The 112,061-nt window shown below is 57.5% G+C and carries 111 protein-coding genes and 2 pseudogenes (2 of these 113 only partly in view); 57 read left to right on the forward strand and 56 right to left on the reverse strand.

Annotation, left to right across the window (positions count from 1 at the left end; all coding sequences use genetic code 11):
• The 8 genes from ERD84_RS04035 to ERD84_RS04070 all read right to left on the reverse strand — a co-directional run.
• Nucleotides 1-1,052 carry the 5' portion of an isovaleryl-CoA dehydrogenase gene (locus ERD84_RS04035; RefSeq protein ID WP_130038320.1) on the reverse strand. It extends 127 nt beyond the left edge of the window, so the window shows 1,052 of its 1,179 coding nt (coding positions 1-1,052); its start codon is at nt 1,050-1,052; its stop codon lies off the left edge, out of view.
• Between the two features lie 136 nt (nt 1,053-1,188).
• Nucleotides 1,189-1,605 carry a PaaI family thioesterase gene (locus ERD84_RS04040; protein WP_130038321.1) on the reverse strand — a complete coding sequence of 139 codons (417 nt, stop codon included), beginning with the start codon at nt 1,603-1,605 and terminating at the stop codon, nt 1,189-1,191.
• Nucleotides 1,602-2,408, reverse strand: a complete 807-nt coding sequence (locus tag ERD84_RS04045) for an IclR family transcriptional regulator (protein WP_130038322.1) — start codon at nt 2,406-2,408, stop codon at nt 1,602-1,604. Before ERD84_RS04045 ends, ERD84_RS04040 begins: the two co-directional genes overlap by 4 nt.
• Nucleotides 2,409-2,473: 65 nt before the next feature.
• Nucleotides 2,474-3,439: a Bug family tripartite tricarboxylate transporter substrate binding protein gene (locus ERD84_RS04050; protein ID WP_130038323.1), complete on the reverse strand. Its 966-nt coding sequence runs from the start codon at nt 3,437-3,439 to the stop codon at nt 2,474-2,476.
• A gap of 46 nt (nt 3,440-3,485) precedes the next feature.
• A complete protein-coding gene (locus tag ERD84_RS04055; protein ID WP_130038324.1) occupies nt 3,486-4,709 on the reverse strand; it encodes a CaiB/BaiF CoA transferase family protein in 1,224 nt (407 codons plus the stop codon).
• Between the two features lie 81 nt (nt 4,710-4,790).
• Nucleotides 4,791-5,927 (reverse strand): FAS1-like dehydratase domain-containing protein, encoded by a 1,137-nt coding sequence (locus tag ERD84_RS04060; protein WP_130038325.1) that lies wholly within the window; start codon nt 5,925-5,927, stop codon nt 4,791-4,793.
• A gap of 13 nt (nt 5,928-5,940) precedes the next feature.
• Nucleotides 5,941-7,530: an acetate--CoA ligase gene (locus ERD84_RS04065; RefSeq protein WP_130038326.1), complete on the reverse strand. Its 1,590-nt coding sequence runs from the start codon at nt 7,528-7,530 to the stop codon at nt 5,941-5,943.
• Nucleotides 7,531-7,828: 298 nt separating this feature from the next.
• Complete coding sequence (locus ERD84_RS04070) at nt 7,829-8,218, reverse strand: MerR family transcriptional regulator (RefSeq protein WP_130038327.1); 390 nt, start codon at nt 8,216-8,218, stop codon at nt 7,829-7,831.
• Between the two features lie 161 nt (nt 8,219-8,379).
• Between ERD84_RS04070 and ERD84_RS04075 the strand changes: the two genes are divergently transcribed.
• Entirely contained in the window at nt 8,380-9,450 is a 1,071-nt protein-coding gene (locus ERD84_RS04075; RefSeq protein ID WP_130038328.1) for an MBL fold metallo-hydrolase, read from the forward strand.
• 44 nt (nt 9,451-9,494) lie between these two features.
• Here the strand turns inward: ERD84_RS04075 and ERD84_RS04080 are convergent, their stop codons facing one another.
• Nucleotides 9,495-10,121, reverse strand: a complete 627-nt coding sequence (locus ERD84_RS04080; RefSeq protein WP_130038329.1) for a LysE family translocator — start codon at nt 10,119-10,121, stop codon at nt 9,495-9,497.
• 147 nt (nt 10,122-10,268) lie between these two features.
• Between ERD84_RS04080 and ERD84_RS04085 the strand changes: the two genes are divergently transcribed.
• Nucleotides 10,269-11,468 carry a trans-sulfuration enzyme family protein gene (locus ERD84_RS04085; RefSeq protein WP_130038330.1) on the forward strand — a complete coding sequence of 400 codons (1,200 nt, stop codon included), beginning with the start codon at nt 10,269-10,271 and terminating at the stop codon, nt 11,466-11,468.
• 150 nt (nt 11,469-11,618) lie between these two features.
• Here ERD84_RS04085 and ERD84_RS04090 read toward each other — a convergent pair whose 3' ends face one another.
• The 4 genes from ERD84_RS04090 to ERD84_RS04105 all read right to left on the reverse strand — a co-directional run bounded on the left by ERD84_RS04090 (nt 11,619) and on the right by ERD84_RS04105 (nt 18,702).
• Nucleotides 11,619-12,248: a thiol:disulfide interchange protein DsbA/DsbL gene (locus ERD84_RS04090; protein WP_130038331.1), complete on the reverse strand. Its 630-nt coding sequence runs from the start codon at nt 12,246-12,248 to the stop codon at nt 11,619-11,621.
• Nucleotides 12,249-12,316: 68 nt separating this feature from the next.
• The gene (locus ERD84_RS04095; protein WP_130038332.1) at nt 12,317-13,015 is read right to left on the reverse strand and encodes an SPOR domain-containing protein; all 699 of its coding nucleotides are present in this window, start codon (nt 13,013-13,015) and stop codon (nt 12,317-12,319) included.
• A gap of 9 nt (nt 13,016-13,024) precedes the next feature.
• Nucleotides 13,025-14,710, reverse strand: coding sequence for an arginine--tRNA ligase (gene argS / locus ERD84_RS04100; RefSeq protein ID WP_130038333.1), 1,686 nt, complete (start codon nt 14,708-14,710; stop codon nt 13,025-13,027).
• A gap of 152 nt (nt 14,711-14,862) precedes the next feature.
• Nucleotides 14,863-18,702, reverse strand: a complete 3,840-nt coding sequence (locus ERD84_RS04105) for a phospholipase effector Tle1 domain-containing protein (protein WP_130038334.1) — start codon at nt 18,700-18,702, stop codon at nt 14,863-14,865.
• Between the two features lie 95 nt (nt 18,703-18,797).
• On the opposite strand from ERD84_RS04105, the gene ERD84_RS04110 reads away from it, so the two are divergent.
• Together ERD84_RS04110 and ERD84_RS04115 are read left to right on the forward strand one after the other, a co-directional pair.
• Nucleotides 18,798-19,145: a DUF1840 domain-containing protein gene (locus ERD84_RS04110; RefSeq protein ID WP_130038335.1), complete on the forward strand. Its 348-nt coding sequence runs from the start codon at nt 18,798-18,800 to the stop codon at nt 19,143-19,145.
• Nucleotides 19,146-19,184: 39 nt separating this feature from the next.
• Nucleotides 19,185-19,502, forward strand: a complete 318-nt coding sequence (locus tag ERD84_RS04115; protein WP_130038336.1) for a hypothetical protein — start codon at nt 19,185-19,187, stop codon at nt 19,500-19,502.
• Between the two features lie 13 nt (nt 19,503-19,515).
• On the opposite strand, the gene ERD84_RS04120 is transcribed toward ERD84_RS04115, so the two are convergent.
• From ERD84_RS04120 to ERD84_RS04130, 4 genes and pseudogenes are all read right to left on the reverse strand, one after another.
• Nucleotides 19,516-20,226 (reverse strand): IclR family transcriptional regulator, encoded by a 711-nt coding sequence (locus ERD84_RS04120; RefSeq protein WP_130038337.1) that lies wholly within the window; start codon nt 20,224-20,226, stop codon nt 19,516-19,518.
• Nucleotides 20,227-20,342: 116 nt separating this feature from the next.
• Nucleotides 20,343-20,768 carry an NAD-binding protein gene (locus tag ERD84_RS16080; protein WP_257215230.1) on the reverse strand — a complete coding sequence of 142 codons (426 nt, stop codon included), beginning with the start codon at nt 20,766-20,768 and terminating at the stop codon, nt 20,343-20,345.
• A pseudogene (locus ERD84_RS16085) lies at nt 20,742-21,245 on the reverse strand (NAD(P)-dependent oxidoreductase); the annotation flags it as partial. The gene ERD84_RS16080 and the pseudogene ERD84_RS16085, both read right to left, overlap by 27 nt.
• Nucleotides 21,246-21,302: 57 nt before the next feature.
• The gene (locus tag ERD84_RS04130; protein ID WP_130038339.1) at nt 21,303-22,778 is read right to left on the reverse strand and encodes an aldehyde dehydrogenase; all 1,476 of its coding nucleotides are present in this window, start codon (nt 22,776-22,778) and stop codon (nt 21,303-21,305) included.
• 260 nt (nt 22,779-23,038) lie between these two features.
• On the opposite strand from ERD84_RS04130, the gene ERD84_RS04135 reads away from it, so the two are divergent.
• Nucleotides 23,039-24,007, forward strand: coding sequence for a Bug family tripartite tricarboxylate transporter substrate binding protein (locus ERD84_RS04135; protein WP_245150606.1), 969 nt, complete (start codon nt 23,039-23,041; stop codon nt 24,005-24,007).
• Nucleotides 24,008-24,010: 3 nt separating this feature from the next.
• Here ERD84_RS04135 and ERD84_RS04140 read toward each other — a convergent pair whose 3' ends face one another.
• Genes ERD84_RS04140 through ERD84_RS04175 form a run of 8 tightly spaced genes read right to left on the reverse strand, consistent with a single transcriptional unit; the run spans nt 24,011 to nt 30,613 of the window.
• Nucleotides 24,011-24,838: an N-acyl homoserine lactonase family protein gene (locus tag ERD84_RS04140; protein ID WP_130038340.1), complete on the reverse strand. Its 828-nt coding sequence runs from the start codon at nt 24,836-24,838 to the stop codon at nt 24,011-24,013.
• Between the two features lie 2 nt (nt 24,839-24,840).
• The gene (locus ERD84_RS04145) at nt 24,841-25,554 is read right to left on the reverse strand and encodes an ABC transporter ATP-binding protein (RefSeq protein WP_180001914.1); all 714 of its coding nucleotides are present in this window, start codon (nt 25,552-25,554) and stop codon (nt 24,841-24,843) included.
• Complete coding sequence (locus tag ERD84_RS04150; RefSeq protein ID WP_130038342.1) at nt 25,541-26,320, reverse strand: ABC transporter ATP-binding protein; 780 nt, start codon at nt 26,318-26,320, stop codon at nt 25,541-25,543. The genes ERD84_RS04145 and ERD84_RS04150 overlap by 14 nt, the downstream gene beginning before the upstream one ends.
• Nucleotides 26,317-27,294, reverse strand: a complete 978-nt coding sequence (locus tag ERD84_RS04155) for a branched-chain amino acid ABC transporter permease (protein WP_245150607.1) — start codon at nt 27,292-27,294, stop codon at nt 26,317-26,319. Before ERD84_RS04155 ends, ERD84_RS04150 begins: the two co-directional genes overlap by 4 nt.
• A gap of 1 nt (nt 27,295) precedes the next feature.
• Entirely contained in the window at nt 27,296-28,165 is an 870-nt protein-coding gene (locus ERD84_RS04160; RefSeq protein ID WP_130038343.1) for a branched-chain amino acid ABC transporter permease, read from the reverse strand.
• A gap of 15 nt (nt 28,166-28,180) precedes the next feature.
• Nucleotides 28,181-29,344, reverse strand: coding sequence for an ABC transporter substrate-binding protein (locus tag ERD84_RS04165; protein WP_130038344.1), 1,164 nt, complete (start codon nt 29,342-29,344; stop codon nt 28,181-28,183).
• Nucleotides 29,345-29,369: 25 nt separating this feature from the next.
• Nucleotides 29,370-30,236: an alpha/beta fold hydrolase gene (locus ERD84_RS04170; protein ID WP_130038345.1), complete on the reverse strand. Its 867-nt coding sequence runs from the start codon at nt 30,234-30,236 to the stop codon at nt 29,370-29,372.
• Nucleotides 30,233-30,613: a hypothetical protein gene (locus ERD84_RS04175; RefSeq protein ID WP_130038346.1), complete on the reverse strand. Its 381-nt coding sequence runs from the start codon at nt 30,611-30,613 to the stop codon at nt 30,233-30,235. Before ERD84_RS04175 ends, ERD84_RS04170 begins: the two co-directional genes overlap by 4 nt.
• 256 nt (nt 30,614-30,869) lie before the next feature.
• Between ERD84_RS04175 and ERD84_RS04180 the strand changes: the two genes are divergently transcribed.
• The 9 genes from ERD84_RS04180 (at nt 30,870) to ERD84_RS04220 (ending at nt 40,201) form a co-directional block, all read left to right on the forward strand.
• Entirely contained in the window at nt 30,870-31,856 is a 987-nt protein-coding gene (locus ERD84_RS04180) for a Bug family tripartite tricarboxylate transporter substrate binding protein (protein ID WP_130038347.1), read from the forward strand.
• Nucleotides 31,857-31,935: 79 nt separating this feature from the next.
• Complete coding sequence (locus ERD84_RS04185; protein ID WP_130038348.1) at nt 31,936-33,483, forward strand: acyl-CoA carboxylase subunit beta; 1,548 nt, start codon at nt 31,936-31,938, stop codon at nt 33,481-33,483.
• 2 nt (nt 33,484-33,485) lie between these two features.
• On the forward strand, nt 33,486-34,853 hold the full coding sequence (locus tag ERD84_RS04190; RefSeq protein WP_130038349.1) for an acetyl-CoA carboxylase biotin carboxylase subunit: 1,368 nt from the start codon (nt 33,486-33,488) through the stop codon (nt 34,851-34,853).
• Nucleotides 34,850-35,098: an acyl-CoA carboxylase biotin carboxyl carrier protein subunit gene (locus ERD84_RS04195; RefSeq protein ID WP_245150608.1), complete on the forward strand. Its 249-nt coding sequence runs from the start codon at nt 34,850-34,852 to the stop codon at nt 35,096-35,098. Before ERD84_RS04190 ends, ERD84_RS04195 begins: the two co-directional genes overlap by 4 nt.
• Before the next feature lie 2 nt (nt 35,099-35,100).
• Complete coding sequence (locus ERD84_RS04200; RefSeq protein WP_130038350.1) at nt 35,101-37,191, forward strand: 3-hydroxyacyl-CoA dehydrogenase NAD-binding domain-containing protein; 2,091 nt, start codon at nt 35,101-35,103, stop codon at nt 37,189-37,191.
• Between the two features lie 55 nt (nt 37,192-37,246).
• Entirely contained in the window at nt 37,247-37,645 is a 399-nt protein-coding gene (locus ERD84_RS04205; RefSeq protein WP_130038351.1) for a Zn-ribbon domain-containing OB-fold protein, read from the forward strand.
• The gene (locus tag ERD84_RS04210) at nt 37,642-38,817 is read left to right on the forward strand and encodes a thiolase (RefSeq protein WP_130038352.1); all 1,176 of its coding nucleotides are present in this window, start codon (nt 37,642-37,644) and stop codon (nt 38,815-38,817) included. The genes ERD84_RS04205 and ERD84_RS04210 overlap by 4 nt, the downstream gene beginning before the upstream one ends.
• 30 nt (nt 38,818-38,847) lie before the next feature.
• A complete protein-coding gene (locus ERD84_RS04215) occupies nt 38,848-39,540 on the forward strand; it encodes a 3-oxoacid CoA-transferase subunit A (protein ID WP_130038353.1) in 693 nt (230 codons plus the stop codon).
• Entirely contained in the window at nt 39,533-40,201 is a 669-nt protein-coding gene (locus tag ERD84_RS04220; RefSeq protein WP_130038354.1) for a 3-oxoacid CoA-transferase subunit B, read from the forward strand. The genes ERD84_RS04215 and ERD84_RS04220 overlap by 8 nt, the downstream gene beginning before the upstream one ends.
• 22 nt (nt 40,202-40,223) lie before the next feature.
• Here ERD84_RS04220 and ERD84_RS04225 read toward each other — a convergent pair whose 3' ends face one another.
• From ERD84_RS04225 to ERD84_RS04260, 8 genes are all read right to left on the reverse strand, one after another.
• A complete protein-coding gene (locus ERD84_RS04225; protein WP_130038355.1) occupies nt 40,224-41,024 on the reverse strand; it encodes a carbohydrate ABC transporter permease in 801 nt (266 codons plus the stop codon).
• Entirely contained in the window at nt 41,021-41,896 is an 876-nt protein-coding gene (locus tag ERD84_RS04230) for a carbohydrate ABC transporter permease (protein ID WP_130038356.1), read from the reverse strand. The genes ERD84_RS04225 and ERD84_RS04230 overlap by 4 nt, the downstream gene beginning before the upstream one ends.
• Nucleotides 41,897-41,906: 10 nt before the next feature.
• The gene (locus ERD84_RS04235) at nt 41,907-43,202 is read right to left on the reverse strand and encodes an ABC transporter substrate-binding protein (RefSeq protein ID WP_130038357.1); all 1,296 of its coding nucleotides are present in this window, start codon (nt 43,200-43,202) and stop codon (nt 41,907-41,909) included.
• 12 nt (nt 43,203-43,214) lie between these two features.
• A complete protein-coding gene (locus ERD84_RS04240) occupies nt 43,215-44,279 on the reverse strand; it encodes an ABC transporter ATP-binding protein (RefSeq protein WP_130038358.1) in 1,065 nt (354 codons plus the stop codon).
• 20 nt (nt 44,280-44,299) lie between these two features.
• The gene (locus ERD84_RS04245) at nt 44,300-45,094 is read right to left on the reverse strand and encodes a phosphodiesterase (protein ID WP_130038359.1); all 795 of its coding nucleotides are present in this window, start codon (nt 45,092-45,094) and stop codon (nt 44,300-44,302) included.
• 3 nt (nt 45,095-45,097) lie between these two features.
• Nucleotides 45,098-46,132, reverse strand: a complete 1,035-nt coding sequence (locus ERD84_RS04250) for a LacI family DNA-binding transcriptional regulator (protein WP_130038875.1) — start codon at nt 46,130-46,132, stop codon at nt 45,098-45,100.
• Between the two features lie 220 nt (nt 46,133-46,352).
• Complete coding sequence (gene leuA / locus ERD84_RS04255) at nt 46,353-48,056, reverse strand: 2-isopropylmalate synthase (protein ID WP_130038360.1); 1,704 nt, start codon at nt 48,054-48,056, stop codon at nt 46,353-46,355.
• Nucleotides 48,057-48,351: 295 nt separating this feature from the next.
• On the reverse strand, nt 48,352-48,924 hold the full coding sequence (locus tag ERD84_RS04260) for a hypothetical protein (protein ID WP_130038361.1): 573 nt from the start codon (nt 48,922-48,924) through the stop codon (nt 48,352-48,354).
• Between the two features lie 16 nt (nt 48,925-48,940).
• Between ERD84_RS04260 and rpoN the strand changes: the two genes are divergently transcribed.
• Together rpoN and ERD84_RS04270 are read left to right on the forward strand one after the other, a co-directional pair.
• Complete coding sequence (rpoN, locus tag ERD84_RS04265; protein WP_130038362.1) at nt 48,941-50,353, forward strand: RNA polymerase factor sigma-54; 1,413 nt, start codon at nt 48,941-48,943, stop codon at nt 50,351-50,353.
• Nucleotides 50,354-50,463: 110 nt separating this feature from the next.
• Nucleotides 50,464-50,727: a (2Fe-2S)-binding protein gene (locus tag ERD84_RS04270; protein ID WP_130038363.1), complete on the forward strand. Its 264-nt coding sequence runs from the start codon at nt 50,464-50,466 to the stop codon at nt 50,725-50,727.
• Between the two features lie 45 nt (nt 50,728-50,772).
• Here the strand turns inward: ERD84_RS04270 and ERD84_RS16090 are convergent, their stop codons facing one another.
• Nucleotides 50,773-50,907: a hypothetical protein gene (locus ERD84_RS16090; RefSeq protein WP_257215204.1), complete on the reverse strand. Its 135-nt coding sequence runs from the start codon at nt 50,905-50,907 to the stop codon at nt 50,773-50,775.
• 171 nt (nt 50,908-51,078) lie between these two features.
• Between ERD84_RS16090 and bfr the strand changes: the two genes are divergently transcribed.
• Entirely contained in the window at nt 51,079-51,555 is a 477-nt protein-coding gene (gene bfr, locus ERD84_RS04275) for a bacterioferritin (protein WP_013744131.1), read from the forward strand.
• A 31-nt stretch (nt 51,556-51,586) separates the two neighbouring features.
• Here bfr and ERD84_RS04280 read toward each other — a convergent pair whose 3' ends face one another.
• From ERD84_RS04280 to ERD84_RS04295, 4 genes are all read right to left on the reverse strand, one after another.
• Complete coding sequence (locus tag ERD84_RS04280) at nt 51,587-52,240, reverse strand: hypothetical protein (protein ID WP_130038364.1); 654 nt, start codon at nt 52,238-52,240, stop codon at nt 51,587-51,589.
• A 115-nt stretch (nt 52,241-52,355) separates the two neighbouring features.
• Nucleotides 52,356-53,963: a peptide chain release factor 3 gene (locus tag ERD84_RS04285; RefSeq protein WP_130038365.1), complete on the reverse strand. Its 1,608-nt coding sequence runs from the start codon at nt 53,961-53,963 to the stop codon at nt 52,356-52,358.
• Between the two features lie 3 nt (nt 53,964-53,966).
• On the reverse strand, nt 53,967-54,596 hold the full coding sequence (locus tag ERD84_RS04290; protein WP_130038366.1) for a LysE family transporter: 630 nt from the start codon (nt 54,594-54,596) through the stop codon (nt 53,967-53,969).
• A 51-nt stretch (nt 54,597-54,647) separates the two neighbouring features.
• Nucleotides 54,648-56,087 (reverse strand): DEAD/DEAH box helicase, encoded by a 1,440-nt coding sequence (locus tag ERD84_RS04295; protein WP_167667242.1) that lies wholly within the window; start codon nt 56,085-56,087, stop codon nt 54,648-54,650.
• 240 nt (nt 56,088-56,327) lie between these two features.
• On the opposite strand from ERD84_RS04295, the gene ERD84_RS04300 reads away from it, so the two are divergent.
• From ERD84_RS04300 to ERD84_RS04310, 3 genes are read left to right on the forward strand one after another with little or no spacing between them, the layout of a single operon-like run.
• Nucleotides 56,328-56,939 carry a LemA family protein gene (locus ERD84_RS04300; protein WP_130038367.1) on the forward strand — a complete coding sequence of 204 codons (612 nt, stop codon included), beginning with the start codon at nt 56,328-56,330 and terminating at the stop codon, nt 56,937-56,939.
• Entirely contained in the window at nt 56,939-57,823 is an 885-nt protein-coding gene (locus ERD84_RS04305) for a TPM domain-containing protein (RefSeq protein WP_130038368.1), read from the forward strand. The genes ERD84_RS04300 and ERD84_RS04305 overlap by 1 nt, the downstream gene beginning before the upstream one ends.
• 34 nt (nt 57,824-57,857) lie before the next feature.
• The gene (locus tag ERD84_RS04310) at nt 57,858-58,364 is read left to right on the forward strand and encodes a TPM domain-containing protein (RefSeq protein ID WP_130038369.1); all 507 of its coding nucleotides are present in this window, start codon (nt 57,858-57,860) and stop codon (nt 58,362-58,364) included.
• Between the two features lie 25 nt (nt 58,365-58,389).
• On the opposite strand, the gene ERD84_RS04315 is transcribed toward ERD84_RS04310, so the two are convergent.
• The 5 genes from ERD84_RS04315 to ERD84_RS04335 form a co-directional block, all read right to left on the reverse strand.
• Nucleotides 58,390-59,775: a GTPase/DUF3482 domain-containing protein gene (locus ERD84_RS04315; protein WP_130038370.1), complete on the reverse strand. Its 1,386-nt coding sequence runs from the start codon at nt 59,773-59,775 to the stop codon at nt 58,390-58,392.
• The gene (locus tag ERD84_RS04320) at nt 59,762-61,219 is read right to left on the reverse strand and encodes a DUF2868 domain-containing protein (RefSeq protein ID WP_130038371.1); all 1,458 of its coding nucleotides are present in this window, start codon (nt 61,217-61,219) and stop codon (nt 59,762-59,764) included. Before ERD84_RS04320 ends, ERD84_RS04315 begins: the two co-directional genes overlap by 14 nt.
• Complete coding sequence (locus ERD84_RS04325) at nt 61,212-61,580, reverse strand: YkvA family protein (RefSeq protein WP_130038372.1); 369 nt, start codon at nt 61,578-61,580, stop codon at nt 61,212-61,214. The genes ERD84_RS04320 and ERD84_RS04325 overlap by 8 nt, the downstream gene beginning before the upstream one ends.
• Before the next feature lie 72 nt (nt 61,581-61,652).
• Nucleotides 61,653-61,904 (reverse strand): GlsB/YeaQ/YmgE family stress response membrane protein, encoded by a 252-nt coding sequence (locus ERD84_RS04330; protein WP_130038373.1) that lies wholly within the window; start codon nt 61,902-61,904, stop codon nt 61,653-61,655.
• A 167-nt stretch (nt 61,905-62,071) separates the two neighbouring features.
• Nucleotides 62,072-63,658 carry an ABC transporter substrate-binding protein gene (locus tag ERD84_RS04335; protein ID WP_130038374.1) on the reverse strand — a complete coding sequence of 529 codons (1,587 nt, stop codon included), beginning with the start codon at nt 63,656-63,658 and terminating at the stop codon, nt 62,072-62,074.
• 204 nt (nt 63,659-63,862) lie between these two features.
• On the opposite strand from ERD84_RS04335, the gene thpR reads away from it, so the two are divergent.
• A complete protein-coding gene (gene thpR, locus ERD84_RS04340; protein ID WP_130038375.1) occupies nt 63,863-64,441 on the forward strand; it encodes an RNA 2',3'-cyclic phosphodiesterase in 579 nt (192 codons plus the stop codon).
• A gap of 74 nt (nt 64,442-64,515) precedes the next feature.
• On the forward strand, nt 64,516-64,848 hold the full coding sequence (locus ERD84_RS04345) for a hypothetical protein (protein ID WP_130038376.1): 333 nt from the start codon (nt 64,516-64,518) through the stop codon (nt 64,846-64,848).
• Nucleotides 64,849-64,871: 23 nt separating this feature from the next.
• On the opposite strand, the gene ERD84_RS04350 is transcribed toward ERD84_RS04345, so the two are convergent.
• Nucleotides 64,872-65,462 (reverse strand): NUDIX domain-containing protein, encoded by a 591-nt coding sequence (locus ERD84_RS04350; RefSeq protein WP_130038377.1) that lies wholly within the window; start codon nt 65,460-65,462, stop codon nt 64,872-64,874.
• 193 nt (nt 65,463-65,655) lie between these two features.
• On the opposite strand from ERD84_RS04350, the gene ERD84_RS04355 reads away from it, so the two are divergent.
• The 22 genes from ERD84_RS04355 to ERD84_RS04460 all read left to right on the forward strand — a co-directional run bounded on the left by ERD84_RS04355 (nt 65,656) and on the right by ERD84_RS04460 (nt 87,495).
• Nucleotides 65,656-66,207: a 2,4'-dihydroxyacetophenone dioxygenase family protein gene (locus ERD84_RS04355; protein ID WP_245150609.1), complete on the forward strand. Its 552-nt coding sequence runs from the start codon at nt 65,656-65,658 to the stop codon at nt 66,205-66,207.
• Nucleotides 66,208-66,284: 77 nt separating this feature from the next.
• Nucleotides 66,285-67,547: an ABC transporter substrate-binding protein gene (locus ERD84_RS04360; RefSeq protein WP_130038378.1), complete on the forward strand. Its 1,263-nt coding sequence runs from the start codon at nt 66,285-66,287 to the stop codon at nt 67,545-67,547.
• A 97-nt stretch (nt 67,548-67,644) separates the two neighbouring features.
• Nucleotides 67,645-68,529, forward strand: coding sequence for a branched-chain amino acid ABC transporter permease (locus tag ERD84_RS04365; protein WP_130038379.1), 885 nt, complete (start codon nt 67,645-67,647; stop codon nt 68,527-68,529).
• Nucleotides 68,530-68,539: 10 nt separating this feature from the next.
• Nucleotides 68,540-69,592 carry a branched-chain amino acid ABC transporter permease gene (locus ERD84_RS04370; protein ID WP_130038380.1) on the forward strand — a complete coding sequence of 351 codons (1,053 nt, stop codon included), beginning with the start codon at nt 68,540-68,542 and terminating at the stop codon, nt 69,590-69,592.
• The gene (locus ERD84_RS04375; protein WP_130038381.1) at nt 69,585-70,322 is read left to right on the forward strand and encodes an ABC transporter ATP-binding protein; all 738 of its coding nucleotides are present in this window, start codon (nt 69,585-69,587) and stop codon (nt 70,320-70,322) included. The genes ERD84_RS04370 and ERD84_RS04375 overlap by 8 nt, the downstream gene beginning before the upstream one ends.
• Nucleotides 70,303-71,019: an ABC transporter ATP-binding protein gene (locus tag ERD84_RS04380; protein WP_130038382.1), complete on the forward strand. Its 717-nt coding sequence runs from the start codon at nt 70,303-70,305 to the stop codon at nt 71,017-71,019. The genes ERD84_RS04375 and ERD84_RS04380 overlap by 20 nt, the downstream gene beginning before the upstream one ends.
• 15 nt (nt 71,020-71,034) lie before the next feature.
• Nucleotides 71,035-71,883, forward strand: a complete 849-nt coding sequence (locus tag ERD84_RS04385; RefSeq protein WP_245150610.1) for a thiamine pyrophosphate-dependent enzyme — start codon at nt 71,035-71,037, stop codon at nt 71,881-71,883.
• Complete coding sequence (locus ERD84_RS04390; RefSeq protein ID WP_130038383.1) at nt 71,876-72,865, forward strand: transketolase family protein; 990 nt, start codon at nt 71,876-71,878, stop codon at nt 72,863-72,865. The genes ERD84_RS04385 and ERD84_RS04390 overlap by 8 nt, the downstream gene beginning before the upstream one ends.
• Nucleotides 72,862-74,010 (forward strand): glycerol dehydrogenase, encoded by a 1,149-nt coding sequence (locus tag ERD84_RS04395; protein ID WP_130038384.1) that lies wholly within the window; start codon nt 72,862-72,864, stop codon nt 74,008-74,010. Before ERD84_RS04390 ends, ERD84_RS04395 begins: the two co-directional genes overlap by 4 nt.
• A complete protein-coding gene (locus ERD84_RS04400; protein WP_130038385.1) occupies nt 74,007-74,726 on the forward strand; it encodes an SDR family NAD(P)-dependent oxidoreductase in 720 nt (239 codons plus the stop codon). The genes ERD84_RS04395 and ERD84_RS04400 overlap by 4 nt, the downstream gene beginning before the upstream one ends.
• Nucleotides 74,727-74,762: 36 nt before the next feature.
• Nucleotides 74,763-76,346, forward strand: coding sequence for a class I adenylate-forming enzyme family protein (locus ERD84_RS04405; RefSeq protein ID WP_167667245.1), 1,584 nt, complete (start codon nt 74,763-74,765; stop codon nt 76,344-76,346).
• Nucleotides 76,343-77,332: a quinone oxidoreductase family protein gene (locus ERD84_RS04410; RefSeq protein ID WP_130038387.1), complete on the forward strand. Its 990-nt coding sequence runs from the start codon at nt 76,343-76,345 to the stop codon at nt 77,330-77,332. The genes ERD84_RS04405 and ERD84_RS04410 overlap by 4 nt, the downstream gene beginning before the upstream one ends.
• A 10-nt stretch (nt 77,333-77,342) precedes the next feature.
• A complete protein-coding gene (locus ERD84_RS04415; RefSeq protein WP_130038388.1) occupies nt 77,343-78,524 on the forward strand; it encodes an acyl-CoA dehydrogenase family protein in 1,182 nt (393 codons plus the stop codon).
• 12 nt (nt 78,525-78,536) lie between these two features.
• Nucleotides 78,537-79,613: an acyl-CoA dehydrogenase family protein gene (locus ERD84_RS04420; protein ID WP_130038389.1), complete on the forward strand. Its 1,077-nt coding sequence runs from the start codon at nt 78,537-78,539 to the stop codon at nt 79,611-79,613.
• A 51-nt stretch (nt 79,614-79,664) separates the two neighbouring features.
• Nucleotides 79,665-80,450, forward strand: coding sequence for an enoyl-CoA hydratase/isomerase family protein (locus ERD84_RS04425; RefSeq protein WP_130038390.1), 786 nt, complete (start codon nt 79,665-79,667; stop codon nt 80,448-80,450).
• Between the two features lie 39 nt (nt 80,451-80,489).
• Entirely contained in the window at nt 80,490-81,287 is a 798-nt protein-coding gene (locus ERD84_RS04430) for an IclR family transcriptional regulator (RefSeq protein ID WP_167667247.1), read from the forward strand.
• A 20-nt stretch (nt 81,288-81,307) separates the two neighbouring features.
• A complete protein-coding gene (locus ERD84_RS04435) occupies nt 81,308-82,063 on the forward strand; it encodes an IclR family transcriptional regulator (RefSeq protein WP_130038392.1) in 756 nt (251 codons plus the stop codon).
• A 194-nt stretch (nt 82,064-82,257) separates the two neighbouring features.
• The gene (locus tag ERD84_RS04440; protein ID WP_130038393.1) at nt 82,258-83,103 is read left to right on the forward strand and encodes an alpha/beta fold hydrolase; all 846 of its coding nucleotides are present in this window, start codon (nt 82,258-82,260) and stop codon (nt 83,101-83,103) included.
• A gap of 27 nt (nt 83,104-83,130) precedes the next feature.
• Nucleotides 83,131-84,654, forward strand: coding sequence for a flavin-containing monooxygenase (locus tag ERD84_RS04445; RefSeq protein WP_130038394.1), 1,524 nt, complete (start codon nt 83,131-83,133; stop codon nt 84,652-84,654).
• 71 nt (nt 84,655-84,725) lie between these two features.
• The gene (locus ERD84_RS04450) at nt 84,726-85,475 is read left to right on the forward strand and encodes a class II aldolase/adducin family protein (RefSeq protein ID WP_130038395.1); all 750 of its coding nucleotides are present in this window, start codon (nt 84,726-84,728) and stop codon (nt 85,473-85,475) included.
• Between the two features lie 38 nt (nt 85,476-85,513).
• Entirely contained in the window at nt 85,514-86,533 is a 1,020-nt protein-coding gene (locus ERD84_RS04455; protein ID WP_130038396.1) for a ketopantoate reductase family protein, read from the forward strand.
• Entirely contained in the window at nt 86,530-87,495 is a 966-nt protein-coding gene (locus ERD84_RS04460) for a Bug family tripartite tricarboxylate transporter substrate binding protein (protein ID WP_130038397.1), read from the forward strand. The genes ERD84_RS04455 and ERD84_RS04460 overlap by 4 nt, the downstream gene beginning before the upstream one ends.
• A 35-nt stretch (nt 87,496-87,530) precedes the next feature.
• On the opposite strand, the gene ERD84_RS04465 is transcribed toward ERD84_RS04460, so the two are convergent.
• Together ERD84_RS04465 and ERD84_RS04470 are read right to left on the reverse strand one after the other, a co-directional pair.
• Nucleotides 87,531-88,262 (reverse strand): HAD family hydrolase, encoded by a 732-nt coding sequence (locus ERD84_RS04465; protein ID WP_130038398.1) that lies wholly within the window; start codon nt 88,260-88,262, stop codon nt 87,531-87,533.
• A gap of 112 nt (nt 88,263-88,374) precedes the next feature.
• Nucleotides 88,375-89,304: a DMT family transporter gene (locus tag ERD84_RS04470; protein ID WP_130038399.1), complete on the reverse strand. Its 930-nt coding sequence runs from the start codon at nt 89,302-89,304 to the stop codon at nt 88,375-88,377.
• Between the two features lie 131 nt (nt 89,305-89,435).
• On the opposite strand from ERD84_RS04470, the gene ERD84_RS04475 reads away from it, so the two are divergent.
• Nucleotides 89,436-90,368: a 2-hydroxyacid dehydrogenase gene (locus ERD84_RS04475; RefSeq protein WP_167667319.1), complete on the forward strand. Its 933-nt coding sequence runs from the start codon at nt 89,436-89,438 to the stop codon at nt 90,366-90,368.
• A 39-nt stretch (nt 90,369-90,407) separates the two neighbouring features.
• Nucleotides 90,408-91,316: an alpha/beta fold hydrolase gene (locus tag ERD84_RS04480; protein WP_130038401.1), complete on the forward strand. Its 909-nt coding sequence runs from the start codon at nt 90,408-90,410 to the stop codon at nt 91,314-91,316.
• A 3-nt stretch (nt 91,317-91,319) separates the two neighbouring features.
• Here ERD84_RS04480 and ERD84_RS04485 read toward each other — a convergent pair whose 3' ends face one another.
• From ERD84_RS04485 to ERD84_RS04510, 6 genes are all read right to left on the reverse strand, one after another.
• Complete coding sequence (locus ERD84_RS04485) at nt 91,320-92,471, reverse strand: mandelate racemase/muconate lactonizing enzyme family protein (RefSeq protein ID WP_130038402.1); 1,152 nt, start codon at nt 92,469-92,471, stop codon at nt 91,320-91,322.
• A gap of 79 nt (nt 92,472-92,550) precedes the next feature.
• Nucleotides 92,551-94,182: a GMC family oxidoreductase gene (locus ERD84_RS04490; protein ID WP_130038403.1), complete on the reverse strand. Its 1,632-nt coding sequence runs from the start codon at nt 94,180-94,182 to the stop codon at nt 92,551-92,553.
• Nucleotides 94,179-95,174 (reverse strand): ABC transporter substrate-binding protein, encoded by a 996-nt coding sequence (locus tag ERD84_RS04495; RefSeq protein WP_130038404.1) that lies wholly within the window; start codon nt 95,172-95,174, stop codon nt 94,179-94,181. The genes ERD84_RS04490 and ERD84_RS04495 overlap by 4 nt, the downstream gene beginning before the upstream one ends.
• A 38-nt stretch (nt 95,175-95,212) precedes the next feature.
• Nucleotides 95,213-96,034, reverse strand: a complete 822-nt coding sequence (locus tag ERD84_RS04500) for an ABC transporter ATP-binding protein (RefSeq protein WP_130038405.1) — start codon at nt 96,032-96,034, stop codon at nt 95,213-95,215.
• Between the two features lie 2 nt (nt 96,035-96,036).
• Nucleotides 96,037-96,813, reverse strand: coding sequence for an ABC transporter permease (locus ERD84_RS04505; protein ID WP_130038406.1), 777 nt, complete (start codon nt 96,811-96,813; stop codon nt 96,037-96,039).
• A 23-nt stretch (nt 96,814-96,836) separates the two neighbouring features.
• A complete protein-coding gene (locus ERD84_RS04510) occupies nt 96,837-97,619 on the reverse strand; it encodes a GntR family transcriptional regulator (RefSeq protein ID WP_130038407.1) in 783 nt (260 codons plus the stop codon).
• A gap of 166 nt (nt 97,620-97,785) precedes the next feature.
• Here ERD84_RS04510 and ERD84_RS04515 point away from each other — a divergent pair, with 166 nt between their 5' ends.
• On the forward strand, nt 97,786-97,989 hold the full coding sequence (locus ERD84_RS04515; RefSeq protein ID WP_130038408.1) for a hypothetical protein: 204 nt from the start codon (nt 97,786-97,788) through the stop codon (nt 97,987-97,989).
• Nucleotides 97,990-97,996: 7 nt separating this feature from the next.
• Here the strand turns inward: ERD84_RS04515 and lhpI are convergent, their stop codons facing one another.
• Both lhpI and ERD84_RS04525 read right to left on the reverse strand, forming a co-directional pair.
• On the reverse strand, nt 97,997-98,932 hold the full coding sequence (gene lhpI / locus ERD84_RS04520; RefSeq protein WP_130038409.1) for a bifunctional Delta(1)-pyrroline-2-carboxylate/Delta(1)-piperideine-2-carboxylate reductase: 936 nt from the start codon (nt 98,930-98,932) through the stop codon (nt 97,997-97,999).
• A 135-nt stretch (nt 98,933-99,067) separates the two neighbouring features.
• Nucleotides 99,068-99,802 carry a FadR/GntR family transcriptional regulator gene (locus ERD84_RS04525; RefSeq protein ID WP_130038410.1) on the reverse strand — a complete coding sequence of 245 codons (735 nt, stop codon included), beginning with the start codon at nt 99,800-99,802 and terminating at the stop codon, nt 99,068-99,070.
• Nucleotides 99,803-99,928: 126 nt separating this feature from the next.
• Here ERD84_RS04525 and ERD84_RS04530 point away from each other — a divergent pair, with 126 nt between their 5' ends.
• From ERD84_RS04530 to ERD84_RS04555, 6 genes and pseudogenes are all read left to right on the forward strand, one after another.
• On the forward strand, nt 99,929-101,515 hold the full coding sequence (locus ERD84_RS04530) for an amidase (RefSeq protein ID WP_130038411.1): 1,587 nt from the start codon (nt 99,929-99,931) through the stop codon (nt 101,513-101,515).
• Between the two features lie 117 nt (nt 101,516-101,632).
• Entirely contained in the window at nt 101,633-102,850 is a 1,218-nt protein-coding gene (locus ERD84_RS04535; RefSeq protein ID WP_130038412.1) for an ABC transporter substrate-binding protein, read from the forward strand.
• 66 nt (nt 102,851-102,916) lie between these two features.
• Complete coding sequence (locus tag ERD84_RS04540) at nt 102,917-103,807, forward strand: branched-chain amino acid ABC transporter permease (RefSeq protein ID WP_130038413.1); 891 nt, start codon at nt 102,917-102,919, stop codon at nt 103,805-103,807.
• Nucleotides 103,808-103,810: 3 nt separating this feature from the next.
• The gene (locus ERD84_RS04545; RefSeq protein ID WP_130038414.1) at nt 103,811-104,779 is read left to right on the forward strand and encodes a branched-chain amino acid ABC transporter permease; all 969 of its coding nucleotides are present in this window, start codon (nt 103,811-103,813) and stop codon (nt 104,777-104,779) included.
• 41 nt (nt 104,780-104,820) lie between these two features.
• Nucleotides 104,821-105,513, forward strand: a pseudogene (locus ERD84_RS04550) (ABC transporter ATP-binding protein); the annotation flags it as partial.
• Nucleotides 105,506-106,240 (forward strand): ABC transporter ATP-binding protein, encoded by a 735-nt coding sequence (locus ERD84_RS04555; RefSeq protein ID WP_130038416.1) that lies wholly within the window; start codon nt 105,506-105,508, stop codon nt 106,238-106,240. The pseudogene ERD84_RS04550 and the gene ERD84_RS04555, both read left to right, overlap by 8 nt.
• Nucleotides 106,241-106,274: 34 nt before the next feature.
• On the opposite strand, the gene ERD84_RS04560 is transcribed toward ERD84_RS04555, so the two are convergent.
• Nucleotides 106,275-107,108, reverse strand: a complete 834-nt coding sequence (locus ERD84_RS04560) for an alpha/beta hydrolase (RefSeq protein WP_130038417.1) — start codon at nt 107,106-107,108, stop codon at nt 106,275-106,277.
• A gap of 47 nt (nt 107,109-107,155) precedes the next feature.
• Complete coding sequence (locus ERD84_RS04565) at nt 107,156-108,355, reverse strand: iron-containing alcohol dehydrogenase (RefSeq protein ID WP_130038418.1); 1,200 nt, start codon at nt 108,353-108,355, stop codon at nt 107,156-107,158.
• A gap of 193 nt (nt 108,356-108,548) precedes the next feature.
• On the opposite strand from ERD84_RS04565, the gene ERD84_RS04570 reads away from it, so the two are divergent.
• The 4 genes from ERD84_RS04570 to ERD84_RS04585 form a co-directional block, all read left to right on the forward strand.
• On the forward strand, nt 108,549-109,232 hold the full coding sequence (locus ERD84_RS04570) for a GntR family transcriptional regulator (RefSeq protein WP_130038419.1): 684 nt from the start codon (nt 108,549-108,551) through the stop codon (nt 109,230-109,232).
• Nucleotides 109,229-110,857, forward strand: coding sequence for a sugar ABC transporter ATP-binding protein (locus ERD84_RS04575; RefSeq protein WP_130038420.1), 1,629 nt, complete (start codon nt 109,229-109,231; stop codon nt 110,855-110,857). The genes ERD84_RS04570 and ERD84_RS04575 overlap by 4 nt, the downstream gene beginning before the upstream one ends.
• Nucleotides 110,823-111,812, forward strand: a complete 990-nt coding sequence (locus tag ERD84_RS04580) for an ABC transporter permease (protein WP_130038421.1) — start codon at nt 110,823-110,825, stop codon at nt 111,810-111,812. Before ERD84_RS04575 ends, ERD84_RS04580 begins: the two co-directional genes overlap by 35 nt.
• A gap of 67 nt (nt 111,813-111,879) precedes the next feature.
• Nucleotides 111,880-112,061, forward strand: the 5' end (the start) of a protein-coding gene (locus ERD84_RS04585) for a substrate-binding domain-containing protein (RefSeq protein WP_130038422.1). The gene runs 781 nt beyond the window's last position; 182 of the gene's 963 nt are visible here — the first part of the coding sequence; it begins with the start codon at nt 111,880-111,882; its stop codon lies beyond the right edge, outside the window.

Below are 112,061 nucleotides of genomic sequence, written 5' to 3' on the forward strand. Positions count from 1 at the left end.
TTACCACCCAGTATTTGTATGCCTTCGCCCGCCATCCAGGTGGCTTTTTCGGCGCAATACAGAATGACGGCGGCGCAATCTTTACGCACTTCGCGCGCATGTCCGCTGCCTGGTTGATCGAGATTTTTGCCAACGGCATAGCAGAACGCGCGGCTGGCCTGCAAAGTGGTGTACAGGTCGGCAACCTTGCCCTGTATGAGTTGGAACTCGCCTATGGATTGACCGAATTGCTTGCGATCGTGGATATAAGGCACGACCACGTCCATGACGCCTTGCATGATGCCCAGGGGCCCGCCGGCCAATACAGCGCGCTCGTAGTCCAGCCCACTCATGAGGACTTTGACGCCCCCATTGAGCTCGCCCAGAATGTTTTCTTCGGGAACCTCGCAGTCCTGGAAAACCAGTTCGCCCGTGTGGCTGCCGCGCATGCCCAGCTTGTCGAGCTTTTGAGCAATCGAAAATCCCTTGTACCCCTTTTCGATAATGAAGGCTGTGATGCCGCGCTGTTTGGCTTCAGGGTCGGTTTTGGCGTAGACAACCAGGGTATCGGCGTCGGGGCCGTTGGTGATCCACATTTTGTTGCCGTTCAGTACATAGCGATCGCCCTTCCTTTCGGCCCGCAGTTTCATGCTGACCACGTCCGAGCCAGCGCCTGGCTCGCTCATGGCCAGGGCACCCACGTGTTCGCCGCTGATGAGCTTGGGCAGGTATTTTTGCTTTTGCGCTTCAGTACCGTTGCGATGGATTTGATTTACGCACAGATTGGAGTGGGCACCGTAGGACAGAGCGACCGATGCGCTGGCGCGCGAAATTTCTTCCATCACGATCATATGGGCCAGATAGCCCATATTCGTGCCGCCGTAGGCTTCGTCGGCCGTCATGCCCAGCACGCCAAGCTCGCCGAATTTGCGCCATAACTCCATGGGGAACTGGTCGCTGCGATCGATTTCAGCCGCGCGTGGCGCGATTTCGGCCTGGGCAAAGTCGTGGACTGCGTCGCGCAGCATATCCAGGTCGGAACCCAGGTTGAAGTTCAAGCCGGGAAGATTCATGATGGTCTCCGTGTCGGTGCTATGGGCACAGAATGGTAAAGACCATTCCGGCTGTGGTTGCTGTGGGGTCGATACGGCAAACTTAGCAGAATTTGCCTATTATCGTGCTCATATTAGATTGACGTTTACGTAAACGTCAATTGGGGTTTACACGTTTCATCACCCCTTGAGCGGTAGCGATGACGTTCTCATTCACCATAATATGACCCTCTACAAACAGCAATGATCCGGTTGCCTTGACGACCCGGCCGCTGGCGACCAGCAGATCGCCCAACCGGGCTGAGCCCAGAAAGCTGACATTCAGCTGGACGGTCACGCAGGGTGACTTATGGGTATGTGCCCAGGCGACCACACTGACAGTCTGGTCCATCAGCGTGGTGATGGTGCCACCGTGCACGATATTGAATGGGTTAAGGTGTTCCTGGCGTATGCGTAAGCCGTACAGCCATTGATCACCGTCTTTTTTGCTCAGCAGTGGTCCCAGCGTGTCCATCAGCCCGGGGACGCTGCGCTCGCGCCAGTTGGTATCGTCTGGGTCAACGCTTCGCGTCATGGTGTGTCGTCTCCGGAATAGAGTTGCTCGGAAGTGCGGCGGGCATGTGACTTGAGCTCCTGAATCAGGGCGTCGGTTTCGTTCTGGCTCATTTGATGGCTGATGCTGGCGGCGACGATAGTGTGCGTGATGTGTTGTCGAGCATTAAGCACCGGCACGGCGATCAGGGTGATGCCGGCAATGTAGCCGTCGCTGTCCAGGCTGTAGCCATTTTCTTTTGCCGTCTCGACTTCTTTGTGCCAGGAGGCAAGGCTGATGGGTTTGTGCCAGCGCAGAGAGGCGAACTGCTGGTCGATCTCTTGTCGGGAATAATGGCCATAAGCAGCCACCAGCCGGCCAGTTGCGCTGATCAACCCGGGGAAGCGGCTGCCCACATCGACATGCAGGCGAAACGGCAGTTTCGACCGCGACAGGGCGGTGACGACCATATGGTGCAGGTCGACCTCGACACCGATGGCGGTGACGCCCCATTTTTCAGAGACCAGGTCCAGGGCGGGCTGCACGACCTGCGCAAAGGAATTGGTTTCCATGACACTGCGGGCCAGCACCAGCATGCCCGTGCCCAGGCGGTAGCGTTTTGACGCGCTGTCAAAGGCCAGCAGCTTCTCGGCGGTCAGGGCTCGGAGAATGTGCAGGCAGGTGCTGGGCACCAGGTCGAGCGCATCGGAAATGCTTTTGACATTCATGGGCTCTTTGGTCTTGCCCAGCAGACGCAATATGGCAATGGCGCGCGTGACAGCGGGTACCGGCCGGATGCGTTGGGTGGGCTTGGGGGGGGGCGAAATGCTGGGTGTGGCGATCATGGCGTTGTTTGAAAGAGGGATCCAGCCCCGATGATAACGGAGCTGGCATCTATCCCGCTGCAGGCCTACTGGATCTTGATTCCGGCCTTTTTGATGATGGGTGCCCATTTCTCACGTTCTGCTTGGGTGAACTGCGCCAGCTTATCGGGTGAGCCGCCGCCGGCGTCGTACCCAAGCTCAAGCAGACGCTTGCGGGTTTCCGGCATGGCAAGAAACTTTTGCAATTCCAGATTGATCTTTGTGATGATGTCTTTGGGAGTGCCCTTGGGCGCGAACAGCGCATTCCATGCAATGACCTCGAAGTCGTCTACACCCTGGCTGGCTACTGTGGGAACGCCTGGAAGCAGATCAGTTTCTTCGCTGCTGGTGACGGCGATGGCTTTAATCTTGCCTGCAGCCACCTGTGCGCGTATGGCGGTCACGGTGTCGATGGATAAGGGTATTTCGCCGCCTATCAGATTGCTGATAGCCATCGATGAGCCTTTGTATGGCACGCCGAACAGCGGTGCGCCAGTCTTGTCTTTCAGCAGCTCGTAGACCAGTCTGGCCGTAGTGCTCGGCATGCCGATGTCTGCCGACCGGCTGGATGCCTTGGATGAGGCAAGAATGTCGCTGATGGAGTTGAATGGGGTGTTGGGCGTTGTGGCAACCACCATGGGGAAGGAACCCACGAGAATAATGGGTTCGAAATCCTTGACCGGGTCGAAAGGCAAGGATGAATACAAGAAGCTGTTCAATACGTGAGTGGCGTTGGTACCCATGGTCAGGGTATAGCCGTCGGGCTCGGCGCGCGCCGCAGCCTGGGTGCCGATATTACCGCCGGCACCGCCGCGGTTTTCTACAAAGAATGTTTGCCCCATTGCCTTGGTCAGGTGGTCGGCAAAGTAGCGCGTGGCAATATCAGTGCCCTGGCCCGCCTGGTAGGCCACAATGATCTTGACTGGTTTTTCGGGGTAGCCCGCTGCCTGGACGGAACTTGCCGCCGCAAGCGATAGGGTGAATAGCGCTGCCAGCGCCTTGAGTTTCTGCATGTTTGTCTCCTTCAGTGGTAGGTGGTGTTGCAATGAGTACGACTCGTTATGCCTTGACCTTATTGTTGGGATGACGCGCTATTTGTTGTTTTATGTATGCGTCGTGCTCGCCGAACAACGGAGGTGCCGGCCCCGGCGTGGCGGGTGTGACGGCAAGGTTGATCGGGCTGCTCAGCCCTCGGTATTCAGCGTCTTCAATCACCATGTTGCGATGCTTCGTGTGGCTTTGTTGCAGTGCCTCGGGCACGGTGTTGACTGGACCCACCGGCACGCCCCGCTGCATCAGCGCCGTACATAGCTCGTCTCGTGTCCACGAGGCGAAGGTGCTTTCGATTTCCCGGTGCAACGCCTGCCTGTGCTGCAATCGGCTTGCGTTCGATGCAAACTGGGTACTGTCGATGAGATCCTGACGCTCGATGCAGAGGCAGAGTTTCTTGAACTGCGCATCATTCAGTATGCCCAGGAAGACGTTGCCGTCCTGAGTTTTGAAACTATCGTAGGGGGCGATGTTGGGGTGTGCGCTGCCAAGTGGCGTTGGCGTTACGCCAGAGTGCATCCAGTTGGTGGCTTGCGGCACCAGCAGGCTGAGCGCCGCATCAAAAAGTGTGGCTTCAACACGCTGGGCTCGCCCGGTTATTGCGCGGGAATACAAGGCCAGCATGATGCCGGAAAAAGCGGTATAGCCGGTAAGGTGATCGACGATGGGTACGCCGATCTTGGTGGGGCCTGTTTCAGGTGTTCCGTTGATGCTCATCAAGCCGCACATGGCTTGCAGCACGGCATCGTATCCGGGCAGTCCGCCCAAAGGTCCGGTCGCGCCGAATCCGCTGATGCTGCAGTAAACGAGCCGGGGGAATCTTTCTTGAAGATGCGCCTGGTAGCCCAGCCCCCACTTTTCCATCGTGCCCGGCAGGAAGTTCTCGACCAGTACATCGGCCTCTTCGAGCAGGGTCAGCAGGTCTTGGCGCTGATCTTCTTTGGACAGGTCCAGCACCATGCCGCGTTTTCCACGATTCAGGGCGGAATAGTAGGCGGCATCTCCGTGCGCATCAAAGGGTGGTCCCAGGAGCCTGGATTCGTCTCCGAAAGGAGGCTCGACCTTGATGACATCCGCGCCATGATCGGCCAGCATTTGCGTGCATAGCGGCCCCGCCAGCACGCGGGAAAGATCCAGGACGCGCACGCCGGCCAGGGCGCCCTTGAACGCTTCCCGGCCCTTCCAGATACCCGAAGAGGTGGTATTGCTATCGTTGTTGCGATCAGGGTTCATGCAAACAGATTCCATGTTTTGCAAGAGGCCGGATTGCGGCCTTCAATGGCGGTGGCGTACATGCGTATCTGGACCTAGACATCAGGCTTTGGAGGGAAGCTCCACAATGCCGGTGCCCACGACCGAGAGCTCGTCATCCTGGTTGCGGCCCTCCTGCTCGATTTCCACCAGGAACTTGCCGTCTTCCTGGAATTTGCGCAGCACCTTGCCCTTGATGAACAGCATGTCACCCTCGGGGTTGTGGCGACGTACTTTGCAGTGCGCCTTGCGCAGGAAGCCGTCGTCGCCCATCCAGTTGGTAAGCTGGTGAGTGAGCCACGAAGTGCGTTCGGGACCGTAGTCGTAGGCGCCGGGTGCGCCGACTTCAAGTGCGAACTCTTCTTCCCAGTGCACACGCTCGGGAACATCGGGGATGCCGAAGCGGTTCTTGATGCCCACGCCCGGATGGGCGTCGATCAGTTGCCAGGCCAGCTTGTTGGCACGGATATACAGGCCGCCCCAGCCCTGCGCATAGGCAATAAAGCCAGTTACCGTCATGGGCCCTTTGAACATGACGGGCAGTGCTTCGCCTTCTTTTACATCTTCCCAGTAGCGCGGTACCTTGCCGCGGATTTCTTCTTGTGCGTACAGCTTGTAGGCCTCTTGCAGCTCTTCTTCGGTGTAACGTCGAGGGCTGCGGCTTCTGACTTCTTTGTATTTTGTGCCTTGTTCGCGCGCATGGTCGCGCTCGGTGCGGAAGCACCAGCTGTCGGCCTCGGCCACCTTGTCGCCATCCTGATTGAAGAAGTCCACGTGGTAGGTTTGCTGAACGGCCCGGCCGGCAAAGCGTGTTTCATGCGGCACCAGTGCTTTCAGATAGGCCTCGGTGTGGATTTCGTCGTTGCGTTTTACCGGCTTGTGCCAGGTCCAGTCGGCGCCTGACCACATGGCATGGACGCCTGGCAGGCCGCCAACGTAGCCCGAGACAATGCGGCTGGTGGCGAACAAAAAACTGGGTAACGCGATGAGGCCGCCGTATTGGGTATTGGCGGCGTAAGCCGGGTCGCACCATAAGGGATTGTCGTCGCCGATGCCGTGCGCATAGTGGCGGATATTGTCGCGCGTGGCTTCATAGCACCAGGGTTCGGCCGTGTTGCCGATCTTGACGCCTATGCGCCGGCTCAGGTCTTCCAGATCGTGATCGGTGATTTTTGGGAAGGTACGTACTTTCATGTCCATGTTGGCTCCAGAGTTATTGTGTGGCGTGTTCGTTTTGGGGTTGTGTGTCGACAGGCTTGAAGGCGACTTCTTGCTCACGCAGTTTCTTGCGGTGAATCTTGCCTGCGGGTGTTTTGGGAAGTTCGGTGGGAAAGGCGACGTGCCTGGGGTATTCGTGCTGACTGAGCTGGGCGCGCACGAAGTCCTGGATTTCACTGGTGAAAGTATCGTCGCCCGGCCGTGTGCTGATCACGAAGGCTTTGACGACCTGTCCGCGCAGGGCATCGGGTACCCCAATGACAGCAGCTTCTCGGATATCGGGGTGCTTGAGCAAGGTATCTTCGATTTCGACCGCGCTCATGGTCCAGCCGGCCGAAATAATGACGTCGTCGGCGCGTCCGGCATGGTAGAAGTAGCCGTCTTCATCGATGCGGCCCAGATCTTTCGTGGCTACCCATTCATTGCGCCGCATCACTTTCATTTCGCCCACGACATTGGGAGGGCAAGGCCGGCCTTCGGCGTCTTGTACTTCGACGATGCCGCCTGGTATTGGCTTGCCCAGTGAGCCGTGCTTGACCGGAAAGTCGGATGCACCCGGATAGGACACCAGGATGACACCTATTTCGGTGGTGCCGTACATACTGCAGATGGATGTCTTGAACAAGCCTTCAATAAAGCTTTCGGTAGAACTGTCTATTGGCTCGCCGGTAAATGACAGCTTGTTGAAGTAATACTCGTGCTGATTGATCTCGGGGCTGTTGCGCATCATCCGGTAGTGGGTGGCGGCGGCCGACATATTCGTGAAGCGGTGTGTGCTCAGGGCTTGCAGCAAACGGCTGGCATTGAATTTGCCCGCGTAGGCACCGATGCTCAGGCCCAGGGCCAGCGGCGCCAGCGTGCCATGCCACAGTCCATGTCCCCAGGCGGGAGACGAGGGGCAGAAGAATTTGTCGCCGGGACGTAGGCCCGTACCGTACAGCGCCGCCACCATGAGTGTGACCAAAGCCTTGTGGGTGTGCCGGATGGCGTCGGGCAGCTCGCGCGTGGTGCCCGATGTGTACTGGAAGATGGCCAGGTCGCTGGCGCGGGTTTCGGCCTTGAAAGTGTCTGGGAACTGAGTCAGCCCTGTCAGGAAGGTGTCGTCGATGATCTGGATGCCGACCTCTTGCAGGTTCTTGGCCATCGCCGCTTTTTCGGGATTGGTGAGCAGCAGCTTGGGGCGGCAATCTTCGATGCGCAGGCGCATGGCGTCGGGCCCGAACAAAGTAAACATGGGCACGGCGATGGCACCCGTTTTGATGATGCCGAAGAGCGCTGTGTAAAAGGCTTTGGAAGGCTCCAGCATGACGGCCACACGATCGCCGGGCGCTACGCCTTGCGCCGCCAGATAGTGGGCGAAGCGCGATGAGTCTTGCGAGATTTCGCGGTAGGTAAGGATTTCGTCGGGGCCGTTGGCATGCACGACGGTGATGGCGACGCGGCTGGCGTCGGTGGCATGGCGGTCTATGCACTCGTGTGCGATGTTCAGCGAATTTTCGTCGCCATCGAAGAGTTCCCAGAGCTTTTTGGGGCTCCAGTGCTGCTGGGCTTCAGCGTAGTCCGTGTAGTCCGTGAGTTTTTGCATGGTGGCTCATCGCAAGGTTTTCGATGGCTTCACTTTATCGACGGCACATTAAATTGTCAAATACATTATTAAATTGTATATAGACAATTAATTGCGACCGGTGAGGATGAGAGGCTGCCGTCTCGAGCTGGTCTATGAACAGGTGGTGTCAGACAAAAAGAAACTTATGGCGCGTCAATAAGCCTCCGTTTCTGCGAAGCGGAAACAGAGTGATGAGAGTGGAAGGCTGAAGGAAAAAAGCGACGAAGAACGGCGCCAGAGGGAAGGTGGGCGGGGCACCCGCCTGGGCAAAGGCTGCCTATTTGTTCTGCGGATGCCCGGCCAGCAAGGCTTCGCAGTGCTTGCGCTGCTTGTCTATGGCCTTCAGGGTTTCGTCCAGGTCGTGGCGTTGTTGTTCGAGCACCTGCCTGTGTTGGTCGAGGACGGCCAGGTATTGCTGCAGCTGGGCCACCGACTTGCCGGGGCCGTCATACATATTGATCAGGCTAAGTATCTCGGAGAGCTGGAAGCCCAGGCGCTTGCCGCGCAGCGCCAGCTTAAGACGAGTCCGGTCACGGGCTTGGTAGACCCGATTGCGGCCATCCCGGCCAGGGCTGACGATACCCTGGTCCTCATAGAACCGGATGGTACGGGGAGTTATCGAAAACTCTTGTGCCAGTTCGGAGATGGTCCAGGTGGATTGGGTCATGATCTAGGGCCTGTTAACACTACTGAAGGAGTCGCGTAGGCATCAATCTGCCGTTTACGTTAACGTAACTTATGATGCCATAATAAGCTGCATCAAGCATAATCAAAGGCTTCCCGCGCTGGTAATAGGGCGGGTTGCTATCTTATCGGTACGGAGACCGCATGAATCCAAACGAGCAGAAACTTGAATATCCATTGGGCGAGCAGTTGCCCGAGCCCGGCACCAGCATAACGGTTGCCGATGGGGTGCGCTGGATACGCATGCCCCTGCCATTTGCCTTGAACCATATCAATCTGTGGTTGCTGCGAGACCAGATCGATGGCCGCGAGGGCTGGACGATTGTCGATTGTGGGGTGAGCCGCGACGAGGTCAAGGCCTTGTGGGAACAGGTGTTTGACCATGTCCTTGAAGGCCTTCCAGTGCTGCGCGTGATCGTTACCCATATGCACCCTGACCATATCGGGCTTGCCCATTGGCTCTGTGAGCGCTGGAATGCTCCTTTATGGATGACGATGACCGATTATGCGGTAGCCCGTTTGTGGAGCAGGCCGCCAGTCAATGGTGTGGTAGCGGGTGGGCCTAATGGGCAGTCGGCAGTCGAGCACTTTGCGCGTCATGGTCTGTCGGATCCGCAGGCCCAAGAACAAATACGCCAGCGCGCCAGCTACTATCCCAACCTGGTGCCCGATGTACCTGTCCGGTTCACCCGAATTATGGATGGTCAGTCGATCCAGATAGGAGGCCGGGACTGGCGCGTTATTGTGGGATACGGTCACGCTCCTGAGCATGCTTCGCTATATTGCGACACCCTGCGCGTGCTGATCTCCGGCGATATGGTCTTACCGCGTATTTCCACCAACGTCAGCGTGTTCGACTACGAGCCTGACGGCAACCCCTTGCCTTTGTATCTGAACTCATTGCGCGCATACGACAGTCTGCCGGAGGACACCTTGGTGTTGCCTTCGCATGGCAAGCCGTTCAAAGGTTTGCATGAACGCATTGCACAGCAGCATGCCCACCATGCCGAACGCTTGAACGAAGTCATGACTGCATGTGTCCAGCCACAAAGCACATCTGATATCGTGCCCATCATGTTCAGGCGCGAACTTGACTTGCACCAACTGACTTTCGCGATGGGTGAGGCGCTGGCGCATTTGCATGCACTGTATTTCGAAGGAAAGCTCAGCAGATCCACCGACGCCGATGGCATTGTTCGTTTTCAGCGGACATAAACGATCGCGTTGCGGGGTGTTACCGCAGTGGTCAGGCTGTGTTGTTAGCGGTTCGATAGCGCCAGCTTGACGGCCAGACCCAAAAATACAATCCCCGCAAAACGGTTGAGCAGTCGCTGCAAGGTGTGGGACTGCTGCAGGCGCTCACCCAGCGTGCCCGAGAACCAGGCCAGGGCGCCAAAAACCAGCAGCGTGGCCAGCATGAACAGCCCGCCCAGACTAAGCGTTTGCAGGGCCACCGAGCCGCGGGCGGGCGAGGTGAACTGCGGCAGAAACGCCAGAAAAAAGAGCGAAACCTTGGGGTTGGTCAGGTTCATGATGATGCCACGTCGGAACAAGGCAGGGGTCGTGAGTTTCGGTGCCCCTGCGGTGTTCCGGGCCCGCCCCTGGGCACGGAAGGCACCCCAGGCGAGGTACAGCAGGTACAAGGCACCCATCAGCTTGAGTGCGGTAAAGGCCGCCTCGGAGGCCGCAAAAACTGCCGCCAGCCCAACTGCGACGGCCAGCGTATGTCCGATCAGGCCCGTGCACAGCCCCAGCACAACTACCAGCCCGGACCGCCGTCCCCACATGGCGGATTGCATCAGCACGAACAAGTTGTCGGGCCCTGGTGCCAACGCCAGCAGCGCAGCAATACTGAAGAAAGACAGTGCCAGATCGTAGGTCAGCATAAAGCCCGCCGGGACTAAGGGTTGAGAGAGGTGGCACGTGGACAGCCAGATTGGCCGCACACTTGCCCGCTATCCATTATGATCAGAATGATTTTGCGCATTTTTTACATATCCGCCTGACGGGCACAATTTTAAACCGATAAGACCATGGCCAATTCTTCTTCTGTTCATCTGGATACTCAGCTGCAACATGCTGGTACCGCCCCGTTCGATCCTGTTTTGGGCGCCGCCCCGGTTGCCCTGCCCTCCATGCGTACCAGTACCGTCCGCTTTCAGAACCTGGATGCGCTTGAGCGGGCACAGACTGACAAAGCCAAGGGCGAGCGTAGCGTGACTTATGGGCGGGTCGGCATGGATACCCACGCGGCGCTGGAGCAGATTTTTTGCGATCTCGAGGGCGCCGATCGCGCCTTTTTGGCCTCGTCGGGCCTGGGGGCTATTACGCTGGCCTTGTTCAGTGTGCTAAACAGTGGCGATCACGTCATGGTGGCCGATTGTGCCTATGGTCCGGTGCGCTACCTGGACAAGACCGTGTTGGGTCGCATGAATATAGAGGTGAGCTACAGTCGTGCCACGGTGGCTGATCTGGCCGACCAGCTACGCCCGAATACACGCGTACTGTACGTCGAATCGCCCGGCTCGCTATTGTTTGAAATGCTGGATATTCCCGCCTTGGCTGCCTTTGCCCGCCAGCACAATCTGATACTGGCCACCGACAATACCTGGGGCTCGGGTTATGTGTATCGTCCGCTGGATCTGGGCGCTGATATTTCGGTGGTGGCGGGCACCAAATATGTGGGTGGCCATTCCGACCTCATGCTGGGCGCAGTCATGGCCAAAGACCCGGATATCATCCGGCGCCTCAATGACACGCACTATGCCATGGGCTATTCCATCAGTGCCGACGATGCCTGGCTGGCCATACGCGGTGCACGCACCCTGCCCATACGCATGCGGCAAACGGCTGAACACGCGCTCGAAATCTGCCGCTTTCTGGCCGGCCGTGCCGAGGTGGCCCGTATTTTTCATCCGGCCTGGGCCGATGATCCCGGCCATGCCTTATGGCAGCGTGATTGCACGGGCTCCAATGGCATGCTGTCGGTTGAACTCAAGCTCGATAATGCCGCCGCCCGGCGCTTTGTCGACAGTTTGACGCTATTCGGTATTGGGTTTTCGTGGGGAGGTTTTGAAAGCCTGGTGCAGTTGGTTGACCACGCTGCATTGCGGCCACACGGCTATTGGCAACCCACTGACAATGCCATTGTGCGCCTGCACATAGGCTTGGAATCGCCGCAGGACCTGATTGCTGATATGACCCGGGCGCTGGAGATGGCTGCTCAAGGGTAGGCGGAGGATCTGCCTTGTGAGCTTAGGATGCGCGCGCGAATGTCCTGACGGTGTGTCTGGATCAGCCTGTCTGGGCGGCTGCTGCACACACGCCCAGACAGGCTTTGCAGCGCACTACGGTGCCGCAAAGCCCCTAAACAGCAGCGTCTATTACTTATTGACCATTTCAACCAGCCGCTGAGCTTCGGTAATCGTGCCTTCGTAGCTGTTGGTGAGCGTGGGTGACGTCACATAGCGGCCCCCCACGGCTATGCTGGGTGTGCCATCAATGGAATACAGCTTGGCCAGCTCATTGGCTCGGGATACTTTGGACGACACCCCGAAGGAATTGAACACGTCTTCAAACGCCTTGCGGTCCACACCTTGTTCGGCTACCCAATCGGTAATGGCTTTGGCATCGTAGATACGCTTGTGTTCAGCGTGAATGGCCTTGAATACGTCGTCATGCAGATCAAGACGGCCCAGGCTTTCGAGCGAATAATACAGCTTCTGCAAATCAGCCATGCTGGCGTTGAAAGCAACGGGTACGGGCTTGAGCACTACATTTTCAGGCAAAGTCTTGGCCCATTTTTCGACCATTGGCTCGATGGCATTGCAATGTGGGCAGGTGTAGGCAAAGAACTCCAGCACTTCGATCTTGCCAGTGGTGTCTGATGGCTGGGCCGGTTCGACTGTCACATAGCGTTCTGCGGCTTGCGCGCCTGATAGTGGGAGAAACAGCGCCCCGGCGCTGATGGCGGCCACGGCAAAGGTACGAAACAGCATATTTTTCAGCGACATATTCATTTCCAGAAATGGATAAAAATCAATAAGACTATGGGCAGGGCAACAAGTTCACCCCTTGGTGCTCAGGGGCGTACGACCGTGGACACGATTTTTTCTTCGCCTAGCCTGGCCCGCGAGCGGTTCATTTCGTCTATGCCCTTGAAGGGGCCGACGCGTACGCGATGTATCGTACTGCCATTGCTTTGCCCCGCTTGCACTGTAGCCGGCAGGCCCAGCAGCAGTATGCGGGCCTTGACGGATTCTGCATCTTGTTCAGATCGAAAGGCGCCAGCCTGCAAATAATAAGTGGTTTGCGTATTGGCGGAAGCTGCGGGTTTGGGTGCCGTTGCAGCAGGTGCCTCGGTGCCAGGTACGGCTACGGCAGACGGCGTCTGGGGGGCGGCTGCCGGCTTCTCGATATTGGACAGACTGGCGATCAGGTCGCCCAGATTGTCTTTGGCTGCGGGTGGCGTACCGGTACTGCCCGAGGCAAGCCCGGGCAGGGGTGTGACACCTGTGATGGTAGGACCAGACAAGGGTGAGCCTGCAGCGGAGTCCTTGCCATACAAGCCCAGATTGGGATCGGGCGCATTGCGCACGTCGGGTAGCAGTATCTGGGCAGGATCGCGACTGGCCTTGTCTACAAAGGGCATGGGCACCTGTGTAACGAACAGGGCGACCGCTACAGCGGCAACCAGACCGAAGATCAAGCCGATCAGTATGCCAAACAGGGTGCTGCCGCCTGACTTGGAGTTTGATGATTTACGGCGAGTACGGGCCATAGATATGGATTACATCCTTTCGGGGGCGGAAACCCCAAGCAGTTCAAGACCATTGGCAATAACCTGGCCAGTGGCGTGGGCCAGCCGCAAACGTGCCAGTTTGAGCTGGCTGTCGTCGACCAAGACCCGTTCGGCGTTATACCACGCATGGAAATCGGCAGCGCAATCGCGCAACCAGAATGCCAGGTGATGCGGTGCCAGCTCTTGTGTAGCCAAAGCCAGCATGCCAGGATACTCGGACAGGCGCTGCAACAAGGCAAATTCAGTTGGTGCTGTCAGTGAACCGACGGCAGCCTGGGGCACCTGTGCGGCCAAGTCGGTAGATTGGGCCAGCATGGAGCAAATACGCGCGTGGGCATACTGAATATAGTACACCGGGTTTTCTTCACTTTTCGAGAGTGCCAGGTCGATATCGAAGACGAATTCGGAGTCGGCGCGGCGCTGGCTCAGGAAGTAGCGTACTGCGTCCTGGCCGACCCAGTCGATCAGGTCGCGCATGGTGACATAGCTGCCGGCGCGTTTTGAGATTTTGACTTCGGCTCCGTTGCGCACCACTTTGACCATTTTGTGCAGGATGTAGGCCGGAAAATCTTTGGGTATGCCCAGGTTCAGGCCCTGCAGGCCGGCGCGCACGCGGGCAATGGTGCCGTGGTGATCGGTTCCCTGGATATTGATTGCGTGATGGAAGCCGCGCTCCCATTTGGCCACGTGGTAGGCCACATCGGGTACGAAGTAGGTATAGCCGCCTTCTGACTTGCGCATGACGCGGTCTTTGTCGTCGCCCGTACCGAGTTCAGTGGTGCGTAGCCACAAAGCACCTTCGTTTTCGTAGGTGTGGCCGGCGTCTATGAGCGCCTTGACGGTTTGCTCGACGCGCCCTGCGGTGTAGAGTGAGCTTTCGAGGTAGTAGTTGTCGAACTTCAGGCCAAAGGCCTGCAGGTCGAGGTCTTGCTCGCGGCGCAGATAGGCCACGGCAAATACCCGGATGTCGTCCAGGCTGTCGATATTGCCGGTGGCTGTTACGGTTGTGCCGTCGGTCCCCGTGACAGTGGCTCCTGCCTGGAAGTCGCGGGCGATATCCACAATGTAGTCGCCTTTGTAGCCATCGGCGGGAAAATCAGCGGCATCGGGCTCGATACCGCGCGCGCGCGCCTGTACGCTGATGGCCAGGTTGTCGATCTGGTTGCCTGCGTCGTTATAGTAGAACTCGCGGGTGACGTCGTATCCTTGGGACGTGAAGAGGCGGCAAATGGAATCGCCCAGCGCGGCCTGGCGCGAATGGCCTACATGCAGTGGGCCGGTCGGGTTGGCGGACACAAACTCCACCATGAGCTTTTGCTGGTTGGCGGGAAGGTGGCCATAGCGCGCGCCATCCTGGGCAATGGCATCGAGCACGGCATGCCGGGCTGCGGTAGCCAGTCGGAAATTGATGAAGCCCGGGCCGGCAATTTCAGCGGATGAAATCAGCGACTGCGTGGCGGGCTCCGTCAGGAGCATATCGACGATATTCTGCGCCAATTCGCGCGGGTTGCGCCTGGCGGGCTTGGCCAGCTGCATGGCGATGTTGCAGGCAATATCGCCATGCGCGGCGACCTTGGGCCGCTCGAGCGCAATGGCAGCGGTGGTCTCGGGCACGATCTTGTCGACGGCGGCCTGGATTAGCGAAATAAGCTGTTGTTGTTGCCCTGCAAGCATATGGATTAGTAATCAAAAAAGATAAGTGGCGTGGCGCAGGAAAAACCGTAGCTGAAACGGGTGTTTGGCGCTGACGCGGGGGAAGGTATAAATGATAGCGTGATTTCGGCGGTCCTGCCCTGGCGGTCCCGGCTGGATGAACAGGGCAGGCTTCAGGTGGGCAGCGCCTGCCAGCCCAGTTCATCGCGCAGCCACTGAGCATAACCGCTCATGTCGACGATGCCGACCTCTGCACCGGCGTCGCTGCGCCAGTTCGGGCGACGTGTTATCAGTGCTTCGGTGTCGTCGCGCTGCTGGCGCCCTAACGTGGGGTGGCTGTCTTGATAATAGTGGGTCTGGGTCCCATCGGCGCCGTTGACACTGCGATCGCCGTCTTGTACAGACCGAGTGAGTATGGAGCGTTGGTCGTGCAGTGTGGGTTGGGTGATTTGTCGGTCGGCGGGGTCGGACAGGTCGAAGCGTAGGGTGGCGGCACGCGCCTGCCACAGCATCCAGTTCAGGGCCACATCGGCAAGGTCGCCAGCGGGTTCGGCCGTTTCATTGCCGGGTGTGCGTAGCACGCCTCCGCCTATGTCGGCATGGGCACCGACGAAAGGCGCTTCGATGGTATTTGACCCCTGGGTGTCGGCCGCGCTGGTCAGCGGAAATGCCCAGCGTCGTTCGTGCAGTGCCACCGCGTGGGCTACCCATCCCCACGCGGCCGGGATGCTCAGGTCGTAAAGCTTGTTCTGGCTGCCCGCCAGCCCAAATTGGGCGACCGTATCGAACAGGCCCATGAAGCGCAGGTCGACGCAGGCGGACACCCGCCCGCGCTGTTTGTCGTGATAGCTGAACAGATTATCTTGTGTGTACTGATTGATTAGGTTGCTGAAATGTCGGGCCAGCGCTGCGCCTCGTGAGTATCCGATGATGTCTATAGGCGTGTAATCGACCAGGCTGCCCGAATGGTTGAGTGCGTTCAGCAAGGATTGCCACTGGTTTTCGATGATTTGCGCCGCCTGGTTCGCAGTAATGGCGTCCCAGTCTATATACATGGAGTTGCCGGGGCCTGAGTGGTAGTACACGGGGCCGTCGAGGTAAGCCTGACTCATTTTCCAGACATTACTGCGTGTCGAGGCGCTGTTTCTGGTGCCATCAAAGGCGAACAGAATGAGCCCCAGGGGGTCGACATGGCGCCGTGGTTGCTGGGCTGCGTATCCCAGGGCCTGGCTGCCGGGCACAGGCCCCAATGGGTCAGGCTCCAGGTACTGGCCCAGCTCGGGTACATAAGTACGCAGCAGATTGTCGTGCCAGCCTGTTTCAGCATCGAAGACCTGGCCAGGCAGGCGCAAGTCGAGGGTCAGGTCGCCGGCGATGCGCGTGGCCTCCCCGCCGGGACTATAGGCGGCCAGCCAGCGTATGCGTTGTGTGCTGTCGGTGACCAAGCGGGGTGCGCCGACCAGGTCGGTATGTATCGCGTAAAGCTGTGCAGGCTCACGCTGGCTGCCGGGCAGGGAATCGGGATAGACAATGAGGCCGACCAGGGTTGGGCCGGCGTAGATATAACGGCGGCTAATCGCTAGTGGTTGTTCGGTGGCGCTGCGGTCTGCTGGCTGGGCTTCTGTAGTGTGCGGCGACGCAGTTGCCCTGCTGTGGTCACGGTTCAGCATGCCTGCCTCGGGTGCGTAGTGGCTTTCAGCAACTAATTGCTCGTTCAGATAAAAATAGTCGCGACGTGTATTCGCGCTGATCTTGGCAATGCGGTGGCCGAAGGCATCGTGCAGGTAGCGGGCGACCATGCTGCCGGTTTTGTGCAACACCTGCGACAGACGGCGTTGCGGCCCATACACCAGAAGATGGTCGTCTATGGCAGTGGGTAGACCCGAGGCATCGCGCTGCACAGAAGGTATGTGTGTGACGCCGTTATGGCGCCGTGCCGCCAGCGCCCCATTTGCTTGCCAAGCATACCATAGCGTGTCTTGCTGCGATTTTTTTGGCGAGTTTTTGATGTTTGCTTGTGTGCGCTTGCCCTGCGCACCAATCAGCTGCGCCTGCTTGTTGTAGGCATGACGCCAGGTCTCGGTGTAGGCCAGTTCAGGCACCGTGTAGGCTTCATGTTGCAGCAGGCCGCGGTCGTCGTAATGCTGGTCCAGCATCCAGATGGGTGCGGTGTTGGCTGCGCCCAGAGTCAGTTGGCTGGCCTGCCCTTGCCGGTTGAGATACGTGTGAAGATTCAGGCCATTGCCGTAGCGATAACCGGCGGTGTCGACGCTGCTGTCGATGACGGTGTGCATTGTGCCGTGGGTATCGAGCCAGTATATGGCCGCCAGACGACCTGCCTTGTTCCAGCGATACCGCAGTGCTCCGCCCTCGGGAAGATGGTGCTGGTGCAAACGATGTTGAGCGTCGTACTCGAAAGACTCGGTATAGCGCAGGCGTTGTCCGTCTATGGCTGATACGCGTTCGACCTGGCGCTGGCTCAGGCGTTTGAGCGCGTCGTAGCGACGATTTTCAGTAACGTGGGGATGCTGTATACGGGTGAGCAATGTGCCACGCCAGCTTAGCCGGGTTTGTTGCGAGGCGCCTGCCCGGCTGTCGGTAATGCTGATGGGGCGGCCTTGTGCGTCGTAGTCATAGAGGCTCGTATCGTTATTTTGAAAGCGGCGCTGCAGCGGTAGGTGACGGGTGTTGTACAGCATGTGCTCGGTGCCTGTCAGGGACGAATACCAGGAGCGGCGCTGGCCAGTATTGTTGTACTGCATGGTCAGCCCGGGCCAGCCTGGGGCCACAGGCTGGATGGCCGTGGGTTGACCATGCGCCGTGCGCTGTATGTGTGTACCGTTGATATTCAGCAGGCGTCCCTGGCCGTCATAGACGGCGGTAAGGCCAGGCACCGCGCAGCCCGGGCATCGGGCGCCGCTGACGGTGTCAAGCACATGGCGCTCGCCTTTGATGGATGTGTGAAAGCGGGTTTCCTGGCCGCCGGCCTGTGTGACGAGAGTCAGGCCCTGCTGGCCATCGAAACGGGGTGTGCGCAGATAGGCGACATGGATTTTATTGGCCAGGCTGTCGGGTGGACCGGAGATGGACAGTATGGCGCGGCCGTTGGAATCGTAGCTCCAGGTATTGATGCGCTGCCTAGTTTCTTGCCCGGCAACGGCGATGTTGATGCCGGTAAGGGCGTAAATGTTGCCGGACTGGAGATGGGCCTCGTACAGATACTGTCTTTGCATGCCGTCTGGCCGTGTGATGCTGGACAGGCGCAGGCCTGCCCGGGTTTGCTCTGCATGGCTGCCGGCTGCTTCGTAGTCGTAATGGAAGCGGCCCAGCGGTGTCTTGACCTGATCCAGATAGGCTTGGTTTTCATGGATGCGATAAGTAAATTTCAGCTCGCTACCTTGCCCGTTATCTATGCGCACGAGTGTGTGCCGGAGTGGCCCCCGTGCCTGCGACCGATGCAGGGTCAGCACCATGCCATCGGGGGTGGCAATGCTTTGTAAAAAGCCCTGCGCATTGAACTGAAGTTGGCGGCCGGTGGGCCAGGTCCAGAGCCAGCCTGTACCCTGGGCAGCTAGTGTGCCGTAGGTGTTGGGTGCCGGCTTGCCACTGGCAATGGCGTAAGAGATACGGCTGCCGTCGGCCTGCACGATTTGCCACTTGCCACCTGCATGGAACAGCCGCGTGTCGTAGGACAAGGCCCAGCCCTGGCCTAATACCGAGTTGCGCTGGTCAAGCGCGTTGTAGTGGCGTACGAGCTCGAGCCCTGGCAAGTGTGGGTTGGCCGGCAGGTCAATTTCTTTTTGGTACTTGTTGCCAGTGACCAGATGTATGGGATTACCGACCCCAAGATTCAGCCCGGGTTCAGTTTGCCCGGCCAGTGCCACACCGCCGTTTGAGCATGGAGCACCCAGGACGGAAGGTCTGCAAGTGCCTTGTGCATATGCCCCAGCGTACACCAGCATGGACCCGGCCAACAGATAGACATACAGCATGAAATATAGGGGACGCGGCATGGTGGTTCCATACGGTAATGACCCTTATATATTGCCGCTTGGCAGCTTTCTCAAGTTAGGGTAGTGTATGGATGTGTCTATTGAGGGAAACCGAAATGCTTATAGTCTTTCACTCTAAAGCCGCAGCAGAAGTACTGATGTTTTCACATCATGCACTGCCCATACTCAAGGCTGCCGGAAAACCCTACACCGATACGCTTCCAGAACGGGGCGTGATTACCCGCGATCACCTAGAGGCCGCCATCAAGGGTATAGAACAGGCTATTTCGGCCAATACCGAAGCCGACGAATATCCCGACGACGAAGATGAAAACGACTCCAAGAAGCACCCTATTTCAGAGCCGGTCAGCTTCCGGCGCCGCGCCTTCCCCTTGCTGGCCATGTTGCGCCTGTCGCGCGATCACGACGCCGATGTCATCTGGGAGCCGGCTCCGTCATGGTAAAAGCACATAATCGTTTCAGTGCATACCAAGGGGAGCTTTATGCGTAGTGTGGTCACGGTGGTGTTCAACAGCCGTCAGTCGCTCGAAACCAGCGTCGATGTCGAGTCCGACAGCACGGGCGCACAGGCTGCCAGCGAATGGTTTGATGCGACCTGGGTCAGGCTGGGCTGCGAGCCTCTGCGCCCTAGCGGCAAGGTTCTATTGCTGGACAAAATCCTGGGTGTGGCTGATGCCTTGGGCCATGCCCAGCTCGCGCAAGATGCCGGGCAGTTTCAGGAATTTGCCAGCCATGCCGCAAGGGCGTTGCAAAAACCGCGCATTACCGTCGACCTGCCTGGCCTGGTAGTGGGTTTCTAATGAAGGCTAGTGTCTAACGCCTGCTGGGCCAGCGACCGCCCAACGTGATGGTGGCCTTTTCGGCCGCTTGCGTCACCATGCGCGACATTTTTTTTACGGCCGCCGGAGTAAAGCGTTCTTTAGGCCCCGAAAGCGAAATGGCGCCGCAAAATTCGTTGTCCGGGCCAAATACGGGGCTGGCTACGGCCGCGCAGTTCGGGTCGCGTTCGCCCATTGATATGGCCAGCAAATCGTTGTCGGATAAGGTGGAAACGCCCTTGTCATACAGCGTGATCAGCTTGCCGGCTGCTCCTCTGTCGAGCGGTAAAAGGTCTCCTACGCGTATGCGATCCAGCGTCGAATGATGCGAATCCACGCGCAACAGGCATATGCGCGATTTGGCGTCGTGATAGGTATGGAAGGAACCGCTTTCACTGCCCTTGTCGACTAACTCTTCGAGCACGGGCTGTACGACTTCCGACAGCCTGTAGGCAGCCTCGTAACAACGCCCCAGTTGGTGTGCATAGGAACCCAATGCATAGCGGCCATCGCTGCGGCGAATGACCAAAGAGGCTCTTTCGAGCGAAGCAATAAGGCGCAGCAGTGTGCTTTTATAGAAGCCCGTGGCACGGGATAAATCGGCCAGAGTGATGGGTTCGCCGCGTTGCGCGATGACATCGACGATGAGCAGGGCGCGGTCGACGGCGGCAACGCCGTCGCCTTCCTGAACAGTAGAGGGGCTCATGAGGCAGGCGGAAGGTTAATGGTGAGTGGATTATGCCATATTGCCTGGTCAGGGCCAGGACCCGCAGGTACACGGGACTCGACCTTGCCAGGCTGCGGACGGTGGGGAGCCGGCGTTTATTTTCCTTCGAAAACAAGGGAGATGGCTGGCGCGTATTTGTCGCCATGGCCTGCGGCGATCGCTTGGTCAAAGCAAGCCACCAGGTTTTTTGCACCGGTGGCGTCCACACCTACCTGATCGGCCAGGCCCACCGCGTACAGCAAGTCTTTCTTGGCATAAGAAACGGGGAAGGCTTTTTCAGGAAAATTCTGCGGAGCGATGGCCTTCATGCCATGGTTGCGCAAGGCAAAGCTGTCGGCTGAACCGGTGGACATGGCTGAAAACAAACGATCGGGATCCACGCCGGCGCGCGCGCCTATCGCGCGTGCTTCGCTGAGCGCCAGAACAGTTTCATACAAGACCATATTATTCAGGATTTTGACGACTTGCCCCGCACCGATACCGCCAACGTGCGTGACATCCGAGGAAAAGGTATCGAGCAAAGGCTTGATGCTGGTGAAAACGTCGTCGTCGGCGCCGACGGGTACAGCCAGGGTGCCGGCTTCAGCGGCACTGCGCGTGCGCATGACAGGCGCATCGGCAAAGCGCATGTCGCGTTTGGTCAGTTCAGCGGCGATTCGGCGACTGAGGTCTACCGGGGAAGTGCTGAGGTCGACGATGAGCTGTCCGCTGCGGCCTTTGGCCAGCAGGCCGTTGTTCTGCTCGCCCATGACGACTTTTTCTACGATTGCACCCGAAGGCAAAGACATGAAGATGACATCGGCCTGGGCCGAAATCTCGTCTGCGGTCGCTGTCTGGACGCCGTGTTCGGCCAGGCGCCGCAGGGGGGCGGTATCGTGATCGTAAGCCAGGACTTTCAATCCGCTTTTGGTGGCGAGGTGGCGGCAGATGGGTTCTCCCATGACGCCGGTACCAATGAAGCCGATGACTTTGAGGACTAATGACATGACGTGTTTCCTTTGATCCGTTTCGTTTGTTGCAGTGTGGCTTTTTTCAGTGGTGCAGGCGTTTGGCGCTCAGCCCATGTTGTTGGGGTCCATGCTCCAGTAGATGCCTTTGCTTTGCTGATACAGCCGCAAGCCGCCAATACCTTTTTCCCGGCCCAGGCCGCTGTCTTTGAAGCCGCCGAAGGGTGTCGAGATGGAGAGCTGTTTGTAGGTATTGATCCAGACCAGGCCCGTTTCCAAGGCGCGGGCAACGCGCCAGGCACGTTGGTAGTTGGCCGTCCAGATACCGGAGGCCAGGCCGTACACGCTGTCATTGGCCTGGGCGATGAGATCGGCCTCGTCGTCGAAAGGCAATACACACAACACCGGCCCGAAAATTTCTTCACGGACGGCGGTGGCTTGATTGTTCAGGCCGGTAATAATGGTGGGCAGGAAGTAGGCGCCGTTTTCATATTGAGCGCCGTCCGGACGTTTGCCGCCCAGAGCGATCTGGCCGCCTTCGGCCTTGGCCGTTGCCACGAATTGTTCGATGCGGTCCCGGTGCATGAAGCTGGCGATGGGACCCATTTGGGCGCCCGCGGCTTCGGGCTGATCTACCTTGATGGCGCTGGCGCGTTTGACCAGCAGATCAAGCAGCTTGTCGTGCACACTGCGTTGTACGAACAGCCTCGACCCCGCGACGCATGATTGTCCGCTGCCTTCAAAAATACCGCCCATGATGTTCTCGACCGCAGCTTCAAGATTGGCATCTTCAAAAACAATATGCGGCGATTTACCGCCCAGCTCCAGCGCCACAGGAATAAGGCGCTCGGCCGCTATCATGCCTATGCTGCGTCCGGTTGCCGTTCCGCCGGTAAACGACACCATGCGTACATCGCGATGTTGGACCAGGGCCTTGCCGGTCACGGCGCCATCGCCGGTCAGCACATTCAGAATGCCAGGAGGCAGGCCGGCTTCCAGGCCGATTTTTCCAAGCAGCAAAGCGGGTGAAGGCGTGACTTCGGACGGCTTGAGAATGACGGCATTACCGGCGGCCAGCGCGGGCGCGACTTTCTGGGCCTCCATGGTCAACGGAGAGTTCCAGGGTGTGATGGCGGCGACGACGCCATACGGTTCGTAGGCCGTCATGGACAGATAGTTGCCGCGTGATGGGGTCACCTCGGAGCCCAGTGTTTCGCACACTGCCGCGTAATAACGGAAGGTACTGGCGGCACTGGCTGCCTGCGCCTTGCATTCGGCCCACACCTTACCGTTCTCCTGCATCTGCAGGCGTGCGAACTCGTCGCCATGCTCAACAATCAGGTCGGCCATGCGCATCAGCAACTGGGCCCGTGCATGAGGCAGCATGTTACGCCATGCGGGCTGGGCGGCGGCCGCCTTGGCGGCGGCTGCTGCTGCGTCGACTTGCGCCTGCGTAGCGATGGGCAGTCGATAGTTCACTTTCCCGTTTGCGGGATTGATCGAGTCGAAGGACTCGGCCGCGCCCGATACCCATTCGCCATTTATCAATATGGGTTTGGGATCTTGATTCGGCTGTTGCGACATGTTGAATAGCTCCGGGTGAGAATGGGGTAGAGGTTGTTCTGCTTAAATGTTCTGTTAGACGGACCATTTGTTCTATTTTATTATCGATAACGATATGAGGGATGTCAAGAAAAAATCTCCATCGGAAAGTTTCAAAGGCGTTGACAAGCCAAATTGAAATCAGCGAGAATGGCTCATGATTAGAACGATCGTTCTGTCTAAAAGAACTATGGTTAATATGAAGTGCCCGGCTATCAAGGGCACCCAACAAGGAAGGACAAGTGGATCTTAAAAAGCTCACAACTCTGGCCGGCGTCAGCTGCGCCATGCTCAGCGCCTCCAGCCTGGCGGCCGAATACCCCAGCAAGCCCATCGAACTCATCGTGCCGTATGCAGCGGGTGGTGCCACTGATGTGATAGCTCGCCTGGTCGCTACTGATGTGTCCAAAGAATTGGGGCAGACGATTGTTGCGGTCAACAAGCCTGGCGCGGGTACGACGTTGGCTGCGGCCGAAGTGGCGCGCAAAAAGAACGACGGCTATACGCTGTACATGACTACGGCCGCCCACACCATCAGCGGCAGCCTGTACAAAAACCTGACTTACGATCCGATTGCAGACTTCACGCCGATTACCCTGGTTGCGCGTATTCCCATCGTGCTGGTCACCGCACCGTCGCTCAAGGTATCGACTCTGGCCGAATACATTGAGTTTGCAAAAAAGCAGCCGGAAGGCGTAACAGTTGGTTCACCAGGCAATGGCTCGCCCCAGCACCTCACGCAGGTACTGTTCAAGGAGCGCACAGGCACCCATCTGCTACATATTCCATACCGTGGCGACGCACCCATGCTTAATGACTTGCTGGCTGGACAGGTGCAATCGGCCTTTGTGACCTTGTCGGCAGCGCTGCCCCACATACAGGCAGGCAAGCTGAACGCCCTGGCGGTTGCCAACCCTGCGCGTATCCCAGCGATCCCAGACGTGCCGACCATGACTGAGGCTGGCCTGAAAGGCTTCAACGCGGCGACCTGGTTTGGACTGTTTGGTCCCAAAGACCTGCCTGCGGAAGTACCGCAAACGCTTTTCAAGGCATCCCACAAAGTGGTGGCGGCGCCCGAGTTCACCCAGCGCCTGGAAGCCATGGGCGCCGAGATCGTGAACATCGGCCCCGATGATTTCCAGAAGCTGGTCAAGAAAGAGTCAGCTCAGTGGGCCAAGGCCGTCAAAGCCTCTGGTGCACGGGTCGACTAGGGCCTAAGCTTCTGATAATCCGGGCGCCTCATGCAGCACGACGGTGTCCGGATCATCCGGACGATATAGCGGATAACGCTCCATGACCATGGGGTCATGTCCAGGCACGATGTGGTCGGGGCTGTCTGCCGCCGTAGAAAGGCGGGCGTAGCCCGACAACATGTCGGCCACATTGTGAACAATGGGAAAAGGCCTGTGCCTTTCCATGTTCTCGTAATAATGTGAGGCATCCGATGCCAGCACTACCCACCCTCGTGCCGTATGTACCCGCACGGACTGCAGGCCCTTGGTGTGGCCGCCTATTTTCAGCAGGCTGACGCCCGGCGCGATGGTTTGATTGCCATCATGGAACACCACCCTGTCGTCATACACACTGCGTACCAGCGTGACGACGTCATCGACTGAGTAAGCATGCCGCAGCGGCTCGAAGCACATGCATCGGCCGGTGGCATACTCAAGCTCGGCATCCTGCACATGAAAACGGGCATTCGGAAGCTTGTCGAGATTGCCCGCATGATCGTAGTGCAGATGGGTCAGGATGACATCACTGACTTGGGCGGCATCGACACCCAGGCTGGACAGGGCCTCGATCGGGCAGCGTATCATTTCGCGCTTGCGCTTGGCTGCCGTTGCTGCGCTGAAGCCGGTGTCGACCAGCAGCAGGTGCTCGCTTGAACGCAGCAGCCATACGAAGAAGTCCATGGGCATGGGTCCATCGTGCGGATCCCCGCCTAGAAAATTGTCGCGGCGTGTCCGCGACATGCGGGCATATCGCAAGGCGTAGACCTCGTATTCTGGCAGGTCGGTGGCATTGGCATCACTGTGCTGCATGGTCATACTCCAAGATAGGCTTTCTGTATTACAGGATCGGCGAGCAACTCGGCACCTTTGCCGCTGCGGATGATTTCGCCATGCTCCAACGCATAGGCCTGATTCGACAAGCGCAAGGCCAGGCGCGCGTTCTGCTCCACCAGAATAATCGTTATTTGCTTGTCCTGATTGATGCGCTCGATTGCGCCGGCGATTTCCGCCACGATTTTTGGAGCAATACCCAGCGATGGCTCATCCAGCATTAGCAATCGCGGGTTGGCCATCAATGCACGTCCGATGGCGACCATTTGCTGCTCGCCGCCCGAAAGCGAACCGGCCAACTGGCGGCGTCTTTCTTTAACGCGGGGGAACAGGCTGTAGATCTCGTCGAGCGTGCGGCCGATGACCTGGCTCGATTTCACGCCATGGGCCCCCACCATCAGATTTTCTTGCACTGACATACGTCCAAACAGGCGCCGGCCTTCGGGTGACAGCGCAATACCTGCATGCACGCGTGTGGCCGACCCTTGCCGGGTGATGTCCTGATCATCAAGAAGAATACGGCCCCGGGCGGCCGGAACCAAACCAATAATGGACTTGAGCGTTGTGCTTTTGCCGGCGCCGTTCGATCCTATGAGTGCCGCGATGCTGCCCGCTTCCACACTGAAGCTGATATTGCGCACGGCCTCCAGCGGTCCGTAGGATACGGTCAGGTCCTGAATATCAAGCATGGGCATAATCGGGCGCTCCCAAATAGGCTTCGATCACGGCGGGGTGCTCGCGAATGTACTCAGGGGTGCCTTCGGCGATCTTCTCGCCCTGAACCAGCACCACAATCCGGTGGCATAGCTCCATGACCAGGGCCATGTGGTGTTCGACCAGCAGCAGTGTCAGGCCGTCGTCACGCAGTCGGCGCAGCAATTGTGTAAGGTCCTTGCATTCTTCATGGTTCAGGCCAGCGGCCGGCTCATCGAGCAGCAGCATGCGTGGCTGGGTGGCCAGCGCAACGGCGATCCCCAGCTTTTTCTGCAAACCATAAGGCAGGCTGCCTGCCGCCGCCTCGCGCCAGGCCTGCAAATCGGTCACACGCAGAATCTCATCGATTTCGGCGGAAATGGCTTGAGGGCTCAGTGTACGATGGCGCCGGCCTGTCAGCAGGCCGACCGCCGAGCCGGAAATGCGGGACAGCAGTCCACGATAAATATTCTCGGCCACGGACTCGTTGGGATAAGTGGATGTCGACTGGAAGGTGCGCGCCAGGCCGTGCGCCACCACGCGGCTGGGAGGCCCGCCAGAAATGTCTCGTCCGTCGAAATGAACCTTGCCCCCGGAGGGTGGGAGGGTACCGGTAATGACATTGAATGCAGTGGTTTTGCCAGCGCCGTTGGGGCCGATCAGGCCGACGATTTCACCTTCTTGGACGGAGAAGCCGAGGTCGTGCAAAGCCATCAAGCCGCCGAAGCGGCGCGTCAGTCCATGGATAACAAGCAGATCCTGGCTCATGAGTTCCTCCGGGTAACAAGGCGGCACAAGGTATCGGGCAAGGCTGCCAGGCCACCGGGTAGAAAGCGCAGAATAAGAATGAGTGCCGCGCCATAAAAAATATGTTGGGTCTGGACGGCGCCCCGAAAAAGTTCCGGCAAAGGCGTAAGCACAATGGCGGCCACCAGCGGACCCCAGGTTGACTGGCGCCCGCCAATGACCAGCATGATGATGAGTCCTATGGAAATGCTGGTATTGAAGGATTCGGGCGAGATATAACCGATATAGCGTGCCAGCAAGTTGCCGCCGAAGGCGGCCATGGCACATCCACCCACAAAGGCGAAAACCTGCAAACGATGTACGCTCAAGCCGGTGGATTCAGCCAGGCCCGGATTATCGGCGACCGAGTCGATGGCATGCCCCAGGGGCGAGCGGAACAGGCTGTGCATGATCAGCACCGACAATAGCGCTACGACAAGTGCCAGTCCGTAGAACTTGGCGCGCGTATCGAACACTATGCCCAGGAATTCCGCCGCGGCGATACCGGTAATACCATTGGCGCCGCCTGTGATGCCGGAGAAATCCAGCAATACCAGTCGTATCAGCTCACCGAATGCGAAGGTGACGAGTACAAAATAGACCCCCTTCAGGCGCAGGATGACCCAGCCCAGCAGCAAGGCGACGATAGCCGTGATAACGGTGCCCGCCAGCGCGGAGCTCCAGAATGCCAGGCCCATGTGCTGGCTGGCCAAGACACCCACATAAGCCCCTATGGCCATGAAGGCGGCATGCCCCAGCGAGAGCTGGCCGGAGCGGCTGACGAGCGCCAAGCCATTGACGACCAGTACATTGAGTGCCGCCAGCACCGCCAAGTGCAGTACGAACTGGCTGGAGAACCAGGGAATGAGTGCAATGACGGCCAGCGCGACAAAACAAAGTACCCGCAGTCCTGTACGCTGCGGAGTGGAGCGTGTAGTCATGTGTGTGGTTTGCATCTCAGGCTTCTCCTTGGCCGAGCAAGCCTTTGGGGCGGACTACCAGCATTACAATGACGATCATGAAAATCAGCATGTCGGCCGTGCTGCTGCTGAAAAACAGACTGCTGTAACTTTCGAGCAATCCTAGCGCCAGTCCCGCGACCGCTGCGCCCGGGATGCTGCCCAGGCCGCCCAGGATGACAACGATAAAAGCCTTCAGCAGAGGCGCTGCGCCCACGAAGGGTGATACCGAGAACAGGGGTGCCATGAGCGCGCCTGCCACGGCGGCCAACCCTACACCTATGCCGAAGCCAATCGGGTAATAGATGCGTGACCGTATGCCCTGGATGGAAGCAATCTCGAAGTCCTCGACGACGGCACGCAATGCCCGGCCAGGCCGGGAGTGCTTCAGAAAGGTATAGAGCAGGGCGAGTACCGCCAAGGCGAATACCACGACATAGATGCGCGAGGTGGGGATGGCGATTTTGCCGAATCGGGTGGCGCCCTGCGCGACCGATGGCATGGATAAGGGGTCGGGACCAAAGAACATCAGTGCCAGGTTTTGCAGAATCATGGCCAGGCCAATGGTGGCGATCATGCCATTGAGCTCGTCGTGACGAAAAGGCTTGAGCACCGCCCACTCGACTACCGCGCCGAAAAGCACGGCGCCCACGAAGGTGATGGCCAGCGCGGGTAGAAAGGGCAGGCCCAGCCCGGCGGTCAGGAAGTAGGCCCCGAAGGCGCCCAGCATGTAGAACTCGCCGTGGGCGAAGTTCACCATGCGCATCACACCGAATACCAGCGTGAAGCCTACGGCCATAAGAAGGTAAAGCAGGCCGACAATCAGCCCATTCACCGTCGCTTGCGCAATCAGAATGCTCCAGTCCACGATGTATCCTTGTGCTTATTCGCAGCCACTAACCGTGCAGCGTGCGCGTATGACCTCTTTTCCGGCCTTGACCTCGGCCACATAGAACGGTGCGTTCAGTTGGTGATTGCTGCCGTACATTTCCTCGCCTGTCCAGTTCAACTTGCCCAGCGAACCGTCGAAGTCGGTGATTTTTTCGAGCTCGATCCTTACTTTGTCGGTGTCTGTGACTGTGCCGGCGCGCCTCATGGCTTCGAACAGCATACGAGTGCCGTCGTAGAAGGCGGGGCTGAAGCCGTTCATGGGGCTGTTGTACTTGGCTGCATAGCGTTCCGCATAGGCCTTGGTCGAGGCCAGTTCCGGGTCGATAGGCGTGTGAACAAACATGCCTTCGGTGGCATCAACCCCGGCGACGTTCACAATTTCCTGAGTTGCAGGGCCGCCGGTGCGGATGATCGTGCCGGTAAAGCCGATCTCGCGGGCTTGCTTGACGATCAGGCCCGCAGTGGTGGGCGAATTGCCATCGAGCTCGATGGCCTGGATGCCGCGGGCCAGCATGCGTGTCAGCAAGGGAACAAAGTCGACGCGATCACGTTCGAAGAATTCGACAGCGGCCAAGTCGGCCCCGGCATGTTTGTAGGCGGCCTTCAAGTCAGTGGCAATTTGCTGGCCTGTTTCATCGTTGGGGAAAAGTGCGCCGACCTTCTTGACGTCCTGGGTCTTCACGATCCAGTCGATTTGCGGTTGGGAAACCTCGGCGGTGGTGATGTTGGGCCGGAAGGTAAATGGCTTGTCTTGCTGCAGGGCCTTTGAGGTAAAGCCCAAGGTCATGACGATGACTTTGTTTTTTTCGGTAATGGGCTGTATGGCCAATACCGGTGCCGATCCCACCGGGCCGACGATGTACTGGACCTTGTCTTCGAACACAAGGCGATTGGCCACCGTGACTGCCTCATTGGCCTGATACTTGTCGTCGTAGGCGATGACATTGACCTTGTACTGTTTGCCGCCGACTTCCAGCCCGCCTTTTTCATTGACCTCGTCAGCAGCGATTTCGGCTGCGTTCTTCATGCCCTGGCCCCAGGCGGCGCCGGCGCCCGACAGCGTGACCAAAGCGCCGATGTTGAGCGTTTCTTGTGCGGAAACAGAAAGCGGAACCGCCAGGCAGGCGAGTAGTGCGGCGATAGGTGTGAATTTCATGTTGTTGTCTCCTGGGAAATCCGGTTCAGACCGGAGGTAGTGAGGTGCCAGTATGGATCTCGTTCAGGACTGGCAGGATGTATTGGCGGAACTGTTGCGGGTTCTCGCTCATGGGAAAATGGCCAAGCTCGCGCATGATGGTGACTTGGGCGCCGGGTATGGCTTCCGCCGTGCGTAGCGTGTCGGCGGGCGAGCATGAAAAATCGTATTCGCCGGTCAATAGATAGAGCGGGCAGCTTTGGGTATTTATATTGTTCAGCTTGCCGCGCAGGTCGCTGTCGGTACGATAGAAGTAAAGATCGCCCCGAAAAATGCCTGGTCCGCCCTGCATGTATTGCCACAAGGTTTCATGCCGGTGCAGCGCGGGCGACTGAGGTGCCACCAGGCCAGATACAAGTGCTGCGCACACTTCACCGCCATGTACATCGCCGCGATGCAGCCATTGAGTGTCGTACCAGGGCTGTTGGTAATCGGCGCTTTCGACGCCGATCAGGGCGCGAAACTGCTTGCCATGGTCGTTCGCCAACTGCAGCACGATGCGCCCGCCGATGGAGCACCCGATGAGTACAGGGGCATCAAGCTCAAGCGCCTGGCAGAACGACAGAATGGTTTCCACATAAAGCTCGGTGGTCAGCTGGTATTCGGTGTCTTGCCAGCCTTCGGGCGGATATGACTTGCCATGCCAGGGCATGTCGAAAGCCAGTACACGGAATTTGCTGGTGATGTCCGGGTCGCACAGCATGTGGCGATACTGGCGGTTGTCGGCCCCGGCGGTATGCAGGCAGACCAGAGGTATGCCGGCTCCTGCCTCCTCGACATAAACACGACAGCGCTTGCCAGCGATGTCAAACGACAGATAGCGGCCCGTAATCGGTTCGAAGGGTGTGTTCATGCTGTCTCCCTGCCCAGGGCCAACACGTCCTTGATGTACTGGAGGTTGGCCATCAGGGGCTGCAGGTTTCCTTCTATGCGCAGTTCGCCCTGCTTGGCCAATGCGAAGATGTCGTGGCTGTCGGGTTGGGGCACGGGCTGCCAGAAGCGTGACCACGCATCGGCGCTGGCGCGAATGGCGAAATCCCAGGAGGTGAGCGGAGCGATGACTTCTTGCACGTCAAGTACTTGACCGTTTTGAATGCGCAGCAATCGTTCGTGCTCGCCGAATTGGACAAGTACGGTTGCATTGAACGGCCGGCGGCGGACATAACCCTGTGCACGCTGTGCGAAGCGCTGCGCCAGCTGCATGCCGCTCGCGGTGGGTGCCACTGTCATGCTTGTCTCCTGTTTATGATCTGGTTCTTTCTGATAGAACATGTATTCTTTTTGAAAGAACATTCTAATAATACGATGTTTGCAGTGTCAATATGTGTTTACGCAACCTGTTCTGGCCCCAATCTCTGGCTTGAAACCTCGTCCTTTCATTGACAGTTTTGTGTAATGACTTATAAAATAGAATAATCGTTCTGTTAAGCAGAACGGTATGACACGTCAATACATATGACGAACGGCACTACAACAGGAGGTTGATATGAAGGTGTTTGGAAAACTGGTAGCGGCAAGTGCTTTAGCTGCACTGGCTGGAGCGAGCACGCTCGCATACGGCAGTGAGTATCCTAGCCAGCCCGTAAAGTTGGTCGTGGGATTCAGTCCGGGCAGCACTATTGATACGGTTGCCCGCATTATTGGCGAAGGATTGTCCAAACGCATGGGGGCCACCTTCGTTATTGATAATAAAACGGGCGCCAATGGCATGATTGCCGCCCGTACGGTGGCTCAGGCAAAGCCTGATGGCTATACCCTGTTGGTGAGCAACTCAAGCTCAATCACGGTAAATCCATTGCTGTACTCCGATCTGCAATACCATCCATTAAAGGACTTCGCGCCCATCTCCACAGTGGTATCGGTGCCTTTCGTTCTGGCTGTCAATCCAGACAATCCAAATACGGCGTCGATTTCGTCCTTGAAAGACCTGGTCGATCTGGCCCACAAAAACCCTGGTACGGTTACCTATGGTTCCGCCGGTAACGGCAACCTGATGCATTTGGCCGGGGCGCAGCTGGCGACGATGTCCAAGACCGATATGGTGCATGTGCCTTATCGTGGCGCCGCGCCAATGGAAGCCGCATTGCTGGCCAGTGACATCTATTATGGTTTTGATACCCTTTCAGGTGTCCCGCTGATGAAATCAGGCAAGCTGAAGCCGTTGGCCATTTCAACCAAAGAACGCTGGCGTGATCTGCCTGACGTGCCGACTGTTGCCGAGCAGGGTTATCCGGATTTCGATATCTCGTTCTGGGTTGGTACCTTTGCACCGGATGGAACACCCAAAGAGGTTGTTGAGCTTCTGAACAAAGAAATCGCCGCCGTTACGCGCGACCCTGAAATTCAGAAGAAACTGATGATGCAAGGTAATGTGCTTACGCAAAGCCCAGAAGATTTTTATAAGAAGATCGATACCGAGCTCAAGCAGAATGGCGATCTGATCAAACGGGCAAATATAAAGATCAGTCAGTAGTTATTGGTTGGTGCCGGCGTCGACCATCTAATCAGTGATGGTGATCGCCGGTCCGTACAGGTAGATTCGGGAGTAAGGGATGTCTTGGCAAAAAGAGCTGGATGAGCTTGAGCGTCGCAAGCAGCTGGCACAAAAAATGGGTGGACCTGAAAAGGTTGAACGCCACCGCGCAAAAGGCAGATTGCCGGTGCGGGAACGCATCGACCGCCTGGTGGATGAAGGTTCTTTCCAAGAGGTTGGCGCGCTGAGCGGTAATGGAGAATATGACGAGCACGGCCATCTCGTCGACTTCACTCCTTCGAACTTCCTTACAGGGCGTGCGCGGATAGACGGCAGGCCGGTGGTTTTGGCAGCTGACGACTTCACGGTACGCGGTGGGGCGAATGACGGCGCGGTAGGCGACAAGTTGATGGCCTCGGAACGTATGGCTCTTGACCTCAAGCTGCCACTGATCCGCATGGTCGACGGGACGGGCGGCGGTGGTTCTGTAAAGAATATCGAAAACCAGGGTTATGCGTTGTTGCCCAAGCTACGGATGTGGCCGGCCATGACACAGAATCTGGCAACCGTGCCCGTTGTATCACTCGCCTTGGGGTCGGTGGCGGGACTGGGTGCAGCGCGCGTCGCCACCAGTCATTATTCCATCATGATCAAGAATACCTCCCAGTTGTTCATCGCTGGCCCTCCCGTTGTGGCGCGCATAGGCCAAGTGCTTGATAAGAATGAGCTGGGCGGAAGCGGAATTCACGCTCGCAATGGAGTGGTCGATGATGAGGCTGCCAGTGAAGAGCAGGCTTTCGCACGGGCGCGGTGTTTCCTCTCGTACCTGCCTCGTTCAGTTGATGAGCTGCCCCCACGCGCTGAGCCCATAGCGCCAAAGTCAGATGATTATGACTGGCTGCGCTCGGCGGTGCCTGCCGAGTCGCGCCGGGTCTACAAAATGCGGCCCATAATTGAGTGTCTGGTGGATGAGGGCTCGTTCATGGAGATCGGCAGCAAATGGGGAAGATCCCTGATTGTTGGCCTGGCTCGAATCAATGGATGGCCTGTAGTGTTGTTTGCCAGCGATCCTTATCACTATGGCGGTGCCTGGGATAAACAAGCCTCCGAGAAATTTGTACGCATGCTTGACTTGGCTGAAACCTTCCACCTTCCAGTGGTCAATCTTGTCGATGTGCCTGGATTCCAGATAGGGTTGAACGCTGAACAAGAGGGGGCCATGCGCTATGGCGTACGTGCACTGACGGCAGTGGCCCAAACCACAGTTCCGTGGTGCACCTTCATTATTCGGAAAGCCTTTGGTGTGGCGGCCGGTGGTCATCAAAGCGACGGGCGGTTTAATTTTCGCTATGCCTGGCCTTCAGCGCGATGGGGTTCGCTTCCCATTGAGGGAGGCCTAGAGGTGGCCTATAAACGCGAGATTGAAGAGGCGGACGACCCCGACGCGAAACGAGCCGAAATTGAAGAGCGGGTTCAGTCGCTAACTTCACCGTTTCGTAGTGCCGAGGCATTCGTTGTCGAGGATATTATCGATCCGGCACAAACACGTTTCCTGCTTGAAGAGTTTATCGACGTGGTAATACCTTTGCGCAAGACGGGTGCTCGTAGTTTTGGCTATAGGCCGTGATCATGACAACAACAGCAGCAGTGAAACGTATATTGGTCGCCAATCGGGGTGCCATTGCCCGCAGAGTAATACGCGCAATACGTGAGCTGGGCCTTGAGTCTGTCGCGGTCTATTCCGAGGCGGATAAGGATTTGCCCTATTTGCAGGAGGCAGACTTTATTGAATGCATTGGACCGGCCGCAGCTTTGCAAAGTTATCTGAACCAGCAAGCCATACTGGAAGCCGCTCGTAAATACCGGGTCGATGCCTTGCATCCCGGTTACGGATTCCTGTCTGAAAATGCAGGCTTTGCCCGTGCGGTCCAGGATGCCGGTATTTGCTTTATTGGCCCCTCCCCAGACTTGATACAAATGTTGGGTCACAAGACGCAGGCGCGGGATACGATGCGCGCGGCGGGCATGCCCATGGTCGATAGCAGCATCGTCCTGGGCGACGACCTGAATGAAGTGCGTCATGCCGCTGAGCAGTTGGGGTACCCCTTGCTGATAAAGCCGGCGTCGGGTGGTGGAGGCATAGGCATGTTGCCTTTGCTGTCGGCCGACCAGATTGAAACAGAATGGCCGCGAGCCAGGTCCATCTCGGAACGCAGCTTTGGTCGTACGGATTTGTACCTTGAGCCATTCATCCAGTCGCCAAGGCACATAGAGTTCCAGTTTCTTGCCGACAAGTACGGCGGCGTGCGCTGTATCTACGAGCGTGATTGTTCCACCCAGAGGCGCCACCAGAAAGTGCTTGAGGAAGCGCCGGCCCCGTCTCTGGATCGGACGCTTATTGCCGCGATGGCTACCCAACTTGAGAGCATACTTGCCGCGTTGCGGTATGACGTAATCGGAACAGTGGAGATGCTGTATACGCCAGAGAGGGGCTTCTCATTTCTTGAGGTGAATACCCGGTTGCAAGTGGAGCATGCAGTAACAGAAGAGGTCACGGGTATCGATCTGGTGAAGGCGCAAATCCGGCTGGCTGCCGGCGAGCAAATTGACAAGGTGGTGCCGAAGACGGTGAGTCTTGAAGGCCATGCGCTGGAGGCGCGGATTTACGCGGAAGATCCCGTGCGTTTTATTCCATCGCCTGGAGTACTGAAGGAGTTCACGCCGCCGTGCATGGACGGTGTGCGCATCGAAACGGGCTATCAGCAGGGATCACGTATTTCAAGCTACTACGATCCCCTGATCGCCAAGGTGATTGCGAAGGCGGATACCCGGGACGAAGCCATTCGGCTACTTTCTGTGGCCTTACACGCCTTCACGATTTCTGGCCTCAAGACAAACATCCCGTTTATACAGCGCGTCCTCGCAGACCAGGACTTTGACCGCGCTGTACTGTCGACCGAAATTGTTCAGCGGATGTTGGCTGAAAGCAGTACATGACAAACTATAGCTATAGCAAGGAGCAAATGATGGATCAGATTGAAGCAACCGTAACCGGTCGTGTACTGGCCGTACTTGTAAAAGTGGGCGATACCGTCCATGCCGGCGACGACGTGGCCACCATCGAGTCTATGAAAATGGAAATTCCGGTCAGCTCGGACTACGACGGTAGGGTGGCTCGTATTGCGATCTCGGTCGACGATGAGGTTGAGGAAGGCCAAGTCATTATTGATCTGGGCAGCTAGCCATGATCAGCAAGCAGATCGAGGTTTTCCCCGGAGGGCAGGTGGCTGTTCTGTCTATCCAGAATCCGCCGGTCAATGGCCTGGGCAGTGCGGTACGGGCCGCCTTGGGTAAGGCGTTGGACGAGGCGATTGCTGATACGGATGTGCTGGCCATCGTCCTGACTGGGGCCGGGCGGTTCTTCTCTGGCGGTGCCGACATCCGTGAATTCAACACGCCGTTAACGCTGCGAGAGCCAGTGTTGAGGGATATTATCAATAAGCTGGAAAGCTCACCCAAGCCAACCGTGGCGGCCATTAACGGTATCGCGCTAGGGGGAGGGCTTGAGCTGGCACTTGGTTGCCACTACCGCGTTGCAGTGGATAAGGCCACGCTAGGCTTGCCAGAGGTCAAACTGGGCGTATTGCCTGGTGCCGGCGGGACTCAGCGCCTACCCAGGCTGATAGGAGTGGAAGCGGCGCTGGAGATCATTGCAAGCGGGGATGCAATCAATGCGGACCAGGGTTTGCGCTGTGGTCTGGTTGACCAAATTGCACAAGATGACCTGGTGACGAAGGCCTGCTTGCTGGGCTTGCAAGTTGCTGGAAGTGAGGACGGGATTCGCAGATTGAATCCCGCCGCAGTGGCGGCACCCAAAAATCCTGAAATCTTCGAACAGGCACGCCAGAAAGCAGGCAGGCGTTATCGCGGCTGCGTGGCCCCGCTTGAATGCATCGCCTGCTTAGAAAAAACACTTACGACCAGTCTTGATGAAGGTCTCGAGTTTGAGCGCCAGCGCTTCCAGGTGCTGGTGAATGGCGACCAGTCCAAAGCTCAGCGGCATATTTTCTTTGCGGAGCGGTCGGCCATGAAGCTGCCCGACGCCGATGTAAAGCCCGAACCGATCAACCATGTTGGTGTCGTGGGTGCCGGTACGATGGGTGGCGGCATAGCGATGAGCTTGGCAAATGCAGGCATACCTGTTGTCTTGCTCGATCGTGATCAGGCCGCATTGGACCGTGGCTGGGAAATAATAAAAAATAACTATTCGGCCAGTGTGTCGCGCAAGAAACTTGATCAGCCTCAAATGGAACAACGCCTGGCACTGATCAGGCGAGCGGTCGATTACCAGGAGCTGTCCGATGTCGATCTGGTGATTGAGGCTGCGTTCGAGGACATGGCGGTCAAAAGGGAAATTTTCGAGCGCCTCGATGCACTATGCAGGCCTGACGCGATCCTGGCTTCGAACACCTCCAGGTTGGATATCAATGAGCTGGCGGCTGCGACTTCCCGTCCCGGCCAGGTGATAGGGACGCATTTTTTTAGCCCGGCCAACGTGATGCGCTTACTGGAAGTCGTGCAGGGTGTGCAAACAAATCGCACTGCCATTGCATCGTTGTTCAGCCTCGCCAGAAAGATCGGAAAAACTCCTGTGCTGGTAGGGGTCTGCGATGGTTTTGTAGGCAACCGCATGGTCAGCCCATATACGCGTGAAGCCCACTTCCTGCTCGAAGAGGGAGCATCGCCCGAGCAGGTCGACGGCGCCTTGCAGCGTTTTGGCATGGCTATGGGCCCTTTGCGCATGGGCGATATGGCGGGCCTTGATATCAGTTGGGCCGCGCGCAAGCGCATGGCCCCGACGCGTCCGGCGCATATTCGCTATAGCCGTGTTGCCGACCGGATCTGCGAGATGGGCCGGTTGGGACAAAAGACCGGGGCGGGCTTCTATCGTTATGAAGAGGGGAGCCGCAATCCCGTGCCAGACCCGGTGATAGACGAACTCATCAAGGAGTGCGCCCAGGCCTCCGGTATCGAGCGGCGTGACATCAGCGATGAAGAAATCATCCAGCGCACGATGTACGCGTTGGTCAATGAGGGTGCGCGCATTCTTGAAGAGGGTATCGCACAAAGATCATCGGATATCGACGTGATCTATGTCGCGGGTTATGGCTTCCCAGTCTTCAGGGGCGGCCCGATGTTTTATGCCGATACCGTCGGATTGCCGCAGGTGCTGGCAACTATCGAACGCTTTCATGCGGAGCACGGTGAGCTCTGGGCGCCGGCCCCACTGTTGAAGGAACTGGCAAGCAGTGGTCGCAAGTTTTCGGATCTATAAGATTTTCAATCCCTGTAGCGCTTGCACGGGGAGTGTGAAATGAATGAGGTGAAACATGGATAAGCATAATAATGGGCCGGATACTTCCGGCCCGCAGGCGCGGTATTTCTCCCGCCTCAATGAGGGAGTATTCGAGATCCAGCGGTGCAAAGCTTGTGAGCGGCACCAGTTTTTCCCTCGGGTACTGTGCCAGCATTGCGGGTCAACGGATTTGGCATGGGTTACCCCCAGTGGAAAGGGGCAGGTGTATTCCTTCAGTGTGATTCGCCGTAAGCCGGATTCCGGCGGCGACTACAACGTTGCTTTGGTCGATCTCGATGAGGGTGTCAGGCTGATGAGTCGTGTCGATGGGGTGTCACCGGATGCGATTCATATTGGGATGGCCGTATCGGCAAAAGTCCTGAATGAGCAAGACAAAGGAATGCTTGTTTTTCTTCCTGAGGGGCAGAAATGAAATCCCTTAACGATTTTCGTGCAAAAGCGGCGATAGCGGGCATAGGTGTAGCCGGCTTGGGCGAAGCCCATGGCTATTCTGAAGCTGAAATTCTGGCTCAGGCCGCCGTCCAGGCGGTAGCCGATGCAGGCCTGAGCATGCAGGATATTGATGGGCTGGCAACTTGCAGCTCATCGGCGACAATGTGGGCCATGCCCGTGGCAGAATACCTGGGGATCAAGCCTCGATTTATAGAAAGCACCATGCTTGGCGGTTCGAGCTTTCTGGCTCACCTTCTGCCGGCCATTCTGGCGCTCGAGTCGGGTCAATGCAACGCAGTGCTTGTCTGCTATGGCAGTACGCAGCGCACCGCCGTCTTCGGTCGCAAAGAGGGCGTGAAGGCGCGCGCCTTGCTCGATCCGCAGCCCTTCGAGCAGCCCTATTCGCCCTTGTCGCCCATTACTTCGTATGCGTTGGCAGCGGCGCGGCATATGCACGAATACGGCACGACACGCAGGCAACTGGCTGAGGTGGCCGTTGCGGCAAGGCAATGGGCTCAGCTCAATCCGGAGGCCATGATGCGTGATCCGCTTTCCATCGAAGACGTCCTGGATGCCCGCATGATCTCGGATCCATTGTCCATACGTGACTGCTGCCTGGTCACCGATGGCGCTGGTGCTTATGTGCTGGTGCGGTCCGATCGCGCCAAAGATATGGCTCGCAAGCCTGTCTATGTTTTGGGCAGTGCGACGGCAGTCTGGAACAGACAGATATCTTCCATGCACGACCTGACGACGACAGCGGCCGCCGAGTCTGGCAAGCGTGCGCTGGAGATGGCGGGTGTCGGGATTTCCGATATTGACGTTGTCCAGCTTTATGACGCCTTCACGATCAATACTCTGCTTTTTCTCGAGGATCTTGGATTCTGCAAAAAGGGAGAGGGTGGCTCCTTTGTCGAGAGTGGCGCCATTGCCCCCGGCGGACGCTTGCCTGTCAATACCAACGGCGGTGGCTTATCGTGCTTGCACCCGGGTATGTACGGCATTTTCTTGTTGATCGAAGCAGTGCGCCAGCTGCGAGGTGAATGTGATGCCCGTCAGGTCGATGGTGCTGAACTGGCTTTGGTTCACGGCAATGGTGGAACCTTGTCCAGTCAGTCGACGGCGGTGCTGAGTACCGAGGTGGCGTCATGACGATGCATGGCCTGATTCTGGAGCGTGCTGATGCTTGATAAAACTGTTGGCAGCCTGGAAGAGGCTGTCGCCGACGTTCACGATGGCGCAACTCTGTTGATAGGCGGGTTTGGTTCTTCGGGTGTTCCCACGCAATTGATTTGTGCATTGCTGGATCAAGGTGCCAGGGAGCTGGTGATCGTGAACAACAATGCGGGCAATGGCCCCATAGGTCTGAGCCAGTTGGTTGCGGCGGGGCGTGTGCGCAAGATGATTTGTTCTTTTGCGCGTTCATCGAACAAGCTAAAACCCAACGCCGTTGCGTTTGCCGACCGTTATCGGGCAGGCGAGATCGAGCTTGAATGCGTCCCTCAAGGGACGATGGCCGAAAGAATGCGGGCTGCCGGTGCCGGCATGGGGCCTTTTTTCACGCCGACCGCTTATGGCACAGACTTGGCAAAGGGCAAAGAGACCCGTGTCATTGACGGGGTGGGCTATGTGCTCGAGAACCCGTTGAAGGGCGACTTTGCCTTTGTGAAGGCCCAGTATGGCGACCGTTGGGGCAATCTGACATATCGTTATGCCGGCCGGAATTTTGGCCCGGTCATGGCGATGGCCGCGACAACGACCATCGCACAAGTTGATCGGATCGCAGCGTTGGGCAGCCTCGCGCCAGAGCATGTTGCAACCCCGGGCATATTTGTTCAACGTGTAGTACAAGTGGGAGAACAAAAAGATGCTTGAAGGACTGACCAGGCAGCAGATAGCCAAGCGTGTGGCGCAAGACATACCGGATGGGTATTACGTCAATCTCGGTATTGGCATCCCCACCCTTATCTCGCGTTACTTGCCCAAGGATAAGGACGTCATCCTTCATACGGAAAACGGTATCGTGGGTATGGGGTCCGGAGATCCCGATGCTCCTCTGGATCTGGATCTGATCAACGCCAGCAAAGAGCCTGTCAGCTTGTTGCCGGGGTCATCGATTACCGATCATGTGGTGTCGTTCGCCATGATGCGCGGGGGTCATCTTGACCTCACCGTGCTTGGCGCATTCCAGGTATCACAAGATGGCGATTTGGCCAATTGGGATACCGGGGCAGTGGGTACGATACCGGCGGTGGGCGGCGCCATGGACTTGGTGGCGGGCGCAAAGCAACTCTTTGTCACCATGGACCACGTTACCCGGGATGGCCAGCCAAAAATCGTATCGCAGTGCAACTACCCCCTGACCGGCAAGGGCGTAGTCAATCGCATTTATACCGATCTGGCCATTATCGAAGTGCTCCCGGAAGGCTTGTTGGTGACGGCAATGATCGAAGGTATGGACTTTCCTCAATTGCAAGCGCTTACAGGGTGTCCGTTGGGCATTAGCCCCGACTGCACCGTGTTGCGCCCATCGTAATGGGCGCGCTCATATTTGCCCTTTACCGTATTCCCGCCCGCATGAACGACTGCACGAATTGTCGTTGAAACAACAGGAAGGCCACCAGCAACGGCGCGGCGCTAAGCAGCGTGGCCGCCGTGATAATGGACCAGTCTATGCCCTGGTCAGTCGAGGCGAACACTTGCAAACCCACGGTCAGGGGGCGTGACTCGACCGAGTTGGTGATGATCAACGGCCACAGGAAGTTATTCCAGTGATAGCTGACGGACACCAGCCCGTAGGCCACATAAATAGGGCGCGCCAGCGGCACATAGACTTTCATCAATATCTGCCAGCGGCTGGCGCCTTCGACCCTGGCGGCCTCTTCCAGTTCACGCGGGACAGTCTTGAAGGTCTGGCGCAGCAGGAAAATGCCGAAGGCCGAGGCAAAGTAAGGCAGGCCGATCGCAAAAATCGTGTCGCGTACGCCCAGCCAGGACATCAGCCTATAGTTTTCGACGATCAACACGTCGGGCATGATCATCAGCTGTAGCAGCACCAGCATGAAGACCAGATCCCGGCCCTTGAAGGTGAATCGCGCAAACGAATAGGCGGCCAGCGTAGAGAGCACGAGCTGCGCTGCCAGCACCATGGTCACCAATATGAAGGTGTTCAGGAAGTATTGGGCAAAGGGTGCTGCATTCCAGGCGGCCTTGAAGTTAGCCAGGGTCAGCGGCGCGGTCAGGTCGAACTGGGTGGAGTAGGCCGAGGGATGGAAAGCGGCCCACAATGTATAGGCCAGCGGCAGAAACCATAATATGCCCAGCAGCCAGGCGCCCAGGGTATCGAGTTTTTGCGTCATTGGTAATGTGTCCTACGGTCCAGCCAGTGGAATTTGACGAATGCGGTGATCGACAGGATCAGCAGCAGCACAACCGACAGCGTGGCGGCGTATGAGGTATCCCAATAGCTGAAGCCCACTTCATAGATGTAGAACAGCAATAGAGTGCTGGCATTGTCGGGCCCGCCCTTGGTCATGACCAGCACGTGGTCGACCAGCCGGAAAGCATTGATCAGGGCGTTGATCAGCACGAATAGGGTGGTGGGCATCAGCAGTGGCAGCAGTACGCGCCAGAAGTATTGCCAACGGCTTGCGCCTTCAAGTAAGGCGGCCTCGCGCAGCGAGGGCGGTACTTGCTGCAGGGCGGCCAGGTAGAAAATCATGAAGAAGCCAGACTCTTTCCATATAGTGACTAGCATCAGTGCGGGCAATGCGGTGGAACGGTTGCCCAGCCAGTTCATGCCGGGCAGATTGAACAGCCCTGCAATCTGATCGACCAGACCGTATTGCGGCGTATAGAAAAACAGCCAGATATTGGCCACGGCCACCATGGGCAACACGGTAGGGGTGAAGTAAGCCAGGCGTAAAAAGCTGCGCCCGGCTATTTGGCGGTTTACCCAAAGCGCCATGATCAGCGCAATCGCCACCGACACGGGGATCGTCACCAGCGCATAGGCCAGGTTGTTCCATAGTGCCTGCCAGAATACCGGGTCGTCCGTCATGGCCCGGTAGTTGTCTATGCCCACGAACACGGCCGGGCGCCTGGCCTTGGGTGTGGAAAAAAAGCTGTTCCACAAGGTGGCCAGCGCCGGGTAGTGTGTAAAGGCGGCAAGCAGGACGATGGCTGGCAGCAGAAGCAGCCAGCCATACACCGCGTGCAGCGATGGCTTCATGCGCATAGGTTTACTTGTACGAACGCAGCAGGCGGTTGGCTTCGGATTGGGCGTCCTTCATGGCCTCGTCCGCTGTCTTGGCATTGGTCAGGACGGCTTGCAAGTTGTCGTTCAAGAGCTTGGTCACACGCTGATTGTCGTGGGTCGAGAACTCGGCCACGGCCACTTTGAGCTGATCGCGGGCAACCAGTGCCTGGGGCACTTCCTGCACGTATTTTTTCATGCGGTCAGTTTCCCAGGCGGCCTGATTCACTGCGACGTAACCGGTGGCTATGCTCCATGCGGCGGCATTTTCGGGGCTGGTCATCCACTTGACGAACTTATAGGCTGCGTCCTGTTGTTCCGGCGTAGCCGACTCGAACAGATAGAAGTTGCCGCCCCCCGTCGGGCTGCCGCCTTGCTTGGACTTGGGCATGGGCGCCACACCAAAATCAAAGTCGGCGTTCTTGCGCACATTGGTGAGATTACCCGTGGTTGTCCACATGATGGCAGTTTTTCCGACCAGGAAATCCTTGGGCGTGGTGCCCCAGTCTGTGGTGCCGGTGGGCATGATCTTGTGCTTGTAAGCCAGGTCGTGCCAGAACTGGACGGCTTCGATGACCTCCGGCTTGTCCAGATAGACTTCATTGCCCTCGGGGCTCATGAGGATGGCGTCGTTGGGTGTGGTCAATGCCTGGAACAACCAGTAGGCGAATGCGCCGCCCGATGGAATTTCAAGGCCCCACTGCGTAACCTGGCCGTCGCTATCGCGCTTGGTCAGCTTCTTGCCCTGACTGACCAGTTCGTCCCAGGTTGCGGGTGCTGCATCGGGGTTCAGGCCGGCCTCTTTGAACAAGTCTTTGTTGTAGTACATCACGATGGTTGAACGCTGGAAGGGAATGCCCCAGGTCTTGCTCTCGGTCTGGCTGTTGGCCATGAAGCCGGGGTAGAAGTCGGCCAGCCATTTTTTATCTTCCTCTGTCTTGATGAGAGGATCGAATGGCACGATGGCGCCTTCATCTATCAGGGTGAACATGTCGGTGGACAGCAACACCGCCAGTTGTGGTGCACTGCCGCCCTTATGGGCGGTCAGGGCCTTGGCGACCGAGTCCTGGTATGACCCGGCATAGACCGAGTTGATCTTGATATCGGGATTGCCCTTTTCGAACTCAGCCACCATGCCGTCCACGATTTTGGTAATCGGGCCGCCCACGGCAACGGGATAATAGAACTCGAGCTCTACCGGCGCGGCCTGTGACCAGGCAGGTACGGTGGAGAAGGCGCCTGCAAGACTGAATGCAAGGGCTTTCAAGAAAGTACGTCGCATGATTTTTTCCTGTTAAAGAGAAGAGATGGGCGTGTGGCGCAATGCCTGACCCGAGGCGTCAAAAAAGTGCTGCTGCTGCGAGCTCCAGTGGAGCTTGATCTGTTCACCGTGCGCGGCACGCAGATGCCCGCTCGTGCGTACCGCCACGCCGGAGTTGCCGCCCACTTTTGCGATGATGATGGAGTCGGCGCCGAAATACTCGACGCTCTCGACACTGGCGGGTATACCGTCATTGCCAGCCAGTTGAATATGCTCAGGGCGCACACCCAGCGCCGCGGCCTCGCCAGGCATTGACTGGGCCAGGTCCGGCGCGCCCGCCATCAGGGCACGTGTTTGTTCATTCAGACGCAGTACGTTCATGGGAGGCGTCCCAATGAAACGGGCGGCAAACTCGGTGGCGGGCTTGCCGTACAACTGGTCGGGGCTGTCGTTTTGTTCGATGCGTCCGCCGTTCATCAGTACGACCTGGTCAGCCATGCTCATGGCTTCGGTCTGGTCGTGGGTGACATACACCATGGTGATGCCCAGGCTTTGCTGCAAGGCCCGGATTTCCCGGCGCATTTCGTGCCGCAGCTGAGCGTCCAGGTTCGATAAGGGTTCATCCATCAGGCATACCGGTGCTTCCGAAATCACGGCGCGTCCCAATGCCACACGTTGCTGCTGTCCGCCCGACAGCTGGGATGGCTTGCGGTCGAGCAACTGTTCCAGGCCCAGCAAGGCGGCCACTTTGGCCAGTCTGGGTTTGTACTGGGCTGCCGGTTCCTTGCGCACCTTCAGGCCGAACAAAATATTTTCCCTGACGCTCAAGTGCGGGAACAGAGCGTAAGACTGAAAGACCATCGCGATCTTGCGCTGCGCGGGCGGGAGGTCGGTGACGTCGCGGCCCCCTATGCGGATGCGGCCCGAGCTGGGGGTATCCAGTCCGGCAATCATGCGCAGGGTGGTCGACTTGCCGCAGCCCGATGGACCGAGCAACACGGTGAACGTCCCGGCCTGCACTTCAAAGCCGATCTGGTTCACGGCGGGTGGGGCCTCGCCGTACTGCTTGGTAATGTTGTCCAGGGAAATGGTAGACATAGATCGTGTTTCGGTAAACGTCAGAAGGAGTAAGGGCCGGGGAAGTCGCCTATCGTGGCGTGGTGTGTGACCAGGCCTTGGGCGCCTTGCCAGTGCAGCTGATAGCCCGGCGGTTCGAAGTTGAACGACAGCTCGGTTGCGGCGGAGTCCAGGTCCAGCGTGATCTGGTGCGCAGTACCCGGGCAGGTGGATGCTACCGTGGGGCCTACGCGGCACAGCATGGTCCGGTGCAGATGGCCGCAGAGTATGCGTTCGATATTGCTATAAGGGGCAATCACCCGGGCGAAGTCTTCGCGGCCACTCAGCAAGCCCAGGTTGTCCATCTGCCTGATGCCGGTTTCAAAAGGTGGATGATGCATCAGTATCAGGGTGGGCGCGTCCGGCGCCTGGGCCAGGGTGTTGCTCAGCCACTCGAGGCGTTCGGCGCATAGCCCGCCTTCACTGCGCATGGGTACGGTTGTGTCCAGTGCCACGATACGCAGCGGCCAGTCATCGATGACATACTGGATGAAGGGCGTGCCAGTCTGCAAATAGCTATGTTCGTGGAATACTTCCCGCAGCATGGCAGGGCTGTCGTGGTTGCCGGGAATCAGCAAATACGGAATGTCCAGCCTGGCCAACAGAGGCTTGAGCCGCAAATACTCTGGTTTGCGTCCATGCTCGGTCAGGTCGCCAGTAATCACGACCATGTCTGGGCGGGGCGCAAGGCGGTTAAGCGCCTGTACACAGACAGCCAGATGATGTTCGGCCTGGATCAGTTCGGTATCTTTGCCGCCTTCCTGGATGTGCAGATCGCTGATTTGGGCAATAAGCATGGTTTAAGGCCTGTGAGTAAGAGGGAGGTTCAACCGTGCCGCACTGGCACCGGTGATCAGCGTATGCGGCACCTGCTGGCTGCGCGATTGCTGATGTTCGATTTGCTCCAGAAGCAAATGACAGGCGGTCTTGCCAATTTCGTACCCGGCGGCTTCTATGGTGGTCAGGCTGGGTGACATGACCGTGCCATAGCGTATGCCGTCGAACCCTGCCACCGAAATATCGTCAGGCACGGAGTAGCCTAGCTCCCTGAGGCTGACAATGACTGCCGTGGCCAGCAGATCGTTGGAGCAGAACAGCGCACTGGGCCGGGCGGCGCCGTCCAGCATCTGAGCCAGGATCCCGTTGTCGGTCTGGGTATGGCTGGGCATGATGTAGTGCCTGATGAGCGATAAACCCAGGCTGCGAGCGCGGCTTCTGGAGCCCGTCAGGCGGGTAGCGGCCCGGTCGGACATGCTGAGTGGCCCACTGATGAAAGCAATACGGCGGTGTCCGAGCTGGGCCAGATGTTCGACCATATCGCAGGCTGCGGCATGGTTGTCGACGGCCGAGCAGGGATGTGTGCTTGATTCATTGTAGGCCAGCACATAGCTCACGCCGCGGGTTTTCAAGGCCTTGAGCACAGCACTTTGGCGTGGGTTGGCAACTGTCAGGATCACGCCATCCAGTTGATGGTCGATCAGGCGATGCACCGCGGCAGCTTCCAGCGCTGGGTCGTAATGGGTGACGGTCATCATGACGCTATAGCCCGATTCGCGTGCCCGCATTTCCGCGCCTTCGAAGCAGTCGGCGAACACGGGGTTGGACAATGTGGGCAATACCAGGCCCAGGGTGCGGGTACTGCCTGAACGCAAGCTGCTGCCCAGGCGATTGGGACGGAAGCCGTGTTGTTCGGCTACCGCCATGATGCGCTCCAGGGTTTTGGCTTGAACAAGTGCCGGACGATTGAAGGCGCGCGATACGGTGGCCGGCGATACGGCCGCCTCTCGGGCGATTTCTATAAGGGAGACAGGTGCGCCGCGCCGCTTGTTGTCCAACAACGTTTCTCCAGTCCGGGACAATACGATGAAAACGTTTTCATATTAAACAACAACTATTGCATGCTTATTACAGTGTTTACCCCAAGTGACCCTGGGCACCGACAAGCGTTATGCACCATCAGCAGCACTGTTGGCATGGCTACAGCGGTTGAATGCCACATATAAATATGGCCCCAGTGATGGGGCCATATTTCAGTGGAAGCAAGCTGCTTCAGGTTCAGGCAGCAACGGTATCGGCGGTGGCTGCTGCGTTCTCGATGGAAGCGTGTCGATTTACTGCACTCAGTATGGCCAGGAACGAGGCGGTGACGATATCGTCATGTACGCCCACGCCAAACCCGGTGGATGACTCGCCCACCCGCAGTTCCACATAGCTTGCAGCGCGCGTGTCGGTGCCGGTACCGATGGCGTGCTCATGGTAGTCCATGATGCGAACATCCAGGTCCAGCGCTTGCACGAAGGCTGAAATGGCGCCGTCGCCACGACCGACCATATTACGCACCACACCATTTTCTTCGAGCTCGACTTCGATCATGAACTGCTCGCCGTTAGCTGCTTTGGGGTCGCCCGTAATACGGTGGCGTATCAGTTTCCAGGGCTGTGTCTGCTGCAGGTATTCGCTGGAAAACAGTTCGTAGACATGGCTGGCAGTGACCTCGGCGCCGGTTTCGTCGGTCACGCGCTGGATGGCGCGGCTGAATTCGATTTGCAGGCGGCGCGGCAACACCAGACCATGCTCGGATTCGAGCAGGTAGGAAACGCCGCCCTTGCCCGACTGGCTATTCACGCGGATCACCGCATCGTAGCTGCGGCCAAGATCGGCTGGGTCGATAGGCAAGTAAGGAACTTCCCACAGTGCATCGGGTTCCTGGCGTGCAAAACCCTTTTTGATGGCATCCTGGTGTGAACCGGAAAAGGCTGTGAAGACCAGGTCGCCGGCGTAAGGATGACGTGGGTGTACCGGCAACTGGTTGCAGTACTCTACACAGCGGCGCACCTCGTCGATATCGGAGAAATCGAGGCCGGGATGTATGCCCTGTGTATACAGATTCAGGGCCAGAGTCACCAAATCAACGTTGCCGGTGCGCTCTCCGTTACCAAACAGACAGCCTTCGATGCGGTCGGCGCCGGCCATGACGGCCAGTTCGGCTGCGGCCACCGCGGTGCCTCGGTCGTTATGTGGATGCACGCTGAGCACGATGCAGTCGCGTTTGTTCAGGTTATTGTGCATCCATTCAATCTGGTCGGCATACATATTGGGCGTGGTCGCTTCGATGGTGGCCGGCAGGTTGTAGATGATTTTTGATTCGGGTGTGGGTTGCCAGACTTCGGTGACTGCGTTGCAGACTTCCAGTGCGAACTCAGGCTCGGTGGTGCTGAAGACTTCTGGCGAATACTCGTAGCGCCACGAGGTTTCCGGGTGCTTCGACGTGTATTCCTTGACCAGTCGAGTGCCCTCAAGAGCGATTTCCCTGACTTCGTCCTTGCTCATGTTGAAAACAATCTTGCGGAAGGCCGGGGCGCATGCGTTGTACAGGTGAATGATGGCGTGCTTGGCGCCGGCCGCCGACTCTACCGTGCGCTGGATCAGGTCGTCGCGTGATTGGGTCAGGGCAATAATCGTGACGTCGTCGGGGATGCGGTTTTCGTCTACCAGCTTGCGGACGAAATCGAAGTCGGTTTGCGATGCAGAAGGAAAACCGACTTCGATTTCTTTAAAGCCGATCTTGACCAGCTGCTCGAAGAAGCGAAGCTTGCGCTCGACGCTCATGGGTTCGATCAGCGACTGATTGCCGTCGCGCAGATCAGTGCTCATCCAGATGGGGGGGTGGGTAATGCGCTTGCTGGGCCAGGTTCGTTCGGAAAAGTCGCGGTCAAAGGCAACAAATGGGCGGTATTTGTCGGAGGGATTCGAAATCATGGGACACCTGTTTTATAACTTGACTGTGCAGTTTGCCATCATCGGGCGTTTGCCGAATACATAGAGCGTATAAGAGATGATGGGGAAAAAGGGTGTGGCGTAAGCCGGCTGCCGAACTGCCACGGACGCTAGGCCCGGCAACCGATCGGTAGTAGTAGCGCTAGGGCTAGCTGGGGAAGGAGGGCAAGGCGCAGGAAACCGCGTTGAACACGCAACGCAAAGCCCGCAGCGACACTGCGGGAAATAGCGTTAGAGGAAACGTGTTCGGCTTGCATAGCCATAGTCGAACATATTTTTAACGGCTTGGCAAGTTCTGGGCGCCACCCGGTACGGGCTCGGCCAGGTCAAGCACCGCTGCATGGCGGCGGGCCAGGGCGATTTTAGAGGCTCGTCCGCTGCGCAGCTCGGTATAGGCGCGTTGCAAATCACCAACGGTGATGGGGTCGCGGCGGTCTTGCCATGCCCAGCGCAGGACTTCGCATGCGGGTTCGGACAGCTGGTTGGCAAGCAGTAGCACTGCTTCTTCTTTGACCTGTCTGCCGCGTACGCTGCGTTGTGTGCTGCGAACAAAGCTATACAGAAAATAGGCAATAATAAGTGTGCACAGCGCGACCACGACCCACCAGAAAAATGGGTTGTACTGGTTCAGCAGGGCAAGGCCTTGCACGCCCAACACATGCAGGCCGCTGTAGTCGATGTTGTGTCCGAATGTCACTACCCGCATAAGCAGGTCATACCAGACGAGTGCAACGACGATAATCACCACCACGCAGACGATTTTTTGCACGGCGGTGAGCTGCAGCAGTGTGTTGCGGAGCAGGCTGCGGTCCTGGCTGGTAGGCTGTTGTGTCAGAGAATCAGGTTTCATACAAAGTATTTTAACTATGCAATCGCGTCAGTCCCTAGAGCTTCGCCAACATCAGCAATTGGCTTTGACCCCTCAGCTACAGCAATCAATACGATTTTTGCAGCTGTCGACGCACGAGCTGGAACAGGAGGTAGCGCAGGCATTGCAAGATAACCCGCTGCTTGAACGTGAGGAAGAGTATGACACCATCGACGGTGTTGCGGTAGTCGATGACGTGCAAGCACTGGAAGAGCGCTGGACGATGTTGGGTTTATCCAACCGTGCGTCCGGTAACAATGCCGACGATGAGTCTCAGCGTCCCGAGACGGCCCTGGCAGAAACTTTACAGGGGTATTTGCAGGAACAGCTACGCCTGACGCGTGCGCAGCCGCGCGACTGCGCCCTGGTGACTTTGCTGATTGAAGAGCTGGACGAAAACGGTTATTTGCCCACTGGCCTGGAAGAAATCCTGACATTTCTGCCCCCAGAGCTGGACGTGGAACTCGATGAGCTGCACGCCGCCCTGCGGCTCTTGCAGTCATTCGATCCACCAGGAGTGGCTGCCCGATCGCTGGCCGAATGTCTGTGCTTGCAGCTGAATCACTTGCAGATGCTGCCCGCTGCCGCCGCACTGCCCGGTGACGTGCTGGCTTTGGCCCGGCGCATTGCCGCCGACCACCTTACTTTGCTGGCTACGGGTAATCTTGCTCGAGTGCGTGATGCGCTGGATTGCGACCACGAGCTTTTGCTGTCGGCGCATGCCTTGCTGCTGCAGCTGGAGCCCAAGCCCGCCAAAGACTGGGCGACATCAACGGCTGATTACATTACGCCCGATGTGCTGCTGCGTAAGGTGCGCAATACATGGGTTGTAACGATAAACCCGGCCATTATGCCGCGCCTGCGCATCAACAGCGTTTACGAAAGCCTGTTGAGCGCCGCCCCGCCGGCGCCGGCCATGCAAAGCCAGCTGCAACAGGCGCACGGCCTGATCAAAAGCATGAACCAGCGCTTCGTGACCATACAGCGGGTGATGCAGGCCATCGTGAATAGGCAAAAAGATTTCTTTGAGCAGGGGCCTGCCGGTTTGCGCCCCTTGCAGTTGCGCGACATTGCCCAGGAGCTGGATCTGCATGAGTCCACTATCTCGCGTGCAACCAAACAAAAATACGCCCAAACGCCCTGGGGCGTCATTGAACTGAAGAGTTTCTTTTCGACGGCCTTGCAAACTGACGATGGCCAGAGCACCACCGCATCGGCTGTACAGGTGCTGATTCAGAAACTGGTGGGTGAGGAGTCGGGCAAAAAGCCATTGTCGGACAGCCAGATTGCCGCCCGACTGACTGACCAGGGTATTGTTATTGCGCGTCGAACGGTTGCCAAATACCGTGAAGCGGCCGGAATTGAGCCTGCCATTATCCGCAAGGCACGTGCTGCGCTCGTAGCGCGCTGAGCTGGGCGGCGACCTGTTCCGGCATCTGCCACCGGAACCGTCATCATCGTCGAGAAATAAATACGAAAACATGATTGCTTTCTTAAAAGAATTGGATGATAATTATTCTCATGTTTATTTGTATCTGTAATGCCATCACAGAACGTCAGGTTCAGGCTGCGGTTGCTGAAGGCGCTTCCAGCCTGGCAGAGCTGCAAGGTCAGCTCGGCGTTGCTTCGTGCTGCGGCTGTTGCGCTGAAACGGCTTCCGAATATTTGCCTGGTGGTCGTTATGCGGGCCAGGCTGCGGTGCCTCATCATGGGGGCGCCCTGGTTGTCGATGCTGCCAACGACCCCGTAACACCCATGGTCGAAGTCGAAATTCGGCGCGCTTAAGCACGTATTTACCGTTGGTAACAAAATAGCCCGGGCTTGCCTGGGCTATTTTGCATGGGCTGTTTTCTTGGTTTTTTGCTCAAAAAATCCCATAAAATCAAACGCTTCCAGAAAATGCAATGCCGCTGAGCCTGGCCTTGCAGCCTTTTGTCCTGAAACAGCAGTTATAAACCAATTCATTCTTATTCTCAGCCACTATCCCAGTTGATCAGCCGGCTGTGCGCAAGGGACCAAACTGCGGGCTGTAATTGCCAACAGAGCGTGTTAGCCTTGAAACCCTATCCCGCACCCAGGCGCGGCAAGCGGCGTCGAAACGGCGCGTCTTACTAATTCAGTTCCAGGAGTATGGCCATGAAAGGCGACACCACCGTCATCAAGCATCTGAATGCTCAACTAAAAAACGAACTTACTGCCATCAACCAGTATTTTCTGCATGCCCGCATGCTTAATCACTGGGGCCTGAATAAGCTGGGTAAGCACGAATACGATGAATCCATCGGCGAAATGAAACATGCCGATCGCCTGATCGAACGTATATTCATGCTCGATGGTTTGCCTAACTTGCAGGATCTGCACAAGCTGCTGATAGGTGAAAACGTGCCCGAGATTCTGTCCTGTGACCTCAAGCTGGAAACGGGTGCGCAGACTACAGTCAAAGAAGCCATGGCCTATTGTGAATCAGTACGTGACTTTGTCTCGCGCGATCTGTTTCAGGACATTCTGAACGATACCGAAGAGCATATCGATTGGCTCGAAACCCAGATCGAGCTGGTCGAAAAGGTTGGACTGCAAAACTATTTGCAGTCTCAAATGGGCGAGCACGAATAAGCTGCCCGGTTACAGGACCAAGCAGCGTCAGTTAGAACGACTTGGCGGGGCAGTCGCTGGTACGGCCCCAGGCATTATTAGGCTCGCAGTACTTGTTGCGGGCTGTCCAGGCGCAACTGGGCCGATTAAAGAAGTTTTCTGCGCTGCATGCTTGCAGCGCCTGACGCAGCTCTGCACGCCAGGCCGCGTTGCCTGACCCGCCAGTGGAAGGGGGCGGAGGCGGCGGGGCCATCTCTATGGGCTGCAAAGGTGCATTGCCTGTTTGATTGTAGGCATCGCCACCCAGACCCAGGCCAGAGATATCGGCAATGCCTTGCAGGCCCGAGCCATTGTTGCCAAACTCGGCTATTCGAATCGCTTCGTCCATGGAAATCTTGGTGGTGGCAATATCGATGGCCGCATTGCTGGTGACTTCATTGAGCGCGGTTTCGGGTATCTGCCAGGCCAATTGCACGGGGGGTTCGGGAACACCCTGTTGTCCATTCATGAGTGGCTGCGGCGGTTGCGCCTGATAAGGCAAACCGTTGGCGTCCAGCACAGGTACGTCGTTGGCAAGCTCAGGATGTTCGAGTACAGGAGGCGCGACGGGGCCGTGAGCAACCAGCCAGTCGCCCAGCCGCAGACCACCCCATGCGGAGGCACCTGCCATGACAATCAATACAGCAAAAATAATACGCCAGGACATCTTTTCCCTTTGTTCTGGTAAGACAGGCCTGCTGCTTCTGAAAATGGCCATTTCCAGAAGCAGCAGGCCTTAGCCAGTATATATCGGTTGCGTCCAGCCCGTAGTCGTACCGGACTTAGCCCTGCTGCCCGAACACTTGGCCGCCGTGCTCGCGCATGGCATGAAACTCAACGCCCGGATACAGCTCTTGTGCAACACGCAACTGCGCAGGCGAACTGGCCAGGAAGGCCGCTGCGTCGACGACATCATAGGCGATGTTGGCGGCGTTGGCGTTCATGAATTTTCGCAAAACCTTGGGATCGTCGGCTGTAAACCAACGTGCCATGTTGTAACGTGAAGGCATGAGGCGTGCTTCGACGCCGTATTCCGTTTTCAGGCGATGGGCCACCACTTCGAACTGCAACTGGCCCACTGCGCCCAGCAACAAGGCGCCGCCGGCCGCTTCCGGCCGGAAGACCTGAATGGCGCCTTCTTCGCCCAACTGGGTCAACCCTACGCGCAATTGTTTGGTCCGTAATGGATCTTTGACCTCGACGGCCTGGAACAGTTCCGGTGCGAAGAACGGCAGGCCGGTGAACTGCAGGCTCTCGCCCTCGGTCAGCACGTCGCCCAATTGCAACACGCCGTGATTGGGAATGCCGATGACGTCGCCGGCATAGGCTTCGTCGAGCAGCTCGCGCCGCTGTGACAGAAAGGACACAACGTTGTTGGGCCGGATTTCCTTGCCTGTTCGCGATACCTTCAGGCGCATGCCGCGCTCGAAACGGCCTGAACTGACACGCACAAAGGCTACGCGGTCGCGATGGGCGGGGTCCATGTTGGCCTGAACCTTGAAGATGACGCCGCTGAACTTGGGTTCATCGGGCTGAACATTGCGTTGTAAAGCCGTACGTGCTCCGGGCTTGGGGGCCAGATCGACCAGGGCATCCAGGACTTCCTGTACGCCAAAATTGTTGATGGCGGACCCAAAAAACACCGGGGTTTGCTTTCCGGCCAGGAAGGCTTCGTGGTCAAACTCGGGAGCGGCAGCCTGAATCAACTCGATTTCTTCACTGGCTTTCGCAAAAGCATCGCCAAAGCGTTCGGCGGTCACGGGGTTGTCCAGACCATCGATGAGTTCGTCGTCGCCATTGCGGCGTTCCTGTCCGGCGCGGAACACCCGCATCCGGTCGCGCCGTATGTCGAATACGCCGCCAAACGCGCGGCCCATACCTACAGGCCAGGAGAAAGGCACGGCATCCATGCCCAGGTGCTCTTCGATTTCGGACAGCAAATCCAGGGGTTCCTGTACTTCTCGATCGAGCTTGTTGATAAAGGTAATGATGGGTGTGTTACGTGCCCGGCATACTTGCAGCAGCCGTATGGTTTGTGGCTCGACACCGTTGGCGGCATCGATGACCATCAAGGCAGCGTCGACGGCGGTCAGCACACGGTAGGTGTCTTCCGAAAAATCCTGGTGCCCGGGGGTGTCAAGCAGGTTCAGTACGCAATCCCGGTACTCCATCTGCATCACGGACGAGGCGACGGAAATGCCGCGCTGTTTTTCGATTTCCATCCAGTCGGATGAGGCGTGCCGGCTGGCCTTGCGCGCCTTGACACTACCGGCGATCTGGATGGCACCTGCGAACAGCAGCAGCTTTTCCGTCAGGGTGGTCTTGCCCGCGTCGGGGTGGGAGATAATGGCGAAAGTGCGTCGCCTTGTGACTTCTTGGCTAATACTCATGGCTTATTTACTGTGGCTGAACGAGGCCAGCACTGTGCCGGCAAGAATGAACATGGCACCGAAACCGCGATTGAGCCAGCGTATATGTCGCGGACTGCGCAGCAGGCCGAGGATGCGGGAGGCCAGGGTGGTATAGCACCCCATCGCCACCAGGTCGGTGAAGCACAGGGTGGCTGCCAGAACGACATATTGCAGGGTCAATGCTTGTGTCAGGTCCAGGAATTGCGGTACCACGGCCAGCAAAAATACGGTGCCCTTGGGATTGGTAATATTGATCAGGCAGCCGCGCATGACCAGCTCGCGGGCCCGGAAGCTGGTGTTGTTGTTTGCTTCGACGGCAACTGGTGCGGCGTCAGTGCGGAATTGCTTCCAACCCAGGTAGATCAAATAAAAAACCCCCAGCCACTTGATGATGCCAAAGGCGACTTCAGAGGCGGCCAGCAAGGCGCCCAGCCCGACCGCAACGATCAGGAATTGAGTCAGCAAGCCCAGCAGCAGACCCACCGTAGTCCAGTAGCCGCGCCTGAAGCCATACTTCAGGCCCGAGGCCATAGCCGAAATAGCGCCTGGCCCGGGCGAAAATGATATCGCCCAGGACGCAGCAAAAAAGGCTAGCCAAGTGGATAAGGACATGTCTCGTTCATCGGGGTGGAAAAGACGAAATAATACGCTTTATGTGGTCTTTCAGCCTTTGGTGCTGGTTGAACCCAGCAGTGCCGCGCGCGGGCTGCTGTTGCCGCGTCGTGCTGAGCCGTTGCGAGGTCGGGCCGGACTGGTCGATGGTTGGCCGCCACGGCTCGAACCATTGCCGGAACGAGGTGCGCTGGCCTCGGAGCGTGACCTTCCTGCCGGACGAGCTCCCGAGCGCGCGCCATTGCCTTGACCGTTTCCTGCGCCATGACGGCGAGGAGGGTTGGCGCGGCGGGGCCGATCTTCTTCGGCGGCACGTACGTGTGCAGGTTCGGGCTTGACCATATCGGGCGACCAGCCTTCGATAGTGGTGCGTTCGATGGGGCGCTTGATCAGTTTCTCGATGGCGTTCAGCAACTTGATTTCAGACCTGTCCACCAGCGACATGGCGCTACCGGTACTGCCGGCACGGCCAGTGCGACCGATGCGGTGCACATAATCTTCAGGAACGTTGGGCAGTTCAAAATTGACCACATGCGGCAATTGGTCGATATCGATGCCGCGCGCGGCGATATCAGTGGCAACCAGCACGGCAACCTTGCCGTCCTTGAAGCCAGCGAGTGCACGGGTACGCGCAGCCTGGCTTTTGTTGCCATGTATGGCTGCGGCCGACAAGCCGTCTTTGACCAATTTTTCGGCTAGGCGGTTGGCGCCATGCTTGGTGCGCGTGAAAACCAGTACTTGATGCCACCCGCTTTCGCGGATGATGTGGCTGAGCATGTCGCGTTTGTGGGACTGCTCGGTGAGCACAACGCTTTGCGCCACGAGTTCAGATGCGGTGTTGCGTCTGGCCACCGAGATCTCGATGGGATTATTCAGTACGCCCTTGGACAGTTCGCGTATTTCGTCGGAGAACGTAGCCGAGAACAGCAGGTTTTGCCGTTGCTTGGGCAACAGGGCCAGAACGCGGCGGATATCGCGAATAAAGCCCATGTCGAGCATGCGGTCGGCTTCGTCCAGCACCAGGATTTCCACGGCCGACAGGTCTACTGTTTTTTGTTGGGCGTGATCCAGCAGGCGACCGGGCGTGGCCACCAGGATATCGAGGGGCTTGCGCAAGGCACTGATCTGCGGATTGATGTTTACGCCGCCAAACATCACCATTGAACGTATTGACGTGTGCTTGCCATAGGTGCGCACCGACTCTTCGACCTGCGCAGCCAATTCACGTGTGGGGGTCAGGATCAATACGCGCGGTTGGCCGGGCTTGCGGCCTTGTGCGGGGTTTTGCACCAAACGGTGCAGAATGGGCAAGGTAAACCCGGCCGTCTTGCCAGTGCCGGTTTGTGCCGCTGCCAGCAGGTCGCCGCCCTGCATGACTTGCGGGATGGCCTGGGCCTGAATGGGGGTGGGGTGCTCGTAACCGGTGTCGGTGACCGCACGCAAAAGGGGTTCTGCCAGCCCAAGGGAGGCAAAGGTAATGGAATTGTTCAAGAAATCACTCCAGCGACAGCCTATCGCTCGAGGTGAGAGATACCAATCTAGGCAGACGATAAAAGGTGTTGAGGGCCAAAAAAGCCAAAGGCCAGAGAAGCTGACCAAGCTGACAGACACAGGATAGGTCTGTCGGTAGTGCACTGACTGGTGCGATGCACAGTCAAGCATTGTAACGTAGTCTTGGCAAAGACGGTGCAAACTGCTGTAATTTGCCTACTCTCTTTTTGGTGGACACTCATGAAACGCGTTTTTCTTCTGCTGGTGATGCCCTGGCTGGCCCTGCTGCTGTCAGGTTGCGGCTATAACGAGATCCAGCGTCTCGATGAGCAGGTCAAGGCCTCTTGGTCGCAAACCCTGAACCAATACGAACGCCGCGCCGAGCTGGTGCCCAAGCTGGTGGCTTCGGTCAATGCCTACATGGTCCACGAGCGTGCTGTACTGACCCAGGTCACTGAGGCACGCGCCAAAGTGGGCAGCATTCAGGTTTCAGTCGACGACTTGCAGGATCCCGCCATCATGGCGCGTTTCAACCAGGCCCAGGGCGAACTGTCGTCGGCCTTGTCGCGTCTGATTGCCGTATCGGAAAACTACCCGCAGCTGAAAAGCGATGGCGTGGTCCGCGATTTGATGACACAGCTGGAAGGCACCGAGAATCGTATTGCCACCGAGCGTGGGCGCTACGTGCAGGCGGTTCAGGAATACAACCTGTTCATCCGCCAGTTTCCCACGGTAATCACCGCCAAGATATTCGGCTATGACACGATGGAGAACTACGGCGTGTCCAAGCAAGAGGAAATTACCCGCGATCCTGAAGTCAAGTTCACCCTGCCCGAGGGCGGGAAGTCCTGATGGGGCTGCTGCGCTTTCTTCTGTATGCCTTCCTGACTGCGACGGTCTGCCTGTCTGCGGTGCAGGCCGAGCAGATTCCGGTGCCCGAGCTCAAGGCCTGGGTCACCGACCAAACCGGCACACTCGATGCATCGACCAAGTCGAGTTTGGAACAAAAGCTGAGCGCGCTTGAAAAGCGCAAAGGCGCGCAGATAGCGGTGCTGATCGTACCGACCACGGGCGAAGACACAATAGAAAGTTTTGCAAGACGAGTGTTCGATCAATGGCGCATAGGCCGTGCCAGTGTCGACGATGGGATTTTGCTTTTGGTGGCTAAAGACGACCGGCGGCTGCGCATCGAGGTAGGCTACGGGCTGGAAGGCGCCGTACCCGACCTGTTGGCGGGCCGCATCATCCGCGAACAGATCACGCCGCGCTTCAAGCAAGACGACTATACCGGCGGCATCGTCGCCGGGGTCGATAGCCTGACCAAGCTGGTCGAGGGTGAGCCCTTGCCCGCACCCGCTCCGGGCGCCGTCCAGCAGTCGAATTCCGAAAACGATTCGCCAACAATCATGTTGTTGCCGTTGGCGTTCATGAGCTTCTTCATGCCAGCCGGTTTTGCGGCCTTCGCAGTGGGGATATTCGTTTACCTGATGTTCCAGAGCGTGATGATAGGCCTGGCGGCCGCCGTGCTGGCTTTTGTGCTCAGCCGCGTAGGCCGTGTATTCGGTGCCGGTGGCAAAGGAAGCGCGGGCCGTGCCTCACGTCGTGGTGGCGTAATTGGCGGCCTCGGCGGCGGCATGGGCGGCTTTGGTGGCGGCGGTGGCTTCGGAGGTGGCGGCGGCTTTGGTGGCGGTGGGGGCGGTGGTAGTGGCGGGGGCGGTGCCTCCGGCAGCTGGTAGCACAGCCGGTTTTGAATTGACAACAGGAGTCGCCGTGCAAGATTCGGGCGCAAAATGGAAACGCATTACCGGTTTGTCCAGCCTCGAGGGGCAGTGGCTGCGCCGCAAGCACTTTACAGCAGAGGTGCTTGCGCAAATAGGCGAGCACATACGTCTGAGCGAGCAAAGCCATACCGGTGAGCTCATGCTGGCAGTCGAGGCCGTCAGCCCTGAGCACGAGCCCGACAGCCGGATGCGCGCCCTTGAGGTCTTTGGGCGTTTGCGTGTATGGGACACGCCGCTCAACACAGGCGTACTGTTATACCTGGCACTCGACCGGCACAGCATACAAATCATTGCCGACCGCGGTATTGCTGCCGCCGACGACTTATGGGAACAGGTAAGCGACCGTTTACAAAGCCGCTTGCAACAGAAAGACTATGCGGCAGGTGTGCTGGCTGCGGTAGACGACATAGAAAAAATACTGGCAACACGCTGTCCGCCTGTTTCAGGCCCGCAGGGCAATACCAACGATCTGCCCAACGAGCCAGTATTGCTCTAGCTTGATGTAGAAATGGCAGACGTGTTTAATCGCGCGCCAGTCTGGCTGAAAGTGCGTGTGCGACCTCGTTGCGCCGCGCCCCAGGCTGGTAATCATCAGACAATGACGACCATTGCGGTTGGCTGCGGGCTTCTTGCAGCTCATCTGGCAAGTTGCCTCGTTGCCATGTCCGCATGGTGGTGTCTTCGGCGGCCAGCTCAATAGGCGTTTGCGCCGCATGGCCGCGCCGCTCCAGTGCGTGGACCAGGGCCAATTGACGCACGGCCAGCAGGCGCAAGACGGCATCGTCGGCGCTGATTTCCTGGTAGCCCTTCAAGCGGCCCAGTACCCGTTTGCCCAGCTTGTCGGCACCCTGCCAGAGCCCGCCTGCGGCGGCACCCAACAGCGTTGCCGTACCCAGGCTCAGGCCAGCGGTAAAGGCGTCAAGTGTGGCGCCAGCCATGGCTCCGGCGGCCATGCCTTTGCCCACCTGTATGCCGACGTCTTTCAGTGCCTGCGGATGGAATAAGTCCATGCCCCAGCGTTCGCCTTCCAGAGGCAGCGTATGGGCGGGGAAGTCGCGCGTGCTGAAGTTGTAGCGTTTGAGCAGGGCACGCACGCAAGCGCTTTCCCGCTCCCGTAGCTTGCGTCGCAGCAGTGTGGTGGTGTCATCCAGCGCGGCCTGTTCGGGTTCGCTGGCAAGACGCCACGCGGCAGCGTCGATCAGCAACTCGGCAATCAGGCGCAGCGCATCGGTGTGACGTATGCTGCGTTGCTCTGCCACATCGTGCTTGAGTGCCTGCAGCAGGGCGGCATGCTGGTCCATCAGCAGCGCCAGTTTGTCGTACAGCTGAGCCTCCCCGTCCAGGGCCGGTGCGATGGTGTCGAATTCCACCATGGCGTGCAGGCCCAGCCTGGCCAATGTTTCGCGCCAGGACGCGAGTCGCTGGCCGGGACTGCTGGTGAAGTTCAGTACAGGCAGCAACGGGTGACCGCAGTTCGCCAGTATGCTCAATTCGTCTTTGTGCTTGCCCAGCACGGGATCGCGTACATCGACCACATACAGGCCTGCGTCGCAATCCAGTAGTTTCTGCAATACGCGAGCTTCTTGTTCGAAGCGGCGGCGGCTTTCTGGACTGTGCAGAAAACGGCGGATGCGCTCGGGCCCATCCAGTCGTTCGCTGGGGGGGGCCAGTACGTCCAGGTAATCCAGTAATGCAATACCGTCTTCCATGCCAGGGGTGTCGTACAGCTCGACCATCACCACACCGTCGGCCAACAGCCGGGCGCCTTCCACATGACGCGTCGTGCCCGGATTGTCGTCTACTTTCCCGAAGCTGGCGTCGCGCGTCAGCGTGCGCAGCAATGAGGTCTTGCCCGTATTGGTGTGGCCCACGACGGCCAGGCGCAAAATCTGGTCATGACCGGGCATGGGCCTCGCCTCTTGTATGTTCGCTGGATGGGTCCTGAGCCAGCCATGCAAGGGCGGCGGGCAGCTCGACAAGCAGTTGTTCTGCACTGAAACCCGCAGCCTGCAGCATGGTCAGCCAGACGGCAAGCCGGGTATCGCCGGTAGCCGCCGGCTGCGCAACCAGCGCGATACGTGCCTGGACGGCCAGATTGGCCAAGTCTGCCAGCAAGGCGATGGTGCCGCGATCAGGGGTTTGCTGCGGGTCACATACCAGCAGCAGTTTGCCGGCGGCCTGCTCTTGCAGGCTGTCCAGCAAAGCCTTGCGCTGTGCCCGGTTGTCGATGATGCCGGCATCGGCCACCGTTGCCGCCAGCGATTCAGGTGGCCAGGGGGTTTCGGGCGAGAGTTCTATGCCGGCCAGAACGGCCTGGCCTGGCTGATGCCGCACGGATGTGTGCTGATGCACGTGCGCCTGAACACCGGATCCCTCAGGAGCATCAATGCCAGTATTTTCGCTGCTTGGGGCAAGACGGTCGCGCAGCTCGGCATAGCCAGGCAGGCGAATGTCGGGCGCCAGCCTGGACATGGCTTTGCTGATGGGAACCAGGCTGAGCGCCAGGGCCAGCAGCCGTGGCAGCAGGCCATAAACCACCAGGCAGCCTATCAGCCAGCCAGACCATAAGCTTTGTGCCGCGTCAGGCAGTACATGTTGACCGTCACTGATGCGTATGAGGGCTTCGGGCGGCATGGAGAATCCCAACAAGCCGGGCAAGCTGCCCAGCCAGCTTGTGATGGCAACAAAAGCGTCGGGCGACAGCAGGGTGGTTTCCCAATTGAATTGATAGCGCCGGGCCGACAGCAAAGCCAGTAAGGTGACCAGCATGCCGCCCAGTGCCAGCAACCATAGCCCATGGCTGATACCACCCAGAAGCCAGCGCAATGCCTGGTTGCGGCTAAGCATTTCTATGAGCGCGCGCGGTGCCAGTGCCGCATCGGGACCGCGCGCCAGCTTGCGCGTCAACCATAGCCAGGCTTCGCCCAACCAGGCGCCGCCATGGCTTTTGAATAAAAAACTGAGCAGCCAGAATATAAATGCGATTGTGTTCAGGCCCAGCAAAGCCACCACAGCCAACAGCAGGTTGACCGGACGGCTGCCATCACCCAGGGCACCCAGCGCGACGCCTATGCCGCTAGCCAGGGCCAGCATACACAACACTGCCAGGGCTAGCCTGGAGCCCTGCATCCATTTGTTTATCAGTTGATCCAGCTTGTCGCGCTTACCCAGATAATGGGCACGCAGCAAGATTTTGTCGACCAGGTTGTGGCCTTCTTGCCGAGCTCGACGCACTTCGGTGGCGTCTTCCAGTGGCCCCCACAGGGCTTCGCGCAGGCGCAGGGTTTCGGCCAGCCAGCAGGCCTTGAAGTGGGCCTTGCCCCCCATGTTGCCTGTGTATGGTTCAGGCATCTGTATAGGCGTTGGCCGCGGACGTGCCGAACCAGTCATTCAGCTTGCGATGTGCTTGCGCCTTGACGTCGGGAGTGATGTAGAAGGCCACTGTAGCCAGTGCCGCCGCCATGATGCCCAGGTCGTCGGTGTAACCGACCAGCGGAGCCAGGTCCGGGATGGTGTCCAGTGGAAAAATAAAATAGCCCAAAGCGCCGTACATGACACGTTTGGCCCATTTGGGTGTATTGGGACTTTGTACGGCGTAATACAAATACAGTGCTTTTTCGAGCACGCCGCGACTGACGGACTGGGCGCGCGGCCCCAGTTTTTGCCAGAATCGGCCAGGTGTATAAAAGTGTTGATACCTTGAATGCTTCATGATGCCCCCGGGCAACAGTATGGAATTTACAACTATTGTATCGGTCGTTGCCCAGGGGTGTGTAAGGCTTCCTTACCCACGCTTTTTGGCGATCAGCCCGTAAATGAACAAGACAATAATGGCGCCGATGATGGAGCCTATCCAGCCTGCTCCTTGGCCCGGCTGATAAAAGCCCAGCGCACCACCCAGGTAGCCAGCGACGACCGAACCGATAATACCCAGAATAATAGTCATGATAATGCCCAGCTTTTGATCTCCAGGCATGATGGCCCGTGCCAACAGACCCACGATGAAGCCCACAACAATCATGCTGATGATACCCATGGTGATTTGTATCCTTATAAAGAAGTAAGCCCACAATAAGCAGCGGAACGCTTATTGCCGTTTGGGTGCCCACTGGGCCACCCAGCTAAATAATAGGGAGGGGACGGCATGACGTCCACTGCGCTGCATCGAATTTGGTATCAAAACGTTAGGTGGCAGCAGATTTGTTATGGCATTACCACACTACGGATGTCCAGCGTGTTGTCTGCGCGTGGCGTCAGGGTGATGTCTGCGCGTGCGCCCCACACCATGGGCGGCTGGTGTAGCGGCAAATAGCTGTAATCGTTTCGTAGCATGGAAAAGGCTTCCCTGATCATGATGTTGCGACGAACATGATCGGCCTCGATCCCAATCTTGTACGTTAGCGCGTCAATTTCTTGATTGCAGTATCCGCCGCGGTTCAATCGCCCTGCGCCCGTGCTGCTGTCGCGGCATGCAACCAGCGCATATAAGACACGGCCTGCGTCCAATGTTGCGGGCGCCCAACTTTGCAAGTGCAGACCAGCATCCTGGGGTGGTGCAATGCCGTTTTCAGACCCGTTTTCGGCGTCGGGCGAGGTGGCCAATTCGACTTGAATGTTGATAGCGGACAGCATGTCGGCGATAGCCTGGCAAATGGCTTGGTCATCGGCGTAGTGATCTGCGGGGCAAGCAAGCCGAATGCTGAAACTGTCGAGATAGCCCGCATCGAGCAGCAGCTTCCTGGCCCGGTCAATATCGATCCTGTGCGGTGCACTGAAAGAAGCATCATAGCCATTGACCTGTGGAGCAATAAGAGTCCCCGTCGGTTTGGCCCTTCCGCCCATGATGTTCTGGCTGATGGCCTGTGTATCTATGGCCAGACTGATGGCTTGGCGTACCCGCTTGTCCTTCAGCGGATTCTTGTCGCTGACGCTGGAATAGGGAAGTTTGCTATGTTGCAGGTCCATGCTGATAAACAGGACGCGAGCCTGAGGCCTGCTGAGGATCCGCATGCCGGATGCCTTTTCAAGCTGCGGCACACTTTGCAAGGGTACGGGCATGACGATGTCCATTTTGCCTTCCAGCAATGCCGAGATACGAGCCGAGGCCTGCTTCATGGGTTGGAACATGATCTTGTCTACATTGCCGGGCATGTTGTGGTGCCAGTACTCAGGGTAGCGCTTGAGCGTGGTTTGGCCACGAGGTTGGCGTTTGACCACCATAAAGGGGCCCGTGCCATTTTCATGCAAGCTGGCATGGGGGCTGGCCACTTGCTCAGCCTGTTTTTGCTCGGCCCAGCGCTTGCTCATGATGGGCAGTTGGGTCCAGTCGCGCGGCAGTATCGGATTGTGGCGCGAGGTGGTCACCTCGATGGTGTAATCGTCTATTTTGCGGACTGCTGTCGCCTTGGCGCCTGCATCTTTTATCGCAGACCCGTCTGACTGGCTGCGTTGCCATGAAAAGAGGACGTCATCGGCGGTAAAGTGGTTGCCGTCGTGAAAGCTCACCCCCTTGCGTAAATGAAATACCCACTTGGTGGGTTCAGACTGCTCCCAGCTTTCAGCCAGCATGGGAACCAGCTTCAGGTCTTGGTCGAAGCCGGTCAGGGCCTCGTAAAACCAGCCTTGCACACCCACTGTAAACGCATCGTTGGATGCCATGGGGTCGAGTGAGACCAGGTCGCTCTGATGTGACCAGCGCAGTGTTTTGGGCTCGGCTAGTGCCGTGCTGATCAGGCCCAATGCCAGTACGACGGCAAGCGAAAAGTGCTGGAAAGGCAGGGCCAGCCTCATGCTTGCGGACCTACGGGGTTTTTTATGAACTGTTCCAGCAATAGAGGTCTCACAGCCATGCTCTCCGGCGGTACAAGGGGTGATGGTCAGACAACGATAATAGCCAGTTCGGATTTTATGCGTCAATGGTCCTGCCAGGCCCCATGTCAGGATAAATGCGATTAAGCTGGAGGCCATATTTCCATTGCGCCAGCCAGGACACGCATGCTCGCCCCATCGACTCGCCCCATCGCCACGCCGGACCGCTCATCGCAACGTCTTTTCTTTGCCTTGTGGCCTTCGGCGGCTGATGCCGAGCGCATCATGGCCTGGGTACACCAAGCACATAAGGCCGTTGGTGGACGTACGATGCGCGTCGATACCCTGCACCTGACCTTAGCCTTCCTGGGCAGCACACCTTTTGATCGCGTCCAGGCCTTGGTACAGGCTGCGCCCTTATGGTCAGCGCCTGTTGGGCCCGTGACGCTACGCCGCTTCGGCCGTTTTGCCGGGCCACGCGTCGTATGGGCCGGCCCCGGAGAGGAAGACAGCCTGTCATGGCTGAGCCACTTGCATGACGATTTGTGGTGTCGCTTGCAGGCCTTGGGCTGGCAGCGGCCCGATAGCCCCTTCAGGCCGCACGTCTCGCTGTTGCGCAAAGCCGGTCCGGGCGACCTGGCTGCCTTGCATAGACCGTCTCTGGCATGGATGCCCGAGCAGTGCGTACTGGTGGCTTCGCAGCCTACAGAGAGCGGCTCGACCTATCAGGCGCTGGCTCGCATGCCGCTTCAAGGCCTGTCATAGTGGCAGGATATCGTGGTCCCCGGCGCTAATGCTAGACTGGTTTTCAGCTTAAGACTTTGCAAGGGCAACCCCACATGGCAGCATTTCTTCCCGCATTGAAAATCGCGCTTCCTTACATCACACAGATTGTGACTGCGGCCGCACCCATGTTTACGTCCCGATCAGCCGGCGGCAAACAGGACGAAATCATTCCGCAGCAAATACGCGAGCTGCAAGAGGCCGTTACCAACAACGCCGAGTCGGTCAAAGGGCTGGCCACACAATGGAAGGGCACCATAGAAAACATAGACGCCGCAGCCAGCCGGATGCAGCAGGAAATCGTCGTGCTCAGGCGGCTGGTGTATTGTTCAACTGCCATCGCAGTGGTGGCCAGTTTGCTGGCGGTGGTTGCGGTGGTGGGGCGATAGCTTACATGCCGCGCTACGCGGCTTTAGCCGTGGCCTGATGCTTGCCAGTCCAGCTTCCATGCGCCCGACAAGACATTTTGCAGCCATAGCATGCAGGTCAGTGTCTTGGCATCAGTCACCTTGCCATCGCGGCAGGCTTGCGTTAACGCTGCGATGTGCTCTGTACGTACCTCGAGGAACTCATCACTGTCCAGTTGCGCGGCACCGGCGTGTAGATTGCGCGCAAAGAAAATATGAATGATCTCGGTTGAATAGGCAATGGCCAGGTGCATGGCGCCCGCGTAGGCCCACTGATCGGCCACATAACCCGTTTCTTCCTGCAGTTCGCGCTTGGCGCACACCAAGGGATCTTCGCCCGGGTCCAGCTTGCCGGCGGGAAACTCCAGCATCACGCGCTCTACCGGATAGCGGAACTGCCGCTCGAGAATGACGTGTTCGTCATCCAGCATGGGAATAATCACTACTGCCCCCGGGTGCACGACGTACTCGCGCTTGGCGCTGCGTCCGTCGGGCAGGCGCACCGTATCGCGTCTGGCCTTCAGGAAGCCGCCATCAACCAGCGTTTCGCTGTGGATCAGGGTTTCAATCAAGTGGTCGTCGGTGACTTGGGTCATGGTGGTCGCTAATGGGCAAGACGATTTTCAAGCATACAGCGGAATCATGTCATTCATGTTCAGCCTCTTTTGATCCCCCGATTCTAGTAAACCATGAGTTCACAATATGAAAGTTAATATAATTTTGTATTGTGATGTGAACTAATTGGATTGAGACTCCTGTTGAACCAGTACAAGCACAAGGAGACAACTAATGCTTATGCAAGGTATTCAGGGCCGCAATTTTGATACCGACCGGGAGCAGGCGATTCAGCCTTATCGTCATCCGATGCCGACAGATTGTTTGCCTGAAATCGTGATTCCCAATGCCATTCCGCAAGATGAGCGCTTGTGGGTACCGCAACAGGAAAATGTGTGGTTCAGACCCTTGTGTCTGTCGGCCAGCCACGGCTACTGGACCAGTCTGTTGCGTGTACGCAAATCCGGAGTGTTGTCACGCCATCGCCATCCGCAGCCAGTGCATGGCTGGGTTCTGCGTGGTTCATGGCGTTATCTGGAGCATGACTGGGTCGCCACTGAGGGCGCCTATGTCTGTGAAACCCCGGGCGAAACCCATACCTTGATTGTCGAAGACGGCGTGGAAGAAATGATCACTTATTTCCAGGTCAATGGCGCAATGATTTACGTGGATCCAGACGGCAAAGCCATGGGCTACGACGACGTCTTCACAAAAATCGAGCTCTGCAGGCAGCATTATGAAGAGGCCGGGTTGGGCGCGGATTTTGTCAGTCAGTTCATACGCTGACTCTGTTGTTACTTGTAGTACATCGAACCATAAAGCAGAAGTAAATCGCAGTAACGAAATCCTCAAAGGAGACAAACATGATTAAACAGCGATTCGGCCTTGCCAGGCTGCCTCATCTTATTGCCGCTTGTGGCCTGATATGTGCGGCTGCAGTTGCCCATGCGCAAGATCCCGTCAAGATCGGCTGCGTATTGCCGCTGAGCGGCGGTTCGGCCGCCGTCGGCGAGCAAACCCGCGTGGGTATTCTGGCCGCCGTCAATCAGATCAATAAGACCGGTGGTATCGAATCCATGGGTGGTGCCAAGCTAGAAGCCGTGTTCGGTGATTCCCAATCCAAGGCTGATGTGGGTGTGTCGGAAACCGAGCGCCTGATCCAGCGCGAAAACGTCCCTGTGTTGTGTGGTGCCTTCAATAGTTCCGTAACGTATCCTTCTACCGAGATCGCCGAGCGCAACAAGACTCCGTGGATTGTTGTGGGCTCTGTGAAAGATGAAATCACCGAGCGCGGCTTCAAGTACATCTTCCGCATCAACAACAAGGCAACCTACGACGCCAACGAGCAAATTGAATCCATGAAGCTCCTGGCCAAAGAGACCGGCAAATCGGTCAAGCGCGTGGCCATGCTGTTCGAAGGGGGCGACTGGGGGCGTTCGCATGCCGAAAACATTCGTACCTTGCTCAAAGAAAACAATATGGAGCTGGTGTTCGACGAAGCGCTGCCGGCTCATCAGGTTGACTTGACCTCGCAGTTGCTGAAGATACGTGCATCGCGTCCTGATGCCTTGATCCTGGCAGTGTATACGCCTGATCAGCTGCTCTTTACGCGTCAGTTTACCCAGCAAAAACTCGATATTCCTTACGGTGTGCACTCTGTGGGTGGCGGTACTGAAGACCCCTCGTTCTACGCTGCTATCGATGCGAAAGATGTTGCCTATTACTTCGTTCAGGAAGATTGGCAAGTCGATATGCTGGAAGTCAACAAAGATCCATTGCTTCATGAAATGAACGATTTTGCCAAGAAGCAACTGGGTTACGACATGAGCGCTTATGTGGCTCAAGGCATTACGTCGGTGTATGTGATCAAAGATGCGCTTGAGCGCGCGGGCAGTGCCGATCGCGAAAAACTGCGCGATGCGCTGGCTCAAACCGATATCACTGAAGGCCCGGCCTTGTTCACCGGTTATCAGCGCATCAAGTTCGATGAAAACGGACAGAACACATTCGCCCATGGTGTCATTTCACAGAACCTGGACGGCAAGCGCCGTGCGATATGGCCCATCGAGAACCGGGGCGATGATGTGAAACCAGCCTGGCCCGTGCCCAAGTGGTCTGAGCGCTAGTCCGACAAACCGTTTCAACCCCCCCTCTGATGTCGTTTCTGTGCACGCTTGCCAGCGTGCAGAGGGGGTGTTTTGTCTTCATCAAAAGAGGTGAGTCGTGGATTCATACATCCTGACCTATTCACTGATCAATGGCGTGCTGGTCGGAGCGATGCTGGGTGGCATTGCCCTGGGTCTGAGTCTGATCTTTGGCGTGCTGCGCATCATTAACTTTGCCCATGGCTCGTTCATGATGCTGGCCATGTACATCAGTTTCTGGCTGCAGCACATCACCGGCATTGATCCCTACATCAGTATTCTGATTGCCGCACCGCTGATGTTTGCGCTGGGCTATGCCGTGCAGGCGGTGATTATCAGTCCATTGATTCGCCGGGAAAGCACACGAGTGGTTGAACCGGTCAGCGCTTTATTGCTGACGGCTGGTGTGTATATCCTGATTGACAACATGGCACTGATGTTCTTTGGCCCGAATGTGCGGACCACGACTTCCATGATTGAGCAAACCACCATCATGGTGGGGGGCTTTCCGATCAATACATTAAGGTTGATATCAGCGGTAGCGGCTTGCGCCATGGCCGGTGGATTGGCTTTCTGGCTGTCTCATACAGACACGGGGCGCGCTATCCGGGCTACCGCGCTGAACCGTGATGCGGCAGCCATGTCGGGAGTGAATGTCCCGCACATCTATAACCTGACATTCGGTCTGGGCTGCGCCACGGTTGGTGTCATGGGTTGTCTGATTGCACCTTTCATTCCCATTACGCCCAACGTTGGCCTGGCCTTCGGCATCAAGTCATTCATTGTCGTTGTGCTTGGTGGTATTGGCAGCATTGCCGGTTCACTGGTGGGCGGTATTGTGATTGGCGTGTTCGAATCGGTGGCGGCTCAGTTCGTGACTACCCCGGCAGCCGCTATTTTCTCGCTGCTGCTCTTCATCCTGATCCTGCTGGTTCGCCCCAGTGGCCTGATGGGTAAAAAGTAAGGAGCCCGCCATGAAAACACTTTCTTCTTTAGTGGTGGCCCTGGTACTAGGCGTAATTGGTGTGCTGCTGCCCTTCATCGTGAGGGATGAATACATCATTCACTCCATGATCATGGTGCTGTATTTCGCCTATCTTGCCTGTTCATGGAACTTGCTGTGCGGTTACGTTGGGCAAATATCTTTCGGTCACTCGGTCTTTTGTGGTGTAGGCGGCTATGTATCGGTGTTGCTGCTGACTGGGCTGGGCATGTCGCCCTGGCTGGGCATGCTGGTGGGGGGCGTGGGAGCGGCAATACTCGCCGTCATCATCGGGTATCCGACCATGCGCTTGCGCGGCCCCTATTTTGCGCTGACGACCATCGCCGTAGCCGAGGCCATCCGTATCTGGGTCGAGAATACCGGTGAATTGTTTGGCATGGAGATCAAAGGTGCGGAAGGCTTGTCGGTACCGTTGGTCGGCAACAGCTGGGCGCTGTTCCAGTTTGAAAGCAAAGTGCCTTATTACTACATTATCCTGATCATGCTGGCGGCAGTCATGCTGGTCACCTGGCTGATGGAGCGCAGCCGTCTGGGTTCCTGCCTTAAAGCCATACGTGGTGATCGTGATGCTGCGGAATCGCTGGGCATCAATCCCACGCGCTACACCCTGATTGCCTATGCCATCAGCGCCTTCATGACGGCACTGGGCGGCAGTTACTACGCTCAGTTTGTGCGTTTCATCAATCCCGAACGCATCTTCGGTATCGAACTTTCCATCGATATGGCATTGATGAGCATCATCGGCGGCCAGGGAACCGTATTGGGTCCATTGTTGGGCGCACTCTTCCTGACGCCTATCTCCGAGCTGACACGTACCTACCTGGGTGGTCAGTTTATAGGCCTGCACCTGGCTATCTATGGTCTGGTGCTGATATTGGCTGTCTTGTATTTGCCCAAGGGCATTCTTCATCCCCTGCAGCAATTGGGCGCGCGCCTGACCGGGCGTAAGGCGACCGAAAGCCGCCAGCGCAAGCACAAAGATGCCGATCTTGCAGCGGCTTCTTCAGGAGATCGTGATGAGTGAAACTTTGTTGAAAGTGGAGGGTATCGGGAAACGGTTTGGTGGCGTGCAGGCCGTCAAGAATCTTTCATTCGACCTCAAGCGTGGAGAAATCCTGGGGCTGCTGGGCCCTAACGGTGCGGGCAAGACAACGGCCTTCAATATGATCGCCGGACATTTCGCACCCGACGATGGAAAGATATGGCTGGACGGACAGGACATCACGGGCAAGCCGCCCTGGAGTGTGTGCAAGGCTGGCCTCGCTCGTACCTTCCAGCTGTCGAAACCTTTTGGCGGCATGTCCACACGTGAAAATCTGATGGTTGGGACCTTGGTGAAAACCAACGACCGGGCTCACAGTGAGCGTAAGGCTGATGAGCTGCTCGACTTTCTTGATCTGGCCTATCTGGCCGATATCGATGCCGAGACCTTGACGGCGTTTGAACGCCGCAAGGTTGAGCTGGGCCGGGCCCTGTCGACGGAACCCAGTTTGCTCCTGATGGATGAGGTCGTCGCTGGGGCGACGCCGCAAGAGGCCCTGCAGATGGTCGAGCTGATCAAGAAGGTACGTGACCAGGGTGTAACGGTGCTGATCATCGAGCACGTCATGAAAGTGATCATGGGCTTGTCTGATCGGGTGATTGTTATGCATCTGGGTGAGCTGATGGCCAACGGCCTGCCGGCTGATGTCGTGCGTCAACCCAACGTTCTCAAGGCTTATTTCGGAGATGACTATGTCGACACCGGCGCTTGATATCAAAGGCCTGCATGTGGGCTATGGCGATGCGCGTGTCTTGCGCGACCTGAGCCTGTCCATAGGAAAAGGCCAGCTTGTAGCCCTGATCGGCGCAAACGGGGCTGGCAAGACGACATTGCTGCGAACGATCTCGGGATTGTTGCGGCCAAGTAGCGGCAGTATTGCGCTATACGGTAAGGCTCTGGAGGGTCGCGCGCCGCATCAGGTGGTTGAGCACGGCTTTGTGCAATCGCCCGAAGGCAAGCAGTTGTTTCTCGAGATGAGCATACGCGAAAACCTGCTGGTAGGCGCGCATGGCAAAAGAGCGCGTGCGATGCGTGAGCAGACACTCAAGGAAGTGTTCGAGTTATTCCCCATCCTCGAGGAGCGTCAGCATCTGGATGCCTCCACGCTGTCGGGAGGGCAGCAGCAGATGGTGGCAGTCGGCCGTGCGCTGATGGCCAAGCCCACCTTGCTGGCACTGGACGAGCCATCGTTGGGCCTGGCACCCATCATGGTTGATCGTCTGTTCGAGTCCATCAAAAAGATTCGTGATCTGGGCGTGACAGTACTGGTGATTGAACAGAATGTGTTCAAGGTCCTGCAAATGGCGGACTACGGTTATGTCCTCGAGAACGGTGGCATTTCCATGCAGGGCACAGGTGATGAATTGTTGGGTAACGAGCATTTGCGCGCGACCTATCTGGGTATGTAAACCATGAGGAGGCATATGGACACGGCAGACACAAGCAATGCGCGGTCAGCGCTGATGGCACGATTACGGGCGAAGGCGCTGGATTTACGTCGTCATATGGTGACGCAGGCTCGAGGCAAGGGTCAGGGGTATCTTGGCCAGGGTCTGGGAATCGCGGACTTTCTGACCTTTATGTATTTCCATGAGTTCGAAGCCAAGGACCTGGAGTTTGACCGAGGCGACCGTCGTCGCTTCCTGTTATCGACTGGACATTACTCGATTGCCTTGTGGGCCGTACTGGCCGAGCTGGGCATCATTCCTGTTCCCGATCTGCTGAGTTACGGTGCAGATGGCAGCCCGCTTGAAATGAGCACGATGGAGGGTCATGTGCCGGGCGTGGAAATGACCGGTGGCTCGCTGGGCCATGGACTGGGTGTGGCAACAGGTATTGCCTTGGGCTATCGGCTCGATGGCTACGCGTCGACCATTCACGTTGAAATCAGCGATGGCGAACTGCAGGAAGGCTCTACGTGGGAAGCTGCCAACACCGCGGCCGCGCTGAAAGCGGACAACCTGGTGTGTTGGGTGGACTGCAACGGCATCCAGGCAGACGGACCCCTGGTGGTACCGGTTGACCCGGTACCTGCGCGTTTCTCTGCCTTCGGTTGGTTGAGCATGGAGATTGATGGCAACGACTACGACCAGTTGCTGGATGCCTTTGTCTGGGCCGCCAAGCGTGAAGGCAAACCCAAGGTCGTTGTCATGCGCACCAAGCCAGGCTGCGGCATTACCCGAATCGAACAGCGCGATCGCGCGCACTTTGTACGTATCGACGCCGATGAGTGGGATGACGTCGCTCGTGAACTGGAGGCAGAAAATGGCTGAAGCACGTACCCTGGCGATGAGTGAATCAGAAGAGATTGTTGGCCGTCCTTCGATGAAGGCGCCTTTCTCGGTTGGACTGCTCAAGGCAGCTGAAACGCGCGAAAACATCGTGCTGCTGACTGCTGATCTGGGAAAATACACCGACACCATCGACTTTCGTCATAAGTACCCCGAGCGCTTCTTTAACGTGGGGATGGCTGAGCAATCCCTGGTCATGACCGCGGCGGGCCTGTCCAAAGCAGGCAAGATTTCCTACTGCACCACCTACGGCACATTTGCTACGCGACGTGCTTATGATTTCCTGGCCATTGCGTGCGCGCACAGCAACGAGAACGTCAAGATGTTTGCTGGTAATCCCGGGCTGACGACGGGTTATGGTGGCACACATCAGGCCAACGAAGACCTGGCCCTTATGCGGTCCATTCCCAACCTGACGGTCATCGATCCCTGCGATGCTACCGAGATGGTGCAGGTCACACAAATGGCCGCCGATATTCCCGGCACGGTTTACTGCCGTCAGCTGCGTGCCAATGTAGCTGTCGTACTCGATCCCGATACTTATCGATTCCAGGTTGGCAAAGGCCATGTCATTGGTCAGCTGCATGACGATACGAAGCTGGGCTTTGTATCGACCGGCTTCATGACTGAACGCGCCATCGATGCCAGCCGCCATTTCGAACGCGCGGGCGTCAGCAGTGCTGTCTTTCATAGCCCATGCATCAAGCCCTTTGACACCAATGGCCTGTTGCGTTTTGCCAATTCGGTTGATCGTCTGGTCATCTGTGAGAACCATGTGACCACAGGCGGCCTGGCCACGTTGGTTGTCGAGGCGCTCTACGAGGCCGGCCTGAGCCGCAAACTTTTGAAGATAGGCATTCCTGATCGTTTCACCGAGTGCGGTTCGCTGCCCTATCTGCAAGACCGCTACGGCCTGACGACCGAACGCATCATTGAACAGACCGATACGTGGATGCGCGCATGAATACCTCAGCAACAACCGTAGCGAACGTAGCGGATGGTGTCCGTCCCGACCCACAGGGCATACGTACATTTGGTTCGGTTCACCGATACTATCAGGGGCCGGGAGCTATTGGCCTGCTTGGCGATATCTGTCGTGCACTGGGCAAGCGTCCGCTGCTGGTGTGTGATTCGATCGTGTATGGCCTGATCCGCGATGGCGCCGCGCAATTCTGCATAGCCAACGGCCTGGATTTGCCCTGGATCGAGGCCGGCGGTGAGGTCACGAGGGTGACGGTAGATCGCTTGGTCGAACAGGCTCGCAAGGCCGTGCCTGATGTCGACATTGTGATCGCCGCAGGTGGAGGAAAGGGTGTCGATACTGGCAAGGCCGTCTCACGCATTCTCGGTACACACCTGGTTGTCGTACCCACCGCTGCCTCAAACGATGGTCCCTGCAGTAAGGCATTTGTCTTCTACGACGACCAACATCGCATGGACTCGGTCGAGTTCCTGCCACGTAATCCGGATGCGGTATTGGCAGACACGCGCTTGTTGGTCAAGGCGCCGCGGGCATTGCTCGTCAGCGGCATAGGCGATGCCTTGTGCAAGCTGTATGAAGGCGAGCAGGTACGGGTGTCGAACGGCCTGAACTTGTTTGGTGGCGTCAGCACGGTTGCTGTCACCGAGCTTTCTCGTGCCTGCGATCGGGTGTTGCGGCAGGACGCCGTAGAGGGTCTGGCGTCGTTGCAAACGGGTGAGCCCAGTCCCGCATTTGAACGCTTGGTCGAGGCCTTGATTTTGCTGAGTGGGCTGGCGTTCGAAAACAGCGGTTTGTCGGTCGCACACTCGATGACACGCGGATTGCCTTTCATTCCCGGCGTGCACTCGACGCTACACGGACAGCATGTGGCCTACGGCCTTTTGGTTCAGATGCTGCTGGAACGCCGGTCCGACGCGTTCATGCGTGAGCAGCTGGATTTTTATCGACGTATTGGTCTGGCCACCTGCTTGGCCGATTTGGGTGCAGAACAGACCGACGAGGCGGCGATGCGCCGTGTCGCGCAAGGCACGATGCAATCACCCCACATCGGCCATTTTCAGACGGCTTTGGACGAGCATGTAATCGTCCAGGCCATGATTCAACTTGAAGAAATGAGTAAAGCATGACTAGCAAAGAAGTAAATACAACACCTCTCGCCATTGTGACCGGTGGGGGTACAGGTCTTGGCTTGGCCTCGGGGATTGAATTGCGCAAGCGCGGGTATCGGGTTATTGCCGTGGGTCTCGATACAGAACCCGAACTCGATGGTACGGGCATAGAGTTCATCAAGGCCAGTGTCACCGATGAGGCGGCTATGCGCGAATTGGCCGACAAGGAAGTGCGGGTGGATGTGCTGGTGAATGCCGCAGGCATTATTCAGCATGAAGGTCGCGAGCATACCTTGCAAGGTTTTGGGCAGGTAGTGGATGTCAATTTGAACGGAACGTTCATGGCCTGCACGCTGTTTCGCGATGCTCTGGCCCAAACGGAAGGCAGCATTGTCAACTTTGCATCGATGTGGAGTTATTTCGGCTCGCCCCGCAATCCGGGCTATTCCGCCAGCAAAGGCGCTGTCGTATCGCTGACGCGCTCACTGGCGGTGGCTTATGCGCCGCAAAAAATTCGTGTCAATGCCGTGGCGCCAGGCTGGATCGAAACCCGCATGTCGGTTGCTGCGTTGACTGATCCCGAACGCGGCCCGGCTATCGGCCAGCGTGTACCACTGGGCTTTTGGGGCAAACCTTACGATGTTGCCAAGGCAGCTGTTTTTCTGGCCTCGGCCGATGCTCGCTACATCACAGGTGTGATTTTGCCCGTGGATGGTGGTTTTAGCGTGGCGTAACGTAAGCCAACAAGGAGAACAGGCATGGACCCAAACATGAGTCGATATAACGAGCTCAAGGGATTGACCGTACCTGAGCTGATCTATCGAAGGGCGCAGCAATATCCATTCAAGCTGGCGCTTTCAACGCGTAGCCATTACGGCTATCGGGATCGCCTCAGCTATTCGCAACTCGCCCTACGCATGGATGGCATGGCGCGTGCCCTGCTGTCTCGTGGGGTGAAGCCGGGCGACCGTGTCGCCTTGCTCTTGTCCAACGATGCCGTTCGCGAGGCCGTGCTGACAGCGGTGGGCTGCTATCGCATGGGAGCTATAGTCGTTCCTGTGAACACACGCAGTGCTGATGATGAGCTGGCGTATGCCTTTGGCCTGGTTGATCCGGCCTTTGTCGTGACCACGCCCGACGCGCTTGAACGCGTAAACAAAACGTGTCCGAAGGCACGTGTGCTGCAGTTGCAGCCGACACCTTATGACAGCGATGCGTGGCCAGACCCCGAGCAGGAATTCCACGATATCGAGCTCCCGCCTCTGGGGTCACCGGAAGATACAACCGTCTTGCTGTTTACCTCGGGTACGACGGCGCGGTCCAAGGCGGTCATGCATTGCCACCGCAGCCAGTTGTACTGTGGGTATGCCATAGGCACCGCTATCGGCATTCACGATCAGGATACCTACCAGGGAGCTTGGCCCATTTTTACCAGCTCAGTGCTGAACATGGCTTGCATGGTCTCGTGGGTGACCGGGGCGGGAGCGGTGCTCGAGGAAAGCTCGATAGACAATGCGGGACGCCTGCGTCTGATAGAAACCGAGGGTACCTCGGTGTATCACGGCGTGACCTCACCTTTGAACTTCATGATTGATGAGTACGTGCGCGGTAAGTACGACCTGTCGCGTGTACGCCGTATCGGCTATGGGGGGGCAGCCATGCCGGCCGAAGTAATAGAGAAGTTTGCCACGCGTCTGCCCTGGGCCGATCAGGTCCATATCTGGGGGATGACGGAAACGGGTCCGGCAGGCACATTCCTGCCCCCGTGGTATCTGCCGCGCAAGGCAGGCTGTATCGGTGGCCCCATGCCTGGGTGCGCCGTGCGGGTTGTTGATGAAGAAGGTAAGTCGGTGCCTGTGGGTGAAACAGGGGAAATAGCTTTTTCGGGCCCGCCCATGGCGCAAGGCTATTTTTCCAACCCCGAGGCGACTGCCGAGGCCTTTGTCGACGGTTGGGTATTGACCGGCGACATCGGCCGTTTTGACGAGGAAGGGCATTTGCATTTTGTCGATCGCAAGAAAGACGTCGTCAATCGAGGCGGTTTGAAGATCGCTTCAGCCGCAGTCGAGGAGGTGATTTACCGATACAAGTCGGTGCAAGAAGCCGCTGTAGTGGCGATACCCCACGCGGGGCTGGGCGAAGATCTTGCCGGCTGCGTGGTGGCCCGCCCCGGGGAAGTCATAGATACGCAGGCACTGCGCGAGCATTGTGCGCGTCATCTGGCTGACTATGAAGTGCCCCGGCGCTGGTTTGTACTGGATGCCCTGCCCAAGAATCCCATGGGCAAGATACTGAAGCGCGAGCTTCGGGCGTCTCTTCTAGAGTTAATTGAACAGGATCATCAACAGTCATGACAACGCAAGCTTACGCGATTCGTATCCATGAGTACGGCGGACCAGAGAACATGGTCTACGAGGCCGTCGATGTGGCAGAGCCCGCAGCGGGGGAAGTCCAGATCCGGCAGCATGCCATAGGGGTGAACTATCTCGATACCTACAACCGACGAGGTGTCTTTCCGGTGCCGGAGTTGCCGTGGGGCCTGGGGGTCGAGGGCGCCGGCGTGGTGACTGCCGTAGGCAAGGGAGTGAGTCATTTCGCTATAGGCGACCGCGTGGCCTATGCATCACGGCCCATAGGCAGTTACGCCACGGTACGTAATCTGCCGGTCGATCTGTTGCTGCACCTGCATGATGACGTCAGCTTTGAGCAGGCCGCAGCAGTGACGCTGCAGGGCCTGACTGCTCATATGCTGGTCAATCGTGTCACTCACTTGCAGGCGGGCGATACGGCCTTGGTGCATGCTGCGGCAGGTGGCCTGGGATTGTTGCTGGTGCAATGGCTGAAGCACAAAGGATGCCGGGTCATAGGCACCGTCGGATCCGAGGCCAAGGCTGCCCTTGCACGTGAGCATGGTTGTGATGACTTGATTCTGTATAACGACGAGTCGTTCACTGACGGGGTCCGTCGACTGACTGACGGCAAGGGTGTGGATGCCGTGTTCGAAGGTCTCGGTGGTCAGGTCTTTCATGATTCGCTGACGATTCTGAAGCCTTTCGGGCAACTGGTGAATCTGGGTCAGGTGGCGGAAGGCTTGCCTGCCGTTGACCTGTCTGCACTGGGCCCGGTCCGGTCGCTGACGGTATCCGTGCCGGGCGTGTTCGCCTACATGACCCATCATCCCAATCTGCAAGGCGCTGCCGATACGCTATTTGGCATGGTTGCACGGGGTGAGCTACGTGTGCATATCGGACAGCAGTTTGCGCTCAGTGAGACAGCGCAGGCGCACCAGGCCCTCCAGGAGCGCAAGACGACGGGCTCGGTTGTCCTCATACCCAATTGAAGGGGCACTCATGAGTATATTCAATAGTCCCGAATTACAAGCTTTTAGGGCGGAAGCAAAAGCCTTCCTGCAAGCGCAGCTGACAGATGAGTTGGTACAGGCTACCCGTGGTGGTTTGCACCTGAAGCCGGCCATCATGAGGCAGTGGCAGGGTGTGTTGCACAAACGCGGCTGGGGGGCTCCTCACTGGCCAGTCAGTGCAGGAGGCCCAGGCTGGAATGCCCTGCAACGCTACATCTTTGAAGAAGAGTCCGCGTTTGTCGATGCGCCTCCTGGCGATGTACTTGGCCTGTTCCTGGCTGGTCCCATGATCATTGCTGAAGGCAGTGACGAACAGAAGCAGCGCTATCTGCCCAAGATACTTGCTGGTGAAGAGCTTTGGTGCCAGGGCTTTTCCGAGCCCAATGCGGGCTCGGATCTGGCTTCGCTGAAAACTACAGCAACCAAGGACGGCGATACATGGGTGATCAACGGCCAGAAAACATGGCTGAGCAGCGGTCATTACGCTGACCTGATGTTTTGCCTGGCCCGAACTGGTATTGACGGCAAACCGCAAGAAGGCCTGACCCAGTTTGTCATAGACATGAAGTCGCCAGGCATCACCCTGCAACCGATTTTGACCATGGACGAGGGCCACAGCGTTAACGCCGTCTTTCTGGACGATGTACGTGTCCCCGCCACGAACGTGATTGGTGAAATCAACAAGGGCTGGACCTACGCCAAGGATTTGCTGGCGCGTGAGCGGGTCAACAACGCTCAGGCACCACGTACCAAACGCGACATCCTTGAACTTGAAAAGCTGGCCGGGCAACTGCAAGACGAGCAAGGACAGAAGCTGGCGGATGATCCGCTGGTGCGCCGACGCCTGTCGGCGCTGGTTATGGATTTCATAGCACTGGAAGCTGCCGTACTGCAGGTACTGGCCTTGCAGATGCGTGGTGAAGAGCCTGGGCCCGTTGCCTCGACGTTGAAAATACGTGGTTCCGAACTCCAGCAGCGCGTCACCGAAACTGCGCTATCACTGCTGGGCCAGGCCGGTATCGTGCTGTCGCCCGAATACGGCGGGGGATTGTTGGCGCCAGAAGGCAACGGTTGGGTGGAACGGCATTTGTTCAGACGTGTAGTCACGATCTATGCCGGCTCGAACGAAATTCAAAAAACCATTATTGCCAAGTCCATTCTGGGCATGTAACGGAGATTGATCATGGTTATGGACCGTGAGGAACTGAACCTGTTGCTGGAGTCTGCGCAACGGTGGTTTAGCGATAACAATTCATTCGGCGCACGGGTGACGTCGTTTCGGGAAGGTCATCGCCAGACGCCAGAGGGCTGGCAAGCTCTGGCGGAGATGGGTTGGCTGGCTTTGCCGCTGACTGAAGCAAACGGTGGCTTCGATGCCGACCATGCTGCGCGCTTTGCCTTGATTCGTCTTGCGGGCGAACATGTTCGTCCCGAGGCGCTCGAAACGCATTTGTTGTTGGCGCCCGCAGTGGTCGAGGTCAGTCCCGACCAGGCCGAGGCATTGGCAACCGGCGCAATGCGCCTGGGCGTGGCCGATTTGCCCGACAGAAACGGCATCACGGCTGATACCCTCGATGGAACATGCATACTGTCGGGACGCAGCGGGCCGGTGTTGGGCTCGCAAGACGCGACGCACTATGTGGTGTTTGTGCGGGATGCTGCCGGAGTACTACGCGCCGCACTGCTTGCGGCCAATGCGCCGGGCTTGTCCTGCGAGCAGGCCAGGCTTATCGACAAGCGAGACACTGTTTTGCTCACATTGGATCGTACGCCAGGCCTGTGGCTGGATCAGGCTGACGACGTGGGGGCGGGACAACGGCTGCGTGATCTGGTAGCCGCCGGCCAGGTGGCCGACGCGGCCGGTGTCCTTGAGGTTGGTTTCAACTTGACGCTGGACTACCTGAAACAACGTACTCAGTTTGGTCGTCCCTTATCGCAACTGCAGGCGGTCCAGCACAAGATGGCCGATATTTTCTGCGATGTTAAGCAAATGACGGCCTTGGCCGAGCGCCTGGCGCAAGAGATCGATGCCAGCCCGAAGGGACCATGGCCGACTTTGCCTATCGCCAAGGCCTTTGTAGGCCGCCGCGCCATACGCGGCATGGGGCAGTTGATTCAGCTGTCGGGCGGCATAGGCGTAACGGAAGAATACAAGATTACCCATCTTTATCGCCGGCTGCACGTGGCAGCAACGATGTTCGGCGCAGCTGAAGCGCAGCTGGCTCGTATTGGCGTACGCGATGTGCTGCAAGCAGCTTGAGCACAATCATTTTTGAACTTTATAGACAACTAATACCTACGGAACTCAAACATGGAAAACAAAGCCCTTACCCTGGATGTGCGCGATCGTGTCGCTTATCTGACCATCAACCGGCCGGATGAACTCAACGCAGTCAATGCCGAGCTGCATACGGCCTTGTCACGCATATTCATTGACCTGGGCGAACGCCGCGATCTGAACGCCATCGTGCTGACGGGTGCTGGCCGAGCCTTTTGTGCGGGCGGCGATATCGAATGGATGCGCGCTGCGGTGCGTGAGCCAGAACAGTTCGAAGTCGTGACCTGGGAAGCCAAGCGCATTGTGTATTCGATGCTCGATTGCGAAATTCCTATCGTCGGCCGCATCAATGGCGATGCTGTAGGCTTGGGGGCCACCCTTGCTCTGCTATGCGACATCACGGTCATGGATGAGAATGCACGCATCGGGGATCCGCATGTGCGCGTCGGCTTGAATGCCGCCGACGGCGGAGGTTTCTTGTGGCCGCAAATCATCGGCTATGGCAAAGCCCGTGAATTGTTGTTGACCGGCGATTTGTTGTCGGCCGAAGAAGCGTATCGCCTGGGCGCTGTCGGTCATGCAGTAGCTACCGAAGAGCTGGATGCGCGTGTAGACAAAATTGTGGCCAAGTTGCGCAATGGCGCTACTAAAGCTATACGCTGGACCAAGGCGGGCTACACTATCCCCCTGCGCCAATTGGCCCATGGGCACATGGATGCAGGCGTGGCTTATGAATGCCTGACCAACCTGACGCAGGATCACAGCGAAGCTATCGAAGCATTTGCAGCCAAGCGCAAGCCGGTTTTCACCGGGCGATAAGGTGACATACTTGAGCACACAAGCACAAGGAATAGTGACGTGGACGGTCCACTAATAGGAAAAAGCCAGCAAGTCCGCGCGAGTGGTAGCCCAGTGGCGGGCACACAAAGTGTCCGTCGGGCTCTGGCCGTCTTGCGCCTGGTTGCCAAATATCGTGACGATGGCATCAGGCTCGTACAGGTCGTACGCGAATCCGGCCTCGATCGTGGGACTGCCTATCGCCTGCTTAGCTGTCTGGTGGAAGAGCAGTTCATCGATCGTGGCGACGATAGCCGCTACTATCTTGGGCCCGAGGCAGTGCTGCTGGGTTCATTGCTGCCTCGGCCTACTTCGCTGCTGACCCGCTTCCTTCCTGTACTGCGCCGTGTGGCTCGTATTTCAGGCGATACGACCTTCCTGATGATGCGGCAGGGTGATTATGTTTTTTGCCTGCATCGCGAAGAAGGCAGTTCGCAAGTACGCGTGTTGACAACCAATATTGGCCAGCGCCGCTCATTGGGTACGGGCACCGGTGGGACGGCGGTGTTCGAGCTGATGCAAGACAGCGAAATTCAGGCCATCTACGAGCGGCACGAGATAGAGTATGCCGATATGGGATTGACGCTGGAGCAGGTCCTGCGTATGGCGCACGAGGTGCGCCGATTAGGCTATGCCGAGGTCTATGAGTCATTCGACGAAATAGGAACCGTCGGCATCGGTATCGCATTTCGGATCGGGCACCATGGCATGGGCGCCATCAGCCTGGCCACGCTGACCGCACGGCTTAGCAAAGAACGCCGCGAAGCCTTATTGGAGCTGATGCGCAAGGAGTTGCGGGAACTTGGGTTGCGCGAATAGTACGCAGACGGAATAAAGCGATGAGAGGAACGCAGACGGTATCCAGAGCACTGGGTCTGTTGCATCTGGTGTCCCGGGCGCACCCCGAAGGTATCGGCATTGGCGAACTGGCCACTCTGGCGCAATTGGATCGCGCCACCGCCTATCGCCTGGTAAGCAGCCTGGTCGAGTTCGGGCTGGTGGAGCGTGATGACGCTCGCATGTACCGCTTGGGCGTGGAGGCCATGCAGCTCGGTCTCGCGGCAATGCGGTCAGCGCCCATCGTAGACCGAATCAAGCCTGTCATGAAAAGACTGGCGCGTCGAACGGAAGACACGATATTTTTGGTGGTTCGCAATGGTGATTATGGTCATTGCCTTCACTGTGAAGAAGGGTCGTACCCAGTCAAGGCGCTTGTGCTGAGGGTCGGTGGTATGCGGGTGTTGGGCATCGGGTCCGCAGGTTCGACCTTGCTTGCCGCGCAGACGGACGATGAGGTTGAGGCGGTTTACAAGCGCCACATCAATGAATTCCAGCCTAGTGTGCTTTCTTTGGCAGATCTGAAGCGTCTGATCGCCGATACGCGGCGGCGTGGCTATGCCAATACGGCAGATCTGGTCACGGAAGGAGTAAGTGGTGTCGGCATGCGCTTCGAACTGCCGACAGGAACTCAAGCGGCCGTGAGTGTGGCGGCCATTAGAAGCCGAATGCCTCCAGAGCGCAAAGCATGGATTGCAGAGTTGATCGCCGAAGAGCTGCAAGTGGACGGTTTGGAGCCTTCATTTCGAGCACATTGAGTGCTTTGCCTTACCACCGCCTGTACTAAGCTGACGGGCATACCGAATTTACATAGTAAATAAAAACATATGTGGCGCTAGCCATTCGATGGCCGTCGCTCTGATACTGAACGCATGGCTATCGAATATCGATGGCGCATCCAGTTTCGGGCGGCGCAAGAGTCGCCTGCATAGCTAAAAGGTAAATGCGCGGCATGACATTCATCAAAGATGTACAAACAGGCACGGCTAGCTGCGGCGACACGCAGATCAGTTATTTTGATTCTGATCCTGAGAATACTCATGCTGAAACCATTGTTTTGTTGCACGGCACAGGCGGTTCGGCAGAGAACAACTTCTGGGCGCTGCTTCCCATGCTGGCCATGCGCCATCGCGTCGTTGCATTGAATTTCGTCGATCCAGAAACAGAAACCCCAACGGCAGACTGCTATCTTGAGCAGGTACACGCCGTTGTCAAACACGTGGCGCACGGTAAGCCGGTTCATGTGGCCGGTTATTCATTCGGAGCCGTGATCGCTGCTTTGTTTGCTGCGCGCCATGATGCATGTGTTAAGTCGCTTACGTTGATTGCCGGCTGGGTAAAGACCGACAACCAGCAAAGACTGCGCAACGCGGTCTGGCGCAGTCTTTATGAAAGCAATCATGACGCACTGGCGCCATTTTCCGTATTGCTGAATTACAGTCAGGCATTTTTGAATTCAAAAAATGAGGCAGAGCTGGAGGGTTTGTCCCAGTCCATCAGGAACGGCCCGGATCGTTCCCGCAAAATGGAATTCAACAAAAATGTTGATATTACGAACGATTTGGCCGGAATCCAGGTGCCCAGCCTGGTTATTGCTTGTGTGCACGACCAGATGGTTCCCCTGCGGCACGCCCGGATGCTGTTTGGCGCTATTGCAGACTGCCGATATGCGGAGATCATGTCTGGCCATGGGGTTGTTCACGAAAGGCCGTCTGAGTTGTTCACCATGATCGATATGTTTGTCCAGGACCCCACAGCGCTGCCTGCCGGACAGCTTATCAAGAACAATCACGCCTGACGCCGGAAGAAAGCAATGAATGAGACCATGACAATTAATGACTCCCGCCACCGCAAGGCGGTGGAAACAGAAGTGCTGATCATTGGGTCGGGCTTTTCAGGACTGGGGATGGCGGTTGCGCTCAAGCGCGAGGGCAAGCGTGACTTCATCGTGCTCGAACGCGCCGATGACGTGGGCGGGACATGGCGGGACAATACCTACCCGGGCGCGGCTTGCGATATTCAATCGCACTTGTATTCCTACTCTTTTCGCCCGAATCCTCGGTGGAGTCGGGTTTACGCACCGCAGCCTGAAATACTGGATTATTTGCGAGCCACTGCCCATGATGAAGGCATTGTTCCTCATGTGCGATTTGGCGAAACTGTCCTCAAGGCGAGCTGGGACCCGGCAACGTCCATGTGGCATGTACTGACCAGTGCCGGAGAGTACACGGCGTACGCACTCATATCAGCGGCAGGACATTTGTCCGACCCTTCGTATCCGGATATTGATGGACTTTCTTCCTTCGAGGGCAAGGTGTTTCATTCTGCCCGCTGGGATCATTCTTATTCGACAGCCAATCGACGCATCGGTGTGATTGGTACCGGAGCCTCCGCCATCCAGATTGTGCCCGAGCTTGCCCGTGAGGCGACACACCTGACGGTCTTCCAGCGCTCGGCGCCATATGTCATACCGCGCCGGGACCACGTATATAGCGAAGCGGAAAAAGGCTTGTTTACTCGTTTTCCCGATACGGCGCAAGAGCTGCGCGACGAGTTGTTCTGGGGGAACGAATCCCGATTTCCCCAGCGGCGCCAAGTGCCGGCGTTTATAGAGCAGGTTTCTTCAATGGCGCTGAACCATCTGAAAAATCAAGTGCCTGACGAGACACTGCGGCAAAAGTTGACGCCCAATTATGCGATTGGCTGCAAACGTATTCTTCTGTCCAATGACTATTATCCGACGCTGATGCAGCCTAACGTATCTCTGGAGACCACTGGCATTTCCCATGTGGATAAGCACGGTGTCGTACTGAAGAATCAGGACAGGATAGACCTGGACTTGCTGGTCATTGCGACGGGGTTCGAGGCGGCCGACCTGCCCGTCGCCGAAGTCATTCATGGCACCGATGGGAAAAGCCTGGCTGAAAAATGGCAGAACGGCGGGCAAGCCTATGCCTGTACCGCAGTATCGGGATTTCCGAATTTTTTCCTGATGCTTGGGCCGAATACGGGGTTGGGAGCAGGTTCGATGATTTTCATGATCGAAACCCAGATCAACTACATCAAGGAAGGGGTAGGATTCATTTGCGATAATGCCGCCTTTGTCGATCCAGAGCCGCAAGCACAGCGCAGCTACGTGGAAAGCATTTATCAGCGTAGCGGCGGAAGCGTTTGGCTGGAAGGGGGGTGCAGCAGTTGGTATTTGCACCCGCGCAGCGGCAAGCTGACGACACTGTGGCCTGACTTCATGACACAGTTTCGCAAAGAAAACGGGTCTTTCACGCCTACAGGATATCGAGTCACCTTCCGCATGCCACAAGAAGCGCTGCAGCTTGCAGAGCAAACATGAGCCACGCGGCCTACATGCTTTGGGGTACTCCCCCGCCGCGCTTTTGTACTTTTTCTATAGCTAAGTGAATTATGTCCATACAGTCTGAAATTTCGCCCGAAGAATGGGCCGTTCGAAAAGATCTGGCAGCCGCGTATCAACTGGCTTTCCTGCATCGTATGACGGACCATATCTACACGCATATTTCGGCACGTGTGCCGGGTGATGAAGCGCACTTTCTGATCAACGCCTATGGTTTGACGTTCGACGAGATCACGCCTGAATCGCTGGTAAAGGTCGATCTTGAAGGCCGTATCATTCTGGATGAAACCCGCCTGGGCATTAATCCGGCGGGTTATGTCATACACAGCGCCATCCACGGCGTGCGGCACGATGCAGCTTGTGTGATGCATACGCACACAGCTGCGGGGGTCGCTGTGTCCGCTCAGGAGCGCGGGCTGTTGATGCTGTCGCAACACGCCATGCGCTTTCACGAGCGCTTGTCCTACCACGATTATGAAGGCGTTGCGCTCGACCTCGATGAGCAGAAGCGTCTGATTGCTGACCTGGGCTCCACCAACGCCATGATTTTGCGTAACCACGGCTTATTGGTCTGCGGTGCAGATGTGGCCGACGCTTTCGATGCCATGTATTACCTGGAGAGGGCTTGCCAGATTCAGGTCCATGCCTTGGCGGGTGGCATGAAAATCATCGAGCCGTCAGCTGCGGTTGCCGAGAAAGTCGCGCGGCAATTTGATAAATCCGATCGGCCGTCCCGGGCAAAACAATGGCCTGCAATGCTGCGCATGCTGGAGCGCAATAAGCCTCGCCTGGGCGCCTAGCACGCCACTCTATAACTTCTGTTCAAAAGAGGTCACATATGCGCAGCCAGACTTTGCCGCGGGTCGGCATCATTGGCGCGGGAGCAATAGGCTGCACGCTTGCCGCGCGATTCGCCAATGGCGGTTGTGATGTGAAGCTGGCTGCACGAGCCGAAGCCGCAGCCACCATCCGCCGGCAAGGCTTGCACCTTACCGCAAGCGGAACAGAGATCGCGGCGCAAGTGGCAGTTGCAAAGTCGCCACAAGATCTGTTGGACAGGGATTACGTCTTTATTGCCGTGAAGCAGCAAGCGTTGCTGGCTGCCGTTAGGGATTGGTTGCCGAAGCTGCCCGAAACGGTAGTCGTCATCCCTGCCATCAACGGTATTCCCTGGTGGTTTCTACCGAACGCTCAAGCGTCCAGCACGCCCTCTGGCAAAACACCAGAAGTCGAACTTGCCGCCCTGTTGCCGGCCGCGCAGATTCTGGGCACGGCGGTCTATCTGACGGCCTATTCGACGGCCCATGGTGTCGCGGTTCAGGGAACGAGAAACCGGCTGATTATCGGCGAGCTGGACGGAAGCAGCTCCGCCCGGGCTGAGGTATTGAAGACGACCTGCATGGCCGCAGGTATGGATTGCGACATATCGACTGCAATTCGCCTCGATGTCTGGATGAAGGCGGTAGGCAATGCGGTGTTCAATCCCCTGAGCGTATTGTCGGGCGGGGACATGGCGTCCATGTTGGCAGATGAGCACATCTCGGAACTGGCTTTGCATATGCTGCGCGAGAGTCTTGCTCTGGGAAGGCGGATAGGCTTGCCTATCGACAGTAGTGCCGAAGAGCGACTCGAGCGAGCTCGTTCTGCGGGGAACGCGCAGACCTCCATGCTGCAGGATTACCTCAAAGGAAAGCCTTTGGAGGTGGAAGCCATTATCGGCGCCATGGTCAGACTGGGCCGGCAATACGAAACGAAGATGCCCTTTACCGAGGCTATTTATGGCCTGGTTCGCAGCGCTTCGTTGAACAATCCTTTTTTGAGAACGACAAGTAACACAACGGAGGAAAAGACAAAATGAGAATCTATAAACTGAGCTTGGCGGTTGCGGCATTTTGCACGTCTATCGCTGCGCAGGCCGCAAACTACCCAAGCAAGCCGGTCGACATCGTCGTGCCGTTTACGCCTGGGGGCGTAACCGATGCAATGACCAGGAATCTGGCGGACAAACTGCAAGAGAAGCTGGGGCAGCCCGTTGTTGTTGTGAATAAGCCCGGCGCCGGCACGGTGATCGCCAGCAATTACGTCGCCAGGACGAAACCTGACGGTTATACCTTGTTGATGGCCGCCTCTTCGCTGGGCATTGCCCCGCACTTGTATAAGTCCACGGTGACCTATGATGTCAAAAAGGACTTCTCACCGATTGCGCTCGTGGCTGTAGTGCCGCATCTGCTTGTCGTCGATAGCAAGATTCCCGCCAAATCGGTGGGCGAGCTCATCGCCTACCTGGGAAAGAATCCGGATCGAGCCACATATGCTTCATCGGGCAACGGCACCTCCAATCATCTGGAGGGCGAGCTTTTCGCTTCATTGTCCAGCCTGGAAATGACACATGTGCCTTATAAAGGAAGTGCGCCCGGCCTGACCTCTCTGGCGAGCGGCGATGTGACCATGATGTTTGTCGACGTTGCCGCAGCAAAGCCGTTCCTCGAGTCCGGCAAGGTCAGGGCCCTGGCCGTGACGACTCCGCAACGATCAAAACAAATGCCTGACCTGCCGACCGTCAGCGAATCGGGGTTGCAGAAGTTTGATGCCATGCCCTGGCTGGGCATTGTTGCGGCAGCGGGCACACCGAAAGAGATAGTCATTCAGCTGAATGACGCCCTGAAGGAAATTGGCGCCGACTCAACTCTGGCTGCTCAGTTTTCGACAATGGGGCTCGATCCGGTGTTCAATTTGCCAGACGAGTTCGCCTCATTTATTCAGGAAGAGAACGACAAATGGGCCACGGTCATCAAGCAAGCAAAGATCGTCGTGGAATAGGGCTGATAGTGCCGCCATGATTCCGATACGGGGCATCACTGAGCCTGTATGTCGTTTACGCTGCCTGTGCTGGCGCCCAGCAGCTCACTCCATTGGCTGAATGCAAAATACCGTGGTGCATCTTCCAGGGCAGGGTCGCCGTAGCCCGAAGCGTGCAGTACAAAGCGTACGCCGGCATTGCGCGCGCATTCAGCATCGATGGAGGTGTCGCCAAAATACAGGCATTGTTCGGGTTCCAGACCCAGCATGCGTATGGTTTCCAGCAGAGGTATGGGCGATGGCTTGGGCTGTGCCCAGCTGTCGGAGCCGCTGATGAAATCGAACAGTCCGTGTATGCCGACTTTGTGAGTGGCCGCCAACGCACTGGCGTGGACTTTGTTGGTGCAGATACCCATGGCCAGCGAGGCGTCGCGGCAGGCGTTCAGCACGTCTTGGGCACCCGCATAAAGTTGAGTGGTGCCATGGCCTAGCGTGGAATAGTTTTGTACATACTGGGCCTTGAGCGGACTAAAGTCGGTGGGCGCCTGCCAGCCCATATCGGCCAGGATGTCGCGCATGATTCCTTCGCTGGTGCCATGCAGATTATCGGGGAAATAATCTTGTGGCAGGGTGCCCAGGCCTGCTTGCTGGAATGTCAGGCGCATGCCGTTGATGATGTCGGCGGCGCTGTCGACGATCGTGCCATCCAGGTCGAACACCAGGCCGCGTACGTCGTCCCGCTGGAGTAATGAGTGCAGGGTCAGGTCTGTTGTGGTTGATTCAGGCACGTTTCAAAAGTCCTTCAGGAGAGGCAACATAAGCGATCAATATGCGGTCCATATAGTGCATGCGCAGGACGGCGTTCTTTGCGGATACCGCAGCATTGTAGGCGTCTAGTCTTTAGTGGGTTTGCTGGCGACCTTTGCTGACCATCACCATGCCGATGCCGCCCAGCACCAGAATGCATGACACCATAAGCTGCAGTGTCAGGACTTCTCCCAATAATGCCGTACCCATTATTGCCGTAAGAATAGGGACGGATAGCTGGACAGTGCTGGCCTTCAGTACGGTAAGTTGTTTCATGACACCATACCAGATCACGTAGCCCAGTCCCGATGTAACGGTGCCGGACAAGATAGCGTAGGTCAAGCCGCGGGCATCCCAGTGCAGCGTGGCTAGCAAAGGCACGAGGGCCATCAGGCTAAAGGGAACGGCGCGGGCAAAATTGCTGGCCGTCGAGGCCAAAGGGTTGGCGGCACCCTTGCCCCGTATTGAATACCAGCCCCACGCTGCGCCAGCGATCGCCATGAGCCCGGCGGCACCCAGGGGCGGGGCACTGCTGCCGGGCAGTAGCAGGAGCACCAGGCCAGTAATGCTGATCAGCAATCCGACCATGGATAGTGCTGTCGGACGCTCGCCTTTGATCATGCCGTACAGAAGCATGGAAAGCTGTACGCTGCCGAAAAGAATCAGGGCGCCGACACCCGATTCCATATTGGTATAGGCCAATGAAAAAGAAAGGGCATACAAGACAAGCGCGATGGCACCCAACCAGCTGCCGGATTGTCGAGCGGATGTTGCGGCTTGCGCCACAGGCGTGGCTGATGCCCGCCGCGATGAAAAGCAGACTAATGCATAAAGAATGAGTGCACCGCTTGCGAGCCTGAGCGTGGTAAAGCTTAAAGGATCGATGTGACGTTCCATGAGCGCCAGGCGGCATAGTATGGAATTACCGGCAAAGGCCAGCATGGACAGGCAGGTAAGCAGCGTTGTCCGGATGGCCAGATTTGCTTCCTGGCTGCGACCTGTTCCGTGGGCATTTGGGAGCATCGTGAAACTATATCCCTTGACCTGGCTTTTTGCTACGAAATCATGTTGGAAGCAGCCTTGTCAGGCTATTGTTGAACAACTTACTTTGTTAAATTGGACGATAGTTCGAGACCTCTTCAGGAAGCTGCATGATAAATGTAATATTTGCCTCTGGCCACGATGCCGAGCCGCAAGAGTGGATAGCGCCGCTGCAACGGGAATTACCCGGCGTTCGCATTACAAACTGGGACGGGGCAGCGCAGCCGGTGGGTGCCCAGTTGGCCGTAGTATGGAAGCCACCTAAGAACCTGTTCATGCGCGAGACGCAGCTTGAAGCTGTATTCAACCTGGGAGCCGGTGTCGATGCTTTGTTGCAGCTGCCTGGCTTGCCCGCCGATCTGCCCATCATTCGCCTGGAAGATGCCGGCATGGGTGTGCAGATGGCTGAATATGTGGTTCACGCGCTGTTGCGCGCATCCCGTGGATTTGAACAGTATCAGGTGCAACAGCGGCAAGGCAGGTGGGCCCCTTTGCCAGACATACAGCGTGCGCAGTGGCCGGTTGGCGTCATGGGTACCGGCTTGATGGGAGCGAGGCTAGCGCAAACCCTGGCCGCGCTCGAGTACCCTGTGGCAAGCTGGTCTCGGCGTGGCAAAGAGATGCCGGGCGTACAAAAATTTGCGTCGCAAGCCGAGTTTCCGGACTTTCTGGCCCGTACCCGCGTGCTGGTCAATGTTCTGCCGTTGACACCCGAAACTCAGGGCATACTGTGCCGGGATACCTTTGAGCAGCTGCTGCCTGACGCCTATATTGTCAACGTGGGACGGGGCGAACACCTGATCGACGATGATCTGCTGCACGGTCTGGAGTCGGGCCGTGTCAAGGGCGCAACGCTCGATGTGTTTGTGCAAGAACCGCTGCCGGCTGCCCATCCGTTCTGGGCGCATCCGGCCATCACTATTACGCCCCACATCGCCGCAGCCAGTCTGCGCGATGAAACCATCAAGCAGATTGCGTCAAAGATCAGAGGGTTCTTGAATGGCGAAACCCTGACGGGTACGGTGAATAGAACTCTGGGGTATTAGGCCGCCAGAAACGACATTTTTGTCAGGAGACTACCAGACATGTTCGAAGGATTTGAGGCATTTCAGATTCAAACAAGCGACCCGGAAGTTCAGATCACCGGAAAGCGCGGTGGGTCGGGTTCACCGTTGTTGCTCATACACGGCAACCCTCTGTCGCACATGAGCTGGGCAGGCGTGGCCGACGCGCTTGCTGAGCACTTTACGGTTGTGGTCGTTGACATCCGTGGTTACGGACACAGCAGCAAACCCAAAGGCTTGCCTGATCACAGCAACTATACTTTTCGCCGTATGGCCCAGGACCATGTTGAAGTAATGAATCATTTTGGATTCAGGCAATTTTCCGTTGCTGGCCACGACCGTGGTGCGCGGGTTGCTCATAGAATGTGTCTGGACCACGAAGCAGCCATTACCAAGGCTGCCTTTCTGGATATCCTGCCTACCGAGTTCGTATGGCGCGAGCTGGGAGACCTGGACATTGGGCTCAGCCTCTACCACTGGAGTTTCCTGTCCCAGCCCTTGGGGTTTCCCGAGGCCTTGCTAAAGAATAACGAGCCGCTGTATATCCGCAGCAAGCTCATGAGCCAGGGTCTGGGCAAAGGCGGTTTCACCGAGGAGCAGATTCAGTATTACACCGAACTGTGTACGCCCGAGAATATTCATGGCGTCTGCGAAGATTATCGCGCTTCCGCAACACTTGATATACAGTTCGACCGCGAAGACAGGCTGGCGGGTAAAAAAGTGACATGCCCGGTCATGCTGCTATGGGGACAATCGAGCCATACGGCCCGGCACGAGGGCGGTCCCGCAAAAATATGGGCGCCGTACGCAAGCAATATTGCCCACGCAGAAGCCTTGCCCTGCGGCCACTATCCAATGCAACAGGCACCCGAGCAAACTCAAGAAGCAATGCTCGCATTCTTCCGCGAGCCCAGGAATTCGCTGAGCTAAGCCTCAGCCATATTTATGCGGAACCAGGAAACCGCCCACCGCTTGCAGGTCGGGCGTAATGCCCAGGCCGGATGCCTCGGGCAGTGTGATGGCACCGTCGGTGGGGTACACCAGTTCGCCAGCAAAATGATCACGCAGAGGATTCGGGTTTGAGTCGACTTCGACAAAGCCGTCGCCGCCGACGGCGGCCTTCAGATGCATGGATGCCACCAGACCCACGCCGCCCCCCAGCCAGTGCGGGCAAAACAGGCGGTTACCAGCGAGCGCCTGCTTTCCTACCGGTACGCAGCCGCTGAAGCCACCCCATTTTCCGAGGTCGGGCTGCAGCACGGCGAAAGCACCGGAAGCAATGGCAGCCGAGAACTCGGCTTCGCCGCGCATGTTTTCGCCGGCTGCCAGCGGTATCTTCGACTCCTTGGCCAGTTGTACCCATTGCTCAAGATTGTGATCGACGCGGATCGGCTCTTCCAGCCATAGCGGTTTGCACTCGGCCAACAGCTCGCTCATTTCGATCGCTGAATCCGGCGTCCAGCCTTGGTTGGCATCTATCATCAACAGCGTGTCATCGCCGAACATGCTGCGTAAGGCGCGCAGATTGGTCAGATCACGTTGCACACCAAAACCAACCTTGAGCTTGAAGGCCCGATAACCTTCTTCTTTTTTTTGTGCGGCGAGATGTTCGGGAGCAGTCGGGCTGAGTCCCGAGGCATAAACCTGCACGTGTCGGCTACCGCCCAATAGTTTCCATAGAGGTTGATTCAGGTGCCTGGCGGTCAGGTCCCACATGGCGATATCGGCACCCGCGATGGCTTGCGCCATGGTGCCTGGCTCGCCGGTTTGCAGGCCCAGCACATGAAGGCGCTGTGCCAGTGCGTTGAAGGCATGGGTAGGGTGAGGCCAGGCCTGCTCTTTCAGTATGGGTGCAATACACGATTCAAGTATGCGTGCACGATGCTCGGCGCCCACGCCGGGAAAGTTGCACCAGATTTCGCCCCAGCCGACGGCGCCTTCATCGTCTTCGATGCGTACCAGGACGGCCGGCCGGTCGTGCATGATGCCAAACGACGTCTCCACCGGTTCGGTAACAGGTGCTCTATAGACGAATGCCTCGACTTTTGCCACGTGAATCGGGCTAAGCTCAGGAAGGGGAGTCATGGATTCAATCTGCCTTGGTTCGTGCCTTGTTATATGTGGTGTGTGTGCCTGCTAGCGTAAAGTGTGCTGCTTGGCCGGATCAGAAAGGGTCATGCAGTACATGATAGGCACCTTTTTCGCCAATCATGAGCGCAGTGGCATTGGTGTTGGCAGAGACTATCTCGGGCATGACGGAAGCATCGATGACACGCAGGCGGGTCACGCCGTTGACCTTCAAGCTAGGATCGACCACGGCCTTTGCATCCGAGCCCATACGGCATGTACCAGCTGGGTGGAATACCGTACCGCCACCCTCGCGTGCGAACGTCATGATGTCGTCTCGTGTTTTGCGCTGGGAGCCGGGCAATACCTCGCCATCGACCAGGTCGCGGAATGCGGGTTGGTTGTAGATCTCGCGCAGCATGGTTATGCCGGCCACCAGCGTATTGCGATCGATTTCTTCACGCAGGTAGTTGGTTTCAATTTTTGGCGCGGCCATCGGGTCGGTACTTTGGATCTGCAGGCGCCCGCGTGAGGTGGGCCGGCACTGACAGGCCGATGCCGTGAAGCCGGGGTAGTCATGTAGCGGCGTGCCAGGCTTGTCGACCGATAGCGGCATGACGTTGAACTGCATGTCGCTTCGGTTATCGGGCGCGAACTCGGTGCGAGCAAAGCCGCCGACCTGTCCGGCGCCAACCGTCAAGGGTCCGCTATGCTTGAAATACCACTCCAGGCCCATGGAGGCCAGCTTAAGGGGATTGCGTACGTCGTTGTTGAGCGAAAGTTTTTTCTTCAGGCGCACGATGGTGCGTGCCTGATAGTGGTCTTTCAGGTTTTCGCCAACCTCGGGGGCGTTGACCACCACAGGTACGCCCAGGGACTCCAGCAGGCTGGCGGGGCCGATGCCGGATAACTGCAATAGCTGTGGCGACTGTATTGCGCCGGCAGCCAGAATGACTTCGCGCTCGGCATGCGCCTGGTGGGTCTGCCCCTTATTGATCCACTCGACGCCAACCGCCTGTGTGCCTTCGAACAGCACGCGCGTTGTGTGTGATTCGGTCAGCACAGTAAGGTTGGGCCGATTTTGTACCGGATGCAGGAACGCGACGGATGCGCTGGAGCGCCATCCGTTCTTGATGGTCAGTTGATATTGACCCACCCCGTATTCGGTGGCGCCATTGAAGTCTGGATTGAGGGGCAGGCCAAACTGCTGCCCGGCTTCGACCCACGCTTCACAATAGGGGTGATCGTTCTTGAGTCCCGAAACACCTAGTTCGCCGCTGCCGCCGTGGTACTTGCTTTCGCCGCCTTCGTAGCCCTCAGAGCGCTTGAAAAAAGGCAGCACCGATGGGTAGTCCCATCCTTGTGCACCCATTTGCTGCCATTCGTCGTAGTCGGCGTGTTGGCCACGAATGTAAATCAGGCCATTGATCGAGCTTGACCCGCCCACCACGCGTCCGCGCGGCCAGACAATGTTGCGCCCAGCCGTTCCTTCGCAGCCTTCCGTATCGAACAGGCGGGAGAAGCGCGAATCGTAGATGGTGCGGAAATAGCCGACCGGCAAGCGCAGCCAGAAGTTCTTGTCGGCCTTCCCTGTTTCAAGCACTAGTACTTTGACCGATGGGTCACTTGAAAGGCGGTTGGCCAGAATGCATCCGGCCGAACCGGCCCCTACGATAATGTAATCGTAGGGGCCTGAGACCAGGCCTTGCGATTTAGCGGAGAGGCTCATGCTTTCACAATATCAAGATAAAGGCTGGGGTCGAAGTACTTGGAGGCGGGCACGGCATTGGGGATTTTTGCAAAGTCGACAAAGAAGTCGGTGACTTGCTGCAGCCACTGGGTAACCGTGCCATCTTTGTACATCTTGGCCCACTCCGGAGACAGGAACATTTTTTGCGCTTGGTACTGTTCCTTGATGTCGGACAGCGGCACCCTGGGATAGTATTTTTCTTGTATGAGCTTGAGTGATTCGTCGGTGTTGTTGATCAGATGGTCGTTCGCCACGACCCAGGTCGAGATGATGCGCTTCAGAGTGTCCGGGTTTTTTTCGAAGAACTCATTACCGGCAGCCCAGCCGCCGGTAATGGCGGCGTCGGGATAGTACTTGGAAGCGTCGACCAGCATTTTTGCCTCGGGTACACGGGTACGCACGGAAATATTGAAGGGTACCCATAGTGCAACAGCAGGGACGGCCTTTGAAATAAATGCGGTGACCGCGTCCTGCATGCGCTGGTTGACGATCTGTACGTCTTTCTTGGGATCAATGTCGTTGGCGCGTAATGCCTTGTCCAGGAACACATGCGCTGTCGTTCCTGCCGTGGTCGAGATCTTTTTGCCTTTCAGGTCAGCGAAGCTGTTGATGCCCATGTCAGGGTGTACCCAAAGCTGGGCCGTGGCGAACTCGACGTTGTTGATCAGGAAAGCCTTGCCCTGTCCGCGCGCTGGAAAGTTCGACAACACGGCACCCGTGGAGAGCACGTCGATCGAGCCTCCGCTCATGGCCTGGAACAGCTCCAGGCCGGTCTGGAACTGGATGAACTCCGGATCCAGGCCATTCTTTTTCCATAAACCCATGGAGTCGGCCAGCCATATCTGGCCATCGACAGCGAGTGTGTGCAAATAGCCGACCTTCAGTTTTTTTGACTGAGCCCGGACAATCGATGGCGCGGCAATCGTAGCCGCTGATGCTGCTGCAAGTTCAAGAAAGGTACGACGCTTCATGGGGTATCTCCTTTTATGGTCGGAACAAGTCCGTTTGATCAGTTGCTGACCTTGGATTTGGCTTGTGCCTCTTGCGCCGCATACTCGCGCATCACCGAGTCGTGAATGTGTGAGCGCAGCGTGTTGAATTCCGGCGTGTCCTGCAACGAGCGATGCCGGGGATAGGGGAAGGGGATATCTACCACCTCCCTTATTTGCGAAGGACGGGCGGAAATCACCAGTACCTTGTTTGCCAGATAGACGGCCTCTTCCACAGAGTGCGTAATCAGCATGACCGTCTTGCCTTCTGCATGCAGAATCTGCAGCAGCAGATCGTGCATGGCACTGCGAGTTTGGGCATCCAGGGCGCCGAAAGGCTCGTCCATCAGGATGAACTCAGGATGGACGGCATACGTACGAGCCAGCGCGAGTCGCTGCCGCATGCCGCCGGACAAAGTTTTGGGAAAGGCCTTGCGAAAATCAGCGAGCCCCATCAACGTCAGGTAACGCTCGACGATTTCTTTCTTTTCGGTGGCTGTCACTTTCGCGCTGTTGTTCTTGAGCTCGAGGCCAAAGGCGATATTTTGTTCGACAGTCAGCCAGGGAAAGACGCCATATTCCTGGAACATGACACCGCGGTCCGGGCCAGGGCCCTCGATTTCCTTGCCGTCCAGTGTGACGGTGCCGTTGCTGGGCTTGAGAAAGCCGGCCGCCATATTCATGAGCGTTGTCTTGCCACAGCCCGATGGACCAACCAGTGCAACAAAGTCGCCCTGGTTAATGCTGAAAGACATGTCCCGAACGACCTCGAGGGGGCCGTTCTGGGTGTCGAACTTCATCGAAACATTGTTAAAGCCTATACGTTCTTTTGACTGTTCCATAATCAGTTTTCCGTCTTGTCTTGCCAACTGACGAGCCGATTCGAAAGCCGGCGCAGGCCTATGTCCATGAGTAGCGCCAGCACACCAATGCTGATGATGCCCAGGTAGATGGTGCGCAAATCGAAAAAGGCGGAGGCGTTCTGGATCATGGCGCCTAGCCCCTCTTGGGCAGCCACCAGCTCGGAGGCGACCAGGGTGGCCCAGGCAACGCCCAATGCAACGCGCAATGCAGTGAGCATGTGGGGCACCGTCATGGGCAGCATCACTTTGCGGAAAATCTCGAAATCGGTGGCGCCGAGCGTGCGGGCTACGCGGATATACACAGGGCTGATCTGGATCATGCCCTCATACATCACGATCACGGCGGCAAAGAACGAGGCATAGAACAAGATGGCGACTTTGGCGACTTCGCCAATGCCGAGGTACACGATGGCCAGGGGAATCAGAGCAATGGGTGGCAAGGCACGGAAGAAGTTGATCAAAGGGTCGACAAAACGGCGCACAGGCCTGTACCAGCCAATCAGAAAGCCGACCGGTACGGCAAGCAGCATGCCCAGCAACAGACCCAGGACAACGCGCTGCGCCGACATATAGACATTGACAATGAAGTTGCCTTCGGTCAGGTGCACCCACAGTGTTTGCGCCACCTCGGCGGGCGACGGTAGCAATGTCGGGTTGATCAGGCCCGTCATGCGCAGGGCCGTCCAGAACACGAGCAGAAAGAGGAAAGGAAGAACCGCCCAGCCGATATTGACCAGGGCGTTACTGCTTTTTTTCATTGATGTCTCCGTTGTAATGATGATCAGGCAGTCTTCTTTGCGGACTCCTTATTTCTGGCCTTGCGGTTCACTCCCTGCATCAGGTCAACATCGATGAGGATCATCTGTGCCGGATACTGTATGTGTGCGTAGTAGATGATGCGTTCCTGTTCGTCGAGCAGGCTGCGGCATACATCGGCGATTGGATCGCCAATACCAATATTCAGGTGTGTTGCGGTTTCTTCGTCGCATACGGTAATGCGCATGATCTGGCGGCCGTTGGCGACATGGATGTTGGGCGTCGACGCCAATTGCTGGATTGCCGGCTTTAGGCGAAAGCCTTCCGGATCGGTATCGAAGATATCTTTGGCAATGTAGAGATCGATCAGGCAATAGGGCTCGTCTTTGTAGTAATGGACGCGCCGCATATGTTCATAGTCGGGTCCCACCTTGCCGAACTTCAGGGCGGGCACCAGCTTGGATTTTTCGTGCTGGATGGAAAGCAGTCGGATCTTGAGGTTGCCGACCCGGTCGACCAGCTCGTCGAAATTATTGGGCAGCTTGAACCAGCGCTGGGCGGATAAATCTTTGGCGACAAACGTACCTAGCCCACGGGTGCGTCGTACGATGCCTTCGTCTTCCAGTTGCGTAAGCGCCGCACGCAAAGTGATGCGCGACACGTCGTATTCTTCTGCCAGTTTTTCTAGTGTGGGAATTTGCGCACCATAAGGCCATTCCTGGCTTTCTATTTTTTGACGCATAAGCTTGGCCACCTGTATGTACAGGGGCATGCGGCTTTTATGAAAAACATTTGTTTCTATAGACATAAAGTCATGTTAATAGACACAATGTTGAGGAGTCAATAGCCAAATAATCGTGCGAGAAAACCACATACGTACGGGAGTAAGGGTTGTTCTAGGGTAAACCCTTGTATAGATCTAGGGTTTACCCTATAATCTCTATAACGATCAACACACCGCATAGGTTCTGAACATGGCAAACATCAAACTGGCATTAGCAGGCAACGGCCCCGTCAGCTCGGTCGCTTCCAGGGCCGCACATAATCGCTCCGTTGGCTCGCGCGCGGCCTCAGCCGCCAAATCCTTTATTGCTGCTGTAAACAAGGCAGACAACGCCTTGGCGGGCTATATGGCAGACTTGGCCAAGGCCCGCAATCAGGGCGTAGTCAAGGATTAAGCCTTACTTACGGCTGCTCATGCCCATAAACCAGGGTTGCAGCCGTCAGATCTTCGAGCGCAGTTCCCACTGATTTAAAAACGGTACGCTCTTGCTGCGACTGGCGGCCTTTCGACCCGTCGCGGCACAAATCTTCCAGCGTGGCCACAACGTCGCCCGATGTAAATACCTTGCGCGACATGGGTTCGAGCAACTCGCCGGACTTGATCAGGGCCTCCTGAGTATCAACATAGATCCGCGCATCTTTGAAGGCGTGATCATCGGCCTCCCGCATGGCGGGTGTAAAGCTCCCAATCAAATCAAGATGAGAACCCGGTTGCAGCCACTCTCCGTGGACAATGGGAGCGCTGGCCAAGGTGGCGCAAGTAACGATGTCGGCGCTGGCGACGGCTTCAGACAGGTCTCGTGCAAGCAGGGCATCAAAACCGCGGTTCTGAAGATCTTGCACCAGACGAACTGCTGAACTTTCTTGCCTGTTCCAGACCTGTACCTGACAGCCGGGCCGAACGACTGCATAAGCGTCCGCCAGTAGGCTTGCGACACGACCGGTACCCACTATCAATATACGTGCAGCATCTTCACGAGCAAGAAAAGAAGCGGCCAGTGCCGAAGCGGCAGCGGTGCGCCTGGAGGTGATTTCGTCACCGTCCATCAACGCAAGTGGTTCGCCGGTTGTGGCGTCGAAAAGCAGATAAGTGGAATGCAGGCCAGGCTTGCCCAGCGCGCTATTGCCTGGAGCAATGTTGACGGTCTTGATGCCCATGAAGCCGCCTTCTACCCAGGCAGGCATGATGAGGGTGGTCATGCTGCTGGCGCTGCCCTCCACGCGGTGGACATGGCGCAAGGGAACCTGACATGACTCGATGAAGGCATCTTTCAGCGCAGGAACAAGACGCTCAAAAGATAGCGCTGCCCGTGTTTTCTCTTGGTTAAATATTTTCATTCGTTTCTTTTACCGGTTCGAGGCGGCCCTAAACAAACAGGCATCATGCGGTGGCGGCGGGCATGGTCGTTTGGCGCAATATAGTATAGGCCTCGAACGAATATGCCGAGCAGCGGTACGATCATGTACGCAGGCTTAGCGCGTGTTTTTGCTTGAGCTATCTGTTCTGGCGGCGGGCATCAAAAGCCGTATGCCGGAACGATCTGCAACGTTGTGCAAATGTTCCCGCATGGCGCTGCTGGCAAGTGCTGGCGAGCCGGTGGCCAGGGCATCAACAATGTGGGCGTGCTCCTGTATGGGCTCGGCCACGCGGTCAGGATTCGCAAAGGCGACTTGCCGGCTGCTTTCGATGACGTTTTCGATGCCTGCCACAATGTCTGTCAGCAGTGGGCTGCCTGCAATCTCGAAGATGCGTTCATGAAATGCTTGGTCGGCCTCCGCCATGATGACCAGGTCGCCCTGATTGGCGGCATCCTGCATGTTGACGATTGTGTCCCGTAATTGATCCAGGCCGGACTCCGTCACAACATTGGCGGCCAGCATGACGGCAAGTTCTTCCAGTTGCGCACGCACCATGTAGACGTCGCGCAGGGCATAGCGCCCTTGAAAAGACCAGCGGCCATAGGCGCTTTCGAGGCCTTTTAGGCGTGGGTCCGCAATGAATACGCCGCGTCCGGCTTCGCTGCGCAGCAAACCGAGACCTTCCAGCATGGTGATGGCTTCGCGCAGCGATGCACGGCTGACGCCGAGCTGTTCCGCGAGTTGCCGTTGCCCCGGCAATCGTCCCGTCTTCGACCATTTCTTTTGCCGTATCAGGGTCTGCAGCTGCTGCGCAACTTGCTTGACGAGGGAGGTTGATTGAGTACTCATTGCGTATCGGCCCGGCCCAAATGGTGTATTGACATGCATTTTATGTGCGGGCATTATGACATCAACTGGTAAGACCAGTTAAGAGGCAGGTGTTTTCGTATCCGGTAGTCTTTATCGGGGGAACCCATGACAGCAGCAGTGGACAGCGCTTCGGTGATGGCAGCATTCGATCACGTAGCCGAGGGCCTGGCGGCCTTGAATCAATATCCATTTACGGATCGAGGCGCACCATGGGCCGAGCGGCTCAATATCAATCTGCCCGAGCTCAAGGCCTTGCAAGCCTTAACGGACGAAGCAGGCGCGCACTATCGGTTTGAGCTGAAGCCGCTGGCTGGCGAAGGCGTGGCTCCCTCGGCTGCAGCTAATGGTGTTGCGGCAATTTCGCGCAACGCGCACCTGCCTGATGCCAAGGTGGCCCAGGCAGCCTTGCTGGCCTTGCACGCTGCCCACCGCCACGAGCACCTGAACGCCTTTATTCAGTTGACCACCGAATCATCAATCATGGCGCAGGCAGATGCCCTGACAGCCATAAAACATCAGGCCAGCCTGCCCTTGTTGGGTGTGCCGATTGCCATAAAGGACCTCATGGCAGTCCAGGGATTCCCTCTTACTGGTGGTACTCAGGCGCCGGCCGATAACCCACCCTCCACCGAAGATGGCTTGGCCGTAAGGCGGCTGCGGGAGGCGGGTGCTTTATTCGTGGGCACGACGAATCTTCATGAATTGGCCTATGGCATTACCAGTAACAATCCTCACTACGGCGCCGTGCTCAACCCTTACGACACCAGCGTCATCCCCGGGGGCTCCAGCGGCGGTTCGGCTGCTGCCGTTGCCGCGGGTATCGTGCGGGCCAGTATCGGTACCGATACCTCAGGGTCCATTCGCATCCCGGCAGCGTGTTGCGGGGTCGTCGGGTTCAAACCCAGCTACGATGTTGTTCCGCGCCAGGGTGCGCTAGACCTTGGTCCCACGCTCGATCATATCGGCCCAATTGCGCGTTCGGTCGACGATGCGGCCTTGTTGTTTGCCGTCATGGCGGGCTTGCCTGCACAGGTGCCGCAACGCTTGGCTTCTCTGGCCGGCATACGTATAGGTGTGCCGGCCAACTATTTTTTTGAACCGCTTGCGTCCGATGTACAGGCAGCCATGCAGGCCGCCCTCGAATCAATGGCCGAAGATGGTGCGCAACTAGTACCGATACAGCTCGATGATATTGACCTTGCCCCCGCCATTCAGTTTGCCACCCTGTGCAGTGAAGCTACTGCCATACATTGGCGCCGGCTGTTGGCAAAACCGGGCTCCCTTGGTCCGGACGTCAGAGTCCGGCTGGAAATCGGTCAATTGCTGCCGGCTATCTGGTACACCCGTGCCCAGGGGGCCAGAACGCAGCTGGCCAAGGTTGTGGACGCGGCCCTGGCCGACGTCGACGTGATCGTCACGCCTACCATGCGAACTACCGCGCCGCCGGTATCGGCCAGCCATGTGCAAGTCGGACAACAATCCATGCCCATGCATACCGCCGTTACTGGCTTGACGCTGCCATTTAATCTAATTGGGCTGCCCGCCATTACGCTGCCTTGCGGCAGAGGCGAGCGAGGCTTGCCGGTTGGTTTGCAACTGGCGTCCGGCAGGCAGCAAGACTGGAAGCTGCTTGCGGTGGCGGCGCGTGCTGAGGCCTTGTTGCCCGAGGTTGGTATCGGCCACGAGCATTGACAATCGCCCTGAAGTTTATGAATATAACTGGTCAGACCGGTCAATGAAGCAAGAATAAACAGACCGCTGTACAGAGTCGAAGGTTTGCAGTTGTGGTTTCCTATAGGAGGAGTTCCCATGAGACAGCTTCGCTTCGCATTAGCCGCTGCTGCCGTCGCGTTGTCCACTGGCACCGCGACGGCGCTGGCGGCCGATCCCATTGTCATTGGCGTCAGTATTGCGCAATCGCCTCCGGGCTCGGTGGTACAGGGCACGCAGGTCAAAGATGGCATCGAGATCGTCACCAAAATGATTAACGATGATGGCGGCGTGCTCGGCCGTCCGCTCAAGATAGTCTATGAAGACAATCAAGGCATACCCGAGAAAGGCCGGGCCGCGGCCGAAAAACTGATTTCCCGCGACAAAGTGGTGGCCATTACCGGCGGACACCAAAGCTCTGTGTGCTTGGCTGAAATCGAGGTTGCGCATCGGTACAAGATTCCCTACATCAATACCAATTGCTGGTCCGACGACATACGCATCAAGGGCTATCCTGAAGTCTTCAACCCGGGCAACTACAACACGCGTGTTTCGTCGGCCATGGCCGAGACGATTGCCGCACTGAAGGTCAAGTCGGTGGTTGCCTTTGCCGAGAACACCGACTATGGCATAGGCCAGGCGAAGATACTGGGCGAGTTTCTGAAAAAAATGGCCCCCGACACCGACTACAAGTATGTCGCGCTTGACCGCGCCGGCAAGGACTTTACGCCTGCGGTGTTGTCGTTGCGGGCCAGCCCGCCCGAGATGGTCGTCAATATCATGTTGCCTCCGGCTGCCTATATTCTGATGAATCAGCTCTACGAGCAGGGTGTCGCGCCGACGGCACAAACATGGTTCTACGATGGCGCCGGTATTGCCGACTACCCCGACTTCTGGCAAAACGTCAAAGAGGCAGGCAAGTATATGCTGGCTTTCGGCCTGTATCACCCTCAAATGCCTATGCCCGATATGGGCCTGGAGGTCGGCAAAATTTTCCAGGAGCAGTCTGGCAATGAGCCCAATCGTCTGATCTTCCAGGCGGCCGATTCCGTCTTGCTGATCGCCAGGGCCATCGAGCAGGCCAAATCAACCGAAAGCGCCGATATCATCAAGGCCTTGCAGACCATGGAGTTCGAAGGCGTGCGCGGCAAGTTCAAGTTCTCGCAAGAACCGGGCTATAGCTACCAGCAGTGGGTAGATATTCCTTATGTCACTTATCAGCTCACCGAAGTCGATCAGCCACTTAGCAAAACCACACTGATACAGGCCAGCGGGCAGCCGCTGCAGGTCGACAAACTGGTGAAGCCGGCAGAGTAAACCGCTATAGCCAACAAACAATAAGAACCGCCGGGGCTGCTTGCCCCGGCCCCAATGGAGGCTCACGTGCTGGCACTGGATCTGTTCGTCAACGGCTTGATCATAGGCCTGTACTATGCCCTGATGGCCGTTGGCCTGTCGATGATTTTCGGCATCCTCAAGGTAGTGAACTTCGCTCACGGCGAGTTCTACATGGTGGGCGCTTATACCTACACGCTGATCTCTTTGAATCTGGGCGTGCCGCCCTGGCTGGCGCTGCCTACGGCGGCGCTGGCCGGAGCTGCCATCGGATGGCTGACCGAGCGTTGGCTGATGCGCCCCTTGTATACAGGCTATGGTTCCTGGGGCTTGATGAAAGACGAATACGCTGTCGTGGTGACCTTCGGCCTGTCTTTGTTGATGATCAATCTATTCGACAAGATCATAGGGCCCTACCCCATGCGTGGGCCGTCGTTGTGGGATGTCAGTCGCTTGCGTATAGGGCCGTTCATGATGAGCGGCCAGAAAGTGGTCACGGCTGTCCTGGCCGTTGTGCTGTTGGTAGGCCTGGCCTTGTTCATCAAGCGCTCGCTGTGGGGCCGGCAAATCCAGGCGGTTGCCCAGAACCGGCTGGGCGCCTCGATTGCTGGCATTGATACCGGTCGGGCAAGTAGCATTGTATTCATGGCCTCGGGCGTATTGGCTGCCATCGCTGGTGCCTTGCTGGCGCCGGTCATCAATCCCGCCCCCGATGTCGGTATTTTCCCGGCGGTCAAGTCCTATGTCATTGTAGTCATCGGAGGCATGGGGTCCATACCCGGCAGCATACTGGCGGCGTTGCTGCTGGGTGTGCTCGAAAGCTTTGCCGCCGTGTATCTGTCTTACGACTACCGCGATACCTACGGACTGGTATTGCTGATCCTTATTCTCATGTTCCGCCCGCAGGGCTTGTTCGGCGAACGCTCACGCGAGGTATAGGCTATGAACACACGGCATCCCAATCTGCATAGCAGCAAGCTGCGCAACGAGCTCTGGCTAAGCTTGGTGGTGCTTGCTGTTCTGGCGGTGTTGCCCGCCTTTGTACAGTCCACCTATTGGTTGGGTGTGTTGATCGTCAGCATGTACTTCGCCATCATCGCTTCCGGATGGAATCTGCTGGCCGGATATGCGGGGCAATTTTCACTGGCGCCTGCCGCCTTTGCCATGCTGGGTGGATACAGTACTGCTTTGCTGGCCTATCACCTTCAGGCGCCCTTATGGATAGGTCTGCCCATGGCGGCGATTATTCCCGGCCTGGTCGGTCTGGTGCTGGGGCGTATTGTGTTGCGCCTTTCGGGCGCCTACCTGGCCCTGACGACCTTGTCGTTCGCCGAGATTCTTCGCCTGGTCATCTATAACTCCATTGATTTCACTCGTGGTGACCAGGGCTTGACCGTACCCAGCCTGCTCAATGATCGCACGGCCTACTACTACCTGTTTCTTGCCGCGCTGGCGCTGGTGGTGGGACTGATCTACTGGCTGTTGCGCAGGCCTATGGGCCGATTCCTGCAGGCGATACGTGATGATGAAATCGGGGCGGCCAGCCGAGGTGTCAATGTCTTGCGCTACAAGACGCTGGCTTTCCTGATCAGTTGCGCCATCTGCGGATTTGCGGGTGGGCTATATGGCACGTTTGCTCGCCTGGTCAGTCCCGAGCTAGGCCTCATTGCGCAAACGGGCCTGGTCATCGCCATGGTCGTCATCGGTGGCATGGGTACATTGGTGGGGCCCTTGATCGGCGCCTTGCTGGTGTACACCGCTTCCGAAGTATTGCGTGATGTTGGCAATATCCAAATGATTGTCTTTGCCTTCCTCGTTGTTGTCTTCGCGCGGTATTTCCGTGAAGGCTTGTGGGGACTATTGCGTAGATCGATGTTGCGCCGTGCGGTGGCTCATCGTAAGGAGGCCTGATGCCGCTCATGCAGATCAACGAAGTCCAGAAACACTTTGGTGGATTGCGTGCCGTCGATAAGGTCAGTCTGGATATCTCGGAAGGCGAGTTGGTTGGACTCATCGGGCCTAATGGCTCGGGCAAGACCACATTGCTCAATGTGCTGTCGGGACACCTGCAGGCGAGCGGTGGATCGGTCCGGTTCGATGGTGAGAATGTCCTGGGCTTCAAACCTGCCCAACTGGTTTGCCGAGGTATTTTGCGCATGTTCCAGATGACCCGCGTATTCAATCGGATCAGCGCCTTCGACAACCTGATTGTCAGCGGGCTGGCACAGGGGTTGTCCGAGTCCGAATCCGGCAAGCGGGCGATTGAACTGCTCGAAGAGCTGACACTTACTCATGTCATGTATCTGGACGCCGGGCAGCTGTCAGGAGGCCAAAGAAAGCTACTGGAGTTCGGCGCCTGCTTTATGGCCAAGCCGCGTATCGCTTTGTTGGACGAACCGTTTGCGGCTGTGCACCCGGTCATGAAGGAAACCATGTCTGCCTTCATCAAACGACGCAATGAGGCCGGACAGACCTTTATCCTGGTGAGCCACGATATGCCGGTCGTTGTTGACCTGTGTGCCCGTTCGGTCTGCATGAATGCCGGCAAGGTCCTGGCCGATGGGCCCACCGATCAGGTGCTTCACACGTCGGCAGTGATCGAAGCCTATTTGGGTGAAAGTGACTATGAGGATCAACATGCCTGAAGCACTATTGGCCCTGGAGGGCGTTACATCGGGCTACATGGGAGACATCGACGTTCTGCGCAATGTATCCCTGACCGTCAAACAAGGTCAGATCAGCGGTTTGATTGGCCTGAATGGTGCCGGCAAATCCACTTTGTTCAAGACCATTTATGGATTCTTACGGCCTAAGTCTGGATCGATTCATTTGGCAGGCGCTGACATCACCGGCAAGTTACCCCATACGCTGATCGATGAAGGTGTCTGGTACATTCCCCAGGAATCCAGCCTGTTCCCCTATCTTACGGTAGAAGAAAACCTGCGTTTGCCACTGGAAGGGCGCAGGCAGCGCTTTGGCGCCACGCTGGAGCAGCGCCTTGAAGATACGCTCACGCGCTTTCCCGTCCTGAGGGAAAAGCGTGCATCGCAGGCAGGTGACTTGTCTGGCGGACAGCAAAAATCGCTGGAATTTGCCAAGGCCTATATGGTGCAGCCCCGGGTTTGCCTGATCGACGAGCCCAGCATCGGTCTGGCACCCAAAGTGGCGGCCGATATGTTCAAGTGGATACGGACCTTCGCCGATGCAGGCATGGGTATATTGCTGGTGGACCACAACGTTCGACGTGTCGTGGCCATGGCCGATCATGTCTATGTGCTCAGCCTGGGTGAAATTACAGCCTCTGGCGAGCCCGCCGATTTCCAGCAAGATCTGCATACCCAGGTCCGGGAATGGCTGGGGATTAGTATCTGATCTGGCATGTACATGCCCTTGTACGCGGCAAGGCTCAGCAACTGACCAGATCAGCGAGGCATTGCCCGGTGGCGCTCTTGGGGTCGGCCAGTGCAAGCACGATCGTCATGTGATTGAGGCCGGCTTCAGTGCGAAGCTTGCCTTCGAGTCCGCTATCGTTCAGTAACGACACCAACTGCTGGCCCTGGGTATGGAAGGGAGGGGTGTCCAGTTCGCTGACCATCACGGTACGTTTAGGGCCTGGAAGGTGCTGGGAGCTTAGTGGCGACCACGCCGAGGCTTCGGCGGGCGTCATCTTTGCCTCGTCCTTCAGGAAGCTGCCAGGAATGTCGGTAAGATCATAAATGCCGCTGACCAGAAGCAGTGCGCGCAGTGCAGGCAAGTCTTGCGGGGTGTTTTCTTCGGGGCCAATCGAGGCAAGGTAGCTGGTCAGGTGCGCACCGGCAGAGTGGCCGCTGACGGTCAGCCGTGTGGCATCTGCGCCCAGATCGGGGGCTATTGCGGCCAAATGGCGGATGGCCGAGCGGACCTGTCCGACGATGGTGCCCAGTCGAGTGCCGGGCATCAGGTCATAGGTAACAACGGCGGCAATCCCTCCTGCTGCCAGGACAGGGGCTGCGATCAGTCTGTGGGCTTCTTTACTACCCGAACGCCAGTATCCGCCATGAATGAAAACATGCAGGGGAGCGCCTTTGGCGGGGTGCGGCGGGAGGATGATGTCCATCCGTTCGCGCGGGCCCGGGCCGTAGGGTACATCGGGTCTTAGATCGACCTGACTGGACAGTTCACGTGAGCGGGCGGCCGTCTCGGCGACGATTTCGTCGAAGTCGGGGATGAAATCACGATTGCAGTAAAGATCCTGTGCCATGGTCAGCAGTCTACCCTGAAATGATGGGGTTTCATAAGCGTCGGGCTTTATTGGATGATGCTGGCGTCACCCAAAAAGGCGGCGTCGAGAAGCTTGCGCATGTCGTTGCGGTCTAGGGGGCGTGGATTGTTCTGGATCAGTCGTTCAATACCGCAGGACTGCTCGGCTACCAAGTCCAGCTGCTCTTCGGCCAAGCCGAGCGCAGCCAGGGTGGGTGGAATACCGATGCGGGCGAATAGCGCCGTGAGCGCGGGAATCACGGCGTCGCCATTGGCAAGTTGCATGGCGATGGCCATCTGCTGCAGTTCGGGGCCGATCATGGGGCGATTCCACTCCATGACCCACGGCATCAGGCAGGCGACACCTGCGCCATGTGCCGTGTGGGTTAGCGCACCGGCCGGGTATTGAATAGCATGGGCTGCGGCCGTTCCGGCAACCCCAAAGGCCAGTCCGGCAAAAGTAGCCCCTTGCATCACCTGCGCTCTTGCCGTGAGATTGCTGCCTTGTGTACATGCGGTTTCGAGGCCCTGCCACAACAGGGAGATGGCCGCCAGTGCGAATTGATCTGATAAGGCATTTTTGCCGATAAAAACCCGTTCCTGCGTTAAGTTGGCCGTGACAGGGCGGCGCGTGGCGGTAAAGGCTTCGATGGCGTGGGTCAGGGCGTCGGCGCCGGCGATGGCGGTTAGCGAAGCAGGACAGCTTAGCGTTAGTTCGGGGTCGCAGAGGGCCACGGTGGGAATAAGATACGGACTGGAAATACCTACTTTCAGGCTGCGCTGGCTGTCGGACAGTACTGCTACAGGAGTGACCTCGGAGCCGGTACCGGCCGTGGTTGGTATGGCAAGTACAGGCAGAATTGGGCCAGGAACTTTCAATTCACCATAGTAATCTTGCGGGCATCCGCCATGGCTGAGCAACAGTGCAACGCATTTCGCCATATCCAGGCAAGAGCCACCCCCCACACCAATAACCAGGTCTGGCGCGAAGTCGCGGACGGCGTCGGCGACGAGAACAGTGCTTTCCGCTGGTACATCTGGCAAGGTGCCGCTTTCGATTCGTACCGCCAGGCCGCTGATTTCCAGGTCGGCGATCAGGGCACGGAAATCGGCGTCTGCCGCCAATCGCTGGTCGGTGACCACGAGTGCCCGCCTGCCCAGTTTTTTTGCCACCAGACCAAGGCTGCGGCGTTGCCCACTACCAAAAATTAATTCGCGTGGCGCTCTGATAGTTCCAAAACATTCCATGTTCGTCTCCTTGACGTGATCCGTTCAAACATCGTTCAGATGTGATGAGGTCCTTCAGAAGCGCCAGTGGAGCCGCTTTAGGAATTTTTATAAATCCTATATCAAATCGTATAGAATATTGTATTTGACATTTGATATCTTATTTGCCACTATTCGCCCATGTCAAGGCCAACCTACGGAGCGTCCGACACATATGTCATTGCAACGAGAAACTCAACATAGCGCGCCCGTACGCCCGGTCAGTGTGGTAGATGGCGTCTATGACAGCATCTACGAAGAGCTCATGTCGCTGGCGATCGCCCCGGGCGCTCGTATTCCCATCGATGTCATTGCGCGCGACTTGAACGTCTCGCAAACGCCGGTGCGCGAGGCGCTTTCGCGGCTGGAACGCGAAGGGCTGGTCCATAAGGCCCACCTGATCGGTTATAGCGCTGCCGCGCAATTAGACCGCAAACAGTTTGAGGACTTGTTCAATTTTCGTCTGCTGGTCGAGCCTGAAGGCTCGCGCTTGGCGACCCTGAATATGACCAGCGAGGCACTCAGCCAGCTCGAAGCTATTGCGGCCGACATGGCACACGGTGCCACGCCGGTAGACCGGACCAGCCGATACTCGCGTTTTGCCAGAATCGACGCGCATTTTCATGACGAAATCCTGCGCATTGCCGGAAACGAGGTCATACGCTCTACGCTATTCAATCAGCATGTCCATCTGCACTTGTTCCGCCTGATGTTCCATAGCCGCGTCACTCAAGAGGCGCTGCAAGAACACGAACAATTGCTGGCGGCCTTCCGTGCAGGCGACGCTGCTGCAGCAGAAACGGCCATGCGCAACCATATTCTTTCTTCGCGCGACCGCGTGATGCTGGCTTTCGAATGAACACGGTCGAAGCGCCTTCCCTATTCTCGGCGGCCCTGCCGCCGACAGGCGAGTCTTCAGCTTTGCCGGTACTTGAGGCGACAGGCCTGACCAAGGCTTACTGCCCCATCACTGTGCTGGCCGACGTCACGCTGGATATTCGAGAGGGCGAGGTGCATGCGATCATTGGCGAAAATGGTGCAGGAAAGTCAACACTAATGAAGTTGTTGTCTGGGTATGTGCCACCCACCTCAGGTCACCTGAAGATGGCCGGTCAACCAGTCGACTTCAGCGACGCCGCGATGGCCGAAGCGGCAGGCGTAGTGCTGGTGCACCAGGAAATTCTGCTGGCGCCCGACCTGACTGTTGCCGAGAACCTTTTTCTCGGACGCGAACTGTCGCGGGGGCTCGTAGTCGACGATCGCGCCATGAATCAGCGCGCCGCCGATGTACTGGCCTCAATTGGGGCACACTGCGGCCCACGCGACCAAGTAGGTGATTTACCCCTGGCGCAGCGGCAACTGGCACAAATAGCCCGTGCCCTGCTTGAACCGCGCAAGGTGGTGATTTTTGACGAGCCCACGGCGGTTCTCGCCAATGACGAGGTGGCAGCGCTATTGGATGTAGTGCGCGGACTCAAGGCGCGGGGGGTTGCGGTCTTGTATATTTCGCACCGACTCGACGAGGTCGAGGCGCTGGCCGATCGAATTACCGTGCTGCGTGACGGAAAAATGATTGGTACCTGGCCTGCGGCCGAACTGTCACAGCGGCAGATGGCCGAACTGATGGTGGGGCGTGAGCTAGATGTACTGTATCCGCCAAAACGCCCGCAGCCATCGGGTGAGCCACTGTTGGTGCTGGATCAACTGTCCGTTGATCATGGGGCAGTTCAGGCCAGCTTGTCGGTTCGGCTCGGCGAGGTGCTGGGCATTGGCGGGATGATCGGCTCCGGACGCACCGAACTATTCGAAGGGCTGATGGGCTTGCGGCCCGCTGAGGCAAATCGGGTCGAGCTGGCCGGCCATCCCGTCACGAGTCGTTCGGTTCGGGACTGGCGTGAACTAGGCCTTGTTTACCTGACCGAAGACCGTAAGGGGAAGGGGCTGCTGCTCGAAGAACCTCTGGCCCCCAATCTGACCTTGCAGGCCCTGGACCGTGTCCATCCGCGCCTCGCGCTGGATGAACGCAAAGAGGCCGCCGTTCTGGAAGCGGCCGTGAGTGACTACGATATCCGCGTAGGCTCGGTCCACCTGAATGCTGGCCAGCTGTCTGGCGGAAACCAACAAAAATTACTGCTGGCAAAAGTAATGATGACCGACCCCTCGGTGGTCATCATCGATGAGCCAACGCGTGGTATCGATATTGGCAACAAGAGCCAGATCTACGAATTCATCGACCAACTGGTTCGGTCAGGCAAGGCCTGTGTCGTGATCTCGTCAGAGCTGCCGGAGCTGGTTGGCCTTGCCGATCGGGTGCTGGTGATGCGTGGAGGACGCATCGTGGCCGAACTGACAGATGATCAGATCACCGAGCAAAACGTTGTCTATGCGGCAACGAGCAGCGATGCCAGCATGGCGAATACACAAGATCATAAAAAAATTGGAGACAACAATGACAAGCGCGACCGCGACTATCGCGACGGTTAAAGCGCCTCGGCGTATGCAGTGGGCTGCAATGGGCCCGTTCATCGCGTTGGCCATGGTGATGTTGGCAGGCGTGCTGCTGAACAGCAACTTTGCCACCGGGGCCAATATTGCGAATGTGATCACGCGAACGGCCTTTATTGCCATCATTGCGGTGGGTGCAACCTTCGTGATCTCGTCGCGATGCCTGGACTTGTCGGTCGGTTCGATGATGGCCTTCGTGACTGGGATCATGATCCTGACCATGAACCGGCTTGAACCCTCAATGGGCGCAAATGCCATCTTTGTTGGTGCGCTTGTTGGCTTGCTGGTCGGAGCTGCCTGTGGTCTTCTGAATGGCTTGATTGTGACGATGGGCAAGATCGAACCCTTTATCGCCACGCTGGGCACCATGGGGATCTTTCGTGCGCTGATTACATGGATGTCCGACGGCGGCTCCATTCCGATAGACCGCGCACTACGCGATCCCTATCGCCCCGTCTATTTTGGCGATGTACTGGGCGTTCCGGTGCCTGTGATCATTACCCTGGTGGTTGCGCTGGCTGGCGCTTTCATCTTGTATCGCACCAAATACGGACGCCGCTGCATGGCTGTCGGCTCAAACGCCGATGTGGCTCGCTTTTCGGGCGTATCGGTGATGAAGGTACGCACCATGGCCTTTGTGATTCAGGGCTTGTGCGTCGCCATCGCTGCGATTTGCTATATACCGCGGCTGGGCGCCGCGACACCGACAACCGGCCAGCTCTGGGAGCTGCAGGTGATCACTGCAGTGGTGATTGGTGGCACGCTGCTGCGTGGTGGCAGGGCACGAATTTGGGGAACCATTGCCGGCGCACTGCTCCTGGAAGTAATTGCCAACCTCATGGTGCTGTCCAACATGGTTTCCGAGTACCTCGTTGCCGCAGTGCAAGGTGTAATCATCATCCTGGCCATGTTGGCCCATCGTTTTATCAAGTAGCGGCCACAAGGGGGGTGGACGTTTTTAAAAGGAGAGAATAAATGATAACCATAATCAGGAGAGAAAGATGAAGACTCTAACGAAACGCGCGCTTGGCCTGCTGTCTGCGGTCAGCCTGGTGGCGCTCACTTCAACCGGCGCCCTGGCGCAAGAAAAAAAGACTATTGCAGTGTCCATCCCCGCCGCAACACACGGCTGGACCGGAGGCGTTGTATATCACGCCGAGCAGGCAGAGAAAGAAATCGAGGC

This window comes from Pollutimonas harenae, from assembly GCF_004153685.1.
Lineage (GTDB): Bacteria > Pseudomonadota > Gammaproteobacteria > Burkholderiales > Burkholderiaceae_B > Pusillimonas_C > Pusillimonas_C harenae.

What these genes read in the sequence shown, in the direction of transcription:
- ERD84_RS04235 (WP_130038357.1), bottom strand. Translation starts at nt 43,202, where the DNA reads ATGCGACGTACTTTCTTGAAAGCCCTTGCATTCAGTCTTGCAGGCGCC.
- ERD84_RS04240 (WP_130038358.1), bottom strand. Translation starts at nt 44,279, where the DNA reads ATGTCTACCATTTCCCTGGACAACATTACCAAGCAGTACGGCGAGGCC.
- ERD84_RS04355 (WP_245150609.1), top strand. Translation starts at nt 65,656, where the DNA reads ATGCTTATGCAAGGTATTCAGGGCCGCAATTTTGATACCGACCGGGAG.
- ERD84_RS04405 (WP_167667245.1), top strand. Translation starts at nt 74,763, where the DNA reads ATGAGTCGATATAACGAGCTCAAGGGATTGACCGTACCTGAGCTGATC.
- ERD84_RS04165 (WP_130038344.1), bottom strand. Translation starts at nt 29,344, where the DNA reads ATGAAATTCACACCTATCGCCGCACTACTCGCCTGCCTGGCGGTTCCG.
- ERD84_RS04370 (WP_130038380.1), top strand. Translation starts at nt 68,540, where the DNA reads ATGAAAACACTTTCTTCTTTAGTGGTGGCCCTGGTACTAGGCGTAATT.
- ERD84_RS04360 (WP_130038378.1), top strand. Translation starts at nt 66,285, where the DNA reads ATGATTAAACAGCGATTCGGCCTTGCCAGGCTGCCTCATCTTATTGCC.
- ERD84_RS04040 (WP_130038321.1), bottom strand. Translation starts at nt 1,605, where the DNA reads ATGACGCGAAGCGTTGACCCAGACGATACCAACTGGCGCGAGCGCAGC.
- bfr (WP_013744131.1), top strand. Translation starts at nt 51,079, where the DNA reads ATGAAAGGCGACACCACCGTCATCAAGCATCTGAATGCTCAACTAAAA.
- ERD84_RS04435 (WP_130038392.1), top strand. Translation starts at nt 81,308, where the DNA reads ATGAGAGGAACGCAGACGGTATCCAGAGCACTGGGTCTGTTGCATCTG.
- ERD84_RS04500 (WP_130038405.1), bottom strand. Translation starts at nt 96,034, where the DNA reads ATGGAACAGTCAAAAGAACGTATAGGCTTTAACAATGTTTCGATGAAG.
- ERD84_RS04190 (WP_130038349.1), top strand. Translation starts at nt 33,486, where the DNA reads ATGACAACAACAGCAGCAGTGAAACGTATATTGGTCGCCAATCGGGGT.
- ERD84_RS04315 (WP_130038370.1), bottom strand. Translation starts at nt 59,775, where the DNA reads ATGCCCGGTCATGACCAGATTTTGCGCCTGGCCGTCGTGGGCCACACC.
- ERD84_RS04485 (WP_130038402.1), bottom strand. Translation starts at nt 92,471, where the DNA reads ATGACTCCCCTTCCTGAGCTTAGCCCGATTCACGTGGCAAAAGTCGAG.
- ERD84_RS04535 (WP_130038412.1), top strand. Translation starts at nt 101,633, where the DNA reads ATGAGACAGCTTCGCTTCGCATTAGCCGCTGCTGCCGTCGCGTTGTCC.
- ERD84_RS04095 (WP_130038332.1), bottom strand. Translation starts at nt 13,015, where the DNA reads ATGGCCCGTACTCGCCGTAAATCATCAAACTCCAAGTCAGGCGGCAGC.
- ERD84_RS04470 (WP_130038399.1), bottom strand. Translation starts at nt 89,304, where the DNA reads ATGCTCCCAAATGCCCACGGAACAGGTCGCAGCCAGGAAGCAAATCTG.
- ERD84_RS04560 (WP_130038417.1), bottom strand. Translation starts at nt 107,108, where the DNA reads ATGGCACAGGATCTTTACTGCAATCGTGATTTCATCCCCGACTTCGAC.
- ERD84_RS04085 (WP_130038330.1), top strand. Translation starts at nt 10,269, where the DNA reads ATGGCCAATTCTTCTTCTGTTCATCTGGATACTCAGCTGCAACATGCT.
- ERD84_RS04320 (WP_130038371.1), bottom strand. Translation starts at nt 61,219, where the DNA reads ATGCCTGAACCATACACAGGCAACATGGGGGGCAAGGCCCACTTCAAG.
- ERD84_RS04330 (WP_130038373.1), bottom strand. Translation starts at nt 61,904, where the DNA reads ATGGGTATCATCAGCATGATTGTTGTGGGCTTCATCGTGGGTCTGTTG.
- ERD84_RS04145 (WP_180001914.1), bottom strand. Translation starts at nt 25,554, where the DNA reads ATGCCCATGCTTGATATTCAGGACCTGACCGTATCCTACGGACCGCTG.
- ERD84_RS04130 (WP_130038339.1), bottom strand. Translation starts at nt 22,778, where the DNA reads ATGTCGCAACAGCCGAATCAAGATCCCAAACCCATATTGATAAATGGC.
- ERD84_RS04215 (WP_130038353.1), top strand. Translation starts at nt 38,848, where the DNA reads ATGCTTGATAAAACTGTTGGCAGCCTGGAAGAGGCTGTCGCCGACGTT.
- ERD84_RS04375 (WP_130038381.1), top strand. Translation starts at nt 69,585, where the DNA reads ATGAGTGAAACTTTGTTGAAAGTGGAGGGTATCGGGAAACGGTTTGGT.
- ERD84_RS04220 (WP_130038354.1), top strand. Translation starts at nt 39,533, where the DNA reads ATGCTTGAAGGACTGACCAGGCAGCAGATAGCCAAGCGTGTGGCGCAA.
- leuA (WP_130038360.1), bottom strand. Translation starts at nt 48,056, where the DNA reads ATGATTTCGAATCCCTCCGACAAATACCGCCCATTTGTTGCCTTTGAC.
- ERD84_RS04390 (WP_130038383.1), top strand. Translation starts at nt 71,876, where the DNA reads ATGGCTGAAGCACGTACCCTGGCGATGAGTGAATCAGAAGAGATTGTT.
- ERD84_RS04260 (WP_130038361.1), bottom strand. Translation starts at nt 48,924, where the DNA reads ATGAAACCTGATTCTCTGACACAACAGCCTACCAGCCAGGACCGCAGC.
- ERD84_RS04305 (WP_130038368.1), top strand. Translation starts at nt 56,939, where the DNA reads ATGGGGCTGCTGCGCTTTCTTCTGTATGCCTTCCTGACTGCGACGGTC.
- ERD84_RS04155 (WP_245150607.1), bottom strand. Translation starts at nt 27,294, where the DNA reads ATGCAAACCACACACATGACTACACGCTCCACTCCGCAGCGTACAGGA.
- ERD84_RS04415 (WP_130038388.1), top strand. Translation starts at nt 77,343, where the DNA reads ATGAGTATATTCAATAGTCCCGAATTACAAGCTTTTAGGGCGGAAGCA.
- ERD84_RS04210 (WP_130038352.1), top strand. Translation starts at nt 37,642, where the DNA reads ATGAAATCCCTTAACGATTTTCGTGCAAAAGCGGCGATAGCGGGCATA.
- ERD84_RS04480 (WP_130038401.1), top strand. Translation starts at nt 90,408, where the DNA reads ATGTTCGAAGGATTTGAGGCATTTCAGATTCAAACAAGCGACCCGGAA.
- argS (WP_130038333.1), bottom strand. Translation starts at nt 14,710, where the DNA reads ATGCTTGCAGGGCAACAACAACAGCTTATTTCGCTAATCCAGGCCGCC.
- ERD84_RS04510 (WP_130038407.1), bottom strand. Translation starts at nt 97,619, where the DNA reads ATGTCTATAGAAACAAATGTTTTTCATAAAAGCCGCATGCCCCTGTAC.
- ERD84_RS04575 (WP_130038420.1), top strand. Translation starts at nt 109,229, where the DNA reads ATGAACACGGTCGAAGCGCCTTCCCTATTCTCGGCGGCCCTGCCGCCG.
- ERD84_RS04385 (WP_245150610.1), top strand. Translation starts at nt 71,035, where the DNA reads ATGGACACGGCAGACACAAGCAATGCGCGGTCAGCGCTGATGGCACGA.
- ERD84_RS04425 (WP_130038390.1), top strand. Translation starts at nt 79,665, where the DNA reads ATGGAAAACAAAGCCCTTACCCTGGATGTGCGCGATCGTGTCGCTTAT.
- ERD84_RS04335 (WP_130038374.1), bottom strand. Translation starts at nt 63,658, where the DNA reads ATGAGGCTGGCCCTGCCTTTCCAGCACTTTTCGCTTGCCGTCGTACTG.
- ERD84_RS04175 (WP_130038346.1), bottom strand. Translation starts at nt 30,613, where the DNA reads ATGACAGTGGCACCCACCGCGAGCGGCATGCAGCTGGCGCAGCGCTTC.
- ERD84_RS04495 (WP_130038404.1), bottom strand. Translation starts at nt 95,174, where the DNA reads ATGAAGCGTCGTACCTTTCTTGAACTTGCAGCAGCATCAGCGGCTACG.
- ERD84_RS04280 (WP_130038364.1), bottom strand. Translation starts at nt 52,240, where the DNA reads ATGTCCTGGCGTATTATTTTTGCTGTATTGATTGTCATGGCAGGTGCC.
- rpoN (WP_130038362.1), top strand. Translation starts at nt 48,941, where the DNA reads ATGCAATCGCGTCAGTCCCTAGAGCTTCGCCAACATCAGCAATTGGCT.
- ERD84_RS04555 (WP_130038416.1), top strand. Translation starts at nt 105,506, where the DNA reads ATGCCTGAAGCACTATTGGCCCTGGAGGGCGTTACATCGGGCTACATG.
- ERD84_RS04170 (WP_130038345.1), bottom strand. Translation starts at nt 30,236, where the DNA reads ATGAACACACCCTTCGAACCGATTACGGGCCGCTATCTGTCGTTTGAC.
- ERD84_RS04080 (WP_130038329.1), bottom strand. Translation starts at nt 10,121, where the DNA reads ATGCTGACCTACGATCTGGCACTGTCTTTCTTCAGTATTGCTGCGCTG.
- ERD84_RS04185 (WP_130038348.1), top strand. Translation starts at nt 31,936, where the DNA reads ATGTCTTGGCAAAAAGAGCTGGATGAGCTTGAGCGTCGCAAGCAGCTG.
- ERD84_RS04195 (WP_245150608.1), top strand. Translation starts at nt 34,850, where the DNA reads ATGACAAACTATAGCTATAGCAAGGAGCAAATGATGGATCAGATTGAA.
- ERD84_RS04065 (WP_130038326.1), bottom strand. Translation starts at nt 7,530, where the DNA reads ATGCAAAAACTCACGGACTACACGGACTACGCTGAAGCCCAGCAGCAC.
- ERD84_RS04110 (WP_130038335.1), top strand. Translation starts at nt 18,798, where the DNA reads ATGCTTATAGTCTTTCACTCTAAAGCCGCAGCAGAAGTACTGATGTTT.
- ERD84_RS04200 (WP_130038350.1), top strand. Translation starts at nt 35,101, where the DNA reads ATGATCAGCAAGCAGATCGAGGTTTTCCCCGGAGGGCAGGTGGCTGTT.
- ERD84_RS04515 (WP_130038408.1), top strand. Translation starts at nt 97,786, where the DNA reads ATGGCAAACATCAAACTGGCATTAGCAGGCAACGGCCCCGTCAGCTCG.
- ERD84_RS04120 (WP_130038337.1), bottom strand. Translation starts at nt 20,226, where the DNA reads ATGAGCCCCTCTACTGTTCAGGAAGGCGACGGCGTTGCCGCCGTCGAC.
- ERD84_RS16090 (WP_257215204.1), bottom strand. Translation starts at nt 50,907, where the DNA reads ATGAATTGGTTTATAACTGCTGTTTCAGGACAAAAGGCTGCAAGGCCA.
- ERD84_RS04180 (WP_130038347.1), top strand. Translation starts at nt 30,870, where the DNA reads ATGAAGGTGTTTGGAAAACTGGTAGCGGCAAGTGCTTTAGCTGCACTG.
- ERD84_RS04565 (WP_130038418.1), bottom strand. Translation starts at nt 108,355, where the DNA reads ATGGAATGTTTTGGAACTATCAGAGCGCCACGCGAATTAATTTTTGGT.
- ERD84_RS04570 (WP_130038419.1), top strand. Translation starts at nt 108,549, where the DNA reads ATGTCATTGCAACGAGAAACTCAACATAGCGCGCCCGTACGCCCGGTC.
- ERD84_RS04525 (WP_130038410.1), bottom strand. Translation starts at nt 99,802, where the DNA reads ATGAGTACTCAATCAACCTCCCTCGTCAAGCAAGTTGCGCAGCAGCTG.
- ERD84_RS04270 (WP_130038363.1), top strand. Translation starts at nt 50,464, where the DNA reads ATGTTTATTTGTATCTGTAATGCCATCACAGAACGTCAGGTTCAGGCT.
- ERD84_RS04410 (WP_130038387.1), top strand. Translation starts at nt 76,343, where the DNA reads ATGACAACGCAAGCTTACGCGATTCGTATCCATGAGTACGGCGGACCA.
- ERD84_RS04300 (WP_130038367.1), top strand. Translation starts at nt 56,328, where the DNA reads ATGAAACGCGTTTTTCTTCTGCTGGTGATGCCCTGGCTGGCCCTGCTG.
- ERD84_RS04420 (WP_130038389.1), top strand. Translation starts at nt 78,537, where the DNA reads ATGGTTATGGACCGTGAGGAACTGAACCTGTTGCTGGAGTCTGCGCAA.
- ERD84_RS04045 (WP_130038322.1), bottom strand. Translation starts at nt 2,408, where the DNA reads ATGATCGCCACACCCAGCATTTCGCCCCCCCCCAAGCCCACCCAACGC.
- ERD84_RS04545 (WP_130038414.1), top strand. Translation starts at nt 103,811, where the DNA reads ATGAACACACGGCATCCCAATCTGCATAGCAGCAAGCTGCGCAACGAG.
- ERD84_RS04050 (WP_130038323.1), bottom strand. Translation starts at nt 3,439, where the DNA reads ATGCAGAAACTCAAGGCGCTGGCAGCGCTATTCACCCTATCGCTTGCG.
- ERD84_RS04380 (WP_130038382.1), top strand. Translation starts at nt 70,303, where the DNA reads ATGTCGACACCGGCGCTTGATATCAAAGGCCTGCATGTGGGCTATGGC.
- ERD84_RS04245 (WP_130038359.1), bottom strand. Translation starts at nt 45,094, where the DNA reads ATGCTTATTGCCCAAATCAGCGATCTGCACATCCAGGAAGGCGGCAAA.
- ERD84_RS04440 (WP_130038393.1), top strand. Translation starts at nt 82,258, where the DNA reads ATGACATTCATCAAAGATGTACAAACAGGCACGGCTAGCTGCGGCGAC.
- thpR (WP_130038375.1), top strand. Translation starts at nt 63,863, where the DNA reads ATGCTCGCCCCATCGACTCGCCCCATCGCCACGCCGGACCGCTCATCG.
- ERD84_RS04455 (WP_130038396.1), top strand. Translation starts at nt 85,514, where the DNA reads ATGCGCAGCCAGACTTTGCCGCGGGTCGGCATCATTGGCGCGGGAGCA.
- ERD84_RS04055 (WP_130038324.1), bottom strand. Translation starts at nt 4,709, where the DNA reads ATGAACCCTGATCGCAACAACGATAGCAATACCACCTCTTCGGGTATC.
- ERD84_RS04460 (WP_130038397.1), top strand. Translation starts at nt 86,530, where the DNA reads ATGAGAATCTATAAACTGAGCTTGGCGGTTGCGGCATTTTGCACGTCT.
- ERD84_RS04060 (WP_130038325.1), bottom strand. Translation starts at nt 5,927, where the DNA reads ATGGACATGAAAGTACGTACCTTCCCAAAAATCACCGATCACGATCTG.
- ERD84_RS04350 (WP_130038377.1), bottom strand. Translation starts at nt 65,462, where the DNA reads ATGACCCAAGTCACCGACGACCACTTGATTGAAACCCTGATCCACAGC.
- ERD84_RS04285 (WP_130038365.1), bottom strand. Translation starts at nt 53,963, where the DNA reads ATGAGTATTAGCCAAGAAGTCACAAGGCGACGCACTTTCGCCATTATC.
- ERD84_RS04490 (WP_130038403.1), bottom strand. Translation starts at nt 94,182, where the DNA reads ATGAGCCTCTCCGCTAAATCGCAAGGCCTGGTCTCAGGCCCCTACGAT.
- ERD84_RS04105 (WP_130038334.1), bottom strand. Translation starts at nt 18,702, where the DNA reads ATGCCGCGTCCCCTATATTTCATGCTGTATGTCTATCTGTTGGCCGGG.
- ERD84_RS04530 (WP_130038411.1), top strand. Translation starts at nt 99,929, where the DNA reads ATGACAGCAGCAGTGGACAGCGCTTCGGTGATGGCAGCATTCGATCAC.
- ERD84_RS04345 (WP_130038376.1), top strand. Translation starts at nt 64,516, where the DNA reads ATGGCAGCATTTCTTCCCGCATTGAAAATCGCGCTTCCTTACATCACA.
- ERD84_RS04450 (WP_130038395.1), top strand. Translation starts at nt 84,726, where the DNA reads ATGTCCATACAGTCTGAAATTTCGCCCGAAGAATGGGCCGTTCGAAAA.
- ERD84_RS04325 (WP_130038372.1), bottom strand. Translation starts at nt 61,580, where the DNA reads ATGAAGCATTCAAGGTATCAACACTTTTATACACCTGGCCGATTCTGG.
- ERD84_RS04230 (WP_130038356.1), bottom strand. Translation starts at nt 41,896, where the DNA reads ATGAAGCCATCGCTGCACGCGGTGTATGGCTGGCTGCTTCTGCTGCCA.
- ERD84_RS04115 (WP_130038336.1), top strand. Translation starts at nt 19,185, where the DNA reads ATGCGTAGTGTGGTCACGGTGGTGTTCAACAGCCGTCAGTCGCTCGAA.
- ERD84_RS04070 (WP_130038327.1), bottom strand. Translation starts at nt 8,218, where the DNA reads ATGACCCAATCCACCTGGACCATCTCCGAACTGGCACAAGAGTTTTCG.
- ERD84_RS04225 (WP_130038355.1), bottom strand. Translation starts at nt 41,024, where the DNA reads ATGACGCAAAAACTCGATACCCTGGGCGCCTGGCTGCTGGGCATATTA.
- ERD84_RS04400 (WP_130038385.1), top strand. Translation starts at nt 74,007, where the DNA reads ATGACTAGCAAAGAAGTAAATACAACACCTCTCGCCATTGTGACCGGT.
- ERD84_RS04395 (WP_130038384.1), top strand. Translation starts at nt 72,862, where the DNA reads ATGAATACCTCAGCAACAACCGTAGCGAACGTAGCGGATGGTGTCCGT.
- ERD84_RS04290 (WP_130038366.1), bottom strand. Translation starts at nt 54,596, where the DNA reads ATGTCCTTATCCACTTGGCTAGCCTTTTTTGCTGCGTCCTGGGCGATA.
- ERD84_RS04505 (WP_130038406.1), bottom strand. Translation starts at nt 96,813, where the DNA reads ATGAAAAAAAGCAGTAACGCCCTGGTCAATATCGGCTGGGCGGTTCTT.
- ERD84_RS04580 (WP_130038421.1), top strand. Translation starts at nt 110,823, where the DNA reads ATGACAAGCGCGACCGCGACTATCGCGACGGTTAAAGCGCCTCGGCGT.
- ERD84_RS04150 (WP_130038342.1), bottom strand. Translation starts at nt 26,320, where the DNA reads ATGAGCCAGGATCTGCTTGTTATCCATGGACTGACGCGCCGCTTCGGC.
- ERD84_RS04445 (WP_130038394.1), top strand. Translation starts at nt 83,131, where the DNA reads ATGACAATTAATGACTCCCGCCACCGCAAGGCGGTGGAAACAGAAGTG.
- lhpI (WP_130038409.1), bottom strand. Translation starts at nt 98,932, where the DNA reads ATGAAAATATTTAACCAAGAGAAAACACGGGCAGCGCTATCTTTTGAG.
- ERD84_RS04075 (WP_130038328.1), top strand. Translation starts at nt 8,380, where the DNA reads ATGAATCCAAACGAGCAGAAACTTGAATATCCATTGGGCGAGCAGTTG.
- ERD84_RS04090 (WP_130038331.1), bottom strand. Translation starts at nt 12,248, where the DNA reads ATGTCGCTGAAAAATATGCTGTTTCGTACCTTTGCCGTGGCCGCCATC.
- ERD84_RS04140 (WP_130038340.1), bottom strand. Translation starts at nt 24,838, where the DNA reads ATGCAGCACAGTGATGCCAATGCCACCGACCTGCCAGAATACGAGGTC.
- ERD84_RS04205 (WP_130038351.1), top strand. Translation starts at nt 37,247, where the DNA reads ATGGATAAGCATAATAATGGGCCGGATACTTCCGGCCCGCAGGCGCGG.